92 protein-coding genes and 2 riboswitches (1 of these 94 running past the window's edge) are annotated in these 115,343 nt (G+C 61.7%); of the genes, 43 read left to right on the top strand and 49 right to left on the bottom strand.

All coding sequences use genetic code 11. The annotated features are described in order from the left end of the window. On the bottom strand, nt 1-723 hold the beginning of the coding sequence (locus HX855_RS18890; protein WP_256353049.1) for an FAD-dependent oxidoreductase. It extends 813 nt beyond the left edge of the window; the window shows 723 of its 1,536 coding nt (coding positions 1-723); its start codon is at nt 721-723; its stop codon lies off the left edge, out of view. Nucleotides 724-745: 22 nt separating this feature from the next. Between HX855_RS18890 and HX855_RS18885 the strand changes: the two genes are divergently transcribed. Next, nucleotides 746-1,246: a MarR family transcriptional regulator gene (locus HX855_RS18885; protein WP_309139809.1), complete on the top strand. Its 501-nt coding sequence runs from the start codon at nt 746-748 to the stop codon at nt 1,244-1,246. Nucleotides 1,247-1,302: 56 nt separating this feature from the next. On the opposite strand, the gene HX855_RS18880 is transcribed toward HX855_RS18885, so the two are convergent. Next, nucleotides 1,303-1,797, bottom strand: coding sequence for a DUF934 domain-containing protein (locus tag HX855_RS18880; RefSeq protein WP_003210798.1), 495 nt, complete (start codon nt 1,795-1,797; stop codon nt 1,303-1,305). After that, on the bottom strand, nt 1,781-3,439 hold the full coding sequence (locus HX855_RS18875; RefSeq protein WP_177048435.1) for a nitrite/sulfite reductase: 1,659 nt from the start codon (nt 3,437-3,439) through the stop codon (nt 1,781-1,783). Before HX855_RS18875 ends, HX855_RS18880 begins: the two co-directional genes overlap by 17 nt. A gap of 451 nt (nt 3,440-3,890) precedes the next feature. Between HX855_RS18875 and HX855_RS18870 the strand changes: the two genes are divergently transcribed. Further along, entirely contained in the window at nt 3,891-4,970 is a 1,080-nt protein-coding gene (locus tag HX855_RS18870) for an ABC transporter substrate-binding protein (RefSeq protein ID WP_177088148.1), read from the top strand. A 6-nt stretch (nt 4,971-4,976) separates the two neighbouring features. Here HX855_RS18870 and HX855_RS18865 read toward each other — a convergent pair whose 3' ends face one another. Further along, nucleotides 4,977-5,192: a DUF2970 domain-containing protein gene (locus HX855_RS18865; RefSeq protein WP_177088140.1), complete on the bottom strand. Its 216-nt coding sequence runs from the start codon at nt 5,190-5,192 to the stop codon at nt 4,977-4,979. Nucleotides 5,193-5,339: 147 nt separating this feature from the next. On the opposite strand from HX855_RS18865, the gene HX855_RS18860 reads away from it, so the two are divergent. Further along, complete coding sequence (locus HX855_RS18860; protein WP_177088138.1) at nt 5,340-12,311, top strand: NEL-type E3 ubiquitin ligase domain-containing protein; 6,972 nt, start codon at nt 5,340-5,342, stop codon at nt 12,309-12,311. A gap of 39 nt (nt 12,312-12,350) precedes the next feature. Here HX855_RS18860 and metH read toward each other — a convergent pair whose 3' ends face one another. Further along, on the bottom strand, nt 12,351-16,061 hold the full coding sequence (metH, locus tag HX855_RS18855) for a methionine synthase (RefSeq protein ID WP_177088136.1): 3,711 nt from the start codon (nt 16,059-16,061) through the stop codon (nt 12,351-12,353). 166 nt (nt 16,062-16,227) lie between these two features. Here metH and HX855_RS18850 point away from each other — a divergent pair, with 166 nt between their 5' ends. Both HX855_RS18850 and nfuA read left to right on the top strand, forming a co-directional pair. Next, nucleotides 16,228-18,519, top strand: a complete 2,292-nt coding sequence (locus HX855_RS18850) for a fatty acid cis/trans isomerase (protein WP_177088134.1) — start codon at nt 16,228-16,230, stop codon at nt 18,517-18,519. 94 nt (nt 18,520-18,613) lie between these two features. Then, nucleotides 18,614-19,198, top strand: a complete 585-nt coding sequence (gene nfuA, locus HX855_RS18845; protein WP_003210817.1) for a Fe-S biogenesis protein NfuA — start codon at nt 18,614-18,616, stop codon at nt 19,196-19,198. 211 nt (nt 19,199-19,409) lie between these two features. Here the strand turns inward: nfuA and cobM are convergent, their stop codons facing one another. The 5 genes from cobM to fabF form a co-directional block, all read right to left on the bottom strand. Next, nucleotides 19,410-20,156, bottom strand: coding sequence for a precorrin-4 C(11)-methyltransferase (cobM, locus tag HX855_RS18840; protein WP_177088132.1), 747 nt, complete (start codon nt 20,154-20,156; stop codon nt 19,410-19,412). Nucleotides 20,157-20,237: 81 nt separating this feature from the next. Further along, on the bottom strand, nt 20,238-20,630 hold the full coding sequence (locus tag HX855_RS18835) for a cobalamin biosynthesis protein (RefSeq protein ID WP_177088130.1): 393 nt from the start codon (nt 20,628-20,630) through the stop codon (nt 20,238-20,240). Beyond that, the gene (locus tag HX855_RS18830; RefSeq protein ID WP_177088128.1) at nt 20,627-21,325 is read right to left on the bottom strand and encodes a CbtA family protein; all 699 of its coding nucleotides are present in this window, start codon (nt 21,323-21,325) and stop codon (nt 20,627-20,629) included. The genes HX855_RS18835 and HX855_RS18830 overlap by 4 nt, the downstream gene beginning before the upstream one ends. An 11-nt stretch (nt 21,326-21,336) precedes the next feature. Then, nucleotides 21,337-21,525 carry a CbtB-domain containing protein gene (locus tag HX855_RS18825; protein ID WP_010172995.1) on the bottom strand — a complete coding sequence of 63 codons (189 nt, stop codon included), beginning with the start codon at nt 21,523-21,525 and terminating at the stop codon, nt 21,337-21,339. A gap of 96 nt (nt 21,526-21,621) precedes the next feature. Beyond that, nucleotides 21,622-21,838, bottom strand: a riboswitch (cobalamin riboswitch). Nucleotides 21,839-21,874: 36 nt separating this feature from the next. Further along, entirely contained in the window at nt 21,875-23,143 is a 1,269-nt protein-coding gene (gene fabF / locus HX855_RS18820; protein WP_177088126.1) for a beta-ketoacyl-ACP synthase II, read from the bottom strand. Nucleotides 23,144-23,255: 112 nt separating this feature from the next. Between fabF and HX855_RS18815 the strand changes: the two genes are divergently transcribed. The 5 genes from HX855_RS18815 (at nt 23,256) to HX855_RS18795 (ending at nt 30,567) form a co-directional block, all read left to right on the top strand. Next, a complete protein-coding gene (locus tag HX855_RS18815) occupies nt 23,256-23,777 on the top strand; it encodes a helix-turn-helix domain-containing protein (protein ID WP_169388134.1) in 522 nt (173 codons plus the stop codon). Then, a riboswitch (cobalamin riboswitch) is annotated at nt 23,774-23,976 on the top strand. (Overlaps the previous gene by 4 nt.) 92 nt (nt 23,977-24,068) lie before the next feature. Beyond that, nucleotides 24,069-25,136 carry a cobalamin biosynthesis protein CobW gene (gene cobW, locus HX855_RS18810; protein ID WP_177088125.1) on the top strand — a complete coding sequence of 356 codons (1,068 nt, stop codon included), beginning with the start codon at nt 24,069-24,071 and terminating at the stop codon, nt 25,134-25,136. A gap of 3 nt (nt 25,137-25,139) precedes the next feature. Continuing rightward, nucleotides 25,140-28,913: a cobaltochelatase subunit CobN gene (cobN, locus tag HX855_RS18805; protein ID WP_177088123.1), complete on the top strand. Its 3,774-nt coding sequence runs from the start codon at nt 25,140-25,142 to the stop codon at nt 28,911-28,913. Next, nucleotides 28,913-29,911 (top strand): ATP-binding protein, encoded by a 999-nt coding sequence (locus HX855_RS18800; protein ID WP_177088121.1) that lies wholly within the window; start codon nt 28,913-28,915, stop codon nt 29,909-29,911. Before cobN ends, HX855_RS18800 begins: the two co-directional genes overlap by 1 nt. Then, nucleotides 29,836-30,567 (top strand): VWA domain-containing protein, encoded by a 732-nt coding sequence (locus HX855_RS18795; RefSeq protein ID WP_375140086.1) that lies wholly within the window; start codon nt 29,836-29,838, stop codon nt 30,565-30,567. The genes HX855_RS18800 and HX855_RS18795 overlap by 76 nt, the downstream gene beginning before the upstream one ends. Here HX855_RS18795 and HX855_RS18790 read toward each other — a convergent pair. Further along, the gene (locus HX855_RS18790) at nt 30,524-31,510 is read right to left on the bottom strand and encodes a DUF1853 family protein (RefSeq protein WP_177088119.1); all 987 of its coding nucleotides are present in this window, start codon (nt 31,508-31,510) and stop codon (nt 30,524-30,526) included. The two genes, HX855_RS18795 and HX855_RS18790, sit on opposite strands and share 44 nt — an antisense overlap. A gap of 143 nt (nt 31,511-31,653) precedes the next feature. On the opposite strand from HX855_RS18790, the gene HX855_RS18785 reads away from it, so the two are divergent. Genes HX855_RS18785 through pepN form a run of 6 tightly spaced genes read left to right on the top strand, consistent with a single transcriptional unit; the run spans nt 31,654 to nt 38,161 of the window. Next, nucleotides 31,654-32,544 (top strand): NAD(+) kinase, encoded by an 891-nt coding sequence (locus tag HX855_RS18785; protein WP_003217892.1) that lies wholly within the window; start codon nt 31,654-31,656, stop codon nt 32,542-32,544. Further along, complete coding sequence (locus tag HX855_RS18780) at nt 32,541-33,515, top strand: metallophosphoesterase (protein WP_177088513.1); 975 nt, start codon at nt 32,541-32,543, stop codon at nt 33,513-33,515. Before HX855_RS18785 ends, HX855_RS18780 begins: the two co-directional genes overlap by 4 nt. Further along, on the top strand, nt 33,512-34,387 hold the full coding sequence (locus tag HX855_RS18775; protein ID WP_010172965.1) for a rhomboid family intramembrane serine protease: 876 nt from the start codon (nt 33,512-33,514) through the stop codon (nt 34,385-34,387). Before HX855_RS18780 ends, HX855_RS18775 begins: the two co-directional genes overlap by 4 nt. A 15-nt stretch (nt 34,388-34,402) precedes the next feature. Next, nucleotides 34,403-34,663: a YeaC family protein gene (locus HX855_RS18770; protein ID WP_003217900.1), complete on the top strand. Its 261-nt coding sequence runs from the start codon at nt 34,403-34,405 to the stop codon at nt 34,661-34,663. Beyond that, entirely contained in the window at nt 34,660-35,490 is an 831-nt protein-coding gene (locus tag HX855_RS18765; protein ID WP_177088511.1) for a DUF2797 domain-containing protein, read from the top strand. Before HX855_RS18770 ends, HX855_RS18765 begins: the two co-directional genes overlap by 4 nt. A gap of 13 nt (nt 35,491-35,503) precedes the next feature. Then, nucleotides 35,504-38,161, top strand: coding sequence for an aminopeptidase N (gene pepN / locus HX855_RS18760; protein WP_177088117.1), 2,658 nt, complete (start codon nt 35,504-35,506; stop codon nt 38,159-38,161). A gap of 237 nt (nt 38,162-38,398) precedes the next feature. Here pepN and HX855_RS18755 read toward each other — a convergent pair whose 3' ends face one another. Further along, a complete protein-coding gene (locus HX855_RS18755) occupies nt 38,399-39,454 on the bottom strand; it encodes an aldo/keto reductase (RefSeq protein WP_177088115.1) in 1,056 nt (351 codons plus the stop codon). Between the two features lie 183 nt (nt 39,455-39,637). Here HX855_RS18755 and HX855_RS18750 point away from each other — a divergent pair, with 183 nt between their 5' ends. The 4 genes from HX855_RS18750 (at nt 39,638) to HX855_RS18735 (ending at nt 42,487) form a co-directional block, all read left to right on the top strand. After that, the gene (locus tag HX855_RS18750) at nt 39,638-40,354 is read left to right on the top strand and encodes a YafY family protein (RefSeq protein WP_177088113.1); all 717 of its coding nucleotides are present in this window, start codon (nt 39,638-39,640) and stop codon (nt 40,352-40,354) included. 52 nt (nt 40,355-40,406) lie between these two features. Beyond that, nucleotides 40,407-40,748, top strand: coding sequence for a nuclear transport factor 2 family protein (locus HX855_RS18745; protein WP_177088111.1), 342 nt, complete (start codon nt 40,407-40,409; stop codon nt 40,746-40,748). A 22-nt stretch (nt 40,749-40,770) separates the two neighbouring features. After that, nucleotides 40,771-41,904 (top strand): cell division protein ZapE, encoded by a 1,134-nt coding sequence (gene zapE, locus HX855_RS18740; protein ID WP_177088109.1) that lies wholly within the window; start codon nt 40,771-40,773, stop codon nt 41,902-41,904. A gap of 91 nt (nt 41,905-41,995) precedes the next feature. Then, nucleotides 41,996-42,487 carry a GNAT family N-acetyltransferase gene (locus HX855_RS18735; protein ID WP_177088107.1) on the top strand — a complete coding sequence of 164 codons (492 nt, stop codon included), beginning with the start codon at nt 41,996-41,998 and terminating at the stop codon, nt 42,485-42,487. A gap of 101 nt (nt 42,488-42,588) precedes the next feature. Here HX855_RS18735 and HX855_RS18730 read toward each other — a convergent pair whose 3' ends face one another. From HX855_RS18730 to HX855_RS18715, 4 genes are all read right to left on the bottom strand, one after another. Then, on the bottom strand, nt 42,589-42,810 hold the full coding sequence (locus HX855_RS18730) for a hypothetical protein (RefSeq protein WP_177088105.1): 222 nt from the start codon (nt 42,808-42,810) through the stop codon (nt 42,589-42,591). Nucleotides 42,811-42,960: 150 nt separating this feature from the next. Then, complete coding sequence (locus HX855_RS18725; RefSeq protein WP_177088103.1) at nt 42,961-45,195, bottom strand: TonB-dependent siderophore receptor; 2,235 nt, start codon at nt 45,193-45,195, stop codon at nt 42,961-42,963. Nucleotides 45,196-45,341: 146 nt separating this feature from the next. After that, on the bottom strand, nt 45,342-47,084 hold the full coding sequence (locus tag HX855_RS18720) for a phosphoethanolamine transferase CptA (protein ID WP_177088101.1): 1,743 nt from the start codon (nt 47,082-47,084) through the stop codon (nt 45,342-45,344). 152 nt (nt 47,085-47,236) lie between these two features. Next, on the bottom strand, nt 47,237-47,413 hold the full coding sequence (locus HX855_RS18715; protein ID WP_177087996.1) for a DUF6026 family protein: 177 nt from the start codon (nt 47,411-47,413) through the stop codon (nt 47,237-47,239). 244 nt (nt 47,414-47,657) lie between these two features. Between HX855_RS18715 and gnd the strand changes: the two genes are divergently transcribed. Genes gnd through HX855_RS18700 form a run of 3 tightly spaced genes read left to right on the top strand, consistent with a single transcriptional unit; the run spans nt 47,658 to nt 51,006 of the window. Continuing rightward, nucleotides 47,658-48,665, top strand: coding sequence for a phosphogluconate dehydrogenase (NAD(+)-dependent, decarboxylating) (gene gnd, locus HX855_RS18710; protein WP_309139812.1), 1,008 nt, complete (start codon nt 47,658-47,660; stop codon nt 48,663-48,665). Then, on the top strand, nt 48,662-50,185 hold the full coding sequence (zwf, locus tag HX855_RS18705; RefSeq protein WP_177088097.1) for a glucose-6-phosphate dehydrogenase: 1,524 nt from the start codon (nt 48,662-48,664) through the stop codon (nt 50,183-50,185). Before gnd ends, zwf begins: the two co-directional genes overlap by 4 nt. After that, on the top strand, nt 50,182-51,006 hold the full coding sequence (locus tag HX855_RS18700) for an HAD family hydrolase (protein ID WP_177088095.1): 825 nt from the start codon (nt 50,182-50,184) through the stop codon (nt 51,004-51,006). The genes zwf and HX855_RS18700 overlap by 4 nt, the downstream gene beginning before the upstream one ends. Nucleotides 51,007-51,141: 135 nt before the next feature. Here the strand turns inward: HX855_RS18700 and HX855_RS18695 are convergent, their stop codons facing one another. After that, entirely contained in the window at nt 51,142-51,402 is a 261-nt protein-coding gene (locus HX855_RS18695) for a hypothetical protein (RefSeq protein WP_177088093.1), read from the bottom strand. Nucleotides 51,403-51,743: 341 nt separating this feature from the next. Between HX855_RS18695 and HX855_RS18690 the strand changes: the two genes are divergently transcribed. After that, on the top strand, nt 51,744-53,072 hold the full coding sequence (locus tag HX855_RS18690; protein WP_177088091.1) for a sigma-54 dependent transcriptional regulator: 1,329 nt from the start codon (nt 51,744-51,746) through the stop codon (nt 53,070-53,072). Between the two features lie 65 nt (nt 53,073-53,137). Here HX855_RS18690 and HX855_RS18685 read toward each other — a convergent pair whose 3' ends face one another. From HX855_RS18685 to HX855_RS18655, 7 genes are all read right to left on the bottom strand, one after another. Further along, nucleotides 53,138-54,451, bottom strand: a complete 1,314-nt coding sequence (locus HX855_RS18685; protein ID WP_177088089.1) for a hypothetical protein — start codon at nt 54,449-54,451, stop codon at nt 53,138-53,140. Nucleotides 54,452-54,500: 49 nt separating this feature from the next. Next, nucleotides 54,501-55,247 carry a hypothetical protein gene (locus tag HX855_RS18680; protein WP_177088087.1) on the bottom strand — a complete coding sequence of 249 codons (747 nt, stop codon included), beginning with the start codon at nt 55,245-55,247 and terminating at the stop codon, nt 54,501-54,503. Between the two features lie 37 nt (nt 55,248-55,284). Continuing rightward, nucleotides 55,285-55,965 (bottom strand): C39 family peptidase, encoded by a 681-nt coding sequence (locus HX855_RS18675; RefSeq protein WP_177088085.1) that lies wholly within the window; start codon nt 55,963-55,965, stop codon nt 55,285-55,287. Nucleotides 55,966-56,026: 61 nt separating this feature from the next. Further along, nucleotides 56,027-56,743, bottom strand: a complete 717-nt coding sequence (locus HX855_RS18670; RefSeq protein ID WP_177088509.1) for a hypothetical protein — start codon at nt 56,741-56,743, stop codon at nt 56,027-56,029. Between the two features lie 78 nt (nt 56,744-56,821). Then, nucleotides 56,822-57,379, bottom strand: a complete 558-nt coding sequence (locus tag HX855_RS18665) for an adhesin (RefSeq protein WP_177088084.1) — start codon at nt 57,377-57,379, stop codon at nt 56,822-56,824. A gap of 1 nt (nt 57,380) precedes the next feature. Then, nucleotides 57,381-57,827, bottom strand: a complete 447-nt coding sequence (locus tag HX855_RS18660) for a hypothetical protein (protein ID WP_177088082.1) — start codon at nt 57,825-57,827, stop codon at nt 57,381-57,383. Nucleotides 57,828-58,147: 320 nt separating this feature from the next. Further along, a complete protein-coding gene (locus tag HX855_RS18655) occupies nt 58,148-59,143 on the bottom strand; it encodes a FecR family protein (protein ID WP_177088079.1) in 996 nt (331 codons plus the stop codon). Between the two features lie 152 nt (nt 59,144-59,295). On the opposite strand from HX855_RS18655, the gene HX855_RS18650 reads away from it, so the two are divergent. Next, nucleotides 59,296-59,565, top strand: coding sequence for a PepSY domain-containing protein (locus HX855_RS18650; RefSeq protein WP_177088077.1), 270 nt, complete (start codon nt 59,296-59,298; stop codon nt 59,563-59,565). Between the two features lie 57 nt (nt 59,566-59,622). Here the strand turns inward: HX855_RS18650 and HX855_RS18645 are convergent, their stop codons facing one another. Next, nucleotides 59,623-64,728 carry a DUF6543 domain-containing protein gene (locus tag HX855_RS18645; RefSeq protein WP_177088075.1) on the bottom strand — a complete coding sequence of 1,702 codons (5,106 nt, stop codon included), beginning with the start codon at nt 64,726-64,728 and terminating at the stop codon, nt 59,623-59,625. A gap of 173 nt (nt 64,729-64,901) precedes the next feature. On the opposite strand from HX855_RS18645, the gene HX855_RS18640 reads away from it, so the two are divergent. Next, a complete protein-coding gene (locus tag HX855_RS18640; RefSeq protein WP_177088073.1) occupies nt 64,902-65,939 on the top strand; it encodes an Ldh family oxidoreductase in 1,038 nt (345 codons plus the stop codon). 40 nt (nt 65,940-65,979) lie between these two features. On the opposite strand, the gene HX855_RS18635 is transcribed toward HX855_RS18640, so the two are convergent. Beyond that, nucleotides 65,980-66,300, bottom strand: coding sequence for a YqjD family protein (locus HX855_RS18635; RefSeq protein WP_106579758.1), 321 nt, complete (start codon nt 66,298-66,300; stop codon nt 65,980-65,982). Between the two features lie 176 nt (nt 66,301-66,476). On the opposite strand from HX855_RS18635, the gene HX855_RS18630 reads away from it, so the two are divergent. Further along, nucleotides 66,477-66,728 (top strand): hypothetical protein, encoded by a 252-nt coding sequence (locus HX855_RS18630; protein ID WP_088423852.1) that lies wholly within the window; start codon nt 66,477-66,479, stop codon nt 66,726-66,728. Here HX855_RS18630 and HX855_RS18625 read toward each other — a convergent pair. The 3 genes from HX855_RS18625 to HX855_RS18615 all read right to left on the bottom strand — a co-directional run bounded on the left by HX855_RS18625 (nt 66,703) and on the right by HX855_RS18615 (nt 70,412). Next, nucleotides 66,703-67,620, bottom strand: a complete 918-nt coding sequence (locus HX855_RS18625) for a LysR substrate-binding domain-containing protein (protein ID WP_177088071.1) — start codon at nt 67,618-67,620, stop codon at nt 66,703-66,705. The genes HX855_RS18630 and HX855_RS18625 overlap by 26 nt on opposite strands. 46 nt (nt 67,621-67,666) lie before the next feature. Continuing rightward, complete coding sequence (locus HX855_RS18620; RefSeq protein ID WP_177088069.1) at nt 67,667-68,956, bottom strand: MFS transporter; 1,290 nt, start codon at nt 68,954-68,956, stop codon at nt 67,667-67,669. A 67-nt stretch (nt 68,957-69,023) separates the two neighbouring features. Then, nucleotides 69,024-70,412, bottom strand: a complete 1,389-nt coding sequence (locus HX855_RS18615) for a M20 family metallopeptidase (protein ID WP_177088067.1) — start codon at nt 70,410-70,412, stop codon at nt 69,024-69,026. 119 nt (nt 70,413-70,531) lie between these two features. Here HX855_RS18615 and HX855_RS18610 point away from each other — a divergent pair, with 119 nt between their 5' ends. Together HX855_RS18610 and HX855_RS18605 are read left to right on the top strand one after the other, a co-directional pair. Then, a complete protein-coding gene (locus HX855_RS18610; protein WP_177088065.1) occupies nt 70,532-71,416 on the top strand; it encodes a LysR family transcriptional regulator in 885 nt (294 codons plus the stop codon). Between the two features lie 108 nt (nt 71,417-71,524). Next, entirely contained in the window at nt 71,525-72,451 is a 927-nt protein-coding gene (locus HX855_RS18605; protein WP_177088063.1) for a carbon-nitrogen hydrolase family protein, read from the top strand. Nucleotides 72,452-72,486: 35 nt separating this feature from the next. Here HX855_RS18605 and HX855_RS18600 read toward each other — a convergent pair whose 3' ends face one another. Further along, nucleotides 72,487-73,182 (bottom strand): GntR family transcriptional regulator, encoded by a 696-nt coding sequence (locus tag HX855_RS18600; RefSeq protein ID WP_218175909.1) that lies wholly within the window; start codon nt 73,180-73,182, stop codon nt 72,487-72,489. A 193-nt stretch (nt 73,183-73,375) separates the two neighbouring features. On the opposite strand from HX855_RS18600, the gene HX855_RS18595 reads away from it, so the two are divergent. Further along, the gene (locus HX855_RS18595) at nt 73,376-75,130 is read left to right on the top strand and encodes an IlvD/Edd family dehydratase (RefSeq protein WP_177088061.1); all 1,755 of its coding nucleotides are present in this window, start codon (nt 73,376-73,378) and stop codon (nt 75,128-75,130) included. A gap of 82 nt (nt 75,131-75,212) precedes the next feature. Further along, the gene (locus HX855_RS18590; protein ID WP_177088059.1) at nt 75,213-76,553 is read left to right on the top strand and encodes an MFS transporter; all 1,341 of its coding nucleotides are present in this window, start codon (nt 75,213-75,215) and stop codon (nt 76,551-76,553) included. On the opposite strand, the gene HX855_RS18585 is transcribed toward HX855_RS18590, so the two are convergent. The 3 genes from HX855_RS18585 to HX855_RS18575 are packed head-to-tail and all read right to left on the bottom strand — an operon-like array spanning nt 76,534 to nt 79,012. After that, on the bottom strand, nt 76,534-77,088 hold the full coding sequence (locus tag HX855_RS18585; RefSeq protein ID WP_177088057.1) for a GNAT family N-acetyltransferase: 555 nt from the start codon (nt 77,086-77,088) through the stop codon (nt 76,534-76,536). The genes HX855_RS18590 and HX855_RS18585 overlap by 20 nt on opposite strands. A 22-nt stretch (nt 77,089-77,110) precedes the next feature. Further along, on the bottom strand, nt 77,111-77,572 hold the full coding sequence (locus HX855_RS18580; protein WP_010165547.1) for an LEA type 2 family protein: 462 nt from the start codon (nt 77,570-77,572) through the stop codon (nt 77,111-77,113). 12 nt (nt 77,573-77,584) lie between these two features. Then, a complete protein-coding gene (locus tag HX855_RS18575; protein WP_177088055.1) occupies nt 77,585-79,012 on the bottom strand; it encodes a nucleobase:cation symporter-2 family protein in 1,428 nt (475 codons plus the stop codon). Nucleotides 79,013-79,399: 387 nt separating this feature from the next. On the opposite strand from HX855_RS18575, the gene HX855_RS18570 reads away from it, so the two are divergent. Next, entirely contained in the window at nt 79,400-81,025 is a 1,626-nt protein-coding gene (locus HX855_RS18570) for a methyl-accepting chemotaxis protein (RefSeq protein ID WP_177088053.1), read from the top strand. Between the two features lie 110 nt (nt 81,026-81,135). Here HX855_RS18570 and HX855_RS18565 read toward each other — a convergent pair whose 3' ends face one another. From HX855_RS18565 to HX855_RS18545, 5 genes are all read right to left on the bottom strand, one after another. Next, entirely contained in the window at nt 81,136-82,113 is a 978-nt protein-coding gene (locus HX855_RS18565) for a D-glycerate dehydrogenase (RefSeq protein ID WP_177088051.1), read from the bottom strand. After that, nucleotides 82,113-83,408, bottom strand: a complete 1,296-nt coding sequence (locus HX855_RS18560) for an MFS transporter (protein ID WP_177088049.1) — start codon at nt 83,406-83,408, stop codon at nt 82,113-82,115. The genes HX855_RS18565 and HX855_RS18560 overlap by 1 nt, the downstream gene beginning before the upstream one ends. Before the next feature lie 111 nt (nt 83,409-83,519). Then, nucleotides 83,520-84,482, bottom strand: coding sequence for a sugar kinase (locus HX855_RS18555; protein ID WP_177088047.1), 963 nt, complete (start codon nt 84,480-84,482; stop codon nt 83,520-83,522). Further along, nucleotides 84,475-85,257, bottom strand: coding sequence for a sugar phosphate isomerase/epimerase (locus HX855_RS18550; RefSeq protein WP_177088045.1), 783 nt, complete (start codon nt 85,255-85,257; stop codon nt 84,475-84,477). Before HX855_RS18550 ends, HX855_RS18555 begins: the two co-directional genes overlap by 8 nt. A gap of 89 nt (nt 85,258-85,346) precedes the next feature. Continuing rightward, nucleotides 85,347-86,411 (bottom strand): LacI family DNA-binding transcriptional regulator, encoded by a 1,065-nt coding sequence (locus HX855_RS18545; RefSeq protein ID WP_177088043.1) that lies wholly within the window; start codon nt 86,409-86,411, stop codon nt 85,347-85,349. A 258-nt stretch (nt 86,412-86,669) separates the two neighbouring features. Between HX855_RS18545 and HX855_RS18540 the strand changes: the two genes are divergently transcribed. The 3 genes from HX855_RS18540 to HX855_RS18530 all read left to right on the top strand — a co-directional run bounded on the left by HX855_RS18540 (nt 86,670) and on the right by HX855_RS18530 (nt 92,631). Beyond that, nucleotides 86,670-87,911, top strand: a complete 1,242-nt coding sequence (locus tag HX855_RS18540) for a hypothetical protein (RefSeq protein ID WP_177088041.1) — start codon at nt 86,670-86,672, stop codon at nt 87,909-87,911. Nucleotides 87,912-88,129: 218 nt separating this feature from the next. Then, nucleotides 88,130-90,133: a hypothetical protein gene (locus tag HX855_RS18535; protein WP_177088039.1), complete on the top strand. Its 2,004-nt coding sequence runs from the start codon at nt 88,130-88,132 to the stop codon at nt 90,131-90,133. A 233-nt stretch (nt 90,134-90,366) separates the two neighbouring features. Beyond that, the gene (locus HX855_RS18530; protein WP_177088037.1) at nt 90,367-92,631 is read left to right on the top strand and encodes an autotransporter outer membrane beta-barrel domain-containing protein; all 2,265 of its coding nucleotides are present in this window, start codon (nt 90,367-90,369) and stop codon (nt 92,629-92,631) included. A gap of 61 nt (nt 92,632-92,692) precedes the next feature. Here HX855_RS18530 and HX855_RS18525 read toward each other — a convergent pair whose 3' ends face one another. The 6 genes from HX855_RS18525 to HX855_RS18500 all read right to left on the bottom strand — a co-directional run bounded on the left by HX855_RS18525 (nt 92,693) and on the right by HX855_RS18500 (nt 99,955). Continuing rightward, complete coding sequence (locus tag HX855_RS18525) at nt 92,693-93,154, bottom strand: hypothetical protein (RefSeq protein WP_177088035.1); 462 nt, start codon at nt 93,152-93,154, stop codon at nt 92,693-92,695. Between the two features lie 267 nt (nt 93,155-93,421). Beyond that, on the bottom strand, nt 93,422-94,021 hold the full coding sequence (locus tag HX855_RS18520; RefSeq protein ID WP_177088033.1) for a LysE family translocator: 600 nt from the start codon (nt 94,019-94,021) through the stop codon (nt 93,422-93,424). 55 nt (nt 94,022-94,076) lie between these two features. Next, nucleotides 94,077-94,916 (bottom strand): AraC family transcriptional regulator, encoded by an 840-nt coding sequence (locus tag HX855_RS18515; protein WP_177088030.1) that lies wholly within the window; start codon nt 94,914-94,916, stop codon nt 94,077-94,079. 75 nt (nt 94,917-94,991) lie between these two features. Beyond that, nucleotides 94,992-95,633, bottom strand: coding sequence for a DUF1345 domain-containing protein (locus HX855_RS18510; protein ID WP_177088028.1), 642 nt, complete (start codon nt 95,631-95,633; stop codon nt 94,992-94,994). 53 nt (nt 95,634-95,686) lie between these two features. Next, on the bottom strand, nt 95,687-98,785 hold the full coding sequence (locus HX855_RS18505; protein ID WP_177088026.1) for an efflux RND transporter permease subunit: 3,099 nt from the start codon (nt 98,783-98,785) through the stop codon (nt 95,687-95,689). A 12-nt stretch (nt 98,786-98,797) separates the two neighbouring features. Next, nucleotides 98,798-99,955: an efflux RND transporter periplasmic adaptor subunit gene (locus tag HX855_RS18500; RefSeq protein WP_177088024.1), complete on the bottom strand. Its 1,158-nt coding sequence runs from the start codon at nt 99,953-99,955 to the stop codon at nt 98,798-98,800. A 336-nt stretch (nt 99,956-100,291) separates the two neighbouring features. Between HX855_RS18500 and HX855_RS18495 the strand changes: the two genes are divergently transcribed. The 4 genes from HX855_RS18495 (at nt 100,292) to nudC (ending at nt 104,168) form a co-directional block, all read left to right on the top strand. Beyond that, nucleotides 100,292-100,993, top strand: a complete 702-nt coding sequence (locus tag HX855_RS18495) for a response regulator transcription factor (RefSeq protein ID WP_010165572.1) — start codon at nt 100,292-100,294, stop codon at nt 100,991-100,993. A gap of 3 nt (nt 100,994-100,996) precedes the next feature. Beyond that, nucleotides 100,997-102,292: an ATP-binding protein gene (locus tag HX855_RS18490; RefSeq protein WP_177088022.1), complete on the top strand. Its 1,296-nt coding sequence runs from the start codon at nt 100,997-100,999 to the stop codon at nt 102,290-102,292. Nucleotides 102,293-102,515: 223 nt separating this feature from the next. After that, the gene (locus tag HX855_RS18485; RefSeq protein ID WP_177088020.1) at nt 102,516-103,328 is read left to right on the top strand and encodes a crotonase/enoyl-CoA hydratase family protein; all 813 of its coding nucleotides are present in this window, start codon (nt 102,516-102,518) and stop codon (nt 103,326-103,328) included. A gap of 6 nt (nt 103,329-103,334) precedes the next feature. Then, nucleotides 103,335-104,168: an NAD(+) diphosphatase gene (nudC, locus tag HX855_RS18480; RefSeq protein WP_177088018.1), complete on the top strand. Its 834-nt coding sequence runs from the start codon at nt 103,335-103,337 to the stop codon at nt 104,166-104,168. Here the strand turns inward: nudC and HX855_RS18475 are convergent. From HX855_RS18475 to HX855_RS18465, 3 genes are all read right to left on the bottom strand, one after another. Further along, nucleotides 104,136-104,915 (bottom strand): TSUP family transporter, encoded by a 780-nt coding sequence (locus HX855_RS18475; protein WP_177088016.1) that lies wholly within the window; start codon nt 104,913-104,915, stop codon nt 104,136-104,138. The two genes, nudC and HX855_RS18475, sit on opposite strands and share 33 nt — an antisense overlap. Before the next feature lie 241 nt (nt 104,916-105,156). Beyond that, nucleotides 105,157-105,876 carry a phosphatidylcholine synthase gene (gene pcsA / locus HX855_RS18470; protein ID WP_177088014.1) on the bottom strand — a complete coding sequence of 240 codons (720 nt, stop codon included), beginning with the start codon at nt 105,874-105,876 and terminating at the stop codon, nt 105,157-105,159. Between the two features lie 148 nt (nt 105,877-106,024). Further along, entirely contained in the window at nt 106,025-106,951 is a 927-nt protein-coding gene (locus HX855_RS18465) for a class I SAM-dependent methyltransferase (RefSeq protein ID WP_177088012.1), read from the bottom strand. Between the two features lie 191 nt (nt 106,952-107,142). Between HX855_RS18465 and mdeB the strand changes: the two genes are divergently transcribed. Further along, the gene (mdeB, locus tag HX855_RS18460) at nt 107,143-109,821 is read left to right on the top strand and encodes an alpha-ketoglutarate dehydrogenase (RefSeq protein WP_177088010.1); all 2,679 of its coding nucleotides are present in this window, start codon (nt 107,143-107,145) and stop codon (nt 109,819-109,821) included. 117 nt (nt 109,822-109,938) lie between these two features. Here mdeB and HX855_RS18455 read toward each other — a convergent pair whose 3' ends face one another. Together HX855_RS18455 and HX855_RS18450 are read right to left on the bottom strand one after the other, a co-directional pair. Continuing rightward, nucleotides 109,939-110,433: a DUF1289 domain-containing protein gene (locus HX855_RS18455; protein ID WP_177088008.1), complete on the bottom strand. Its 495-nt coding sequence runs from the start codon at nt 110,431-110,433 to the stop codon at nt 109,939-109,941. A 218-nt stretch (nt 110,434-110,651) separates the two neighbouring features. Further along, the gene (locus HX855_RS18450) at nt 110,652-111,902 is read right to left on the bottom strand and encodes a ribonucleotide-diphosphate reductase subunit beta (protein WP_178948014.1); all 1,251 of its coding nucleotides are present in this window, start codon (nt 111,900-111,902) and stop codon (nt 110,652-110,654) included. A gap of 318 nt (nt 111,903-112,220) precedes the next feature. Here HX855_RS18450 and fae point away from each other — a divergent pair, with 318 nt between their 5' ends. Genes fae through HX855_RS18435 form a run of 3 tightly spaced genes read left to right on the top strand, consistent with a single transcriptional unit; the run spans nt 112,221 to nt 115,208 of the window. Next, nucleotides 112,221-112,733, top strand: coding sequence for a formaldehyde-activating enzyme (gene fae / locus HX855_RS18445; protein WP_177088004.1), 513 nt, complete (start codon nt 112,221-112,223; stop codon nt 112,731-112,733). 10 nt (nt 112,734-112,743) lie between these two features. Further along, nucleotides 112,744-113,778: an aldo/keto reductase gene (locus tag HX855_RS18440; RefSeq protein ID WP_177088002.1), complete on the top strand. Its 1,035-nt coding sequence runs from the start codon at nt 112,744-112,746 to the stop codon at nt 113,776-113,778. Continuing rightward, on the top strand, nt 113,775-115,208 hold the full coding sequence (locus HX855_RS18435) for an NAD-dependent succinate-semialdehyde dehydrogenase (protein WP_177088000.1): 1,434 nt from the start codon (nt 113,775-113,777) through the stop codon (nt 115,206-115,208). Before HX855_RS18440 ends, HX855_RS18435 begins: the two co-directional genes overlap by 4 nt. Nucleotides 115,209-115,343 lie beyond the last annotated feature (135 nt).

Genomic DNA, 115,343 nt, shown 5'->3' with positions numbered 1-115,343 from the left:
CTGTATCTGAAACAGCTCGGTCCCCGCCAATGGGCAGATTGCGATCTGCGTTGTCATGCACTCATTGCTGAACCGGTGCCAGCAGTCCCGTGACAGGCCGGTCATTGCAACGTCGGCCACGATGGCGCGAACGCCGAGGGTTTGCCCGGGAAATCCGATATCCAGCGTGCGCCGTACCACACTGCGGCCACCGTCTGCGCCAACGAGCCAACGCGCGTGAAGGGTGTGTTCGCCGTCATGGCTGGCCAGATGTGCGGTCACGCCCTGGCTGTCCTGATCGAAGCCCACCAGCTCGCAGCCAAACTCCGGGCGGTGCCCCAGTTCCAGCAGGCGGTCGCGCATCAGCCCTTCGGTCAGGAATTGCGCCAGCATCAAGGGCTGCTGATAGGGCTCCGCTGGCGTCGGCTCGGACTGCTCGACCACCTTGGCGTCTGTGTGGCTGCCGTCTGCGTTGTATCGCCGCTCGGGCGGGTAGACGTCGCCCGCGGCGATGATGCGGTCGAGAATGCCGAGGTCTTCAAAGATTTCCTGGGTCCGGGGTTGAATGCCCTTGCCCCGTGAGCCATGGAACGGCGAGGGCGCTTTCTCGATCAGCCGGAAGGACACCCTCCGTCGCGCCAGCTCGATTGCCAGGGTCAAACCGGCTGCACCCGCACCACAAATCAGAACGTCGACTGCGCATTGCTGTTTCATCTGGATCGCCTTTATATGTAATATGCACATATATTTGAGCAAGGAAAAATCCGTGTCAACAGAAAGCGTGCAAAATACACCTATTGGTCGTCAGATTCGCGAGCTTCACGGGGCGCTGATTGAAATTGTCGGCGCCATGAACCGGCCCCAGCGCGACGAGGTGATGGTCCGCGAGGCCGGGATAGCCCTCGATCGGGCACTGTTTCCGTTGCTGGTGTTGGTAGAGCGCTTGGGACCGATCGGCGTTGTGGAGTTGGCCGATCGGGTGGGGCGCGACTACACCACGGTCAGCCGGCAAGTGGCGAAGCTGGAAAGCCTTGGGTTGATTGATCGCCAGGAAAGCGCCAAGGACCGCCGGGTGCGCGAATCGGTGATCACCCCAGAGGGCAAGGCGATGACGGATCGAGTGGATGAGGCACGGACCCGCATGGGTATGGCGATCTTCGCCAACTGGGAGCAGCAGGATATTGATCACCTGGTGCGCCTGATGGGCAAGTTCGCCGCCGACCTCAACGACGATGCGCTGGTCACGCTCAGCCTGGAAAGCGAATAGAAAACCCGGGCAAAAAAATACCCCTCAATGAGGGGTATTCAGACGGCTTCCAGCGGTTACCGGCGGCGGAACAGCGGCAACGGTTCATCCGTTGCAGCCTGGTAGGTCACCGAGAAATCCTTGAGGCTTTCCAGCGCTTCATACGGGTCTTTGTCGGCGCGCAAGGCGAAGGCATCGAACCCGCAGCGGCGCAGGTAGAACAATTGGTCCCGCAGCACGTCGCCAATCGCCCGCAGCTCGCCCTTGTAACCGTAACGGTCACGCAGCAGGCGGGCGTTGGAGTAGTTGCGACCGTCGGTGAAGGCCGGGAAGTTCAGGGCGATGACCTGGAAATGTTCCACGTCATCACCGATCTCTTCGGCCTCTTCATCGGCGTCCAGCCACACGCCCAGGCCGCCGTCGCGGGCCTTGAGGGCGTGAGCGTGCTCGCGCCACAGGGCCAGCGGCACGATCAGGTCGTCGCAGTTGGAAATGCCATCGAAGCTCGCGTCCTTGGGCAGCAGGTGCCAGGTTTCGTCGAGGACTTCGTTGTTCTTAATGATTCGCTGCATAGACGCGCTCCTTGAACAGGTCAATGCCGATGCGCTGGTAGGTGTCGATGAAACGCTCATCTTCGGTGCGCTGTTCAACGTACACGTCGATCAGCTTGCCGATCACGTCAGGCATGGCTTCCTGGGCGAAGGACGGGCCGAGGATCTTGCCCAGGCTCGCATCGCGGCTGGCGCTGCCACCCAGGGACACTTGGTAGAATTCTTCGCCTTTCTTGTCCACGCCCAGGATGCCGATGTGGCCGACGTGGTGGTGACCACAGGCGTTCATGCAGCCGGAGATGTTCAGGTCCAGCTCGCCGATGTCGAACAGGTAGTCCAGGTCGTCGAAACGGCGCTGGATGGATTCGGCAATCGGGATCGACTTGGCGTTGGCCAGGGAGCAGAAGTCGCCGCCGGGGCAGCAGATGATGTCGGTCAGCAGGCCGATGTTCGGCGTGGCAAAACCCTGCTCGCGCAGCTCGCCCCACAGGGTGAACAACTGAGACTGTTCAACGTCGGCGAGGATGATGTTCTGCTCGTGGGAGGTGCGCAGTTGGCCGAAGCTGTAACGCTCGGCCAGGTCGGCGACGCCGTCCAGTTGCTTGTCGGTGATATCACCCGGCGCAACACCGGTGGGTTTCAGAGACAGGGTCACGGCCACGTAGCCAGGCTTTTTGTGGGCCAGGGTGTTGCGGGTGCGCCAGCGGGCGAAGCCCGGGTGCTGCGCATCGAGTTCGGCCAACTCGGCGTCCTGATTGCTCAGGGCCTTGTAGTCGGGGTCGACGAAATGCTTGGCGACGCGGTGCACTTCGGCGTCGGTCAGGGTGGTCTGGCCACCGCGCAGGTGTTCCATCTCGGCGTCGACTTTCTGGGCGAACACCTCAGGGGTCAGCGCTTTCACCAGGATCTTGATCCGGGCCTTGTATTTGTTGTCACGACGGCCATAGCGGTTGTACACCCGCAGGATGGCATCGAGGTAGCTCAACAGGTCCTGCCACGGCAGGAATTCGTTGATGAACGCACCGACCACCGGCGTACGGCCAAGGCCACCGCCGACAAGAACCCGGAAGCCCAGCTCGCCCGCCGCGTTGTGCACCGGCTCCAGGCCGATATCGTGCACTTCGATGGCAGCGCGGTCCGAGGTCGAGCCATTGATGGCGATCTTGAACTTGCGTGGCAGGTAGGCGAATTCCGGGTGGAAGGTGGTCCATTGACGGACGATTTCACACCACGGGCGCGGGTCGATCAGTTCGTCAGCGGCAACGCCGGCGAATTGGTCGGTGGTCACGTTGCGCAGGCAGTTACCGCTGGTCTGAATGGCGTGCATCTGCACGGTGGCCAATTCAGCCAGGATGTCCGGCACGTCTTCCAGGGCCGGCCAGTTGAACTGGACGTTCTGGCGGGTACTGATGTGGGCGTAGCCCTTGTCGAAGTCGCGGGCAATCTTGGCCATCATGCGCGTCTGACGGGAAGTCAGTTGGCCATAAGGCACGGCAACCCGCAGCATCGGCGCAAAGCGCTGAACATAAAGGCCATTTTGCAGGCGCAGAGGGCGGAACTCTTCTTCGCTCAGTTCGCCTGCCAGATAGCGTCGGGTCTGATCACGGAACTGCTTGACGCGGTCCTCGATGATGCGCTGATCGTATTCGTCGTATACGTACATATAGGTCCTGTTCTCGGCAAATCTGCGCGCACGGCCGCGCACTCCCAACGGAGCCGGCGCACGATACCAGTTTGCGTTTATGCGCAAAAGTGATGTTTGAGTATATGCAAATAACCAAATCGCCTAATGAGAACGGTTATCGTGATACCCACATTTGTCATGCGGGCAATCATGAACTTTACTGTGCTCGTGTCTTTATGCAATCACCTATAAAACCGACAAGAGGCGATGCTATGAGCAATCCGACCAAAGCCCGCAAAAGTGACAGCAGTGTCGATGCCTGGGCCATTTTGTTCTTGATTATCCTGGTGGTTTCCACTGCCGTGTTCTGGGTCAGCCATCAATAAATGGGGGTTCCCCGAGCCGGATTGTCGGACAGCCGGCAATTAATCGGGTTTGACCGGGTTACAGCCATTATCATGGGCGGTCATTCCGAAGGGCTCAGGCGACGATGTTGAAGGTTCTCTGCAAGTGCTTGCTGGTGCTGAGCATGCCGTTCTGGGCCGTGGCCCAGGCGACGTCGGTGGTGTTTCTCAACCCTGGCAATTCGACCGAGACCTTCTGGGTCAGCTACGCGCAATTCATGCAGGCCGCCGCCAGGGACGTCGGCCTGGATTTGCGTGTGCGCTATTCCGAGCGCAACCCCGAGACGACCCTTGCCCAGGCCCGGGAGGCATTGCAGGGCAGTGAGCGCCCGGACTACCTGGTGCTGGTCAACGAACAATACATCGCCCCGCAGATACTGCGCCTGTCCGAGGGCAGTGGGGTCAAGCTGCTGATCGTCAATAACGCCCTGACGGCCGACCAGACCCAACTGCTCGGCGCAGGCAAGTACCCCAACTGGATCGGCAGCCTGGTGGCCGACGACGAAGAGGCGGGGTACTTGATGCTCGCGCAACTGGTGCGCCTGCATGGCCCGGTCGCCCCGGGCGAAACCCTCGACCTGATCGCGTTCTCCGGCGCCAAGACCACACCGGCGGCCCAACAGCGCGAGCAAGGCTTGCGGCGCGCCCTGGCGGATCATCCGCAGGTGCGCCTGCGCCAGTTGGTGTATGGCGAGTGGAGCCGCCAGCGCGCCTTCGACCAGGCCACGCAGCTGTTCAAGCGTTACCCGCAGACAGCACTGGTGTGGTCGGCCAATGATGAAATGGCCCTGGGGGCGATGGACGCCCTCAAAGACAGCGGGCGCACGCCGGGCAAGGACGTGTTGTTCAGCGCGGTCAACTCTTCGCCCGAAGCGTTGCAGGCGCGCCTTGAGGGCCGCCTGAGTGTGCTGGTGGCCGGGCACTTTACCCTCGGCGGGTGGGCGATGGTGGTGCTGCATGACGATGCCCTGGGGCTGGACATGGCGCAGCATGGCGGGCGCGAGCGCACCCTCGAACTCTTTCGGTTGATTGACCCGTCACACGCCGCGCGCCTTTTGCAACTGCACGGGCGCGAGGGCAATGGGGTTGATTTTCGCGGGCTGTCTGCCCAGGGCAAACCGGCGACGTACCGTTACCCGTTCAGCCTGCAATTACTGATGCATTGACCGGGCTCAAACGCCCGCCAGGTGCAGCACCAGCTTGACGATGCCAAACAGGGTCAAGGCAAAGACGGCGGTGAACAGAATGCCCAGCACCACAAAGTGACTGGGCTTGCCGTGGGTAAAGTCGCGGGCGCGATTCTTGCCGCTCTGCACGCCGAAGGCGGCGGCCATGACGCTGTGGAGCATTTGCCAGAACGTCGGCGGCTTGTTGTTGGAGTCGTCCATGTGGTCCTCGACGGCGGGATAAGCCCAATGGTCCCCAAAGGATAGTCAACTTGCAGTAAAACGCGGCCCCATAGGTATCTACTGCCTGGCAGGGCGCTGCACTGGATGTACTGAGACTCCTTAACTCGCGTCATCAGGAGTCACTACATGCCAGCCATACCCCCTCGCGCAGACGACGGTTTGCATACGAAACAGATCAGAACCAGCCTCCCGGCGTGGATTGCTCACAGTACGCTCACCGATATTCAACGCCTCAAGCCGGCAGTGTTTCCCGGTCACTCCCCGTCAGGCCCGCTACCGCAGTGGCTGACCAGCGCCAGCCGCGACCTGCAACGCGCCCTCAGCGCCAGCCAGGCGAGCAGTCGTGCCTCCCGAGAGCGTTTGGCCAAGACCCTCGCGACGTTGAAAGGGGTGAGTGCGTTTACCGAGCCGCTGCTGGTCGAGGCCTTGAAAAAGCGTTTGGGGCAAACCCTGGATGTGAACAGAAATGCGCTGTTCTATCTGCGCTACCGCATGGCGACGGAGCAACACACCTTGTTGCAGGCGGCGTTGTTGAACTTCGAAGGCAATGAGGACTTTTCCCAGACGTCGCTGGGTGAAACCAGTGCCTTGGCACCCATCGATGCGCTGGTCACTGAGTATGGAGCGTTCAACCCCGCAGTAGGAGGTTGGTCGGCGACTTATCGCTACACCGAAAAACTGTCGCTTTCCCCACAGGATTTCTCGCAGCTGTGCCGCACGCTGGATCTGGGGCGGCAATATCAGGAGCACTTGAAACAGGTGTTCGAGGCGCCTGACCGAGCCGCAACGGTTCGGGCACAGATGATTGCCGCGCAAAAAGACCTGTTGGCGGTGCGGGTACACACTGCCCGCATAAAGAATGAAATCACTCAATCGTTCTATCGGGCGCTGCTGGCTGTCCTGTCCGGCACCCCCTACGCCACGCTGGAGGGCAAGCCATTGGCCTACAGCCGCTTGTCGATCTTCGGTATGCCCCTCGGCGAAATCGTCTTGATCGGCCCGGGCTTCAAACCCCAGGGTCGTACGGTGTTCGACTGGGTCTTTCCGCTCCCGGGCGCGATCGACTGGTTGACCCCCAAGGTACCGGTCGGGCGCTTTGTGGCATGGATCCCGGGGGCGCCGCTGTACCCGCTCAAGGAGTACGACTCGATTGCGCAATTCAATCAGGACCTGGCGATCAACTTGCGCACGCCGTCCTATCAGAAGCTGTTCGCCAGCCTGCTGCCGCAGAACAAGGCGGCGGAGTTTTTGCAGCGTTTGAACGATAAGTTGTACACGCACAAATGGAACAGCCAAGGGCTGCGCGAGCGGGTGTACGACGAGAACATTGACCTCAACCTGCGCGACACGCCCATCACTGGCGAGCCGTTCGGCGCCCTTTATGATCTGCATGTGCAGCGCTTGAAAGACAATGCGCTGGCGGTGGCAGTACCCACGGCCGAAGCCGATCGCCAGGCCGCCAGGGAACGTCTCGACTATTGGCTGAGTATTGGCATGAATGTGCTGAACGTGGCGGCGTTTGTCGTGCCGGGGGTGGGCGAGTTGATGATGGCGGTCACCGCCGTTCAGCTGGGAATGGAGGTCTACCACGGCCTCGAATCCTGGCAGCAGGGTGATATGGAGGGGGCCTTGGGGCATCTGGAGTCGGTGGCGCTGAATGTTGCCTTTATGGCAAGTTTGGGCGTCGCCGGGGTGATGGCGGGCAAGGCGCGGGTGATTCAGGTGTCCAAATGGGTCGATGGGATGGTGCCGGTCAAGTTGCCCAACGGTGAAGCCCGGCTGTGGAAACCGGACCTGACCCCTTATCGCAGTGACGCGGTACTGCCCCCCAGCCTGCGGCCCAACGCACAAGGCCAGTATGAGACTGGCGGCAAGATATACGTACGCCTGGGCGAGGACCTGTTTGAAAAGGGCTTTGATACGCGCCAGGGCAAATGGCGGCTCAAACACCCCACCAATCCTGATGCCTACCAACCCATCCTTGAGCACAACAATGCCGGGGCATGGCGCCACACCCATGAAAACCCGCTGCTGTGGAATCGCACGACGCTGCTGCGGCGCCTGGGTCACGAGGCCGAGGGATTTTCCGATGAGACCCTGAACACTATCGGCGACATCAGCGCGGTGCCAGATGATGTTCTGCGCAAGGTGCATATGGATGGCCGGCCGATGCCGTCGTTGCTGGCCGATACCCTGCGCCAATTCTGCGCTGACCGGGGCGCCAGCGAAGTGATCGAACAATGGCGTACCGGTGTCGGCATCGATGACCGTTATGAATACGCCTTGCCGTTGCTGGTGCAAATGCCGAACTGGCCCGCCGGACGGGTGCTGGAATTGTTCCAGGGGCCGGAACCCTGGGGCGTGTCCCACCGCTATGGCAAACCGTTATCGGCGGCGGATGTACGTGCCACGATCAAAATCACCCGTGGCGAGATGCTGGCGGGCAAGTTGCCTCGCCAGGTGCTGGCCGAACTGGGCGAGCAGGGCAGCAGTGACCTGTTGGGGGCTCATGCACCAGGTGACCAGGCGTACGTGTTCCGTACCCGCCTGGCGGACTTTGCGCAAAAGCGCAAACCGGCGCTGGTCGACAGCCTGTATCGCTCCGGCGAGCCCAAGCAGGTGGTGTCCCAGGTGCTTGAGCAACGCTTCGCCTCGTTGCCCCGTGGGGCGGTCAGTGAAGTGCTGGAGCAGGCGGGGGTTCGCCAGCGCGCGGAATTGGCCCGGACCGGCCGGGTCTCGGCACGCCTGGATAACCTGGCGCGCCTGCGCGCTCAACAAGGGCGGCTGAGCCGGGCAATCACCGGCCTGCATCGCCTGACCTTCGCCTCGGCCGACAGCGAGCGCCTGGCGTTGCACAGCCTGGAACAGTTGCCGGGCTGGCCTGGGACGTTGCGTCTGGAAGTGCACGGCGAAAGCGTCACCGGCCCGCTGCTCGACAGCATCGGCCCGCACAATGCCGTCGAACGCAAATACCTGGTCAAGACCGGCGATATCTATCGGGCCTTCGACGAGCGGGGTCAAAGCCTCAACAGCCTAACGCCCGACGGTCGCAACTTCTTCGAGTCGATCATGCAGGCCTTGCCCGATCAGGCGCGACAGTCATTGGGCCTGCCCTCCGTGACCCAGAATGCCGAGCTGCAACAGGCCCTGGCGCGCTATGCGACGACCCATCGCGATGCCATGGCGGCCATCTTGAAACAGCGCGTGCCGCGTTCCCGACCCGCCCTGGCACCGGCCACCGGGCCGGTGGGGTATGCCCTGAGTGGGCACGGTGATGCCTTTGCCCATGAAACCTCGCTGACCACTCGGCTGCGGGCCATTTATCCGAACTTCTCCGAGGAAGAGGCCGAGCGTTTTGTGCTGATGCGGCTGGCCAGCGGCGAGACGCAGCAGCAGGTTCTGCATCTGTTGGCCACACGCCAGCGCGAGCTGGACGGCCTGAAGGCAACCCTGGATCAATGGGCAGAAGGCAACCTGGTGCGCCGGCGCGTAGCCGACGTTTTGATCGGTGGCTGGCGACAAGGCCTGGTACGCGGGGTTGACGCGCATGCTTATCTGGACCTGATGGAAGTCAGTGAGTTGCCGCTGCTTGTTGCCGACTTCTCCCACGTACGTGGGTTGAAATTGCCTGGCGCGGCAGTCGCCGGCCAGACACGGGCGGCACTGTTCCGGCAATTTCCCAATGTCAAACGTGTGGACCTTTATGTTGAGCAGGCCGAGTTGAACGCCATCGCCGACGGCCTGGGCGCGTTACCCGGCGTGACCGAGTTGGCCATTGATGGGTATCAGTTGAGCTATACGCCCGAGTTTATCCAGGGCCTCAGCCAACGGGTGCAGCTTGAACGCTTGAGCCTGGCGGGCGACCTGGCTGCCCTGGACGTCAGCGGCCTGAAAAACCTGCGCAGCCTCAGCGTCTCCGGCTCTCTGGCCGAATGGCCGACCGGCGTGCTGGCCCTCGAACACCTGGAAACCTTGAACTTGTACGGCACGCGGATCAATACGGTTACACCGCAGTTGTTCGCCGGGCATGAACGGGTGTGGCGTGGTTTGACCATGAAGTGGTCGGCCTTCGAGCCCTCCGCATTTATGGCGGTGTTTGAACACGTGCACGGTAACGCCGCGCACCTGATGGACGAGGCGCAACTGGTAAAAAGTTATTGCGACGGCAGCCTGCATAGCTTGAAGGCCTGGGATTCGGCGTTCGTTTTCAATGCAATGGCCGAACTCAGCCGCCAAGGGCTGTCTGCGCACGAACAGGTCGTGCGGGTTAACGTCCTGCGTGAAGAACACCGGGTTTTGACGGCAGAGCTGGAGAGCTGGCAGGCCCGTGAGCTTCGGGTAGGCGGGAAATTGGTCGATGTCTTTTATCGTCAGCGTGCGGCCAGAAGTATTCTGGACTGCTGGCGCGCGGGTCTGGAGCAGCGCTATGGCGGGGGTGCGGCGGTAGCAGGACCTTCTTCACGGGTGGAAAGCGCAGTGAGTCTGGACCTGTCGGGCGGCATGCTGGGTGATTTGCCCGAACTTCCGGCACAGGGTTTTACCCATGTGAGCCAATTGCAGTTGGCCAGCGCCCGTCTGTCGTTGCCGGCGCTGGAAAGCGTGTTGGACAAGCTGCCCAATCTGCGCCGCCTGGGCCTGAGCGGCAACAAGCTTTCAGCATTACCGAGGGCGTTCAGCAACCTGCAGGCCCTGCAGTTCCTCGATCTGTCCCGCAACCAACTGACGGTGACGCCCGCCATCCAGCAGCAACTCAACGGCATGACGCAGTTGCAGCAGCTGACAATGTCGTTCAACCGCCTGGGCGCTCTGGATGTGCGGATGTTGTCGAATTTGCAAAAGCTGGACGTGAGCCATACCGCGCTGCGTGAGTGGCCGACCGGCGTTCTCGAACTGCCGCAGCTGGGTGAATTGAAGCTCAATCACAGCGCGATCACGGGTATTCCGCCGCAGGCCCTGAGCGGCCACGACCTGCTGATGCTGAGGACCAACCTGCGGGGTTGTCCGCTGACGCTGCAAGCCTGCGCCGACATTGAGCAATTCTCCCGACGCCTGTATCGAGACGATCTCCTGCATCTGGTTTCGACACAACAGGCCTTTGCTCAGGCCGCCTACCTGGATAGTCCCATGGGTATTCCCAAGGCCGGTCTGGCCGAAGGCTCGACCGGCGGTGAACCGGAGTATTTCCCTCTTGAAGTGTCGGAAGATCCGGACATGTTGATTGCGTTGGCGTTGGACCCGGCGGGCGCTGAATCGCGGCTGACGCCGGCGCAGCGCTTGCGCCGCCTGGCGCCCCAGCTGAGCGACAGTGGCGCGGTGAGCCTGATCGCTGGCTTGCGTGAAAGCGGCCTGGGGGCGCTGGAGATCGAAGCGCGCCTGCGGCAGTGGACGCAGCAGCACAAGGCACTGGTGATGATGTTGAACGAATGGATCGACGTTCGCGGATACCGCGAGGACGGTGGCTGGATCAGCGCCGTTGACCGTCGGCGTGCGGCCGACCGGATTCTCGACAGCTGGCGGCACAACCTGCGTGCCGACCCCGGGCAGCCAGCGGTCGATGGTCGACACCGGTTGGACTTATCCGGGCTGTTTCTGGGGGAGCTACCTGCGGTGCCCGGGCAGTTCAATCACGTCACCGAATTGAACTTGAACGGGGTCAGGCTCACCGAACAAGGTTCCAACGGGTTTTTGCGTGCATTTACCCAGGCCCGCAGCCTGGTACTCAACCACAACGGCTTGAGCCGCTTGCCCGAAGCCCTCGAAGCGTTCAGCGCGCTGACTCGATTTGAAGCGGCTTACAACGACCTGCGCGACAGCGCTGGGCTGGAGCAATACCTGGCGCACTGGCCGGTACTTGAATGGCTGGACCTGAGTGAAAACACGCTGGCGAACCTGGACATCCGCGCCTTGCCCAACCTGCGGCATCTGGATGTGCACGCCAACATCCTCGAAGACTGGCCGGCCGGGGTGTTGCACGCGCGTAACCTGAGCAATCTTGACCTGAGCAACAACCAGATTGAAACCATTCCATTTGGGGCACTGGATGACGAGCACGAGGTGCTGATGCGAAACACTGATCTGTCCGACAACCTGCTGCTCGAGCAGGAACTGGAGGCGTTGCGCGAATATCAGGCACGCACCGGCAATGGTTTGGGCTTCTCCCCGAGTGATATCGACCGCCTGCTGGAGGGCTACGCCACAACGCAGGAGTCCGGCAGCAGCGAAGATGAGGCCCACCCTGAATTACTGACGGAGGCCGAACAGAAAGCGCAATGGTTTGCCGGCATACCCGACGGCTCATCCCGGCACCGTGTATGGGAAAACCTCAAGGCGAACGAGCAGAGCCGGGATTTTTTCTACATTGTGGCCCAATTGCGGCATGCCAAAGACTTTGTCCAGGACAAAGCGGAGCTGAGCCGCCGGGTCTGGGAGGTGCTGGAAGCTGCCGACCAGTACCCGCAATTGCAGGCAACCCTGTTTGTGAGGGCTCAAGCCTCCATCTCCCGCGTCACCTGTGGTGATGGCTGGATCCTGTTATTCAGCGACCTGGAGGTTCGGGTCTATGAGTTCAAGGCACTCCACGGCGGTACCGAGGGCCAGGAAGGCCCGGCGTTGCTGAAGCTGGCCACCGGCATCATTCGCCTGGAAGAAGTGGAGGCCGTGGCCGAAGTCGCGATCCTGCGACGACCGGGTGTTGACCCGGCAGAGATTCGCCTGGCCTACCGTATCGGGCTGGCCCAGCGCCTGGCGTTGCCTCGCCAGCCATCAACCATGATCTACCGCAACCTATCCCGGGTATCCGACGCCGATATCGATGCGGCTTATGCATCGATCATCGCCAAGGAGGCGCAACCGGCCTTTGTCGAGAAATTGGTGAATCGTGAGTACTGGGTGGATTACCTGAAGCAGCGTTACCCGTCTGAATTCTCCGCCTTGACCCAGCAACGGCAGGTTCGCCTGGACGCACTGGAGACGCGGCATTCCGAGATCACCCCGGCCTACCTGGAAGAGATTTCGGCACTGGACGCGCAGTACAAAGCCGAACAGACGGCGCTGGCCATACGGCTTTCCGCACTCGAACGCACGGCGCTCAATCTGTAAATGAAGCCGGAACCGGCCCGGGACCGGCTCCGGCATCGATCAGTTGTCGTAACCCAGGTTGGGCGCCAGCCAGCGCTCGGTCACGCTCAGGTCCTGATCCTTGCGGGCGGTGTAGCTCGCCACCTGGTCCTTGTCGATCTTGCCCACGGCAAAGTACTGCGCCTGCGGGTGGGCGAAGTACCAGCCGCTGACGGCGGCGGCGGGGAACATCGCGTAGTGCTCGGTCAGGAACACACCGCTGCGGCCGGCATGCATCTCGCTGGCCTCAGGGTCCAGCAGTTGGAACAACTGGGCTTTTTCGGTGTGGTCCGGGCACGCCGGATAACCCGGGGCAGGGCGGATGCCGCTGTACTGTTCCTTGATCAGCGCTTCGTTATCCAGCACTTCATCCTTGGCATAGCCCCAGTGTTCTTTACGCACTTGCTGGTGCAGCCACTCGGCGCAGGCTTCGGCCAGGCGGTCGGCCAGGGCCTTGACCATGATGGAGTTGTAGTCGTCGCCCGCGTCCTGGTAGGCCTTGGCCACTTCTTCGGCGCCGATGCCGGCGGTGGTGATGAAGCCACCGATGTAGTCGGTCACGCCGCTGTCTTTGGGCGCCACGAAGTCGGCCAGGGAGAAGTTCGGCTTGCCGTCGGTCTTGATGATCTGTTGGCGCAGGTGGTGCAGTTTGGCAATCGGCTGGCCGTCGTCACCGTAGACTTCCAGGTCATCGTCCTGCACCTGGTTGGTCGGCCAGAAACCGAACACGGCGCGGGCACTGATGAGTTTTTCGTCGATCAGTTTCTTCAGCATTTCCTGGGCGTCGGCGTACAGCGAGGTCGCGGCTTCACCCACCACTTCATCGGTGAGGATGCGCGGGAACTTGCCGGCCAGGTCCCAGGAGATAAAGAACGGCGTCCAGTCGATGTAGTCGGCCAGGACGTTCAGGTCGATGTTGTCCAGTACCCGGGAGCCGGTAAACGTCGGCTTGACCGGGGTGTAGGTGCTCCAGTCGAACTGCGGCTTCTTGGCGATGGCGACCGGGTAAGTCAGGCGTTCGGTGCGCGCGCTGCGGTTGGCCGTACGCTCGCGCACGTCGATGTATTCCAGGCGGGTTTTTTCGACAAAACCGGCCTTCAATTCCTTCGACAGCAGCTGGGTGGCCACGCCCACGGCGCGGGAGGCGTCGGTCACGTAGATCACCGCGTCATTGCTGTACTTGGGCTCGATCTTCACCGCGGTGTGGGCCTTGGACGTGGTGGCGCCACCGATCATCAGCGGCAGGTGGAAGTCCTGGCGCTGCATCTCGCGGGCGACGTGCACCATCTCGTCCAGGGACGGGGTGATCAGGCCGGACAGGCCGATGATGTCGCACTTCTGTTCCTTGGCCACCTGCAGGATTTTTTCCGCCGGCACCATCACGCCCAGGTCGACGATGTCATAGCCGTTGCAGCCCAGCACCACGCCGACGATGTTCTTGCCGATGTCGTGCACGTCGCCTTTTACGGTGGCCATCAGGATCTTGCCCTTGGCTTCCGGCTTGTCGCCTTTTTCCAGCTCGATAAACGGGATCAGGTGGGCCACGGCCTGTTTCATCACCCGGGCGGATTTCACCACCTGGGGCAGGAACATTTTGCCGGCGCCGAACAGGTCGCCCACGATGTTCATGCCGGACATCAGCGGGCCTTCAATCACTTCGATCGGGCGCGCGAACGACTGGCGGGATTCCTCGGTGTCTTCAACGATGTGGGTGGTGATGCCCTTGACCAGCGCGTGTTCCAGGCGCTTGTTCACGGGCCAGCCACGCCACTCTTCGGTCTCGGCTTCCTTGACGCTGCCGTCGCCCTTGTACTTGTCGGCGATGGCGAGGAGGGCGTCGGTGCCTTCCGGGGTGCGGTTGAGCACCACGTCTTCCACGGCGTCACGCAGCTCGGCCGGGATCTGGTCGTAGATCTCCAGCTGGCCGGCGTTGACGATCCCCATGGTCAGGCCGTTGCGGATCGCATACAGCAGGAACACCGAGTGGATCGCCTCACGCACCGGGTTGTTGCCCCGGAACGAGAACGACACGTTGGACACGCCGCCGGAGGTCAGTGCATACGGCAGTTCGTCGCGGATGTACGCACAGGCGTTGATGAAGTCGACGGCGTAGTTGTTGTGCTCTTCGATACCGGTGGCGACCGCAAAGATGTTCGGGTCGAAAATGATGTCTTCCGGCGGGAAGCCGACTTCGTTCACCAGGATGTCGTAGGAGCGTTTGCAGATTTCTTTCTTGCGCGCTTCGGTGTCGGCCTGGCCGGCTTCGTCGAAGGCCATCACCACCACTGCCGCGCCGTAGCGCTTACACAGCTTGGCGTGGTGAATGAACTGCTCGACGCCTTCTTTCATGCTGATGGAGTTGACGATGCCCTTGCCCTGGATGCACTTCAGGCCGGCCTCGATCACTTCCCACTTGGAGGAGTCGATCATGATCGGCACGCGGGAGATGTCCGGCTCGCCGGCAATCAGGTTGAGGAAGGTCACCATGGCCTTCTTCGAATCCAGCATGCCTTCGTCCATGTTGATGTCGATCACCTGGGCGCCGGCTTCCACCTGCTGCAGGGCGACTTCCAGGGCTTCGGTGTAGTTGTCTTCACGGATCAGGCGGGCGAAGCGGGCGGAACCGGTGATATTGGTGCGCTCGCCGACGTTGACGAACAACGAACTGCGATCAATCGTGAACGGTTCCAGGCCCGACAGGCGGCACGCCTTGGGAATGTCCGGGATCGGGCGCGGCGCATAACCGGCCACGGCCTTGGCGATGGCTTCGATGTGGCCCGGCGTGGTGCCGCAGCAACCGCCGACGATGTTCAGGAAGCCGCTCTGGGCGAACTCTTCGATGACCTTGGCGGTTTGCGACGGCAGTTCGTCGTACTCGCCGAATTCGTTGGGCAGGCCGGCGTTCGGGTGGGCCGACACATGGGTGTTGGCTTTGTTCGACAGCTCTTCCAGGTACGGACGCAACTCGCTGGCACCCAGGGCGCAGTTCAGGCCCACAGACAGCGGCTTGGCGTGGCTGACCGAGTTCCAGAAGGCTTCGGTGGTCTGGCCCGACAGGGTGCGGCCGGAGGCGTCGGTGATGGTGCCGGAGATCATGATCGGCAGTTCGACGTTCAATTCCTCGAACACGCCTTGTACGGCGAAGATCGCGGCCTTGGCGTTGAGGGTGTCGAAAATGGTCTCGATCAGGATCAGGTCGGCGCCGCCCTCGATCAGGCCTTTGGTGGCTTCGGTGTAGTTTTCCACCAGCTCATCGAAGGTCACGTTGCGGTAGCCGGGGTTGTTCACGTCGGGCGACAGCGAGCAGGTACGGCTGGTGGGGCCGAGCACGCCGGCCACGAAACGCGGCTTGGCCGGGTTTTCCAGGGTCTTGGCGTCGGCGATCTTGCGCGCCAGGCGTGCGCCTTCTACGTTTAACTCGTAGGCCAGCTCTTCCATGCCGTAGTCGGCCATGGAAATGCGCGTGGCGTTGAAGGTGTTGGTTTCCAGAATGTCGGCGCCGGCATCCAGGTAGGCTTTTTCGATACCGCCGATCACGTCCGGACGGGTGATCACCAGCAGGTCGTTATTGCCCTTGACGTCGCTCGGCCAGTCGGCGAAGCGTTTGCCACGGTAGTCCTGCTCTTCCAGTTTATAGCTCTGGATCATCGTGCCCATGCCGCCGTCGAGGATCAGGATGCGTTCCTTGAGGGCGTGGTGGAGGGCTTGCAGACGAGCGCTACGATCGGGCATGGGACTACTCTGGTCAGGTATTACGGAGGGCGAAGATCATAGCAAACCTGTGCGCTTTTAGAGCATGTGCAGGTTTTGCATGAATATCGCTCATGTTGGTGAGGGCTGTAGGTCGGTAGAATTGTGTAGGATTTTTTACCGCACGCATTGTATCGGGACCGGGAACATGTCACTTCGCCTCATCGCCAGCGCCGCCTTTGCGCTGTTCGCCTTCACCGCACAGGCAGCAGGTCCCGCCCCGGCGATCTCTTACACCCGTGATGTCCAACCGATTTTTACCGAGAAGTGCGTGGCCTGCCATGCGTGCTACGACTCGGCCTGCCAGCTCAACCTGGGCAGTGCCGAAGGTGCCGCCCGCGGGGCGACCAAAGTGCCGGTGTACGACGGGGAGCGCAGCCAGGCCAGCCAACCGACGCGCCTGTTCTATGACGCCTTCGGCAAAGCCGCCTGGCAGCAGAAGGATTTTTACTCGGTGCTCGACGCCCAGGGCAGCCAGGCCGCACTGATGGCGCGGATGCTGGAGCTGGGGCATAACGCGCCGTTGCAGCCCAATGCCAAGCTGCCCGACGACATCGTGCTGGGCCTGAACCGCGAAAACGCCTGCCCGATGCCGGGCGAGTTCAACGCCTACGCAGGCAGCCACCCCAAGGAAGGCATGCCGCTGGCCGTCACCGGCCTGACCGACCAGCAATACCAGACGCTGCAACGCTGGCTGGCCTCCGGTGCACCGATCGACGAACAAGGCCTGGCGCCGAGTGCCCAGGAAGCCCTGCAAGTGCAGCAATGGGAAAACCTGTTCAACCAGCCCGGCGCCCGGGAAAGCCTGGTGGCGCGCTGGTTGTTCGAGCACTTGTTCCTTGCCCACATCTATTTTGAAGGCGGCGAGCCGGGGCATTTCTTCCAGTGGGTACGGTCGCGCACGCCCAGCGGCCAGCCCATCGACCTGATCAACACCCGCCGCCCCAACGACGACCCGGGCACCCAGGTGTACTACCGCCTGTGGCCGGTGCAGGGCGTGATCGTGCACAAGACCCACATTACTTATCCGTTCAGCGCCGAGAAAATGGCCCGGATCAAGTCGCTGTTCTACACCGACGACTGGCAGGTGCACGCCTTGCCGGGCTACGGGCCGGGCCGCCGGGCCAACCCGTTCGAGACCTTCGAGGCGATCCCGGTCAAGGCGCGTTACCAGTTCATGCTGGATAACGCCGAATACTTCGTGCGCACCTTTATTCGCGGGCCGGTGTGCCGTGGGCAAATCGCCACCGACGTGATCCGCGACAACTTCTGGACCCTGTTCCAGGACCCCGACCACGACCTGTACATCACCGATGCCCGTTACCGTGGCCAGGCCACGCCGTTGCTGGCGATGCCGGGGCAGATTGACGATGTGGGCAGCGTGCTCAGCCTTTGGCTCAAATACCGCGACAAACGTAACGAATACGAAGCGCTGCGCCGGGACAGCTATGCCGACGTGCCGCCGCCGAGTTGGGCGAGCCTGTGGGCGGGCAATGACAACGCGTTGCTGACGATCTTCCGCCACTTTGACAGTGCGTCGGTGACCAAGGGGCTGATCGGCGAAGTGCCGCAGACGATGTGGCTGTTCGACTACCCGCTGCTGGAGCGCACCTATTACCAGTTGGCGGTGAATTTCGACGTGTTCGGCAACGTCTCCCATCAGGCCCAGACGCGGCTGTACTTCGACCTGATCCGCAACGGCGCCGAGCAGAACTTCCTGCGCTTGATGCCGGCGGATTCCCGCGATGATTTCCTCGACGATTGGTACCAGAACAGCGGCAAGGTCAAGCTGTGGCTGGACTATGAAGCCATCGACGACGACAAGCCCACCGGCCTCAAGCTCGATGAAAAAGACCCCAAGCGTGACTTCGCCAACCAGTTGCTGGCCCGTTATGGCGACCTGAATGCCAGCCCGGACCCGATCAACCGCTGCGTCAGCGCCTATTGCTCTCGCCCCGGCATCGACCCGGCCTTGCAGGACGCCGAACAGGCCCTGAGCCGCCTGACCAATCGCCCGGCGGCGGGGCTCAAGGTGATCGACCAGTTGCCGGAAGCCACCCTGCTGCGCATCGAAACCCGCAGCGGCAAACGCGAGGTCTACAGCCTGTTGCGCAACCGTGCCCACAGCAACGTGGCTTTTATGCTGGGTGAGGCTTATCGCTACCACCCGGGCCTGGACACCGTGACCGTCTATCCCGGCGTGCTGAGCAGCTACCCCAACTTCATGTTCAACATCCCGGCGGAGCAAGTGCCGGAGTTTGTCGCCGCCATGGAGAACGCCAAGGACGCCAACCGTTTCGAGAAGATTGTCGACCGCTGGGGCATCCGCCGCAGCCATCCGCAGTTCTGGCAGTACTTCCACGACCTGTCACAGTACATCCGCGAAACCACGCCGGTGGAAGAGGGTGTGCTGGACATGAACCGTTATGAAAACCTGTGATGGGAGGCGAAAGTCTTTTCCGACAAAATTACTGGGACTTTGTACCTCGGTAATAATTTGGCGTAAACTGCCGGCAAGCCTGTGAGGAGTTTCCATGACTGCCATAACCATTACCGACGCCGCCCACGATTACCTGGCTGACCTGCTCTCGAAGCAGAACACCCCGGGTATCGGCATCCGCGTCTTTATCACCCAGCCCGGCACCCAGTACGCCGAGACGTGCATTGCCTACTGCAAGCCGGGTGAAGAAAAACCTGAAGATACGGCGCTGGGGCTGAAAAGCTTCACGGCGTATATCGATGCGTTCAGTGAAGCGTTCCTTGACGATGCCGTGGTGGATTACGCCACTGATCGCATGGGTGGCCAACTGACCATCAAGGCGCCGAACGCCAAGGTGCCGAATGTTAATGCGGACAGCCCGATCAACGAGCGCATCAACTACTACCTGCAAACCGAGATCAACCCGGGGCTGGCCAGCCACGGCGGTCAGGTAAGCCTGATCGATGTGGTGGATGACGGGATCGCCGTGCTGAAGTTTGGTGGCGGTTGCCAGGGCTGCGGCCAGGCAGACGTGACCTTGCGTGAAGGCATCGAGCGCACCTTGCTGGAGCGCGTTCCAGAGCTTAAGGGCGTGCGTGATGTGACTGACCATACGCAGAAAGAAAACGCCTACTACTAAGTAAGGTGTTCACTGCGGACATAAAAAACGGCGCCCCGTGAGCGCCGTTTTTTTATGTTTGTTATTCAGTTAGTTACATAATCTTCTTAACGAAGAAGATCAAGTGTGGGAGCGGGCTTGCTCGCGAACGCGGTGGATCAGTCGACACCTATATCGACTGGCCCGACGCATTCGCGAGCAAGCCCGCTCCCACATTGGGTTCTATGCTCCTTCAGGGGCGGTAGAGGTGGGCATGGCCGGCGCGATACAGCGAGGACTCGCTGAAGCTGTCACTGGCCAGCACCCTGCCTACCAGAATCAGCGCCGTACGCCGAAAGCCCTTGGCCGCGACTTTCCCGGCAATATCGGCCAGGGTGCCGACAGCCCAATCCTGATCCGGCCAGGTCGCCCGATGCACCACGGCAATCGGGCAGTCCGCGCCATAGTGAGGCAACAACTCAGCCACGATTTTCTCCAGGTGATTTACCCCCAGGTGGATCGCCATCGTCGCGCCATGCTGCGCCAGGCTGCTGAACGCTTCACCCGCCGGCATTGCGGTCTTGTCGGCATAACGCGTCAGGATCACGCTTTGAGCGATGTCCGGCAGCGTCAGCTCAGCCTCCAGCAACGCCGCACAGGCCGCCACGGCCGTCACTCCGGGAATGATCTGGAACGCAATCCCCAGCTCGCGCAACACGCGAATCTGCTCGCCGATCGCCCCATACAGACTCGGATCCCCGGAATGCACCCGCGCCACATCCTGGCCTTTCCCGTGGGCGGTCTTGATCAGCTCGATGATCTGCTCCAGATGCAATTCCGCGCTGTTGACCACCACTTCCGCCTGATGGCCCTCAAGCACCGCCGCCGGAACCAGCGAACCGGCATAGATGATCACCGGGCAACTGCGAATCAGCCGCTGGCCCTTGACGGTAATCAGTTCCGGGTCGCCTGGGCCTGCGCCGATGAAAAAGACAGTCATGGATATGTTCCTGTGAAAAAGCACGCGAGCAGGGCTTCAGATGAAGATTGCTCATGATGGAAGCTGATGATTATCGGGAATTCAGCCGGCGCACGCCAATGCAAAGGTGGCCTGGGCGGTTTTTTGGCGGGTGACCAATAAGGTGGCGGGGCGTCGGGACAGCTGTTCAGCCAACGCCAAGGCAGCACTTTCGGCGATGCCGTAGCAGCCGGTATGGGCAAAAACAGTCTCTGATTTATGGCTCAATCGATCTTCGTAAGGCACCAGTTCCGCCGCACTGAAAAACGTCAAAGGCAGTTCCAGCGCCTGGGCGAGTGCGAGCAGCCCCGGCTCATCCTGCTTGCGATCAAGGCTGGCCAGCGCGGTAATTCGCTGGCGCTCAATACCACCCTCGGCAAGGGCGGCATTGAACAGGTCGAGCAGGGCGTCGACAGGACAGCCCCGCTGGCAACCCAGGCCAACTGCCAGGATCATGCCGCGTACTGATCATCACGGTTACGGCGGAACAACCAGGCACTGATCAAGCCCAGTGCCAGCCAGAAGGCCACGTTGGTCAGTTGCGAGGCAATCTTGAACTGAGCTTCCAGGGCTTGCGGCGCCAGCATCGAGTGGACTTCCGGCTGTGGCGCGCCGATCACGTGGGGCACCGCCAGGATCGCCACGCCCAGCACTTTCAGCAGCCAGTTGCGACCGAACACGATCAGCGCGATACCGGCCGCAGTGGAGGCCGCAGTGCCGATCCACCAGATTTGCCGTTGTGCCAGGTCCGCCGCAGCGGTACCCGGCAATTCAGGCGGCAAACCGAGGGTTGGCGCGAGCACGAACGTGGCGTAACCGGCCAGGCCCCAAAGCAGGCCTTGAGCCGTGCGGGTCGGGGCGCGCAGGGTGTACAGGCCGGCAAGCATCAAAGCAAAACCTACCGCGACCACCAAATTGCCGCCCGTGGTGGACAGCACGCGCTGCCAGCCGTCTTCCGGCTCCCAGGCTTCGGCGTCGTGGGTGTGAGCGGCAGCGCCGGCGTGTTCATGCACTTCGGCAGCGGCCGGGGCGTTTTCGTAGGTTTCCGCCTGCAAAATCAGCGGGGCAACCCAAAAGCTTTGCAGCAATGTCAGCAACAAGGCGGCCAGAAGCCCGGTGAAACCTGCGGTTTGAGCAATACGCTTGATCATGTCGGCAGGTCTCAGTGGCACGGGAATGCGGCGCTGTGGCGGGTATCGTGGGCGGCGTTGTGCACCGCTTCGATGTGCGAGAAACCGGCGAAATACACCAGGCACGCGCCAAGAATCGACGCACCGATGGCGGCGCTCAGGCGTTGGCTCAAAGTGGCAGTGGTGCTGGCGGTAGAGGCAGTGCTGCTGATGATCGACATGGCGCGTCCCTTCTGGGTTTCAGGGTGACACGAGCGCATGAAAACCCCGCGAGCCAGGCACGCAGGGTTCTGAACAGCGCCCGCCCACCGCGGGTTTGTTATCTGATTTTTTCGGGCCGGTCTCCGGGCTTGCGAGGGGCCTTGGCCTTAAAAACATCACCTTCCCATGCCGTACAGGCACAGTGGATTTGATGTTTCACTCGCTTACCGTTGCGGGGGCAGCACCGGACTCGTCACGCCCTTGAGTAAAGGCACATGACTCACCGGTTTCCCGTTTCACCCTGTGAAGGGCACCCGAAACAAGATGTGTAGGAGAGCATGGGCGGGCGATGGGCGTCAAATCGCCGGTTTAATGCCAGCGCTTGAACAGCACGCTTGCGTTCACGCCACCAAACCCGAACCCGTTGGAAATCGCGTATTCAATCGGCAGCGGCCGGGCCTGGCCACGCACCAGATTCAGCCCGGCGGCGGCCGGGTCCGGGTTGTCCAGGTTGAGGGTGGCCGGGGCTATCTGGTCACGCAGGGCAAGCACGGTGAAAATCGCCTCAATCCCGCCCGCAGCGCCCAACAGATGGCCGGTCGCCGATTTTGTGGCACTGATAGCGACACTCGAATCGGCGCCGAACAGCGTATTGATCGCCGCCAACTCGCCGTTGTCACCGACAGGTGTGGAGGTGGCATGGGCGTTCAAATGCTGGATCTGTGCCGGGGTGATCCCCGCTTGGGCAATCGCCAACTCCATTGCGCGACGTGCGCCGGAGCCGTCTTCGGGCCCTGAAGTCATGTGATAGGCATCGGCACTGGTGCCGTATCCCACCAACTCCGCAATCGGCGTCGCGCCCCGGGCCAGCGCATGCTCCAGTTCTTCGATCACCAGTAACCCGGCACCTTCGCCCATTACAAACCCGTCGCGGCCTTGATCAAATGGGCGGGAAGCGAGCGCCGGCGTGTCGTTGTAATCGCTGGACAGCGCCCGCGCCGCAGCAAAGCCGCCCAGGCTGACGCGGTGGATGCAGGCTTCGGCGCCGCCACACACGGCGATGTCGATTTCGCCGGCGCGGATCATGCGCGCGGCATCACCAATGGCTTGTACGCCGGCGGCGCACGCGGTGACGGGGGAGCCAAGCGGGCCTTTCAGCTGATGCTGGATCGACACATGCCCGGCGGCCATGTTGCCAAGGAATGACGGGATCGTGAACGGCGACAGGCGGCGCGGCCCTTTGCTGTCAGCGGTGCGCACAGCCTCCGCAATCGCCGGGAAACCACCGACGCCGGAAGCAATAATCGTCGCGGTGCGTTCTTGCTGGGAGGCGGTTTGCGGCGCCCAGCCTGCCTGCGCCAGGGCTTCCTGCGCTGCGGCGAGGGCGAACACGATGAACCGATCCATCTTGCGTTGCTCTTTGGCGGGGATCACGCTGTCGGGGTCAAACCCGGCGTGCGGGTCCTGATCCCGGCCCAGCACCTGGCCGCCAATGCTGATTGCCAAGTCACCGACCAAGGCCTCGGGTAGCCTGCGGATCCCGGATTCAACTGCCAACAGGCGTTTCCAGGTCTGCTCCACGCCGGTTGCCAGCGGGGTGACTGCACCCATGCCGGTCACAACAATTCGCTTATTCATGATCGCTTAGCTCCGCCATTTCAGTTTGGTAGCAATGCTGCGACGAAACTATCATTATGAAAGTAACATCGAACAGCTTAAATTTTCGGGGCCGCCCCACAGAGGAACTGCAATGCAACGTAAGTCACTGGTAAATGCCGAATGCCCGGTAGCCCGTGGAGTGGAAAGGGTAGGCGAGTGGTGGAGCATTCTGATCATGCGCGATGCGCTGCAAGGCTTGCGGCGCTTTGACGAGTTCTCCCAGAGCCTGGAGATTGCCCCCAACATGCTCACGCGCCGGCTTAACAGCCTGGTGGACGCCGGCCTGCTGGAGCGCCGGCAATACAGCGAGCGGCCGCCGCGTTTCGAGTACGTGCCGACGCCGGTGGGCGAGGACTTCCGGGTGGTGATCATGGCATTTATCGGCTGGGGCAACCGCCACTTCGCCACCGAAGGTGAAAGCCTGCAGTTGGTCGACCGGGAAACCCGGCGCCCAGTGGAAGTGGCGGTGGTGGAAGCCGGTAGCGGGGCGCGCGTGCCCGTTGAACAATGCAGCGTGCAAGCCGGGCCGGCAGCGAGCGAGGGCATGCTGGAGCGCCTGGCGCTGCTTCGCGCCAAGCGCTCGGACATTGACCCGTCCCCGCGCACTGCGTAGCCTTGCACGTTCGAGGTTCTTCGGCCCAGGCCGAAGCTAAGAAGGGAACGCGGTCGATGCCGCGGCTGCCCCCGCAACTGTAAAGGGTTTATCTGACTGCCACGCCACTGCCTGAACAAGGCGGGAAGGCGCAGCCAGCGCCGGCCACACCGTCGGCAAGCCCCAAGCCAGGAGACCTGCCTCGCAACCGATTTTCTACTTCAACCGGGCGGGGTGATCCGGTGGCGAATTCTGCTTCTGCGCACCCGCGCAGGGCCACTCGTCCCGTATGCCCGCCCCAAAGGGCATCCGATGAAAACACTGGCCAAACTCCCCGTCACCATCGTTACCGGCTTCCTCGGCTCGGGCAAGACCACCTTGCTGCGCCACATGCTGGACAACGCCCAGGGGCGCCGCATTGCGGTGATCGTCAACGAGTTCGGCGAGCTGGGCATTGACGGTGAAATCCTCAAGCAATGCTCCATCGGCTGCACCGAGGAAGAAGCCAACGGCCGCGTCTACGAGCTGGCCAACGGCTGCCTGTGCTGCACCGTCCAGGAAGAGTTCTTCCCGGTGATGCGCGAACTGGTGGCCCGTCGCGGCGACCTCGACCATATCCTCATCGAAACTTCAGGACTGGCGCTGCCAAAACCGTTGGTCCAGGCCTTCCAGTGGCCGGAAATCCGCAGTGCCTGCACCGTTGACGCGGTGATCACCGTGGTCGACAGCCCGGCCGTGGCCGCCGGCACTTTCGCCGCTTTCCCGGACCAGGTCGACGCCCAGCGCAAACTCGACCCGAACCTGGACCACGAATCCCCACTGCACGAGCTGTTCGCCGACCAACTGGCCAGCGCCGACCTGGTGATCCTCAACAAGTGCGACCTGATCAGCCCTGAAGACCTGGCACGTGTGCGCCTGGAAGTGGCTGAAGAACTGCCGCCCGCGGTAAAAATCATCGAAGCCAGCAGCGGTCGCCTGCCGCTGGACGTGCTGATCGGCTTGGGCGCTGGCTCCGAAGAGCACATCGACGGTCGCCACAGCCACCATGATCATCACCACGAAGGTGAAGACGACCACGACCACGACCACGACGCCTTCGATTCGATTTCCATCGAACTGCCCCAGGCTGACGAAAGCCTGCTGCTCGACGCCCTGACCCAACTGGTGGTCCAGCACGGCATCCTGCGGGTCAAGGGTTTCGCGGCGATCCCGAACAAGCCGATGCGCCTGCTGATCCAGGGCGTGGGCACGCGTTTCGACAAGCACTTCGACCGCGCCTGGCGCGCCGATGAACCGCGCGCCACGCACCTGGTGCTGATCGGCCAGGAACTGGACGCCGCCTTGCTCGAAGCGCAATTGCGCGCTGCCCTCAGCGTTTAAACCATGCACCTGCTCAGGACCCAGCCCGGCGGTTTCGTCTCGGATGACAACATTGCCGACCTTGGCCAAACCCCCGCCGAGCTGGTGATCCTGTGCAGCGGTGACTCCAGCCTGGCGCTGCTGGCAGAAGCGGCCCAGCAGTTGCCCGAGGATTACCCGAGCCTGCGCCTGGCCAACCCGATGCAGGTGCAGAACCACGCCTCGGTCGACTTGTACGTGGACGAGGTACTGCGCCACGCCAAGGTCATCCTGATTTCGCTGCACGGCGGTATCGGCTATTGGCGGTACGGCATCGAGCGCCTCGTTGAGCTGGCCGAGCGCGGTGTGCAACTGATCCTGGTGCCGGGGGATGATCGCCCGGACCCGGAACTCAGTGGCCTGAGTACCGTGGGCGTGGAGGAGCGTGACCGGCTTTGGCACTTCCTGCGCCAGGGCGGCCTGGGTAACGCGCTGGATTTCTATCGTTGCCTGGCGGCCGGCTACCTGGGCCGCGATTACGCCTGGGACGAGCCACAAAACCTGCCGCGTACCGCGATTTATCACCCGCACAAAGCCAATGCCCGTCTCAACGATTGGCAGGCCGACTGGCAACCCGGTTTTCCGGTGGCGGCGGTGCTGTTCTACCGCTCCCATTTGCAGGCGGCCAATACCGGTTTTATCGATGTGTTTTGCCAGCGCTTGCAGGCGGCGGGTCTTAATCCGTTACCGATGGCGGTGGCCAGTTTGAAAGAACCCGGCTGCCTGACGGTGGTCGAGGACCTGCTGGACGAAGTGCACGCCTCGGTGATTCTCAACACCACCGGCTTTGCCCAATCCAGCCCCGAAGCGCCGCACCTGCGGCCGTTTCGCCGCAACATCCCGGTAATCCAGGCGATTTGCGCCCAGGACAACGAGCCCGGCTGGCAGGCCAGCGAACAAGGCCTCGGCCCGCGCGACCTGGCGATGCACATTGCCTTGCCGGAACTGGACGGGCGCATCATCAGCCGGCCCATCAGCTTCAAGGACCTGGCCTGGCGCAGCGAGCGCAGCCAGTCGGATGTGGTGTGCTACCGCGCGCAGCCTGAGCGTATGGACTTCGTCGCCGAGCTGGCGCGGCGCTGGGTCGACTTGGCGCGGGTGCCGAATGGCGAAAAGCGTATCGCGCTGATCCTCGCCAACTACCCGACCCGGGACGGACGTATCGGCAATGGTGTGGGGCTGGACACGCCGGCCGCTGCGCTGAATATCCTGCGGGCCTTGAAGATCGAAGGTTATCCGTTGCCGGACGTGCTGCCGGAGAGCGGCACGGCGTTGATTCAGGAACTGTTGGGCGGCGTCAGCAATGACCTCGACAGCCTCGACCTGCGTCCGTGCCACCAAAGCCTCGCGCTCGATGACTATGAAGCGATGTTCAACCGCTTGCCCGAATCCAATCGCCAGGCGGTGTTGGCACGCTGGGGCACGCCCCGTAACGACCCGATGTTCCGCGACGGCCGCATGATGATCGCCGGCCTGCGCTTTGGCCTGACCTTCGTCGGCATCCAGCCAGCCCGGGGTTATCAAGTGGACGCCAGCGCGGTTTATCACGATCCCGACCTGGTGCCGCCCCATGGCTACCTGGCGTTCTACTTCTGGTTGCGCCAGACCTATGGTGCCCACGGCGTGATCCACGTCGGCAAGCACGGCAACCTGGAGTGGCTGCCGGGCAAGGGCGTCGGGCTTTCGGAAAATTGCTGGCCTGACGCACTGCTGGGGCCGTTGCCGAACATCTACCCGTTTATCGTCAACGACCCGGGCGAGGGCGCCCAGGCCAAGCGGCGCACCCAGGCGGTGATCATCGACCACTTGATGCCGCCGCTGACCCGCGCCGAAACCTACGGGCCGCTGCGTGACCTGGAGCTGTTGGCCGACGAGTATTACGAAGCCCAACTGCTCGACCCACGGCGCGCCCGTGAGCTGCAAAAAGACATCCTCAAGCTGGTGCGGGAAACCCGTATCGACCAGGAACTGGCCCTCGACGAAAACCTCGACAGCGACGCCGACGCCGCCATCTGGCTGCCACGCCTGGACACTTACCTGTGTGACTTGAAGGAGTCGCAGATTCGCGATGGCCTGCACATCTTCGGTGAGTCGCCCGAGGGCCGGTTGCGCATCGACACCTTGCTGGCGTTGCTGCGCATTCCGCGTGGCGATGGTCGCGGGCCGCAATCGAGCCTGCTGCGGGTACTGGCCAGGGCCTTTGAGTTGGGCTTCGACCCGCTGGATTGCGCCCTGGCCGAGCCGTGGACCGGGCGTCGTCCCGAGGTGTTGCAAAAGATCGATACGCAATTGTGGCGCACCGCTGGCGACACCCGCGAACGCCTCGAATTGTATGCCGCCCGCCTGATCGAGCAGGCGCTGGAAGGGCCGGTGGAACAGCTTGAAGAGCCGGGCTGGGAAGACGTCAAGTCGGTGATCGAGAGCTTGCGCATCGTCGTCGCGCCGCGCCTGGATGCTTGCGGCCCGGCGGAAATGCGTGGCTTGCTGGATGCCCTGAGCGGGCGTTTCGTGCCGGCTGGCCCCAGTGGCGCGCCGAGCCGGGGCCGTCTGGACGTACTGCCCACCGGGCGTAACTTTTTCTCGGTGGATGTGCGCAACCTGCCGACCACCACCGCGTGGCGCATCGGTTTCCAGTCGGCGAACCTGATTCTTGAGCGTCACCTGCAAGACCACGGCGACCACTTGCGCCAACTCGGCCTGTCGGTGTGGGGCACTGCCACCATGCGCACCGGCGGCGACGACATCGCCCAGGCCATGGCGCTGATGGGCGTGCGCCCGGTGTGGGCCACGGGCAGCCAGCGGGTGGATGACTTTGAAATCCTGCCGATCAGCCTGCTGGACCGGCCGCGTGTGGATGTGACGTTGCGTGTGTCGGGGTTCTTCCGCGATGCGTTCGCCAACCTGATCCGCCTGTTCGACGCGGCGGTGCAAGCTGTGGCCGCGCTGGACGAGCCCGACGACCTGAACCCGCTGGCGGCCAAGGTGCGCAGCGAGCGTGAGGCCTTGCGCCTGTCGGGCCTGGACGAGGAGGCCGCCGCGAAGCAGGCGGGCTGGCGGATCTTCGGCGCCAAGCCCGGTGCCTACGGTGCCGGTGTGCAGGGCGCAATCGACGGGCGCCTGTGGCAGAGCCGTGAAGACCTGGCCGAGGTTTATCTGAACTGGGGCGGCTACGCCTATGGCGGCTCCGACGAAGGCACCGCCGCCCGCGAACAGTTTGCCCAGCGCTTGAGCCAGGTGCAGGCGGTGTTGCAGAACCAGGACAACCGCGAGCACGATTTGCTCGACTCCAATGATTACTACCAATTCCAGGGCGGTATGCTTGCCGCCGTGGAAACCCTGAGCGGCGACAAGGCCGCCAGCTATCATGGCGACCACAGCCAGCCGGACCTGCCGAAGGTCCGCACGCTGAAGGAAGAGTTGAACCGGGTGATCCGTGCCCGGGCGGCCAACCCGAAGTGGATCGAAGGGGTGAAGCGCCACGGCTACAAAGGCGCGTTCGAGATGGCGGCCACCGTGGACAATCTGTTCGCGTTCGACGCCACCACCGCGCTGATCGACGATCATCAGTACGCGTTGCTGGCCGACGCCTATTTGCTCGACCCGGACACCCGGGCCTTTGTGCAGCAGCACAACCCGGATGCCCTGCGGGACATGATCGAGCGCATGCTCGAAGCCCAGCAGCGTGGCCTGTGGCAGGAGCCCGGGGCATACCGCGAGGCGTTGGAAAACCTGTTGTTGGATATAGAAGAAGGCAGTTGATGACCGACCTCCCGCATTTCCCGCTGTCTGCCGTTGTCGGCGCCGATGACCTGAAACTGGCCCTGTGCCTGACCGCCATCGACCCGAAAATCGGCGGCGTGCTGATCGAAGGCCCGCGCGGCATGGCCAAGTCCACCCTGGCGCGCGGCCTGGCAGACCTGCTCGCCAGTGGTCAGTTCGTCACGCTGCCCTTGGGCGCCACCGAGGAACGGCTGGTAGGCACCCTCGATCTGGACGCGGCGCTCGGCGAGGGCCGCGCACAATTTTCCCCCGGCGTGCTGGCCAAGGCCGACGGTGGCGTGCTCTACGTCGATGAAGTCAACCTGCTGCCCGACCATCTGGTGGATCTGCTGCTGGACGTGGCCGCCAGCGGCACCAACCTGATCGAGCGCGACGGGATTTCCCATCGGCATTCGGCGCGCTTTGTGCTGATCGGCACCATGAACCCGGAAGAGGGCGAGTTGCGCCCGCAATTGCTCGACCGGTTTGGTTTCAACGTGGCGCTGAGCGGGCACACCCAGCCCGCCGAGCGTGGGCAGATCATCCGTCGCCGCCTGGATTTCGACAACGATCCCCAGGGTTTCTGCGAGCAATGGGCCGATCAGCAGGCCGCGTTGCGCGAGCGCTGCACCCAGGCGCGGGCGCTGTTGGAGAGCATCCCGCTGGATGACCAGGCGCTGGCGCAGATTACCGAGCGCTGCTTTGCCGCCGGCGTCGATGGCTTGCGCGCCGATCTGGTCTGGCTGCGTGGCGCCCGTGCCCATGCGGCTTGGCGGGGCGCTACGGCCATCAGCGAAGAAGATATCGAAGCCGTCGCGGAATTTGCCCTGCGCCATCGTCGCCAGGAGCAATCCCCGCCTGCAACGCCGCCCGCTGGCGGTCAATCACCCAAGGCCAATGATGCACCTGAAGGCCAGGGCCAATGGGGCGACATGCCCGCACCCGCACTGCCGACAGGCGCTCGCCGAGCCGTGCCCACCTGGCCAAAAAAGCCCTAGGCATTCGCCCCAAGCCTGACGCGGGGGCGGATGCGCGGCCCAAGGCGGGTCGACTGAACAAGGGCCGGCGAGGCCAGGCGCGCAGCGCGGCGCAAGGTTCGATCAACTGGCCGGGCACGCTGCTCGGCGGGCGACCGCAACGCCGTGAAGACCTGTTGTATCAACTGCGCAGCCGTACGCCCCATGAGCTGTGGCTAGTGATTGTCGATGCGTCGGCTTCCACCCGGCGGCATCAGGCGTTGACGGATGCCAAAGGGTTGCTGGCCCAGCTGTTTGACGATGCCTATCGGCAGCGGGCGCGCATGGCGTTGCTCACTGCGAGCGGGCAATCGCCGAAATGGCAGGTGCAGGGATTAAAGGCAGCCAAGGGGCTCAATCACTGGCTTGAAGGGCTCGGCGCAGGCGGCGGCACGCCATTGTTGGCAGCGCTGAACGAAGCTGGGCAGTGGTTGGCGGCCCGACGCACGCGTTATCCGGCGGAGCAGCAGCGGTTGCTGGTGATCACCGATGGACGGCTGAAGGATGTGGCGGGGCTGCCGCCACTGGACTGCCCGGGTTTGCTGGTGGACATCGAGCGCGGCCCGATTCGGCTGGGACGCGCGAGGCAACTGGCTACGGAGTTACAGATTGATTATCGGCATATCGATAACCTGTAAGCGCCGGCACATTCGGCCAGAGATCCGCCACCAGAAACAACCGTTCGGCCTCTTCCCATTCGCCTTCGCTGTTTTCCACCAGGCGCACCAGCAATTGTGCGGGCGCCATCGGGTCCAGCTCGGTTAGCCAGTGCTGCATCCGGGCCGCGTCCCAGGCTTCGTCCGCCGGGTAGTGTGCCGGCGCCAGCCACGCGTGGCGGGGCAGCGGTTGCCAGCGACCGGCGGGGCTCTGTTCGATAAACCTCGACCAGTCGCGCTGATGCAGCCAGCGCCCATTCAGATGCTGCGGATGTGCGCCCACCGGCGCGTGTGCCATGCCGGGCCATGGGTAGAGCAAATACCCGCCCAGCCATAGATGGGCATCAAAGGCTTGAATGTCCAGGGCGGCCAGCACTTCCCGGCTTTCCGGCCGGGCGGAGATCGGCAGTTGATGCTGGGCCAGATGGGCCAGCTTGCGGTCCAGCCGGTCGTGGCAGCCCGGGCCCAGCCATTGGGCGGTGTCCCGGCCGTCGCCGTCCTGGGGGCCGAGGTAGAGTTTGATCGCCAGTTCCAGATGGTGCACGCCGTCTCGGTCGCGCAGCAGCATGTCGAGCTCTCCCAGGGTATGCCCGGCCTGGCGGATCGGCAGGTTGGCCGCGAGCAATTCCACGCCCGGCGCATGCTGCACAGCAAATTGCCACAATCGTTCGTAATACAACCCCAGCCGCCGGGTGCGTGCCTGGCTCAGCCAGTGCAGCAGGGCGCTGCTGTCCTGGTCCAGTTGGCGCAACCAGTGCTCCAGCACATGCGGGGCCTGCACCCAGTCGCTGCCGGTCAGCGGGTGACGTTGCGGCCAGGGCGTTTGCGTGAGCATCGGCGGGGCGAGCATCACCCACGCGAGGTCGCGCACCTCGGGGTGACGCAGTTGGCGGGGCAGGTGCTGTAAATCAGGGAACAGGGTCATGGTCCGAGCATAGCCTTTTACAGCCGGAAAGGGGGCTGAGAACCGTTGTCGTCTGGGGTTTGCGGCGACAAAGGATTTTGTGTAACGCCGGCTTTCGCCCATAATCGTTCTTTTTTGCAGAACCCGAACCCCGCAGGAGCCCCATGGAGCAATTTCGCAATATCGGCATTATCGGTCGCCTGGGCAGTACCCAGGTGTTGGACACCGTCCGCCGGCTGAAAAAGTTTCTGCTCGAGCGCCACCTGCATGTGATCCTCGAAGACACCATCGCTGAAATCCTCCCGGGCCACGGCCTGCAAACCTCGTCGCGCAAAATGCTCGGTGAAGTCTGCGACATGGTGATCGTGGTGGGTGGCGACGGCAGCCTGCTGGGCGCCGCCCGTGCGCTGGCGCGGCATAACGTGCCGGTGCTGGGGATCAACCGCGGGAGCCTGGGGTTCCTCACCGATATTCGCCCCGACGAGCTGGAAGTCGAAGTGGCCAAGGTGCTGGACGGTCACTACCTGGTGGAAAACCGCTTCCTGCTGCAGGCTGAAGTGCGCCGCCACGGTGAAGCCATCGGCCAGGGCGACGCCCTCAACGACGTGGTGCTTCACCCCGGCAAATCGACGCGGATGATCGAGTTCGAGCTGTACATCGACGGCCAGTTCGTCTGCAGCCAGAAGGCCGACGGCCTGATCGTCGCCACACCGACCGGCTCTACCGCGTACGCGCTGTCTGCCGGCGGGCCGATCATGCATCCCAAGCTGGATGCCATTGTGATCGTGCCGATGTACCCCCATATGTTGTCCAGCAGACCGATTGTGGTCGACGGCAACAGTGAGCTGAAAATCGTGGTCTCCAAAGACATGCAGATCTACCCGCAAGTCTCCTGCGACGGGCAGAACCATTTCACCTGCGCCCCCGGTGACACCATCACCGTGAGCAAAAAGGCGCAGAAGCTGCGGTTGATCCATCCGCTGGACCACAACTACTACGAAGTGTGCCGGACCAAGCTGGGCTGGGGCAGCCGCTTGGGGGGTGGAGGCGACTGATGCTCGATCCCGCGCGTAGCTACGACCTGATTGGTGACGTGCACGGTTGCGCTCATACCCTTGAGCACTTGCTCGACCAATTGGGTTACCACAAGCAGGGCGGCACCTGGCGCCACCCGTCGCGAATGGCCGTGTTCCTCGGCGATATCATCGACCGCGGGCCGCGTATTCGCGAGGCGCTGCACATCGTCCACGACATGACCGAGGCCGGCCAGGCGCTGTGCATCATGGGGAACCATGAGTTCAACGCGCTGGGCTGGAGTACGCCGGCCACCCCGGGCAGCGGCAAGCAATTCGTGCGCGAGCACACCCCACGCCATGCGCGGTTGATCCAGGAAACCCTGACCCAGTTCGAACAGCACCCGGCGGACTGGCACGACTTCCTCGGCTGGTTCTACGAAATGCCGCTGTTTGTCGATGCCGGGCGGTTCCGCGTGGTGCACGCGTGCTGGGACAACGGCTTTATCGAACCCCTGCGCGCGCATTTCCCGGACGGCTGCATCGACCAGCACTTCCTGCAAGCCGCCGCCGTGCCCGGCAGTTTCGCCAGCAACGCCTTCGACCGCCTGCTGCGCGGCACCGACATGCGCCTGCCGGACGGCCTGACCCTGACCGGTGGCGACGGCCTGACGCGTTCGTTCTTCCGCACCAAATTCTGGGAAGACGACCCGAAGACCTACGGCGACATCGTGTTCCAGCCCGATGCGCTGCCGGAGCCGGTGGCCGCCACGCCACTGTCGTCCAGCGAGAAAAATTCCCTGCTGCGCTATGGCGTCGACGAACCGTTGCTGTTCGTCGGTCACTACTGGCGCAGCGGCAAACCAGCACCGATCCGCCCGAACCTGGCCTGCCTGGACTACAGCGCGGTGCTGTACGGCAAGCTGGTGGCCTACCGGCTGGATCAGGAAACCCGCCTGGACCCGCGTAAATTTGTTTGGGTCGACGTCGAGCGCCCTGAGGTTATTTCATGAGTACCGTGGCTGTTTTACGTTTGCCGCTGGCGGTGGATTTGAGTGGTTTCGTCAAGCTGCTGCAACGCATGCAAGTGCCCCATCGCGTGAGCGAGGAAGCCGGGGAGCAGGTGCTGTGGGTGCCCGATGCAATCAGTGAAGACGTGAAGGTCTTGTACCAGCGCTTTCCTGCCGGCGACCCGGACCAGCAACTGGATATTCCGGACCAGGCACCGCCGGCCCGGCGCCCCGGGTTTGTCCAGCAGTTGCGCCACAGCCCGGTCACCGGGCTGGTGCTGCTGCTGAGCATCATTGTCGGTGCGGTCACGCTGCTGGGGGATAACCTGCAGGCGATGAGCTGGCTGACCTTCCTGCCGTTCAGCGTGGTCGGTGAGTACATCCGTTTTACGCCATTGACCGACAGCCTGGCGTCGGGACAGTGGTGGCGGTTGGTCACGCCGATGCTGATCCACTTCGGCATCCTGCACCTGGCCATGAACGGCATGTGGTACTGGGAGCTGGGGCGGCGTATCGAGCTGCGCCAGGGCAGTATCAACCTGCTGGGCCTGACGCTGTTGTTCAGCCTGGTGTCCAACTACGCTCAATATTATTTTGGTGGTCCCGGCCTGTTTGGCGGGTTGTCCGGCGTGCTGTACGGCTTGCTCGGGCATTGCTGGATCTATCAATTGTTGTCGCCCAATCCGGTGTATCGCCTGCCTCGCGGGGTGTTGGTGATGATGCTGGTGTGGCTGGTGCTGTGCCTGTCGGGCCTGGTCTCGATGATCGGCTTCGGCGAAATCGCCAACGCGGCCCACGTGGGCGGCCTGGTGATCGGGTGCCTGACCGGCTTGTTGGGTGGCTTGTACAGCCGCCGCAAAATGTCTCCTATTTAGTTAAGGAAGAGTCTTATGTCCTCTTTTGTCGAAATGATCGAAAACATCACCCCGGACATCTACGAGAGCCTCAAGCTCGCCGTGGAAATCGGCAAATGGTCCGATGGCCGCAAGCTCACCGCCGAGCAGCGTGAACTGTCGTTGCAGGCGGTGATCGCCTGGGAACTGCAGAACCTGCCGGAAGACCAGCGCACCGGCTACATGGGCCCGCAGGAATGCGCCTCGAAGTCGGCACCGGTGCCGAACATCCTGTTCAAGTCGGATGCCATCCATTGATTGAGATTGGCCGTGGTGCAGTCAGCAAAATGTCGGCGCAGTTGGGTGAGCCGACCGTTCAATACGCGTTTCGCCTCGGCGATATCGAGGTGCCGGTCAACCCGTTGATCGGCACCACCGTGCGCCTGGAATACCTCGGTGCGATTCATTGCACCCATTGCGGTCGCAAGACCAAGACCAGTTTCAGCCAGGGTTACTGCTACCCGTGCATGACCAAACTGGCCCAGTGCGATCTGTGCATCATGAGCCCCGAGCGCTGTCATTACGACGCCGGCACCTGCCGCGATCCGGCCTGGGGTGAAAAATTCTGCATGACCGACCACGTGGTGTACCTGGCGAATTCGTCGGGGATCAAGGTCGGTATCACGCGCGCCAGCCAGTTGCCAACCCGCTGGCTGGACCAGGGCGCCAGCCAGGCGCTGCCGATCATGCGCGTTGCCACACGCCAGCAATCGGGTTTCGTCGAAGACCTGTTCCGCAGCCAGGTGGCCGACAAGACCAACTGGCGTGCGCTGCTCAAGGGCGATGCCCAGGCCGTCGACCTTGCGCAGGTGCGCGACGAACTGTTCGCCAACTGTGCCGAAGGCTTGCTCGGTTTGCAGGAACGCTTTGGCCTGCAGGCCATCCAACCGGTGACCGATATCGAACCGATCGAAATCCGTTACCCGATCGAGCAGTACCCGACCAAGATCGTCAGCTTCAACCTGGACAAGAACCCGATTGCCGAAGGCACGCTGATGGGGATCAAGGGCCAATACCTGATCTTCGACACCGGCGTGATCAACATTCGTAAATACACGGCCTACCAGCTCGCCGTGCATCAGTAGAAGGACGACAGACATGCGCACCGAACAGCCGAAGATGATTTACCTGAAGGACTATCAGGCGCCGGACTACCTGATCGACGAGACGCACCTGACCTTCGAGTTGTTCGAGGACCACAGCCTGGTCCACGCGCAACTGGTGATGCGCCGCAACCCCGAGCGCGGCGCCGGCTTGCCGCCGCTGGTGCTGGACGGGCAACAGCTCGAGCTGGTGTCGGTAAACCTCGCCGATCAGGAACTGACCGACGCGGACTATCAGTTGAGCGACAGCCACCTGACCGTGCACCCCACCAGCGCGACCTTCACCCTCGACACCACGGTGAAGATCCACCCGGAAACCAACACCGCCCTGGAAGGCCTGTACAAATCCGGCGGCATGTTCTGCACCCAGTGCGAGGCCGAAGGCTTCCGCAAGATCACCTATTACCTCGACCGCCCGGACGTGATGAGCGTCTTCACCACCACGGTGATCGCCGAACAACACAGCTACCCGGTGCTGCTGTCCAATGGCAACCCGATTGCGTCCGGCCCCGGCGAAGACGGCCGGCACTGGGCGACCTGGGAAGACCCGTTCAAGAAACCGGCTTACCTGTTCGCACTGGTGGCCGGTGATTTGTGGTGCGTTGAAGACACCTTCACCACCATGACCGAGCGCACCGTGGCGCTGCGCATCTATGTTGAGCCGGAAAACATCGACAAGTGCCAGCACGCCATGAACAGCCTGAAGAAGTCCATGCGCTGGGACGAAGAAGTCTATGGCCGTGAGTACGACCTCGACATTTTCATGATCGTCGCGGTCAACGACTTCAACATGGGCGCCATGGAGAACAAGGGCCTCAACATCTTCAACTCCAGCGCCGTGCTGGCCCGTGCCGAAACCGCCACCGACGCCGCTCACCAGCGTGTGGAGGCGATCGTCGCCCACGAATACTTCCACAACTGGTCGGGCAACCGCGTGACCTGCCGCGACTGGTTCCAGCTGTCGCTGAAGGAAGGCTTCACCGTGTTCCGTGACTCGCAATTCTCTGCCGACATGAACTCGGCGACGGTCAAGCGTATCCAGGACGTGGCCTACCTGCGCACGCACCAGTTCGCCGAAGACGCCGGTCCCATGGCTCACGCGGTACGTCCGGACGGCTTTATCGAAATCTCCAACTTCTACACCCTGACCGTGTACGAAAAGGGCTCGGAAGTCGTCCGCATGATCCAAACCCTGCTCGGCGCCGAAGGCTTCCGCAAAGGCAGCGACCTGTACTTCGAACGCCACGACGGCCAGGCCGTGACCTGCGATGACTTTATCAAGGCCATGGAAGACGCTAACGGCGCCGACCTGACCCAGTTCAAGCGCTGGTACAGCCAAGCCGGCACGCCACGCCTGGCGGTGAGCGAGTCCTACGACGCAGCCGCAAAAACCTACAGCCTGACCTTCCGTCAAAGCTGCCCGGAAACCCCGGACAAAGTGCAAAAGCTGCCGTTCGTGATTCCGGTCGAACTGGGCCTGCTGGACGGGAAGGGCGCGGGTATCGCCCTGCGCCTGGCCGGCGAAGCGATGGCTGGCGCCACGTCCCGGGTGATCTCGGTGACTGAAGCCGAACAGACCTTCACCTTTGTCGACATCGCCGAACACCCGCTGCCTTCGCTGCTGCGTGGCTTCTCGGCGCCGGTGAAGCTGAGCTTCCCCTACAACCGCGACCAACTGATGTTCCTGATGCAGCACGACAGCGATGGTTTCAATCGCTGGGACGCCGGCCAGCAGTTGTCGGTGCAGGTGTTGCAAGAGCTGATCGCCCAGCATCAGCAGGGCCTGGCATTGGCGCTGGACCAACGCCTGATCACTGCGCTGCGCAGTGTATTGAGCGATGAGCGCCTGGACCAGGCGATGGTCGCCGAAATGCTCTCGCTGCCGAGCGAAGCCTACCTGACTGAAATCAGCGAAGTCGCAGACGTCGACGCCATCCACACCGCGCGTGAATTTGCCCGCAAGCAACTGGCCGATCAGCTGTTCGAAGGGCTGTGGCTGCGTTACCAGGCCAATCGCGACCTGTCGAAGAAAACCCCGTACGTGGCCGAGGCGGAACACTTTGCCCGTCGCGCCTTGCAGAACATTGCGCTGTCGTACCTGATGCTCAGCGGCAAGCCTGAAGTGCTGGCCGCAACCCTTGAACAGTTCGATGCGTGCGACAACATGACCGAGCGCCTCACGGCCCTGGCGGTGTTGGTCAACTCGCCGTTCGAAGAAGAGAAGGCCAAGGCCCTGGCGGTGTTTGCCGAGAACTTCAAGGACAACCCGCTGGTCATGGACCAATGGTTCAGCGTGCAGGCCGGCAGTGGGTTGCCGGGCGCGCTGGAACGGGTCAAGGCGTTGATGCAGCACCCGGCGTTCAACATCAAGAACCCGAACAAGGTGCGGGCATTGGTGGGCGCGTTTGCCGGGCAGAACCTGATCAACTTCCATGCGGCGGATGGTTCGGGTTATCGCTTCCTGGCGGATTTGGTGATCCAGTTGAACGGCTTCAACCCGCAGATTGCGTCGCGGCAGTTGGCACCACTGACCCGCTGGCGCAAATACGACGACGCGCGGCAGGCGCTGATGAAAGGCGAGCTGGAGCGGATTCGCGCGTCCGGCGAGCTGTCCAGTGATGTGTTTGAGGTGGTGAGCAAGAGCCTCGCTTAACTGAGCGGTTTAGTTAGGGCCGAACACACTTCCGTGGCGAGGGGGCTTGTCCTGTGGTGTGGGGGCTTGTCCTGTGGTGAGGGGGGCTTGTCCTGTGTTGAGGGAGCTTGTCCTGTGGTGTGGGGGCTTGTCCTGTGGCGAGGGGGCTTGTCCCCCGTTGGAGTGCGCAGCGCTCCCGCTTTTTTTGGGGCCGCTACGCAGCCCAACGGGGGACAAGCCCCCTCGCCACAGGTGGTCTTAGATAACCGGCGGCCAGCGCAGGTCTTGGGCGTCATCACCGGTGTAGCGCGGGAAGCGCTCGGCGATCATTTCGTGGGGCACGCCCAGCGGTATCGCGCTGGCCGTGTCCAGGCGGGTCACTTGTTCCGCCGAGAGTTGCACGTTCAGTGCGCCCAGGGTGCCGTCCAGTTGTTCACGGGTACGCGGTCCCAGAATCGGAATCAGCGCAGTGGTCGAACGACGGGCTTTTTCCCGCAGCCAGGCGATGGCGATGTGGGTCGGCGTGGCATTCAGCTCGCCGGCCACCGCCAGTAACGTGTCGAGCACCGCCGTTTCCCGTGCACTTTTTTCCGCGTGAACCAGAATGCCGAGCTTGCTGGCACGGGTATCGTCCTGGCTGTTGCGGTACTTGCCGGTGAGGAAGCCACCGCCCAGGGGCGACCATAACGTGGCGGCCAGGCCCAGGGCTTCGGCCATGGGCAACAGCTCACGGTCGGCGGTACGTTCGGCCAGGCTGTATTCGGTCTGGATCGCGACCAGGGGCGCAAAGCCACGCACTTCGGCGAGCAGGTCGGCGCGGGCGATCCGCCAGGCAGGGAAGTTGGACAAGCCGGCATAGTGGATCTTGCCGGCCCGCACCAGGTCATCAAAACCCCGCAGGATTTCTTCCATGGGCGTGACGTTGTCGCTGATATGGGCCCAGAACAGGTCGATGTGGTCGGTGTTCAGGCGTTTCAGGCTTTCCTCGACGGCACGCACCATGTTTTTGCGATTGTTGCCGAGTTTGATCGTGCCTTCGTCCTGGGGCTGTGTGCGCAGGGTGTACTTGCTGGCGATCACCAGGTGATCCCGTTCCGACGCAATGAACTCACCGAGCAGCACCTCCGATTGGCCGAACTGGTAGCCGTTGGCGGTATCGAGGAAATTACCGCCGGCTTCCAGGTAACCGTCGTAGATCCGCTTGGACTCTTCGCGCTCGGCGCCATGGCCCCAGCCTGTACCGAAATTGGCGGTGCCCAAGGCCAGTTCCGAAACCCGCAGGCCGCTACGACGGCCAAAGACTTTATTGCGCATACGAGAACTCCTGATGCTGTGATTGGTTTAAATGTTTTGCAACATCTATTAAATATGATGCGAGTCATATATTTCGTCAAGGGGCTTTTTTTGGCTGCGAAGGGAAGGGCGCCTGCTCCTGACACTTTCTGACAGAGGCCTCTGCTAAGCTGCGCCACCTTCCTTTGCTTGAGCGTGATCAACGTGTCGCGTACCAGTCGTCTGCTGACCTTGTTGCAAGTCCTGCGGGGCAAAAAGCGCCCGGTGACGGCCGCCGTTCTGGCGGCAGAACTGGAGATATCCGAACGCACGCTGTACCGCGATATCGCTGAATTGACCGCCCTGGGTGCGCCGATTTTCGGCGAGGCGGGTGTGGGCTATGTGCTGCGTGCCGGCCTGTTCCTGCCGCCGCTGATGCTTAATGCCGACGAAACCGAGGCCATCGTGCTGGGCTTGCGCTATGTCGATCAGCGGGGCGATGACGTGCTGAGCCGGGCGGCCGCCAATGCCCTGGCAAAAATTGCCGATGTGCTGGACCCGGCCGCCCAGGAAGCGTTGCGCAACCCCACCTTGTTGCCAGGCCCGCCGGGGTTTGGCTACCCGGAAAACCGCGTACCGTTGAATGTGTTCCGCGAGGCCATTCGTGGCCAGGCCAAGCTGCACATTGATTACGCCGATGCGAGGCAGACCGCCAGCCAGCGGTTGATCTGGCCCCTGGCCCTGGGCTTTCTCAATGAAGTGCGGGTGATCGTCGCGTGGTGCGAGTTGCGCGGCGCCTATCGCACCTTTCGCACCGACCGTGTGGCCGCGGCCCGCCTGCAAGGCGAGCGTTATCCGGGGCGGCGCGGCGACTGGTTGCGCGCCTGGCGCAAGCTGATGGAACAGAACGAATCCGGGCCGTTCACTCCTGACAAGAACTGACACAACGCTGCTTTAGCATGGCTCCATAAATCACTAACAAGGAGCGGTCACCATGTCCCAACCCACCCCTGAACTGGCCCCGGCGATCGCGACGTACATCGCCGCCGCGAATGCCGGCGATACCTCGCTGGTGGTCGACTGTTTTGCCGAGGATGCCAATGTGTTCGACGAAGGTGAGCACCGGATCGGCACCGCCGCCATCGCCCGCTGGATGGAAGACACCGGGCGCCGTTATCAACCCAAGGTGCAGGTACTCAATGTGCAACACCGCACGGGCAAGGTGCTGGTGAGCAACCTGATCACCGGTAGCTTCCCTGGCAGCCCGCTGGAGCTGCGTTATACCTTCCGCCTCAATGAACAGGGCAAGATTTCCCGACTGGATATTTCCCTGTAGCCGTCATGGCATACTGCCGGGCATGAATTTCGACTCGCCACTCGCCGCCTACCAGTACGCTGTCACCGAACAGGGTTTCGTCCCCGACGACGCCCAGCGCGCAGCGGTGCAAGCCCTGCAGGATTGCCATCAGGCGCTGCACCACGGTCACGGGCCCATCACCGGGGTGTACCTGTGGGGCCCGGTCGGGCGCGGCAAGACCTGGCTGATGGACCAGTTCTACCAGAGCCTGCGAGTGCCCGCGCGGCGCCAGCATTTCCATCACTTCATGGGGTGGGTGCATCAGCGCTCGTTCCAGCTGACCGGTACCCACGACCCCTTGCAGGCCCTCGCGCGTGAACTGAGCCGGGAAGTGCGGGTGCTGTGTTTTGATGAATTGTTTGTGAATGACATCGGTGACGCGATCATTCTCGGCCGGCTGTTCCAGGTGATGTTCGAGGAAGGCGTGGTGATGGTCTGCACGTCCAACCAACCTCCCGATCAGCTGTACGCCGATGGTTTCAACCGTGATCGATTCCTGCCGGGGATCGAGGCCATCAAACGCCATATGCGCGTGGTGGCCGTTGATGGCGGGGAAGATCATCGCCTGCACCCCGGCACCGCACTGCAGCGTTACTGGGTTGACCAGCCCGAGGCGCTGGCTGAGGTGTTTCGCCAGTTGAGCGACGGGCAGGCGGTGAGCAGCGGGCCTGTTGCGGTCGGCTACCGCAGCATCGTGGCGGTGCAGTCCAGCGACACGGTGTTGTGGTGCCGCTATGCCGACCTGTGCGAACAGCCGTTGGCGGCCATGGATTTCATGCTGCTGTGTGATCGCTTCAAGGCCATTTTGCTGGGGGATGTGCCGAACCTCAGCGCACAAAAACGCCCGGGAAGAATCGCCCGTGGCACTGAAGACGCCGCCCTGCGGGTGGACGCCGGTGATCGGGAGTTGCCGGAACTCTCGGTGCATGACGACAGCGTCCGACGGTTTATCGCCTTGGTGGACGAGTGCTACGACCGCAAGGTGCCGCTGTACATCGAGGCCAAGGTGCCATTGGAAAGCCTCTACACCGAAGGTTACCTGGCGTTTCCCTTTCGCCGCACCCTGAGCCGCTTGCAGGAGATGCAGTTGGCACGATTCGGCGAGGCTGGCGCGCTTTCACGCGGGCAAATGTAGTTAATCTCCTTCAGCTAATGCCCGCTCAACGCTTACAATCGATCCTTTTTATGGGGACCGAGTCCCTGTTGCACCGTTAACGAGGAAGGACATGGACACCGCAGAAATCCTGGTGCTGCAAGCCAGCTACACCAACCCGGTACATGCCGAGGCCATTGGCCTGGTGCTCAATCATTACGCCGAAGACCCCATGGGCGGTGGCCACAGCCTGCCGGCCGACCGCCTGGAGCAACTGCCAGCGGAGTTGGCCAAGCGTGCCCACGCGTTCAGTGTGCTGGCATTTGTCGGCGGTGTGCCGGCCGGGCTGGTGAACTGCTTTGAAGGGTTTTCCACGTTTGCCTGCCGCCCGCTGGTCAACGTCCACGACGTGGTGGTGATGGATAAATTCCGTGGCTTGGGGCTGAGTCAGAAAATGCTGCAGAAGGTCGAGGAAATCGCCCGCCAGCGCGGCTGCTGCAAGATCACCCTCGAGGTACTCGAAGGCAACGCCGTGGCGCAGTCGGCGTATCGCAAGTTTGGTTTTGACGACGCAGTGTTTGATCCCGCCCATGGCCGGATGTTGTTCTGGAATAAATCGCTTTAATTAATGTTTATTTAATTAAAGGCAAAAAAAGGCGCCAGCAAGTGGCGCCAAATTGACCTTAGCTATCAGAGCGGAATAGCACAGGGTATTACGGGAAACTATCAGCTGTTGGGCTGCTGCACATCGGTAGTTTGTTCGGCAGAGGCGGGCTTTACAGTCTTGCCGTCAGCCAGCGCTGTTTGCTGGGCGGCGCCGTGGGTTTGTTCCTGGACGAAGGTGAAGTTGTTGTAAAACTCCTTCGAGCGCTCTGAACCGCCTTCTGCGAAGGCAGCTACAGAGGTCATGGTCATCAGGCCGGCAAGGATAACAGTCGAAATTTTCATGGCAGTGTCTCATTAAGTGTGTTGGGTTCCGCGCGTTGTGTTCAGCGGCGGCATGGGGAGACTTTGGGCCCATGATATTAAGTAAGGGTTAACCTTGAGCTGACCGAAAGTTAACGATTTCGTTAACTTTCGATTAACCAGGGGGAGCGCTTAAAGCTTCCACTCCAGCGCCAGCGTGACCGTGCGCGGGTCTCCCCAATAAACACCGTTATAAAAGCCGACGTTGTTGTAATACTTCGTATCAAACAAGTTGTTTACGTTCACTGATGCCGACAGGTGCTTATCGAACTCATAACGTGACATCAGGTTGACCAGGGCATACGCGTCCTGACGGATGGCCGTGCTCTGGGTGATGAGCCTGCCATTCGCGTCACGGCCCACCGGGCGATTGGCGTAGCGGTAGATGTCGCTCTGCCAGTTGACCCCGGCACCGACCGTCAGCCCGCGCCAGCTGCCGGGCAAGCGATACGTCGTGGAGGTGCGCAGGAGGTTGAGGGGCTGGGCGGTGTTGTTGCGTTCTTTTTCGCCGTTCACGGAATGGGTGTAGGTGTAACCGGCTTTTACATTCCAGTCAGGCATCACTTCGCCTGCCACTTCCACTTCGAAGCCCTGCACCTTGTTGCCCTTGCCGCCGGACTTGTAATACTGCTCGCCCTGAGGCCCCAGGGGGACCGAGTCATCGACTTCCGCCACGTTGTCCTGGGTCGTCCAGAACACCGCGCTCGACAGGCTCAGGCGATCGTCCAGCAGGCTGCCCTTGAGGCCCAGCTCGTAGCTCTTGCCCACGATCGGCTCCAGGTACCGGTCGCTTACATCCTTTTGCGTCTGCGGCTTGAAGATGTCGGTGTAGCTGACATAGGCCGTGAAGTCCTGATTGATGTCGTAGAGCAATCCGGCGTAGGGCGTCCAGACATCGCTTTGGGTCTGGCTACTGTGACGGATGTCCACCAACTGCCGCTCCTCGTAGTCATAGTTGGAGCTGGTGGACTTCCAGGAGCCGTAGCGGCTGCCCAGCACGGCGTGCCAGTGGTCGCTCAGGCTCAGGCGTGTCGCCAGGTAGCCGGCTTTTTGGTAGGTGCTGCCGTTGCTTGAGTCCATGCGGGTGGTTTCATCGGCAAATTCGGGGATGCCGCCGGTGTCGGCCCAGTCCGGGATTTGCAGGTAGCCGTCGGGCACCTTGCCAATGAGGTAGGGCGAAGAGTCTCGGTGGCGCGCCTGGCCGTAGCCGGCCATGGCTTCATGCTCGCGTCCGAATAGCGAATAGGGGCCCGCGACGTTGAAGTCCACCGCGTCCATTTTGTCTTTGCCGGCGAAATGGCTGCTGTAGGCGCTGATCCCGCTGCGGTCGGCGTTCGGGTAGCCACCGCCACCGTAGTAGACCTTGCCGTCGGTCTCGCTTTCCCGGTGGGTGTAGGCGGCCTTGAAGCGCCAATCATTGGCCAGTTTCTGGTCCAGGGTCGCGAAGGTGGTGCGGTCGGTCAGTGGCCAGTTGCTCCAGGGCGTGGTGATGTTGTTGGAGCGTGGCATGTTGGCCTTGCCGCCCAGCGCGTTCCAATAGGGCACGCTGCCCCAGGTTGCGCCCTGAACCTGCTTGTCCTGATAGTCATAACCCACCGCCAGCACCGTACTGTCGGTCAGGTCGGCTTCGAGAATGCCGTAGCCCACTTTCCGCTCCAGGGCATAGCGGTCGCGAAAGGATTGGCTGTCACGGTAGGCCAGCACGGTGCGGCCACGCAGGCGCCCGTCGAAGGCCAGTGGGCCACCCACATCGACATAGCTGTAGTAGTTGTCATAGCTGCCGGCGCTGGTGCCGATTTTGGCAGCCCATTCGGCGGTAGGGCGTTTACGCACCATGTTGATGGTGCCCGAGGGATCGCCGGCGCCGGTGGTCAGCCCCGTCGCGCCGCGGACCACCTCGATGCGGTCGTAGATGATGGTGTCAGAGTCGGACTTCAGCCCGGTGAAGGTGTTGAGCATTCCATCGATCTGGAAATTCTGGATGGCGTAGCCGCGGGAATAGAAATTGAAGCGTTCGGAATCGTTTCGCTGCACGACAACGCCGGTGGTCTGGTTCATGACTTCGCTCAAGGTGCCCAGCTTGAAGTCGTCCATTTGCTGGCGTGTGATCACCGAGACGGACTGCGGGGTTTCCTTGATCGACAGGTTCAGGCGTGTGGCGGTGCTCATCGCGCCCGTGGTGTAGGAACCCGTGCCTTCGGTGTCGGAGCCGAGGCCGGCGGCCGTGATGTTGGTACTGGCCAACTCCAGCGCCGTGGCGGGCGCTTCGGTTTCCGGGTAGGGGTCGTCAGCCAGCAGGTCCGGGCTCAGCACAGCGCTGAAAAGCCCGAGGGTCAAGGTGATGGAGCGGGTAATGGGCACTGGCATTGCAGCGAATTCCTTGTCGTCTTTAAATTGATCACGCGATTTAAAGACGGCGGGGAATTGCATACTTTAGGTTTTGATGAGAATAATTCTTATCTGTATGTTGCAGGCTTCAGCGCATTGCACGCTGAAGCCCTGGCGCGAAAGGGTTACTTGGTCGCCACGTCGGCCGGGTCGGTTTTCTTCGGCTTGAGCAGGCTGAAATCGATCAGGGGTTTCTGCTGGCGCGCATACGGGTCGCCAATCAACAGCGGCCGCGGCTTGAAGCTGTCACTGACCAGGCTCTTGCTGTGGTCCAGTTCATCGAAGCTCAGCCCGGCCATATCGGCCCAGGTATGGATCAACTGCGAGCTGCTGTAGGGCCGCTGCACGTCACCGGCGAAACTCCAGTCATGGCTTTCACGCCACTTGGGCGAGGCATAGGCCATGAACGGAATGGTGTACATCGGCGCTGTCGGCTTGCCTTCGTTGCGGCCCAGGGTGCTGTGGCCGGCGGAGTCAAACACGTCTTCGCCGTGGTCGGAGAGGTACAGCAGGAAGCCGTTCGGGTCAGTCTTGGCGTAGTCCTTGATCAGGCTCGACACCACGAAATCGTTGTACAGCACGGCGTTGTCGTAGCTGTTGTAGATCGGCAACTGCGCGTCGCTGATCGCGTCGGGCACGCCCTGGCGATCGGTGAATTTGTCGAAGGTCGGCGGGTAGCGGTACTGATAACTCATGTGGGTGCCCAGCAGGTGCACCACGATGAATTTGCGCTCGGCGGTGTCGGACATGGCCTTGGCAAATGGCTCCAGCACGTCGCCGTCGTACTGGCGGGCGTTCTGGTTGCGGTTGTTGTTCAGGTACACCTGCTCGTCGGCCTGTTCGGAGAAGGTCGTGAGCATGGTGTTGCGCTTGGTCATGGTCTGCTGGTTGGTGATCCAGAAGGTCTTGTAGCCGGCCTGCTTCATCGTGCTGACGATGGACGGGGTCTTGAGGTACAGGTCCGGGTTTTCTTCGTCGGCGAAGGTCAGCACCTGCTGCAGCGCCTCGATGGTGTAGGGGCGCGGGGTGATGACGTTGTCGAACACCGTCAGTTGGTCCCGCAGCTTGTCCAGTTCCGGCGTGGTGTTGCGCGGGTAGCCGTACAGGCTCATGCGCTGGCGGTTGGTGGACTCGCCGATCACCAGCACCAGGGTCGACGGCTGGCCGGCCATGCTGTCCTTGAGGTTGGTCAGGGGCGGAATCTTGCTGGCGCTGGTGAGCATGCCTTGCATGTTGTCCAGTTGTTCGGTGTAGCGCCGGTACGCAACGATCATCTGCCACGGCACGGCCGGCTCGATGCGGGTTTCAAAGCGGTCGATGGCCAGTTCCATGGTTTCGCTCTTGGCGATCTGCTTGACCAGCGGGTAACCGACGATGGCAATCACGATGGCCGTGGCCGCCAGCAGCGCCTGGCCACGGGGCAGGTACACCGGACGCACGCGGGTCCACAGGAAAACGGCCATGGCGGTGTGGGCGATGAACGCCAGCACGATCCACCAGGCGAAGTATTGGGTGGCGTACTCGCCGGCTTCAGAGATGTTCGACTCGAACATGATGAAGATGACGCTTTGAGAGAATTCCTGCTGGTAGATGAAGAAATAACCCAGGCTGGCCATGGAGCAGGCCCACAACACCACGCCAATCACCGCCGCTACCAGGCGCGCGCGACGGGGGAACAACAGCATCGGCGCCAGCCACAGGGCACTCATGAAGAAGGCCTGGCGGAAACCGCTGAAGCCGGAGGTACCGGTCAGTTGGATCAGGAGCTGGGTAATACCCGAGAAATACCAGAAAAACAGGAACATCCAGCCCAGGCCGGACCAATCAAAACCTTTCGCAGACGTAGTGCTGCGTTTGAACATCGCCATCCAGCGCTCCAACCCGATAAATGTCAGTCGACGCGCAGGGACGCACGCAACAGAGGGCCTGCGCACGTGGCGTGGCCCTATTCGGCGGGAGTATCGGGAGGAGGATGTGAAAACTTCGTGAGTTATTCCTGAACGGTTCGTTCAGCTCACGTTCAGCAAAGGGCAGGCTGGGTGTCGGACGGCTGAACGAGCTGGCCCTGCAAATGGGAGCGCAGACGCATGACTTCCTGCTGCAGTTGGTCGCGCTCGTCTTTCAACTGGCGCAATTCATCACGGCGAATAGTGACGTAGAGGGTCTGTGGCGGACGGGTCATCTGTGCAGTGCTCATTGCTTACCTCGCAAATAGCCGGTGAATCGCGGTGCCAGAGCGCTTGATTCGAGGCTCTCGGCAACAGTCGGGGCAATTCTGAATTCTTTTTTTAATGAAGGGAACTTTTTTATTTTTGACGGTCGTTGTGACTTTTGCCGCAATGAAGGCTAAAGGATGGCCAATTTTTGTCATGAAACTATGCCAATCCGCTCTGGACTAACCCTCATTAGCCTCATTGCGCTATAAACTGTGACACACATTTATTCGTAGTAAGGAGCATCAGCACATGCAACTGGGGATTATTGGACTAGGCCGCATGGGTGGCAACATTGCGCGGCGCCTGATGCTCAATGGGCATACCACCGTGGTTTACGACCGCAATGAAGCATTCGTAAAAGGGTTGGCCGGCGAGGGCGCCACGGGCGTCGCCGATTTGGCGGGCCTGGTGGCCGGGCTGCAAAAGCCGCGGGCGATCTGGGTGATGCTGCCGGCAGGCGACCCGACCGAAAACACCATTGAAGAACTGAGCCAGCTGCTGGAAGACGGTGACGTGATCATCGACGGCGGCAACACCTTCTACAAGGATGACATCCGCCGCGCCAAGGCCCTGTCGGAAAAAGGCCTGCACTACGTCGACGTCGGCACCTCCGGCGGCGTCTGGGGCCTGGAACGCGGGTACTGCATGATGATCGGCGGTGACGCCGAGACGGTTAAGCGCCTGGACCCGATCTTCGAAAGCCTGGCGCCGGGCCTGGGCAGCATTCCGCGCACCAAGGACCGGTCGGCCGCAGCGGACAGCCGTGCCGAGCGCGGCTATATCCACGCAGGCCCTGCCGGTTCCGGGCACTTCGTCAAGATGATCCACAACGGTATCGAATACGGGATGATGCAGGCCTTCGCCGAAGGTTTTGACATTCTCAAGACCAAGAACTCGGAAAACCTGCCGGAAGACCAGCGCTTCGACCTTAACGTTGCCGATATCGCTGAAGTCTGGCGTCGGGGCAGTGTGGTGTCGTCCTGGCTGCTGGACCTGACCGCCGACGCCCTGGCCACCGACCCCAAGCTCGACGGTTACTCCGGCTCGGTCGCCGACAGCGGCGAAGGCCGCTGGACCATCGACGCGGCCATGGAACAGTCTGTACCGGTTCCGGTGCTGTCGAACTCGCTGTTCGCACGTTTCCGTTCCCGCCAGCAAAGCACCTACGGTGACAAAATGCTTTCTGCCATGCGCTTCGGCTTTGGCGGCCATGTGGAGACACCCAAAAAATGACCGCCAACGGCAAGAAACCCAAGGCCGAACCCGCTCCGCCCACCACACTGTTTCTGTTTGGTGCCCACGGTGACCTGGTCAAACGCCTGCTGATGCCGGCGCTGTACAACCTCAGTCGCGACGGGCTGCTGGGCAACGGCTTGCGCATTGTGGGCGTTGATCACAACGCCATCAGCGATGCCGACTTTGCCAAGAAGCTCGAAGACTTCATTCGCACCGAGGCCGCCAGCAAGGTCAAGGGCAAGGGAGACGACGCCCTGGACCCGCAATTGTGGGCCCAGTTGGCCGAAGGCATCAGCTACGTCGAGGGTGACTTCCTCGACGACGGCACCTACGCCGACATCGGCAAGAAGATCGCCGACAGTGGTACCGGTAACGCGGTGTTTTACCTCGCGACTGCGCCGCGTTTCTTCGCCGAAGTGGTGCAGCGCCTCGGCGCTGCCGGCTTGCTGGAAGAAACCCCCGAGGCCTTCCGCCGGGTGGTGATCGAGAAGCCGTTCGGCTCCGACCTCGTCACCGCAGAAGCGTTGAACGCGTGCCTGCTGAAGGTGATGAGCGAGAAGCAGATCTATCGCATCGACCATTACCTGGGCAAGGAAACGGTGCAGAACATCCTGATCAGCCGTTTTTCCAACGTGCTGTTCGAAGCGTTCTGGAACAACCACTACATCGACCACGTGCAGATTACCGCTGCCGAAACCGTCGGTGTGGAAACCCGTGGCAGCTTCTTCGAACACACCGGCACTCTGCGGGACATGGTGCCCAATCACCTGTTCCAGTTGCTGGCGATGATCGCCATGGAACCGCCGGCCGCCTTTGGCGCCGATGCGGTGCGCGGCGAGAAAGCCAAGGTGATCGGTGCCATACGGCCCTGGTCGCTGGAAGACGCCCGTGCCAACTCGGTGCGCGGCCAGTACACCGCCGGCGAAGTCGGTGGCAAGCAACTGCCGGGTTACCGTGAAGAGGCCAACGTAGCACCGGACAGCAGCACCGAAACCTTCGTCGCCCTCAAGGTAATGATTGATAACTGGCGTTGGGTCGGCGTGCCGTTCTACCTGCGCACCGGCAAGCGCATGAGCATCCGCGACACTGAGATCATTATCTGCTTCAAGCCGGCGCCTTACGCGCAGTTCCGCGACACCGAGGTGGATGAGCTCAAGCCCACCTACCTGAAGATCCAGATCCAGCCCAATGAAGGCATGTGGTTCGACCTGCTGGCGAAGAAGCCCGGGCCGACCCTGGACATGGCCAACGTCGAGCTGGGGTTTGCCTACAAGGACTTCTTCGAGATGCAGCCGTCGACGGGTTACGAAACCCTGATCTACGACTGCATGACCGGCGACCAGACCTTGTTCCAGCGTGCCGACAACATCGAAAACGGCTGGCGTGCGGTGCAGCCATTTCTTGATGCGTGGAAGCAGGATGACGGCATTCAGGCCTACAAGGCGGGTGAAGATGGCCCAGCAGCGGCCGATGAGTTGCTGGCCCGCGATGGCCACACCTGGCATAGCCTCGGATGAGTGACTTGCCGAGTCAACCCATCCGGTTTGTGTTGAGTGATATGGACGGGACGCTGTTGCATCCCGATCACAGCCTCAGCCAGCGCACCATTGATACGGTTCGCGCCTTGCGCGCGGCCGGGGTGTTTTTCAGCCTGGCCAGCGGACGGCCGCCCAAGGCCATGCGTCAACAGGTCGAAGCACTGGGCATTGACCTGCCCATTGCCGGCTTTAATGGCGGCACGCTGGTCAATCCCGACGGCAGCATTCTGGTGGCGCATCACTTGCCGGCGGAAGCCGCGCTGGTGGCGCTGGCCCTGTTTACCCCGCAGCCGGACGTGGAAGTCTGGCTGTTTGCCGACGGCGACTGGCTGCGCCGCGATCCTGGCGGACCGATGGCGGTGCGCGAGGAACATGGCCTGGGCTATGGGGCGATCGTCGTGGAGAGTTTCGAGCCGTATCTGGATCGGGTCGACAAGATTGTCGCGGCCAGCACCAATACTCAGTTGCTGATGGAGCTTGAGGCGCAGTTGCAGCCGAGAGTCGAAGGATTGGCTCAGGTGTCCCGCTCGCAGCCGGTATTTTTGGATGTGACGGCGATGAAGGCCAACAAGGGGGAAGCCCTGAAGACCCTGGCGGCGCACCTCGGTGTACCGCTGGAGCAGACGGCGGCCATTGGTGACGGCGGTAACGACCCGGCGATGTTTCACGTGGCCGGGTTGTCGATTGCCATGGGCCAGGCTGAAGAAGTGGTCAAGCGCCAGGCCAGCGTGGTGACCGGCAGTAATGTCGAGGACGGCGCGGCGGAAGCCATCGAGCGGTTTATTCTCTCGGCCTATTGATTAGCAAACACAGTAATAAGTAGTCAGCTATGCAAGTTGCAACTTGCATCGCTGACTACTCACTGGCGTTAGTGCTGATCATATAGGGCGTGTTCCAACGGCACACTTTCGAATGCCGCCCAGCGCCCGTCTCAGTTACTTGGGCATTGCCCAGGATTGCAACTGATAGCCATCTTTGTCGAGTTCAGCACGGGCTTGCAACAGCAAGTCTTCGAGCTGTGCCGGGTCGGAATAAGTGCTGGAAGACAGCTGCTTGCTACCAATACGGTTATTGGTGCGGTCGATGACGCTCAGGCTCAGGGCGCCGTTGCCATCGTGCCAGGCCACACATTGAAAGGGCTGGAAGGCGCGGTCTGCGATCAAAAGAGCTTCGTTGATGCGGAGCGGGGCGTTCATGGGGTCTTCTCTCTAAATGCCCATTCAAGTGAAGCCGTTGGTTGGGCGTGCCTAACGACTGGTTACTTGTACTGATGCACGATCACCGGGTACAGGTCACATGTTAGAAGAAGATTTTTCAACTTTCCCTGATTAAAGTCATGTAAGGGGCTATTTTGAAAGGCTCGTGAAAGTTACGCCGCGACAAATGACCGCACCGCCTGAGCGAAAAGACCCTATTGGCTCACGACTTATAGCGAATCGGTCCAAAGGCCGCGTCAAGATCTTGCTACGGTTACCGACAGACATTCCAAATAGCTGTTTTTAAATAACTTTAACGATTTTGACGCCAAGGAATAGTCATGATTGTTGCACCTGCCCAGCGTCGCCTGCTTGTGGTCGATCCCTGTGATGATTGCCACCGGTTGTTGCCCGGTTTGCGAACGGCGGGTTGGGACGTGGACAGCTGTGCCCTGGAGGCCGTGGGTGAACGCTCCTGCGACGTGGGGTTGTTGCGTCTGCAGCCGTTTCACCTGGAGCGGCCCGAAGCGGTCAAGGAGCTGATCAGCCGCAGCGGCACGGAATGGATTGCGGTACTCAACCAGGAAGTATTGCGCCTACAGAATGTCGGTGATTTTGTCTGCGAATGGTTCTTCGATTTCCATACCCTGCCGTTTGATGTGTCCCGGGTGCAGGTCACCCTGGGCCGCGCCTTTGGCATGGCGCGCCTGCGGGGCAAGGGCAACAACGCACCCGCCGGCCAGCCGGAGCACGAACTGCTGGGCGACAGCCGCCCGATCCGGGAGCTGCGCAAACTGCTCGCCAAACTGGCGCCTACGGAATCCCCGGTGCTGATTCGCGGCGACAGCGGCACTGGCAAGGAACTGGTGGCCCGCACCCTGCATCGCCAATCCCAGCGCCACGCCAAGCCTTTTGTGGCAATCAATTGCGGGGCGATTCCCGAGCACCTGATCCAGTCCGAACTGTTTGGCCATGAGAAGGGGGCCTTTACCGGCGCCCATCAGCGCAAGGTCGGGCGTATCGAGGCGGCCCACGGTGGCACGCTGTTTCTCGATGAAATCGGCGATCTGCCCATGGAACTGCAAGCCAACCTGCTGCGTTTTCTGCAGGAGAAGCAGATTGAACGGGTCGGCGGCAGCCAACCGATCCCGGTGGATGTGCGCGTACTGGCCGCCACCCACGTTGACCTGGAAGCCGCGGTTGCCAAGGGCACCTTTCGTGAAGATTTGTATTACCGGCTCAACGTCCTGCAAGTGGTGACCGCGCCGCTGCGCGAGCGCCACGGTGACGTCGCGATGCTGGCCAACCACTTTTCACACTTCTACAGCCAGGAAACCGGCCGCCGCCCCCGCAGCTTCAGTGAAGACGCGCTGGTGGCCATGGGCGAGCACGGCTGGCCGGGCAATGTGCGGGAGTTGGCCAACCGGGTACGCCGTGGCCTGGTCCTGGCGGAAGGGCGGCAAATCGAAGCCGTTGATCTGGGACTGCAAAGCCAGCAGGCAATCGCGCTGCCGATGGCTACACTGGAAGATTACAAGCACCGCGCCGAACGTCAGGCGCTGTGCGATGTGCTCAACCGGCACAGCGACAACCTGAGTGTCGCGGCCCGTGTGCTGGGGGTTTCCCGGCCAACGTTCTACCGGTTGCTGCACAAACACCAGATCCGCTAGGGCGGGTAAACCGAAAAGCCCCGCAACGACCCTTATCGTTGCGGGGCTTTTCCCGTTGTCAGGCCTTAAAAGTAATACGGGAACTTCAGGCTGAAACTGAACGACGGCGCATCCGGTGTGATCCCGATGGCCAGGTTGGGCACGATCGTCAGGTTGTCGGTTGCCGCAATCGTCATGCCCACGTTGAAGTAACCGGCGTTGGCGTCGCTGGACACCACCGACTGCCAGTCGCCACCATCCGGCTTGAGCTTGCTCTTGCGTTGCACCAGGTCGGACACCGAGAACGACATACTCATCTTCTCGTTCAACGCAAACGCTACACCGGCACCGATCTGGAAGCTGTCACCCAACTGCACTTTGCCCGGGATTTTCTGGCCGACCTGGGAGCTGATATCGCTGAACGAGTCTTCCAGGTTATGGGTATAGGACAGCGAACCGAACAGTACGGCCGGGTCGAACGTCTTGACCAGCGAAATGCCCGGGGTAATCGACCAGACGCCGTTGCCGGTCGGCAGGTTTTCCGGCACGTAGAGGTTGGTGTTGGTCGGCGACTGGATCAGTTTGATGCCAAACGGGTCTTCGCCGGTGGGCGCCTTGACCCGTACCGACACCACCGCATCCGGCAGGTTGACGCTCTCGTCGAGGAACTTGTAGGCAATGCCGAAGTTGATGTCGCCGATAGTCGGATCGCGGGTAACCGATTGTTCCGAGGTCGCCGTGCCGCTGCCGCCGTTGGCGCCACCCGACTGATAAGTTGACTCGCGGTACACCACCGGCACGTTCACGTCGAACTGCCAGCGATTGTCCAGGTTATAGCGGCCGGTGAGGTCCAGGGTCCAACTGTCCGACTTGATCCGGTCCAGGTTGATATTGCCGAGAAAGATCGAGTCCAGCGCCAAGAAGCCGTTAAGCGTCAACTGACGGGCATCGTAGCGGGAATAAGTAACGCCGGTTTCGAAGCTGAACTTGCCGTTGCCGAAGAAACCACTGGCCTCGTTATACAAGTTGCTCACGCTTTGCGCGGGGGCCGAATCGTCCTTGAGGGACTGACCGTAGGACGCGCCGCCGGCAGCCCCCCCGGAAGCCGCCGCTGCGCCGACGCCAGGCGTGTTGCCGGCCACCGTGGTGCCGCCTTTCTGGAAGTCTGCCGGGGATTTGGCCAGGCGTTTGGGCGGCGGCGCTGCCGGTTGCTCTTCAACCTGGCGCACCCGTTGTTCCAGCACCGCCAGTGCTTTTTGCTGCACTTCGTAGCGTTGCTTGAGCTCCAGCAATTCCTTTTTCAATGTGTCTATGTCGGTGTCCGGCGCGGCATACAACATGGATGCGGGCAGGAGCGTGCTTAAACAAATTACGGCACGTAACGATAGCGATCGATGCATGAAATAAGCCGTCCCTTTTTAATGCGCAAGTGTCGAGGCACAGCGTAGTTCAATATCCGTTAGTGCGTAGGCCCTTGAGTTGATTCAGGTTGAGGTTCTGCCCCAAATTGTTCAAACCGTTGTTGCCCAGTACCACATTGAGCTGCGTCATGTTGCTGACAAAGTTGCTGTTACCCTGCAAAACCGTGCCCTGCAGTACATTGCCGCCGCCGATTTGCTGGGTCGTGTTGCCCTGGTTGTTGTTGGCCAGGATCGCCATTTGCAGCCCGCCATTCTTCGCCGAGACACTGACCTGGCCCGCACCGCTATTACCGGTAATGGTTTGGCCGGCAACCAGGGCTTGCCCGGATTGCACGATATTGGCCGGCGACAGGCCGTTCTGGCTGACGTTGATATCGACGTTGTTGTTGGCGGTATTGCCATCGCCAGCAGCGCGTACGCTCTGGGTCACGCCCTGGCCAGTGCCCAGCCCTGAACCGCCGACGACGTTGCCGGTGCCCGTGGTGGGTGCCGAGCCGTTGCCGGTGGTGCTGGTGGTGGTCACGTAAAACTGCGGGGTGATGGTCGACGCGTTGACGTGCATGCTGGCCGAGCCGGTGATGCTGTCGCCCGCGGCGTTGGTCCAGGTGCTGCTCATCACAATCCCGAAACTGATGATCCGCCCCGGCATCACGTAGCGACCCCGCAGGTCAGCCAATTCCGAGTCTTTCATTTCAATCGGCTTGAACACCGATGACGCATAAGCGGGCATTGAGGCTGCCAGGCACATGACCGTCAGCCAACGGTAAGTGTTCATCGTTTGCTCCTGGAGCATCCTGCCCCTTATTGCGCTTCTAGAAGAAGTCGCTCTGGATAAAACCGAAATCCATCAATTCACTGTCCCGGACCGGACTGAACTCATTGAGCCGGTTTTTCGCGGTCAGCGGGGTGGGCGGATCAAGCAGCACGTTTGTCTTGTCGTAGCCTTCGCCGAGCACGGCGAACACGATCCCGTTCCAGCCTTTGACGAAGTCGTCGCGGGCGTAACGCTTGTGGCCCAGTACCGGGTCGCCAATGTAGACCCAGTCCTTGTCGGCGCGCTGCATCACCACGAAGTGCTTGTAGCCGCGGATCTCCAACAGCACCACCACCGGGATTTTCACCGTGAGCAGGGTGTCTGCGTTGATCCGGTAGCCCCGTGCGCGCATGCCGATGCTTTCCAGGTAGCGCTTCATGTCCAGCATGGAGAAGCCCTGGGTGCGGACCAGGTCCTGGTCGGCGTTGAGCAGCATGCCCTTGATGATGTGGTCTTCATCCACATCCATCCAGTAGGCCTGGCGCAGGATGGTGGCGAGGGCGGCAGCACCGCAGCTGAAGTCGGTTTTCTGTTCCACCAGGTTGGCGAACTTGCGTTCACGGATGCTTTCGACCTTCTTGTAGATCACGCCACCGCCGGGCATGGCAGCAATCGCCATTTGCCCTGCCCAGGTCGGGCCGGTGAGCAGTAACAGGAAGGTGAGGGCGATGATCCGCATGATCGAATGGCCTGGAGGACACTGGAATAAAAAGGGGCCTTGTTGCCAAGGCCCCGTTGGATCAGAAGCGCATGCCAGAGGAGATCACAGTGGTGTTGCCTTGCTGATTGCCCACGCCAGCCGAAATGTTTGCGCCCAGGTTGCCGGACGAACCATTAAGGGAGTTATTTGCGCTGGCGTTGTTCACGACAGGCAGATAAGTGGTGCTGTGGTGGCCGGACTGCACGGCCACGGTATTCAGGTAGGCGTTGTCGACGCTGGTTTGGGTGGTGTTGCTGGAAGCGGCTGCAGCAGCGCCGCTGGCACTGGCAATGGCCAGTTGGTTTTTCTGTTGGTTGAAGTTGCCGGCGGTAGCGTTCACACCCAGGTTACCGGAGCTGCCGTTACCCGAGTTGTTGAGCGACGCGTTGTTGTGGGTAGCCACTTGCACGGAGATGTTGTTGCGGTTGTCTTGGGTAATGGTGCCCAGGGCAAACACAGCGTCCGCATCGCCGGCGGCAATGGCGGTCTGGTTGTCTTGTTGGTTGCCGTCGCCCGACGCGATGTTGGCCTGAGCGTTGCCGCTGCTGCCATTCAACGAGTTGTTGGCCGACGCATTGTTTTGAGTGCCGAGGTTGAGCACGCCGTTGCCGTGGCTCGATTGTGCATCAGACACTGCCGCCACTGTCGCCGTAGGGTCAGGTTGAGGGTGACCGCCATGGCCACCGCCGTAGCCACCCGCGTTTGCAGCAACAGCCATGAGAGCAGTCAGAGCGAAAACCAGTGGTTTAAGAGCCATTGTAGGTTTCATGGTGTATCTCCTTGCTTCTAATTAGTTGGTTAAGTGTTGGTACGGTCCAGCTTTACGATCCAATGCTCATTGGATCTGCACATTCAGGGCGTTAGCCATGCGGTTCCCCACCCCGGCACTCTGATTCACCTGTACCACTCCACGGCTGCCGGTGAAGGCCTGGTCGCTGGTGACGACCTGGCGGCTGCCAGTGGTAGAGGTGAACCCTGAGTTTGGTGACAGCGCCACGTTCTGTTGCGACATGACACCGTCGTCGATGCTTTGCGGGCCAGCATTCACGCTGATCCGCACCGCATTGATCATCTGGTTGTTGGCCCCGGCCGACTGGTTGACGCCCAGTACACCGTTGCCGTTGCTGAAAGCGTTGCCCTGAATCGCCACCTTGGCGTTCTGGGAGCGGTCGGCAGGTGCGCCGCCGATGGTCTGGCTGATGGCGCCGCCGGCCTGGGTATGGGTACCCACTGAAATCGCGCGGCTGTTGAGTTGTTGTTGCTGATCGCCGGCTGCCTGGTTGATCGAGATGACGCCGTTGTATTGCTGGCCGGAGTTGTCGATCACCGCGCTGTTGTCGGCCATGACCGATGCGCTGCCCAGGATCGCGAGGAATAACCAGGAGTAGTTCATCTCACTGGCCCCCCATCAGGCTGCCGATGTTATTCAAAGGCGCCATGCCGCGGGAAATCGAGCCGTTGATCTGGCCGGAGAGGCTGGAGCCGCCACCATGGCCGGCTGCTGCGCCTGCACCGAGGCCCACGCCGCCACCGTTGTTGCTCAAGCCAGGAAGGTTGCCGCCAGGCAAAATGGCGCGGGTGATGCTGGCGCCGCTGCTGATGTTGGCGTAGTCGTTATCGCTCAGCTCGCTGGTGGCCCGCAGAATCTGTGGAGAGGAGTTGGCATTGACGGTGACGGGGTTTGGGTCGACGCCGGCAGTACGGCCAGCCATGTGGCCCTGGACGGTGCGCTGGATCACGATCACACCATCGCCTGCCGCGAGCACGGGGAGGCTCACGCTGGTACTCAGTACACAGCTCATCAGCAGGAGGCTCAATGAGCCTGGATTAAGTGTCTTCACGACGGCATTCCTTATTCTTGGCGCTGACCCTAAACAGCGTTGTCAGGAAGAGAGCAGGAGCTGTGCCGCTTTTGATTTTATTAAGAGATTCAAAGGTTTATGAGCGCGGGGAAAGTAACGCGGGGAGAAGGTGTTTCAGAACTGAGACAACTGTCCGGTGTTCCGCTCGCGCGGCAGGTGTGTCAGGGATGAAACACCGCGTGTCATAAACCCGGCAGTCCGCAGCCGGCTGTCAATGCAGCCGGTGCAAGTGTTTCAAAAGTGGACAGTTGCAGGCGCGGGGAGTCGCTGGAGAAGGGCGCAGGCCCTCGCACCGACGCTCAGCTTTTCGGGGTTTTACGCGGAATGGAGTTGAGCACGGGGTTGCCGTCCTGGTTCTGGGTCAGGTAGACCGGCAGGACTTTGGGCAGGGAGGGAACGAGGTTGGACACTTCGTTGATGTTGTAGATGCCGCCAATGCGAATCGCACCGGTACCGGCGTCGGCCAGCATCACCGGTTTGTTCAGGTAGCGGTTGATCAGCGGCAGCGCGTCGGCCAGGGCCAGGTTGTCGAGGATCAGCTTGCCGTCCCGCCAGGCCAGGGCCGTGTCGCCGGGAGCAATCGGTTGGGCCTGGGGGCTGGCGTCGCCACGGTTGTAGCTGGCTTGCATCCCGGGAGAGAGGTGCAGGCCGCTGTGGGTCTCGTCGCTGCTCACCAGCACCGAGCCCTGGAGCAACATGACCCGCACATGGTCTTCGTATTTCCAGACGTTGAACTGAGTGCCCGTCACCCGCACCTGGCCGTCTCCGGCGTGAACGATAAACGGGTGTTGGGCGTCATGGCTGACCTTGAAAAACGCCTCGCCCTTTTCCAGGGTCACCCGGCGCTGATCTTTGTAGTTGCTGTAGACGAGTTCGGTGCCCAGGTTCAGTTCCACCTGGCTGCCATCGTCGAGGGTGACCTGGCGCAGGCTGTTTTCGGCTTCGTAATGCTTGTAGGAGCTGGGCAGCCAGCCGGCTTCCCAGCCGGTGAAGGCCGCCAGTGGCAGGGCCACCAGGCAGACCGCCGCCGCTACCGCGTACTTGCTTAAACGTCGGCGGGGTTGCAACGGCACCACCACCGGGGCGGGCTCGCTGCGGGGCAGATGGTCGGCGACGTCCCAGATTTCCAGCATGGCCGCATATTCGAAGGCATGCAGAGGATGCGCATCGTGCCACTGCTGGAACGCCTGACGCTCGGGTGTGGTGCAATCACCCGCATGCATTCGCATGCACCAGTGCGCAGCGGCATCGGTGATGGCGTCATATTCGGCTTCTGAAAGGGACTTATCTGTCATTAACTCATCCTGATTTCCCACATTCTAACCTCCACAGGAGGATGGCGAGAACAGCCATCATGGCGAATGCACATCAATTGGAACTAATTCTCGTCTGGGCGGCCCTAAAAAATCAGGACACGTATCATTCTTTCCCTCAATGGAGCACGAAAATGCTTAAGAAAACCTTAGCCGCCCTCGTTGCAACCTCTGCCTTGCTCAGCGCTGGGGCCGCCCTGGCCGACAAGCCGGGCGCCGGCTGGATCACCATCGAAAAAGCCATCGAAACAGCCAAGACCAAGGCCGGCTATATCGAGATTTACAAGATCGAAGCCGACAACGATGGCTATTGGGAAGGGGAAGGTCGCAAGGCCGATGGCATCGTCTATGAGTTCCGTATCGACGGTGCTTCGGGCAACGTGCTGCGGGACCAGAAAGACTGACAGCCGGGCTTGATTGAACCTGCGCAGCCCCGCCCCGGGTCTGCGCAGGTTGGCCCTTCATGGCGTTTGGTGCACGATCGACGGTATCGGGTCCAGCTGACGCCCCAGGGTGGTGATCAGCAACGTCAGTGAGTCGGCGTTATCCATCTGGGTATTGAACCGCCGGGTCAGGTTGGTTTTGAAAATCCCCCTCGCATTGCTCAAGTCCACGCCGCCGGTGGTCTCGAGAATCTGCTCCTTGATGTAGTCGTCGTCGGGGTCTGTTCCCACGTCAGTCCCGGTCGCGCCCATGGCATCCATTGATTTGAACAGTTGCCCGATGGGTGTGCTCACCGAGTAGGCGTTTTCCTGGATGTCTTGCAGCCAATCCCGCAGGTCGCGGCCGGTTTGGGTCTGCACGTCAATCAGGTCGGAAAATGGCGATACCGTATTGAGGTAAGCCGCGTCGACGGTGTTGCGCACGATATGGGTCAGCTCGTGGATCAGCGTGGTGGCGCGGGCGTGGACCGGCTGGTCGAAGTAGCCGGTCAAGTGGCCGTCGTACTGCGACGCCGGGGGCGTGAAGAAGTTCTCGGAGAGGTAGATGCGTCGGTCCGGGTCATCGTCGACGGTAAAGGCCCAGTGCCGGTCGGGCTCGCAGATATGCGCGCCGGCAACGAACCGGGTCGAATTGAGTGAGTAAAGTGACGGTTCCAGCGCCTCGTCGAGGATGGCGGTCACGGTTTCCAGGAGCTTTTTTGCCAGTGCCTCCGGGAACCGGGCGGGCCCGGTGTCGGGGTCTGCCGCGAGGCCAAAGAAGCGATTGACGAAGCGATGCACCCGTGTGACGGGCGGGTACTTGGGGTCCAGCAACTTGAGATTCTGCTGGCAGTTGTGCAGGTAAAACGTTGCCAGGTCCAGCGCATCGACAATCGCCTGGGCCCTGTGGGGCGCCAGCCGGCGAATATTGGCCATGCCCCGGGCTTCGATGTTCATCACCCTGCGGGCGGCGGCCCTGACTTCTCGCTGTTCAAGCATTCTGCTCAGGCCCGGGCCATGGCGGCGGGCCGGCGGACGGCTGTCGATGCGCCATTTGCGCTCGGTATCCAGGCGCACGCGAGGTCCTTTGGAATGTGCACTGAACAGCCGCCAGTGGCCTTCCTTCTGTTGTGCGCGATAGACCTTGCCCGCGCAGGGAAGGTAGTGACGGTTGTTCGCGTCGGTGTAGACCCCGGAGACGCCGGCACTCAGTTGCGCCAGGCCTGGCTCGTGGACCTCGTAGGGCTGCAGCCGGGTGCGTTCCCGAGCGGTAATGTCGATGTCCTGCCAGGCCGGGGATTTTTCCGTCGGTTCAGGCGGCGGGGTGTCGCTTGAAACCGCAGGCTCCTGCATCAACTGGCGCAGCGAGACCATTTGCCCGACGCCGCCGATAAACGTCTCCAATGCCTCGCGCCACCGGTGTTGCTGCAAGGCCTCGGCGGAGGCCTTGAACAACCGGTAGCTCTGCCATATCACGATCGGCAGCAGCAGTTTGCCGGGCAGCAACCCGAGCGCTTGTTGCAGGCCGCCGGTAAACAGCGCCTTGATGGTGTCCCAAGACGATTGGCCGTCGGGCTCATGCTGCTGCTCGAGCATGTGCGCCATCAGGGCGGTGTTGTCCCGGTACAACTGCTTGAGGGCATTGCCCGTGATCGGCGTAGCCGCCAGGGTGATTTCAGAACGTTTCCCGGCGGTGGTGGCCCACAGGTTTTTATAGGTGGCCTGGTCGCTGGTCGGCAGGTGGCTGATGACCCAGTCCTGCAGCGGGCCGGGGGTGTTGAGGGCGTGCAGCAGGCGGGCTTCGTTTTCAAACTCGCGGAACGTCAGTTGCGGGCCATACGGTGTGTACAGCACCACTGGGCTGTTCCCCGGGGCGCCGATCACGTAGATCCCGAGGGCCTTGATGGCGCGGGCGCCTGCCGTTGCGATCAGTTCCAGCGGGCGCAGCGTTGCGGTCGCGCCTTCGACGGTCGCACGGGCGGTGGCGTCCGGCATGTCGAGCACCTGCTCGATCAGGCTCAACCCGGTGGTCGAGAGCCGTTCTTGCAGCATCAGCGCGTGGGCGTGTTGCAGCAGTTGCCAAGGCAGTTGGCGGATAAACCGTTGCTCGCGCTCTTCGGCACCCGGGTTACCCGGGCTGAGCTTTTCAGTGAGGTAGGCCTGGTTGTCTCGCTGGAGAGGCACGCGGGCAAGCACCTGGCGTATGACGGCAGGGGTCAGGCTGGCAGCCGTGGAATCGACGTCGAAGGCGGCGGCCTGCTGGGAGAGGTGATTGAGGGCGTAGTCCACCAGGTTCTGCCGCTGGCCGGCCAGCACCAGTTTGGGTGTGATGTACACGTTGGTCGGGGACACGGCGTAGTCCATCAACAAAGCGGTGAGTTGGTTGTGGACGTACTGCGACAGGGAGAAAAAGTCATGGAGGTAGTCTTGGCCATCGTTGAGGCTGTGGCGGTATTGCTCAAGGATCTCGATATGGCGTTGCTGCTCCTTGATTGGGGCCATCCCCAGCCAGGCGGGCAACGACTGCTGCGCCATCAGGGTTTGGGCGATCCGCGCGGTGTGATCCAGGTCGGTAGCGGGCAACGCCTGTTCCAGCTCGGCAAAACGGTTCAATACGACGTTGCCCGACAAACGCAGCGCCAGGCAGTGGGCGCGTTGCCCGATGCAGTGGTCGATCCAGGACTGTTGGCGATGTTGCGCCACGGCGCCAGTGATCTGCATGAAACTGCCCAGCAGGTAGCGCTGGTGGGGCTTGAGTTGGCGAGCGTCGAGGTTCTCCAGGAGGGTCATGCGCAGGTCGGGATCGGTGATCCGTCGCTGAAGTTCGTCACGCAGTTGGGCGATGTGGGTGAAGCTTTCCAGGCCGCGCGCCGGGGTCCACAGAATCGCCCGGCCGGAGTGGGAAGGGTCCAGGCCGCCCCGTTCGGTGAGCACCAGGCACTGGGCCAATGGCACCCGCTGCATCTGGTTTTGCGGTTCCACGGTCAGGGCGTAGGCATCCGGAATAAAACCGTTGAGCCCCTGGCGCTGGCGTCGATCGGGGCGATGAAGATCAAACACGGTGTTGATCAGCGCCTCGTCGCGGGCGTCCAGGCTGTTGTTGAGGCGCCTGAGGCGGGCTTCTCCCTGAATGGCCACCGACATGGCATGGGCCATGGGGGCCTTGAGGTTTTCCAGATGCTCACGGGGCAGGTCGGCGAGGTCGAGGCTACGCAGTTGGGTCAGTGCCGCGCCCAGAATGGCGTTGGCCCGGGTGATGTCGAGGGTGGTGAGCTTTTTCACGACGCCCTTTTCCGGCGCAGGGTACAGACCGTGGTCGAGCGTCTGGGGGATCGGCCCCAGGCCCCGGGTCAGGCGCCCGACCAAATAACCGCTGAGGCTTTGGCTTTCCAGGGGCGCTGCGGTGGGGGTATCGCTTGCGGTACCGGCGTATCGGTTGACGTAAATGTCCTGGGGGTCGAGATCGGTCAACAGGTGAAGGTTGAATTGCGCGGTCAGGGCCTGGCGAATGCGGCTGGCCAACGCCGGTTGCGCCCGGACCTGCGCCGCCAGCGATTGCTCGATACTGGCCAGCTGTTTCTGCAGCAGCGTGATGCGCTCTGCGGCGAGGGAAACCGGGCGCGTGGGGTCGGCCAGCACCGAATGAGGGGTCCAGCGTCCGGCGGCATCCAGGCCCGGCAGTTGACTGTCAATCATGTACCGCACGTCCAGCGCATGATCCACCAGGGCCGAGGCCTCTATGCCGTCCCGCGTGCGACGGTACAGGTCCAGGGCGTAGGCGAGGTTCTGCTGTTGTTTGGCGATGATCGCTTCGAACAGTTGCTCGAACAGATTGCCCTGGATGCGCTGGCCGGAAAATACGGGTGTCTTGAAGCCGACAAACAGTGCCCGCTCTTCCAGGGACATCAGGTTGTAAAAGTTATTGTCATACCCGGGCGCCTTGGCCATGGCCTTGAGGGTGTCCATCAGGTCAGGGTAGTTTTCGAGGACTTGCAGGCCCAGGCCCGGGGCGTACAAAAACGTCTCGGCGTTGCCAATCATCAAGGTACTGGCCAATGAAATCGCGTGGGCGGGATGCTCCCAAATCTGCACTTTTTCAAAGCGCAGCGCGTTGAGAGGGTTCTCGGTCGAAGCCGCTTCGGGCTGGTACAGCGCGGCCAGCGCCTGGCTTTGCGTGGCACTGATGACTGAGTTCTGGCGCTTGAGCAGGATGTCCAGGCGAGCGTTGGCGCCCATGGCCTGGGCGAAAAAGCGCCGGCGGGAGAGGTTTGGCGAGACCTCGGTGTTCCAGAACGTCTCCAGGGCGCTGTGCAGAAACGGCACCAACTGCCCGGCCGCTTGGCGGATGGCGCTTTCCCAGCGCGGTGTGTCGGTGGGGGCCTTTGGGCGTGCGGGATGGAAAAACTCCCGGGTTTGCCCCACTGGCCAGTTTTGCTCGCGGTAAAACAGCAGTACCGCCTCATTGATCTGCAATGAGTCCAGCCAGCGAGGCGTGTGGCCCTGGGCAGGCTGGCGGGCGAAAAAGCTGACATGGGCCGTGCTGGCATCGATCCCTGGGAACAGCGGGCGACAGACCGAGTTGAGCAACTGGGACAGCCAGGTATCCAGTGCCGGCAGTTGTTTTAATTCATCCAGCATCCCTTGGCGGTTTTTATCCTGATAGGCGTTGAGGGTTTTTTCCTGTGCTTCAAAGACGCCCTCCAGTATGGCCTCGGCGGTCAGTACCGGCGTGCTGTCCGGTGCCGGTGGGGCCTGCCGTTGCAGGGGCAGAAAACACAGGAGTCGAGCGGCCTGCGCCGGTACCTTCAAACGCTCGGCCAGCGTGGTCAATAGTTGCCCGCAGTTATCGAATTTTTCCAGGCCGCCGTAAGGCGTATAGAGGAAGGCGTGGGGGTAGGCGGCGGTTGAGCTCAGCATGAAGCTGCCGGCCAATTCCAGGGCGTCGGGCGCGTGTTGGTCGAGCCAGATGCGCTGGGCAATCATCGGCGGTGACTGTTGGCGGCGTGCGGTGTCGGTGGCGAAGAACACCTTGCCGAGGAATTCGTGGTCGTTGCGGTCCAGGCCCAACTGGCGTTCACGGTCCTGCACGTTCCAGCCATCGCGCAGGGCTTCAGGAAAAAAATAGGGTAGGGGGTTCTGGCTCATGTGCCGGCTCCTTGGACAAAGTGAGGCCAGTGACCCTACGCACACGCCAGCGTCCCCGGGGACTAGATATGTCTGGCGTTCCCTGTCGACAGCCATGGGGCAAACCCTGTCTAATCGGCAGACCGATTCTTTGTACGCTGTTGCCCTTTCCAATAATTAAACGGGAGCTTCAGATGTCTGCATCGCCTTTGGATGTCGAGTCTTCATCAGAGCGACTCAGTTACGCCCAATTGACCGATTTGTTGCGCCAGGTCTTCGTGCGCCACGGCACGTCGGCCGAGGTGGCCCAGGTGCTGGCCGAGAACTGCGCCAGCGCCGAGCGCGACGGGGCCCACAGTCACGGTGTGTTTCGCATTCCCGGTTACGTTTCGACCCTGGCCAGTGGCTGGGTCGACGGCAAGGCCGTGCCGGTGGTCGAGGATGTCGCCAGTGGTTTCATTCGCGTCGATGCCGCCAATGGCTTCGCCCAGCCCGCGCTGCAAGCCGCCCGCCCGTTGTTGGTGGAAAAGGCCCGCAGTGCCGGGATTGCCTTGTTGGCGATTCACAATTCCCACCATTTCGCGGCCCTTTGGCCGGATGTGGAACCCTTCGCCGAAGAAGGCCTGGTGGCCTTGAGCGTGGTCAACAGCATGACCTGCGTGGTGCCCCATGGCGCCGACCGCCCGCTGTTCGGCACCAACCCCATTGCCTTTGCCGCGCCCCGCGCCGACGGGTTGCCCATCGTGTTTGACCTGGCCACCAGCGCCATCGCCCACGGCGACGTACAGATTGCCGCGCGCAAGGGCGAACGGCTGCCGCCCGGCATGGGCGTGGACAGCCTCGGCCAGCCCACCCAGGACCCCAAGGCGATTCTCGAAGGCGGCGCGCTGTTGCCGTTTGGCGGGCACAAGGGCTCGGCCCTGTCGATGATGGTCGAGTTACTGGCCGCAGCCCTCACGGGCGGCAACTTTTCGTTTGAGTTCAATTGGTCCGATCACCCCGGCGCCCGTACGCCGTGGACCGGGCAATTGCTGATCGTGATCGACCCGAGCAAAACCGCCGGGCAGAACTTCGCCGAGCGCAGCCAGGAACTGGTGCGGCAGATGCATGCGGCCGGGTTGCGGCGTTTGCCGGGGGATCGACGCCATCGCACAAGGGCGAAGGCACTGGCAGGCGGGATTGAGATTGAAACGGCAGAGCTGACGCGCTTACGGGTGTTGGCACAGGCCTGAAGCGCGCTGCGCCCGGGGAGGGCGCAGGCATCCGGTCAGGTCAGTTGCGGCGGCCCAGCAACAACCCGACGACTAGGCCAAACCCGGCCGAAATCGCCACGGTCTGCCATGGATGTCCACCGATATAGGTTTCGGTGGCGTCCACGACGGGCTTGCTGCGCTCACGCACATTGGACACCGATTCCAGGGCTTGCTTGAGTTTGATGGCGACCTGTTCACGCAGGGTTTCACCTTCTTCCCCCACCAGTGACGCGCTGCTTTTGAGCAGCTTGTCCGATTCTTCGATCAGCGCGGTCAGCTCACTGAAGGCTTGATCCTTGATTTGGTCTTCGACGGCTTGGGCGGCAGATTTGCGAGCCATTGGGTTAACTCCTTGCAGGTGAATGTGGCAATGAATGCACTCGATGAAGAATGGAGTGTTTGAAGCTGGCAAAAGTTGCAGGTTTTTTTCCTGCGGTCAGCTTAGGTGAAATCCAGACCAAGAAATTTCGACCTACAGTGTAAGATGTCACCTATTTGTGCAGCAGGTAATTCAACATGAGCTTCAATCTGGCCAACAAGCCCCTTGCCGAGCGCGCCGCGCTGGAAGATGAAAAGTCCCGTCTCTACGACCTGTGGCAAAGCAACCTGGGCAAAGCCAAGGGCGAGGCCGCCCGGCTGTTTGGCGAGCGCGCCAAGCGCAAGGGCAAATGGTCCGAATGGGTACGTGCGGAGCTGGACGGCATGTCGCCGCCGGAGTTTTCCAACATGGTGCGCAGTGAAGTCAATCGCCTGATGGCGGCGAAGTAAAACTCGCCTCGATCGCCTCCCGCACCACGCGCAGCAACGGATCGAGTGGCGCCTGGGTCCGCCAGCCCAGCTCCACCGGGTAACGCGGCAACGCCAGCGGGCAGGGCAGCACCGTCAGCCCGGTCATCCGTGCGATGGCCTGGGCCGCGTGACCGGGGATGGTCGCCACCGCCCGGCTGCCCTTGAGCAGAAATGGCAAGGCGGCAAAGTGGGTGGTGGAAGCGCCCACGTGGCGGCTCAAGCCCAGCGCGGCCAGGCCCTCGTCGGTAATCCCGATAAACCCGCCAGACGACACCAGCAGGTGTTCACGCCTCACGAACTCGTCGAGGTCGATGGTCTGTTGCCCTGGCGCCAGGCTGGCGGCGTCCACCAGGCACGCATAATCGCCTTCCCCCAGCACCTGGCGGCTTAGCCGGCGCTCGGCAAAGCCGCCGGCGGTGATTGCCAGGTCCAGGCTGCGGTCGAGCAGGGCCGCGGCGACGATCTGGCTGTGGGTCTGGCGGAAAATCAGCCGCAGCTTCGGCGCGCGCCGGGCGATCTCATCGATCAATCGCCGTCCGTAGGCAACCTCGAAATCATCCGACAACCCCACCACCACCGAACGGCCCTGATAATGGCCGCCTTGCGGGTCGACCATGGCCAGGCTCTGGCGGCAGCGGTCCAGTGCTTCGCTGATCACCGGTTTCAACTGGTTGGCCCGCAAGGTCGGCGCCAGGCCCCGGCCGGTGCGTACGAAGAGCTGATCGCCATACACCTCCCGCAGACGGCGCAATGCCGCACTGATCGCCGACTGCGTCACCCCCAGGCGCACGGCGGCGCGGCTGGCGCTGGATTCGTCGTGCAGGGCTTCGAAGGTTTTCAGCAGGTTGAGGTCGACGTGGGCGATATTCATCAGGTTCATATCATGTGGCTGGATATGCCCGGAATGTATAGCGCCGCTACACCAGCCGCAATGTTCTCCTGGCCACCAGGAGCGCACTGATACTGAGGGCGGCGGCCGCGATCAGGTAGAAGCTCGGCGCCAGTTGCGAGCCGGTCAGGGCGATCAGCCCGGTGGCGATCACCGGCGCAAAGCCACCAAATATCGTCACGGCCAGGTTGTAGCTGAGCGACATGCCGGTGACCCGGGTGCGTACCGGAAACACATCCGCCATCAGCGATGCCAGCGGCGCAAAGTACACCGCCTTGATCAACGCCATCATCGACACCACCAGCAACAACGAGGTGGTGCTGGGCACGGTGTTGAGCCAGACGAACGCCGGGAGGATCGCCAGGATGTAGATGGCCGAGGCCCAGAGCATGATTTTGATGCGGCTGACATAACCGGTGATGAACCCGACCACCGGCGTCACCACGGTCAGGATGAGCCCACCCGACAGCGTGGCTAAAAAGCCGGTGGACTGGGGAATGTTCAGGGTGGTGGCGGCATAGGACGGCATGTACTTGATCATGAAGTTGGACGCCGTCGAGACGATCAGCACGCCCATGGCCACCAGCAACAAGGTCTTCTGCGAACTCAGCACTTCCCGCAGCGGCCGGGAACCCGGTGCGCTTTCCTTGAAGTCGGGCGACTCATCCACCGTGCGGCGGATGTACAAGCCCACCGGGGCGAGGATCAAGCCGAAGAAAAATGGCACGCGCCAACCCCAGTCGAACATCTGCTGATCATTCAGGTGGGTGGTCAAAAAGTAGCCGAACAACGAGGCGATGACCACGCCAAAACCCTGGCTTGCAAACTGCAGGCTCGCCACAAAGTTGCGGGCCTTTTGCGGGGCGTGTTCCATCATGAAGGCGGTGGAACTGCCGAACTCACCCCCCGCAGAAAACCCCTGGAGCAGGCGTGCCAATAGAATGCCAATCGGCGCAATCACCCCGATGGCGGCGTAGCCGGGCATCACCGCGATCATCGCCGTCCCTATCAGCATGAGCATGATGGACAGCGTCAACGCTTTCTTGCGGCCCTGCCGATCGGCATAGGAACCCAGCACGGCGGCGCCCAACGGCCGGATCAGAAACGACAGGCCGAACGTCGCGAAGGCCAGAAACAACGAGAGCGCCGGGTCTGCCGCCGGGAAAAACACCTTGCTGATGGTCAACGCAAAATAGGCGTACACCGACAGGTCAAACCATTCGAGGGTGTTGCCGATCAAGGCGGCGCCCACGGGTTTCCAGAGGGGCATTGCCTTGGCGGTCGCCGGTGCGACGTTGGGGGACGATAACGCGGTCATGCTTGACGCTCCTGATTTTATAAGGGGGTGAGCGGCAGATAAAAAGGGTCGGTCTGACCCCGATTTTTTATTGTGGGTGAAAGGGCGTGAGGTGACCCAGGTCCCAGAAAAGCGAGGTCATGATTTGCAGCCCTTCGAGGACGACCGAGCCCAACACATGTTCATCCGGGGCATGTTGCGAACAACCCGGGTAGGAGTGCGGTATCCACAACGTGGGCAAACCCAGCACGTCAGCGAAGATATCGTTGGGCAAGGTGCCCGCCAGGTTGGGTAATACGGCGATGTGCCGAGGGGTGGCGTCGGCAATCGACTGTTTGGCGAAGCGCACCCACGGGTTGTCCGGGTCCAGCCGGCTGGCGGGGGTGCAGCGATCAATCACGACAGTGACCTGTTCAAACCCCTCGGCATCCAGGTGCTGGCGCAGCAGGTGCTCCAGGTGTTGCCAGTCGGTGCCCACCACAAAGCGCAGTTGGCAATGGGCGGTGGCGCTGGGCGGAATGGCGTTGACGGGTTTGGCCGGATTGCCCGCAGTAAAGGCCAGGACTTCAATGGTGTTCCAACCGAACAGTCGCTCACCCAGGGTCAGGCCAGGCTCGCCCCAATCCACGTCCAGGGCGCGGCCCAGGGAGTGCTGGTGGATATCCAGGTCGCGAATGGCATCGCGCACCGAGTCGGGGATGGACGAAGGCACCAGCGTGCGGCAGCGAATACGACCGTTCTGGTCCACCAGGCTGGCCAGTGCGTTGGCCAGCACCACGGCGGGGTTGGACATCACGCCGCCCCAGTTGCCGGAGTGCAGGCCCTTGTCCCGCGCTGTGACGTTGAGGGAAAACAGCGCGGAACCCCGGGAACCGAGAAATATTGTCGGGCGGCTGTCGTTCAGGCGCGGCCCGTCCGAGGCGATGAACACATCCGCCTGCAACAGGTCCCGGTGCGCCGTGCACACCTCCCGCAGCCCGGGAGAACCGCATTCTTCGCCGGTTTCAAACAGCACTTTGACGTTAAAGCCCAGGCGTCCTTCCCGTTGCTGGATGACGTGTTCGAGGGCCGTCAGGTTGACGCTGTGCTGGCCTTTGTTATCCGCGGTGCCGCGGCCGTACCAACGATCACCTTCCACGGTCAGCGCCCAGGGGCTGAGGCCCTCGCGCCATTGCTCGTCATAGCCGAGCACCACGTCGCCATGCCCGTACGTCAGTACCGTGGGCAAATCGGCCCCTTCGTGGCGTGACGCAAACAGCAAAGGCCCGGCGCCGGACGGGTTATCGAGCAGTTGGCATTCAAAACCCATGGCGATCAGCGCCGGCTGAATTTCCTGTTGCAGGTACCGCATCAGTTCGTGGGCCTGGCCGGGGTTCTGGCTTTCGCTGCGAATGGCGATCCGGCGGCGTAAGTCGGCTTCAAAATGGCCATCGGCCAGGTACTGGCGAACACTCGCGAGCGCTTGTTGCTTGGACATGACAGTTCCGGTGTGGGCGGGGATTCAACCCAATATAGGAGCCCGTTGTCGTACTGTATATTGCTGTTTTTTGACGTTTGACTTCTAATAAATAGATGCTTTGGTGAAGGAGTCAAACCGTGGACTACCGCTATTTCCTGGCCGTGATCGATTCAGGGTCACTGGCCGCCGCCGGCGAACGCCTGCACATCGCGCCCAGTGCAGTCAGTCGCCAGATCGCATTGCTGGAAGAAAACATCGGTGTGCCGTTGTTCGAGCGACGCCCGCGGGGCATGCAGCCGACGGCGGCCGGCAGCGCCCTGGCCGACCACGCCCGACGCGCCTCGCTGGAAGAACAAAGCCTGCTGTCTGAGTTGCGCGCCGGTGATTACCCCGGTGCGAAAGTTGTCCGGCTGGTATCAACCGAGGGGCTTTCCCGTTACTTCCTGCCCCAGGTGCTGATCCGGCATTACCAGCACAACCCGGCGTTCCAGTATGTGCTGGAGGTGATGTCGCCTCACGACTGTGCGGAGAAAGTGAGGCGCGGCGAGGCTGATGTGGGGTTGGTGTTCAGCACCGCACCCATTGAAGGCGTTGAAGTCCTGCATTCAAGTCGCTCGCCGATCCGCGCCGTGATGCGGGTGGGGCACCCGTTGGCGGCACTCAAGCAACTGCCGCTTCGGGCGCTGGCACCTTACCCGCTGGCGCTGACCCCACAAGGCTCTACCCAGCGCCAATTGTTCGACCTGGTGTGCCAGATGGAAGGGCTGACGTTTAACCATGTCATGACCTGCAATTACTCGGGCGCCATCCATGAGTTCGTTCGCCACACGGACACCATCGCGTTTGGTGGGTCGATCAGCCATCGAGCCAATGGAAGTGACGACCTGATATCGGTTGCCCTGTCGAACCCGCAATTTTCGGACCGGGCGATTCAAGTCCTGACCATGCCCAAACGCTCATTGCCGCCGACCCTCGAACGGTTTATCGAAGCCCTGGCCAGCGCCTTGAAAGACGTGAATTGACGGCGGCCGATAGTGATTTGGCTCATATCAGTTAGCAACAAGGTGGGCTTTATTCATGAGCGCCGGACGCCGGAGAATGGGCCATCCCATTGATTCGGAGTGCTCGCAATGCCCATTTCTACCGTGGCTGCCCTGCAAATCGGCGCCTTGCCCGGCGGCAAGGCTGAAACCCTGGAACAGATCCTGTCCTACGAGGACGAAATCCTGCGCAGCGGTGCGCAACTGGTGGTGATGCCCGAGGCGTTGCTGGGGGGTTACCCCAAGGGTGAAAACTTCGGCACACAGTTGGGTTATCGCCTGCCCGAAGGCCGTGAAGCCTTCGCCCGTTATTTTGCCAACGCGATTGATGTGCCGGGCACAGAGACCGAGGCGCTGACCGGGCTATCGGCGCGCACCGGGGCGAGCCTGGTGGTGGGCGTGATCGAGCGCAGTGGCAGCACATTGTATTGCACAGTGTTGTATATCGAGCCGGTTGGCGGGTTGGTGGCCAAGCATCGCAAGTTAATGCCTACCGGCACCGAGCGGTTGATCTGGGGCAAGGGTGACGGCTCGACCTTACCGGTGATTGAGACGGCGGTGGGGCGCATCGGTGGCGCGGTGTGCTGGGAGAACATGATGCCGTTGCTGCGTACGGCGATGTACGCCAAGGGCGTCCACGTGTGGTGCGCGCCAACGGTGGACGAGCGCGAGATGTGGCAGGTGAGCATGCGGCACATAGCCCATGAGGGCCGGTGTTTTGTGGTCAGTGGGTGCCAGGTACAAGCGTCGCCAGAGGCATTGGGCGTGCAGGTTGCCCACTGGCCGGATGATCGGCCGTTGATTGCCGGCGGCAGCGTCATCGTCGGGCCCATGGGCGACCTCCTTGCCGGGCCGCTGTTGGGTGGCGCGGGGCTATTGACGGCGCAAATTGACACCGATGACCTGGTGCGGGCGCGGTATGACTATGACGTGGTTGGGCACTATGCCCGGCCTGATATTTTCGAGCTGACGGTGGATGAACGGGCCAAGCCGGGTGTGCGGTTTATTGCCGAGTGAAGGGCAACGCCAGGAAGGGCGTAGCGGGGCGCTCCTTATCCCGCCTGTGACGCCAGGCTGCTGCCATGGGCCCGGCGATTGTGTGCCGCGATATAGGCCTCCAGGGAGGGTGTGAGGTGATCGCGGCACACGCGGATCAGTTGCTCGCGGTCGCCTTCGCGCAGCGCTTCAATGATCTGCCAGTGCTCGCGGCGGGCGCGTTCCAGTTGTTCGGGCAGTACCAAGGTCGAGGTGCGAACCGAATGGGCTCGCTGGGCATGGTCCTGTATAGCATCCACCAGGATCGGGTTGTTCGAAAGCCCGAACAATGTTCGGTGAAAGGTGATGTTGGCGCGGAATACTCGCCGCAAATCCCCAGCGGCTGCGGCCACGTCGTGTTCGTGCTGCACCGCGATGAGGGTGTCCAGTGCCGGGAGTGGCACAGGCAAAGGGATGATCCCCACACAATGGGTTTCCATCAACTCGCGTACGGCGTACAGATTCTTCACTTCCTCAACGCTATAGGCCTTCACCAGCGCACCGATGTTGCGTTTGCGCTCCACCAGGCCCATGCGTTCCAACTCGATCAACACTTGGCGCACGACGTGACGCTTTAGCTGAAATCGGCTGAGCAGGTCATCTTCGACCAAGCGTTCGCGGGGGTGCAAAACCCCTAGCACGATCTCTTCTTCGAGTATTTCGACGACCAGTTGCATGGTCGGTTCGTCACTGCCTTGGTCTGCTTTGCTCACGCTGTGCGATGTCCGTGGTTCGAGATTGACTGTCGATAGGCCGCAAGTGGCCACACAAGCCTCTCCCGGGGGGCTAAATGTACGTCAACACGCGCCCCAGGGGAATTTTCGTTAAGGGAGTTGCCTTCATGACATGAGCATGCCTAAATATGTCGACAATATTATCAATAATATAGTCGATAGCGAGATTCGCATGACAGACAATGCACACAAACCTTCAGTGGTGGTGCCCTCCGGCATCCGCAAAGGCCTGACCAATTACGGCGATAGCGGCTTTTCCTTGTTCCTGCGCAAGGCGTTTATCAAAGGCGCGGGCTACACGGATGAGGCGTTGGACCGCATCATCGTGGGCATTGCCAACACCGGCAGCGGCTACAACCCCTGCCACGGAAATGCGCCGCAACTGATTGAGGCGGTCAAGCGCGGGGTGTTGATGGCGGGTGGGCTGCCTATCGATTTCCCGACGATCTCCATCGCTGAAAGTTTCTCGTCGCCCACCAGCATGTATTTGCGCAACCTGATGTCCATGGACACCGAGGAAATGATCCGCGCCCAGCCGATGGATGCCGTGGTGCTCATCGGTGGCTGCGACAAGACCGTGCCGGCGCAATTGATGGGCGCCGCGTCGGCAAACATTCCCACGGTGCAGTTGATAACCGGCTCAATGCTCACCGGCGGGCACCGTGGGGAACGGGTAGGGGCCTGCACCGACTGCCGGCGCTACTGGGGGATGTTCCGCGGGCAGCAGATCGACGAGGCAGAGATCAACGAGGTCAACTCCAAACTGGTCGCCAGCATTGGGACCTGCTCTGTTATGGGCACCGCTAGCACCATGGCATGCCTGGGCGAAGCGCTGGGTATCGTGATGCCCGGTGGCGCTTCGCCGCCAGCCGTTACGGCTGACCGTATACGCATCGCCGAATTGACCGGCAAGCAAGCGGTACAGATGGCGCGCGATGGCCTCACGCCGGACAAGATCCTGACGGCAAAAGCGTTCGAGAACGCACTTCGCGTGTTGCTGGCCATTGGTGGGTCCACCAACGGCATTATTCACCTGACCGCCATTGCCGGGCGCATGGGGTTCGAAATCGACCTGGAAGCCTTCGACCGGATGAGCCGTGAAACGCCGGTGCTGGTGGACCTGAAGCCTTCCGGGCAGTTCTACATGGAAGACCTGCATTTTGCCGGGGGCATGCCTACCGTGCTGCGTGAACTGCGCCCTTTGCTGCACCTGGACGCGCTGACCGTGACCGGACGCACCCTGGGCGAAGAGTTGGACGAGGTGGCGCCGTTTGCCCAGCACGTCGTACGGTCCATCGCTGACCCGATCTATCCGGTTGGCGGTATCGCGTTCCTGCGCGGCAACCTGGCACCGGAGGGCGCGATCATCAAGCAGTCGGCGGCCAACCCTGTGCTGATGGAGCATGAGGGGCGCGCCGTGGTGTTCGAAAACTCGGAGGACATGGCCAACCGTATTGATGACCCGGCGTTGGACGTCAATGCCGACGATGTGCTGGTGCTGAAGAACATCGGCCCGCTTGGCGCACCGGGCATGCCCGAGGCAGGCTACCTGCCGATTCCAAAAAAACTCGCGCGGGCGGGCGTAAAGGACATGGTGCGAATCTCGGATGGCCGCATGAGTGGCACGGCGGCGGGCACCATCGTGCTGCACGTGACCCCGGAAGCGGCGCTGGGCGGGCCCCTGGCCCTGGTGCAAAACGGTGACCGGATCCGCCTGAGCGTGTCCGCGCGGTCTCTGGAATTGCTGGTCAGCGCCGACGAATTGGTCCGACGCCGTGAAGCGCTCGTGCTACCTAAACCCGTCGATGCCGAACGAGGTTATCGTCGCCTGTTCTTCGAACAGATCACCCAGGCCGACAAGGGCTGCGATTTTGAATTTTTACGACCGCCAACAATGATCGCCCGCGTTCCCGCGCGCGACGAATGACCGCCTGCGGCCGTGCCACGCCGGGGCGGCCGTACCTCTCACTCGCACTGATCACCCACAAAAATAAAACAGGGGTTCTGTCATGTCCGAAAAACCTACCCGCATTCGTTATCTGATCCTGCTTATGCTGTTCGTGGTCACCACGCTCAACTATGCCGATCGCGCCACCCTCTCAATTGTCGGCTCATCGTTGCAGAAAGACCTCGGGCTGGACCCGGTGCACATGGGCATTATTTTCTCGGCGTTCGCCTGGGCCTATGTCATCGGGCAGATTCCCGGCGGCTGGCTGCTGGACCGATTTGGCTCCAAGCGCGTGTATGCCTGGAGCATCTTTCTCTGGTCATTGTTCACGCTGCTGCAGGCGGGCGTTGGCTTCTTGAGTGTGGGGGCGGCGATTGTCACGCTGTTCATTCTGCGCTTCATGGTAGGCCTGGCGGAGTCGCCGTCATTCCCGGGGAACAGCCGTATTGCCGCAGCATGGTTTCCTACCGCAGAAAGGGGGACGGCCGCGGGTATCTTTACCTCGGCGCAGTACTTTGCAACGGTGCTGTTCGCGCCGTTGATGGGCTGGATCACGTACCACTATGGCTGGCATTACGTGTTTCTGGTGATGGGCGGGATTGGCATCGTGATGTCATTGATCTGGCTCAAGACCATTCACGCGCCGCGCCAGCACCCACACGTGAATGAGGCGGAGTTGAAGCTGATTTCCGAGGGCGGCGGCCTGATCGAAATGGATCAGATCGGGGTGCAGAACGAATTCACCCGGCCGCGTCTTGTGCACTTCAAACAGCTGCTGGGCAGCCGCATGATGCTCGGCGTGTTTATCGGCCAATACTGCATCAACACGCTCTCGTATTTTTTCCTGACCTGGTTTCCGGTGTATCTGGTGCAAGCGCGCGGCATGTCTATCCTGAAGGCCGGGTTCGTTGCGTCGCTGCCGGCGATTTGCGGCTTTGCCGGCGGCGTACTGGGTGGAATCATCTCCGATGCGCTCATTCGCAGAGGCCATTCGCTGACCTTCGCCCGCAAGGCGCCGCTGGTGGTCGGCATGTTGATGTCAATGACGATGGTCGCGTGCAACTACGTGGACGCTGAATGGCTGGTGGTTGGCATCATGGCGGTCGCGTATTTCGGAAAAGGCTTTGGTGCGGTGGGCTGGGCAGTGATCGCAGACACGGCGCCCAAACATATTGCCGGCCTGTGCGGCGGGCTTTTCAACGGATTCGGCAATGCGGCAGGGATCACCACGCCGATTGTCATCGGCGCAATCATCGCCACCACCGGATCCTTTGAAGGCGCGCTGATCTACGTGTCGGCTCACGCGATCCTCGCCATCCTGTGCTACCTGGTCATGGTCGGGAAAATTCAGCGTATCGACAGCGATCCGCAAGCGTCAGCGACTACGCTTGCTGCTGCCTGATCAGCCATTCCTCGCGGGTAATTTCCCAGATGTCCTTAGGGAAATTACCTTCCACAAACCGCCCTTCATCGGTGCGAATCAAACGCATCCCCGTACGCTCGGAAATCCTGCGCGAAGCCAGGTTCGGCGCTGCCTTCGGTACTCTCATCAAAGGCCGCCCGAGCACCTCAAACCAATACTCGGTCACCGCCGCACTGGCCTCGGCCATCAACCCCTGACCCTGCCATTGCGGCGCGAGCCAAAAGCCCCGGTTGTTATCCACCTCATCCATCAGGCTGACATTCCCGATCAACGCCTCAGGCGCGCTTTTCAGCCGGATCGACCAATGCCACTCCTCACCCCGCGCCATGGCCGGCAACGCGACATGCTCCAGATAGCTGCGCGCCCCATCCGCCGGGTAGGGCCAAGGCACCTGGGCATTCAGATAACGCACGACTTCCCAATGGGGAAACTGCCGCTGCACCCCCTCGGCATCCCCCATCGTCAGCGGCCGCAGAATCAAACGTTCCGTATACAACGTAGGTATAGCGTCCATGTCGCGAGGCGCTCCGTGATCATTACCAAGTGGCGGTATTAGGCAAGTCCAACGTCCCGCGATCCACAAAGCGCATAGTGCCAAACAGCCCACCCGCCAGCTTCCCGCGCAACACATAAGGCAGGTTATTCAAACTCTGGGTCTGGCTCAAGCCAAGGGTCTGACGCAACACCGAAAACGCCGAAACACTTACCGGCACCGTCAGCACCGTCTCCGAAAACCGTGGGATCGAACCCCCCTGGTCACTCACCCCCGACGCCAATGGCCGGCCATTGACCTCCAGGTCCAGGGCCACGCCGCTGTAATCGATCGCCGTCTCGTTAGGATTCTGCACCCGCAACTTCACCGCAAAACGCACCTCCAGGTCCTGGCTTTGCAGCGGCTCAATGCCCACCACGTTGATGTTCACCGGATCCCGGTCAGGGAACAGCGCGCAGGCGCTCAGGCTGAGGAGCAGCAGTGACAGGACCATGAGCTTGCGCATAAACGGGTTCTCCTATTTCGTGACGTCCGGGTCCTGCATCACCTTGAGGGTGGAGGCTTCCGGATCAAATTCATCTTCTTCCAGTTCTATGAACTCCTCAGGCAGGAAGATGTTCAGCACGATAGCGCAGAACGCTCCCACGGTGATCGGCGACTCGAAGATGTTGTGCAGCGCCTTGGGCAGCTCCCGCAGCACCTCCGGTACCGCCGCCACGCCCAGGCCCATCCCTAAGGAGATCGCCACGATCAGCACGTTGCGCCGGTGCAGGCCGGCCTCGGCAAGGATCTTGATGCCGGCCACCGCCACGGTGCCGAACATGATCAGGGTGGCGCCCCCCAGCACCGGCTTGGGCATCAGTTGCAGCACCGCGCCGATCATCGGGAACAGCCCCAGCAACACCAGCAGCCCGGCGATGAAATACGCCACATAACGGCTGGCCACGCCGGTCAACTGGATCACCCCGTTGTTCTGGGCGAAGGTCACCATGGGCAGGCTGTTGAAGGTGGCCGCCATCACCGAGTTAAGGCCGTCGGCCAGCAAGCCGGACTTGATGCGCTTGATGTACAGCGGGCCCTTGACCGGCTGTTGGGAAATCATCGAGTTGGCCGTCAGGTCACCGGCCGCTTCCAGGGGCGAAATCAGGAAGATCACCGCCACCGGGATAAACGCCACCCAGTCGAACGAGAAGCCGTACTTGAACGGCACCGGCACGCTGATCAATGGCAACTGGGGCAGGGCGCCCAGGTCGACGCGGCCCAGCCACCAGGCCACCACAAACCCGAGGGTCAGGCCGATCACGATCGAACCCAGGCGCAGGAACGGGTTGTTGAAGCGGTTGAGCACCACGATGGTCAGCAATACCAGGGCCGCGAGGCCCATGTTGCTGGCGGCGCCCAGGTCACTGGCGCCAAACCCGCCTGCCATGTCGGTGACCGCCACCTTGATCAGCGACAAGCCCATCAGGGTAATGATGGTGCCGGTCACCACCGGGGTGATCAGCTTGCGCAGCTTGCCGATGAACTGGCTGAGCACCACTTCGATAAACGCCGCGAAGAAACAGATGCCAAAGATGGTCGACAGGATCTCATCGGTGCCGCCGCCCCGGGCCTTGACCATAAAGCCGGCGCTCAGGATCACGCTGATAAACGAAAAACTGGTGCCTTGCAGGCACAGCAGGCCCGAACCCACCGGGCCGAACGTGCGGGCCTGCACAAAGGTGCCGAGCCCCGACACAAACAACGCCATGCTCACCAGGTACGGCACTTCGCTTTCAAGGCCGAGTACGCCGCCAACGATCAGCGTCGGGGTGATGATGCCGACAAAGCTGGCCAGCACATGTTGCAGGGCGGCAAAGATCGCCGCGCTGAAATGCGGGCGATCTTCCAGGCCGTAGATCAGGTCGGATTTATAACGGGGGCGAGGGGTTTGAGCGTCAGACAAAATACGGGCCCGGGCAGGAAAAAGGAGGCGCAGGATGCCAGAAAGTCACGGGTATCGCACCCAGGCTTAGCCTGCGACAAACACCGCCAGCCCTGAGCGTGCGGATGAACCCTTAAGGAACTCTGCGCTGGCGAGGAAGTGATCGCTGGGAGTGGACGACCCAGGTAGATAGCCGCTGATGGCTACCGTTAGTGGCGATATGCCTGCACACATTCAGAAATATATTTGCGTTTGCTCCACAGAAAACCCTAAACCCTGCCGATAAGAGTAGTAGGCGCCACACACCAACGATAACAGTGGCGCCGTAAGGTTGGAGCAGCGCGTTGACGCTGACCGGCCGTGTCGCGGCAGGGATGCTCGCAGCCACTACTTCTGAGAGCGCCCCCTATGTCCCTCCGTCAGTTGAACATCGCCCCTCGAGCTTTTCTCGGTTTTGCTTTCATTGCGTTACTCGTCATTATCCTGGGAGTGTTTGCGGCTAACCGTATGACACTGATCCGTGCGGCGTCGGTAGACATGGGCGCCAACCAACTGCCCAGCGTTGGGTACCTGGCCACCATGACCGAAAACGTCCTGCGCCTGCGGATATTGTCCTTTCGTGTGCTGGTGAACCGCGAACCTGCGGCCTTGCAGGAGGCACAAGGCCGGATGGCCGTACTGGTAGACAAGGTAAAAACGGCCCAGGCGGCGTACGCGACCTTGCCTGCCGGGGGGGAAGAGGCAACGGTGTACAAGGCGTTCTCTGTCACGCTCGAGAACTACCTGCAGGCCCAGTCCGAAATGGTGGCTTTGTCTCAGCAGAACAAGGTTGAAGACATGCGTGCCTTGATCAACAGCCGTATCAAGGACGGCACTGATCAGATGGGCGAGCAGTTGAATAAACTGATCACCATCAACGCTGCCGATGCGAAACAGGCCGGCGATGACGCCGGGCAAAGTTATCAGGACGCTATCACCGGAATCATCGCTGTCTCGGTGATCGCGGCCTTGATGACCGTGCTGCTGGCCTGGCTGTTGACTCGCAGTATTGTGACGCCGTTGCGCAAAGCGCTTGAGGCGGCTGAAATCATCGCGGGCGGTAACCTGACCAAAGTGATCGAGGACGACGGCAAGGACGAACCCGCCCGCCTGCTGGGCGCCTTGGCCGCCATGCAAACCAACCTGCGTCAAACCATCCAGCACATCGCCGGCTCGGCCACCCAACTGGCCTCGGCTGCCGAAGAGCTCAGCGCCGTCACTGAAGAAGCCTCCAAAGGCTTGCAGCAGCAAAACAACGAAATCGACCAGGCCGCCACGGCGGTCAACGAAATGACGGCCGCGGTGGAAGAAGTGGCGCGCAACGCGGTGTCCACCTCTGAAGCCTCCAGCCAGTCCAACCAGGCGGCGCGGGAAGGCCGCGACCGTGTCGTGGAAACCGTCGGCGCGATCCAGACCATGACCCAGGACGTGCAAAACACCGCCGTGATGATCGAAGGCCTCGCCACTCAGGGCCGTGACATTGGCAAGGTACTGGACGTGATTCGTGCGATTGCCGAACAGACCAACCTGCTGGCCCTTAACGCGGCGATTGAAGCGGCGCGCGCCGGTGAAGCAGGTCGTGGTTTCGCGGTGGTGGCGGACGAAGTACGGGCCCTGGCCCATCGCACTGCGCAATCGACCCAGGAAATCGAAAAAATGGTCGCCGGCATCCAGAGCGGTACCGGTGAAGCCGTGCACTCCATGCAGCAGAGCAACCAGCGCACCCAAAGCACCCTGGAAATGGCGCGTGCCGCCGGTGTGGCCCTGGAGCAGATTACCCAGTCCATCAGCCTGATCAACGAACGCAACCTGGTGATCGCCAGCGCCTCGGAAGAACAGGCCCAGGTGTCCCGCGAGGTTGACCGCAACCTGGTGAATATCCGTGACCTGGCGACCCAGTCGGCAGCGGGTGCCAACCAGACCTCAGCCGCCAGTCACGAACTGTCGCGCCTGGCGGTGGATTTGAACGGGATGGTGGCGCGCTTCGTTATCTAACCTGAAATGCGATCAAAAATGTGGGAGCTGGCTTGCCTGCGATGCAGACGCCTCGGTGTATCAGGTACACCCCGTTGATGCCATCGCAGGCAAGCCAGCTCCCACAGTAATCAGTGTTTCCAGGCGGCCGGGTTCACCAGGTTCTTCGGTTTTTCACCCGCCAGCGCCGCCAGCAGATTATCCACGGCACACCGCGCCATCGCTTCCCGCGTCTCATGGGTGGCCGAGCCGATATGCGGCGTGGCCACCACGTTGTTCAAGCGCAACAACGGCGAATCGTGCTCCAGCGGTTCCCGCACAAACACATCCAGCCCCGCCGCACGAATCGTGCGCTGTTGCAGCGCTTCGATCAGCGCCACTTCGTCCACCACCTTGCCCCGGGAGATGTTGATAAAGATCGTCTCCGGTCCCATCAGTGCGAACTCTTTGGCGCCAATCAAACCTTCGGTTTCAGCGGTCAGTGGCAAGGTCAGGCACACAAAGTCAGCTTCCCGGAGCAGGTCCGGCAGGCTGCGGTATTCCGCGTTGAAACGTTGCTCCACCGCAGGCTTTGGCGAGTGGCTGTGGTAGATCACCGGCATGCCAAAACCGAAGTGCCCGCGCTGGGCCAACGCTTCGCCAATGCGGCCCATGCCGATAATGCCCAGGGTCTTGCCGTGCACGTCGCTGCCAAACTGCAGCGGGCCGATGTTCTGGTTCCAGTTGCCGGCGCGCACCATAGTGGCCAGCTCCACCACCCGGCGCGCGGTGGCGAGGATCAGTGCGAAACCGGTATCGGCGGTGGTTTCGGTGAGCACGTCGGGGGTGTTGCTGAGCAGGATGCCGCGCGCGGTCAGGTAGTCGATGTCGTAGTTGTCGACGCCGACGGACACGCTGGCCACAGCCTCCAGATTGGGCGCCAGGTCCAACAGTTTGGCGTCCAGGCGCAGGCTGGCCCCGAGCAAGCCTTGGGCGGTCGGCAAGGCCTCCCGCAGCTTGGCCAGGCCGCTGTCATCCAGCGATTCAATCAGCGTGACCTCAGCCTGCTCATGCAGGCGGGCCATCAGCGGCGCAGAGAGTTTCTTGTAGAGCACGACAGACTTTTTCATCAGGTCTTTACCTTCAATTCAAGGGAATGCAGCGGGGCGCGTTCGCGGTCACTGGCGCCGGGCTTGAGAAAAATCGTCAGCACCACCGACACCAGCAACGCACCGCTCATCAGCAGGTACGAGGCGCCGGGCGAACCGGTGCTGCTGTTGAGGTAACCCACCAGGTACGAGCCGCCAAACGAACCGAGGGCGCCCATGCTGTTGATCAGCGCCATGGCGCCACCGGCGACGTTGGCCGGGAGGATTTCCGGCACGATCGCAAAAAACGGCCCGTAAGGCGCATACATGCACGCCCCGGCGATCACCAGCAGGGTGTACGACCACCAGAAGTGTTCGGCGCCGAGCACGTAGGACGCATAAAACGCGATGGAGGCGATCAGCAACGGCGGCCACACAAAGCGTTTGCGCTTTTGCAGCTTGTCCGAACCCCAGGACACCACCAGCATGCCGATCACTGCCGCCAGGTACGGCAGCGCCGACAGCCAGCCGGCCTCGACCATGTCCATCTTCAGGCCGGCCTTGAGGATCGATGGCAGCCACAATACGAAGCCGTACACGCCAATGCTCCAGCAGAAAAACTGCAGCGCCAGGATGATCACCTTGGGCGAGCGGAAGGCTTCGGCGTAGTTTTTCACCGCCTTGATGCCCACCTGTTCTTCGGCGAGGGCGGTTTCCAGGTCTTTTTTGTGCTGGGCGCTGAGCCACTTGGCGTCGGCGGGTTTTTCGTCCGCCAGCTTCCACCAGATAAACGCCCAGATCACGGCCGGCAAGCCTTCGATGATAAACATCCAGCGCCAACTGAAATGCTGCACCAGGTAGCCCGAGACCACCGACATCCACATCATGGTCACCGGGTTGCCGAGGATCAGGAAGGTGTTGGCCCGGGAGCGTTCGGCGCGGGTGAACCAATGGCACAGGTACACCAGCATCGCCGGCATCACCGCGGCTTCCACCACCCCGAGCATGAAGCGGATCACCACCAGCATGTAGGCGTTGGACACCATGCCGGTCAGGGTGGCCAGGCCGCCCCAGAGGATCAGGCTGACGAAAATCAGCTTCTTCACGCTGCGCTTTTGCGCGTAGATCGCGCCCGGCACCTGGAAGAAAAAGTAGCCGAGGAAGAACAGCGCGCCGAGCAATGACGACATGCCGGGGGTGATCATCAGGTCTTCGGCCATCCCGGAGGCGGCCGCAAAGCCGTAGTTGGCGCGGTCCAGGTACGCCAGGCTGTAGGTGATAAACACGATGGGCATGATGTACCACCAACGGCGGGTGGCGAGTTTCAACGGTTCCATAAAGTTGCTCCTGAGCTTGTTGTAGTTGTGGCAACAGGTAGTGGTGCAGGCGCGAGCTTGCTCGCGAAAAACGTAAGGGCGCCGCGTTTATTCAGGTGGCCCGTGTCATCGTTAACCACCTTCGCGAGCAAGCTCGCTCCTACCGTAGGCGGGGAGATCTTCACGCAGCGGCAAACCTTCCATATCGCCGCGGCTCTGCACTGCGCGGCTGCCGATCCAGTTGCCGCGCTGCACGGCCTCGACAAAACTGAGGTTTTCCAACAGCGCGCTGATCATGCCGACCGCAAACCCATCGCCGGCGCCTACGGTGTCGATCACCTTGGCCACTGGCACAGCGGCAACGAAACCCTGGTCCAGCTGCGTGCGGTAATACGCGCCATGGGGGCCGAGCTTGATGGCCACGGCTTCCACGCCCTGGTCCAGGTAAAACGCGGCGATGTCGGCCGGGTCTTCAAAACCGGTGAGCAAGCGGCCTTCGCTCAGGCCCGGCAACACCCAGTCCGCCAGGCAGGCGAGGGCGTTGATTTCGCGGATCATGCGTTGCTCATTGGCCCACAGGGACGGGCGCAGGTTCGGGTCGAAGGACACGCTGCGGCCCGCCTCGCGCATTTGCGTCATCAACTGGCGCGACAGCTCGCGGGCGGCGTCCGACAGTGCCGGCGGAATCCCGGTGGCGTGCAGGTGCCGGGCTTGCAACAGTTCGGGCTTGATCGCTTCCACCGACAAATGGCTGGCCGCCGAGCCACGGCGGAAGTATTCCACCTGGGGGTCATCGCCGGCCTCTTCACGGGACTTGAGCTGGAAGCCGGTGGGGTGCAACGGGTCGACCGCCACATGCCGGCAGTCCAGGCCTTCGTTTTGCAGGGTGTCCACCACAAAACGGCCGAGTGAATCGGCGCCCACGCGGCTCAACCATGCCACGTTGAAACCCAGGCGCGACAGGCCGATGGCGACATTGCTGTCGGCCCCGGCGATGCGTTTGTGAAACTGCGCGACCTGGGCCAGGTCGCCGGTCTGCTCGGCGACAAACATCGCCATGGTTTCACCAAACGACAGAATATCGATCTCAGACATTTGCGTTCTCCACGCGGGGCTGGCCGAGGACGGCGAGGGCGGCGACCTGGTGTGCGGTGACCTGTACCAGGTCATCACCTTGCAGGGGAAATTCCACGGCCCGGGTAATACCTTGAGTCATAGACCTGAGCAGTTGTTCCCACAGATGCAGGTCGGCGGCGCCCGGCGGTTGCGCCACCAGCTTGCCGTCGCCTCGCCGGGCCACGGCCTTGCAGTGCAGGTAATCCACATGCCGGCCCAGCAAGCGTGCGGCGGTGGTCGCGGATTGGTCCTGCCATTGCCAGTTGCCGATATCGAAGGTCATTTTCACCGGTACCGCCAGGCGTTCGACTTCGTTGAAAAACCGCTGCATCGGCTCGATGCGCCCGCCGTGCAGGGTCTGGTCGTTTTCCACCAGCAGCTTGACCGAGTGGCGGTTGAGCAGGGCGCTCAAGCTGTCCAGGTCGTTGGTGTCGGTGAAATAACCCAGGGAGACTTTCAGCCAGCGGGCGCCGAACGCCTGGGCGCGGTCGAGGGTGGCGGCGAGTTCGGCGTTGGGTTGGGAGCGGCCGGCAACCCAGAGTTCCAGGGGCGAGGAAAACACGCACTCCAGGCCGTGATCCGCCGCGGCGTGGGCCAGTTCAGCGGGCTGTTCGGTGGTCAGCAGCTCTTCACGCCATTCGATGCGTTGCGCGCCGGCCCGGGCCAGCACTTCAACGAAATTCAGCTGGCCACGATCGCGGACCAGGTCGGCACCGTAGCTGGAAAGGCTGATGGAAACGGGGTATTTGTGCATTGTTGTTTACCTCTGAAACCGGTTTCATTTTTATACGCAAAATAAACATGTGGGAGCTGGCTTGCCTGCGATGGCGGCGTGTCGGTCGACTACTGCTTCGCCCGAGAAACCGTCATCGCAGGCAAGCCAGCTCCCACAAGGGATTGGGTCGAGCCTCGGATAATCAATTGCGGCAGAAAATCCAGGGTGCGTGTCGGCGCTGTGTCCCCGCGCAACCGCTTGAGCAAACAGTCAAACGCACTGGCGCCGATCGCTTCTGTGGGCTGGGCGAGGGCCGTGATGCCGCTGCCCACCAACGGGTACCAGTCCAGGTCATCCAGGGCGATCAAGCCGATATCGGCAAACAGGTTGCAGCCCAGTTCCTTCAGCGCACGGGTGCAGGCCAGCGCGGCGATGCCGTTGGCGCAAAACAAGGCTTTGGGGCCGGCGTGATCACGGGAGAGAAAGGCGTGCAGGTGGCTGTTCAAGTCGCTATCGATCTCCAGCACCGAGCCGGTAAGCAGCGGGCGCCGAGCGATTTCGCTCTTGAAACTCACCAGCCGCTCCAACCGTGAGCTGGTGCCATCGGGCGCTTCGCTGACCAAAAGCAGGTCGCGGTAGCCTTGCTGTTCAAGGTGCTCAACCGCCATGCGCACTGCCACCGGATTATCCAGCCCCACCAGGTCGCTGTGCAGTGGCTCGACCTTGCGGTCTACCAGCACCAGGGGCATTTCCCGTTGCAGTTCCAGCAGCTGGTCAAGGTGATGGCCCAGGGTATTCACGATCAACCCTTCGATGTTGTAGGCGCGCAGGGCGGCCAGGTGCTGGCGCTCCTGCTCGTCGTCGCGGTCGGTGTTGCACACCACCAGGCTGTAGCCGTGTTGGCGGCAGGCGGTTTCCACACCGTGCATCACGGCAATTGAATAGGGGTTGCGGATATCGGCCACCAGCATGCCGATCAGGCGGGTGCGCCCGCGTTTCAGGCCACGGGCCATCTGGTTCGGGCGGTAGCCGAGTTCGTCGATGGCCTGTTCGATGCGCAGGGCGATGGCGTCGGAGAGCAGGGCACGGTCGTCGCCGATAAAGCGTGACACGCTGGCTTTGGAAACCCCGGCACGCTCGGCCACGTCAAGCATGGTTACGCGGCTGCGCTGGGCGGCGGAAAATGGAGTCACGGTAGCGCCTTTCTTATTGGAGTTGATGTTGCACTGAAACCGGTTTCAGAAAACACCAGCGGGCCCGCTTCGTCAAGGAAATCTTCGCTGACTCAATAGGCGTTTTTGCCTGTGATATCCGACGAGTGGCGGCGAGACCTGTTAGATCTGACAGTATCCGCAAGCGTGTAGGAGGTATTCAATTAGTCCAGAAGCGCGGGTATGCAGGATCGATTGACAGCCCGCACGTGGAGATTGTCTGAGTCACGGGAGGTTTTTATGAGCATCCGTCATGCGGGGAAATCCGGTGTGAATGGGCCGTCGGGTCCAGGTGGCGTCCTGCTGCTGGACGCGCCCGAGGTTGTCGAAGCATTGCCGGACGGATTGGTGCCCGCACGGTTTTATTTCGCCGATCTTGAGGTGGATATTCCAACACCGTGGGCATTTTTACCCAGCCCCGGCAGAGACCAGTATCTGGTATTCGAATGGAATGTGCGTGGGGCCCGCCCCGTTGATGCGCCCCCTATTTTGCTGCCAAATCCAATGACCCCGGCAAACTTTCCTTACCGTGCACAAATACCCCAGGCTTTTTTGCTGAGCAGCGCAATCGTTGATCTTAAATATCGCGTGCATAACCTAACGCCAATCAGTCCAAGCTTCGATGATTCCGACGTCAGGACCATCAGAATCGACCGTGATGCGCCTGGTGCAGGCGCCTTGCTGCCACCGGCCATTTTCCCCATTGATCCGATTACCGAGGCCTACCTGATCGCCAATCCCCAGGTGGCCATGGAAATCCCGGACGGCTATCTGGGGCGCGAGGTGGGTGACAAGATATTGCTCTATTTTTCTGATTTGAATCTGCTGCCAACGGGTGTACCTACCTTGGTTTCGTTGCCGCTGGCCAGCGCCAGCGGCCGGATATTCGTCGACGTGCCCAGTGATGTGTTCCGCCTTTATCCGGGGGCTCTGTTTCTTTTTTGTTTCTACCGGTTGGAGGATCGTGCCGGCAACGTAAATCCGTTGTTTTCGCAGGTGGCACGGGTTGGGCTGCAGACCAGTCTGCCCCCCGTCACTTATCCACGGCCCAGCTATCCTCAGGCGGCAACGAATGCCAGAGGGGTCATGACCTGCGACAACCAACCTCCGATCTGGCAGGGGGTCGAGGTGTTCGTTGCCGCTCATGCAGACATCCGCGATGGGGACCTGGTAACGATGCGGTTCCAGGGGTACGGCCAAAGTCCCGATGTCAACCCAGACCCCTCCCTTGTTGAGACCCTCACCCACTTCTGGGATGGGGTCGCTGATGCCTCTGGGTACAGTTTCTGGATTCGTGATGTCGAGCGTGTTATCCGCCCCTTGAAAAACAATGCGGGAGGCGGGGCAACCTACATGGTGAGCAGGGCAGGTGTCGATATCGGCCTCTCTGCGACCAGGTACGTACAGTTCGATCGCGAGGTGAACAGCTCCCAACCAGATCCCATTTACTGCTGGATCGACGGTAACGGCCCCGAGCCTTAGTCCGGTTGCTTCAGACCCTGAGCACTGGCACACGTCCAGTGCTCAGGAGGTTCGGCTATTTTTTCGAAGAGCGTTGATTGGCCGAAAGTCTTTCGGCTGGAGAAAGTGTGTCCAGGTTTCAGTCACCCGAGCGTAACTCTGTACCGAGGGCGAATTAGGCCTGGAGACTTTGTGAGTACTTATGCGGCGCCTACCTTAAACAGTAAGGAGAGATTGAAATGAGCAGCAACCCCAATGCCACAAATGTGCCAGGGCCTCTGGCTATCACCGCACCCACGATTGTCGAGGCGCTGGATGTTGCATCAGGCCTGATTCCGGCGAGGCTCGCGGATCAGGGTATAACACTTGAACTCAACGGCGGCGGGATCACACGGCCAACCGACTGGATGAGTGTCGAATTACGCGCTGTCACATTTCCTCCATCATCCTGGGCCACCCTGGTGGCACCCTTCCAGATCGGGACGGCGGTTTTGCCGATCCCCCGGTTTGTTCCAGCACCTCCACCTGAGTTTCAACATGGTCTTTATGAAATAAAAAACACACAGTACCGTAATGCTGGCACGGTACCCGGCCCTTCCTTCGACGAATCGGACCCCGCGCCATTCAGGGTCGACACCATTGCGCCCTACGCGGTCGCGACGTCCCGTGAAGAGCCGACTGCTCCTGTCTTCGCGAATGTGCCACCGGGCACGGTCATCGACAATGCATTTCTCATTGCCAATGGGGGGGTGGAGATTACCATCCCTCCCAATACCTACGGCCCCCAGCCCGGGCGCTTTGAAATCGGTGACACGATCAATCTCTATTTCAGTTCGACCATGTTCCCGACACCAGGGGATTTGGTGACGGGCCCAGGCTTGCCGATGACGGCGACGGGCGCAACTTTTTTCCTGGCTGCGGCCGATATCCTCCTGAGCGGCTTGTACTATATTTTCTATACCATCACTGACCGGGCCGGTAACACCAGTCGGGTTTCTTTCAATGCCTTCCGTACCGTGGCATTGCTGGATGATCCGGTTCCCCTGGAGCCTTTTCTCCCCTTGGCTCCTGCGCCCAGAGGAGGCAGTACAGACGATTTGCTCGATATAGCGGATTACCTGCGAGGGATCGACGTCCATATCGAAGACTACGTGGACAATGCCCCAGGGCTGGACCAGTTCGAAGTGCAGTGGGCAACGCTGCCCTTTAGTCGGCAGTCACCTCCGTTGTCCACGTTCCCCGTGGTCTTCGACGATAATACGTACAATATGAATGACACGATCAAGGCTGCGTACACGGCGACGCTTGGCCCGCAGTCGGTGGACGTGAGTTACCGGATTGAACGCAATGGCATCTTTTACCCTTCTCCGGTTAAAACGGTGCGGCTTGACTTGTCGGTGGAAGGCCCCGTACTGGATCCCACCCTCGAGCCTGGCTCTGTGAACCCGGCACTGAACCTGGCACAAGTGTTTGGTACGGGCCCCACGCCTGTGTTGAACGAACTGCACTTTGAGGACGCGAACCTGCCCGTCAGGATCGATATTCCACTCTGGACGATTGCTGCATTGCCCCATGCCAACAATCAATTCTTCTTGTTCTGGGGTGCGTCCAAAGAGCGCGTCGGGCCTTTTCCCTTGAGCACGACGGTGCCCGGTGACACCGCTACGTTTGAAATTCCCTGGGACGTGGTTGCCCGTCATGGTAATGGCCCGCAGCCGGTCAGCTATGTCGTGACCGGCCCCGGTACCACGAACGAAAACCCGTCAGGGATTACGACCGTCGACGTAATCGACGCTGTCACGGTGGAGCTGTTGCCTGCGGAATATTTGCGTATTGATGCTAACGGCGAGTGGTCTTGCGAGTCGTTGCTTACCCGGATGCCCGGTTCGCCACCTGTGCTCTATGCCGAGCTTTTCATTCCCGGCGACCCACGGTTAGTAGTGAATAATACCGTGACAGTGACACTCACGATTCAGAACGATTTCCCAGGGCTGCCACCGGGTCCCTTTACAGAGACGATTACCACTGCGCCGTTGACGGCTGATAACGTAGCAAATGGCTTTAATGTTGAGGTGACTTACCGTCCATTCCTGGCCCAGGTGCCGTTTGGGCCTGCCGAAGTCACGTACACCACGGTAGTAGACACCGGGGCAACAGGGCGCGGTTTACCGGCTGCGCAGTATACCGGGTTCTCGAACCCTAACTCCTTCTGCGACGGGATAGAAGCGCTCGACTTCCCCTAACTCAACCCAGTGATGAAACCACAAAAGGGAAGCATGGCTTCCCTTTTGTGCGTCTGACTGCTGCGAATCCTTTTTCCTACTTGTCCTATTGCCAATCACTTTTTCTGTTCGGATTAGTCCTACATCAATGGGTATCTCTGCTGCGTAATCTCTGCGCCGCACAGGGTGAGGCTCCATTCCGAGAGAACGAGCCAAACCGTTTTCAAAGGCTCTATTACAGAGAGTGATCCCCAATGCCAGTGTTAGCCAACTTCGAGCTCAATCCCTTGAGCAAGATGATGAAAGTTCCAACCATTACCTTTCTTATGTTTGCCGCCGTTCAAACGACGGCCCAGGCCGGTCAGCTGATTGGCGAATCAAAAACCATCGATGCCAGTGAGTTGAACAATGACTGGCAACTGGACCAGAAGTCCGACCTGACACTTAACGGTGCGCGGGCACAACATATCCTTGTCAACGACTCGGCACTGATCGTCAACGCCGGCAGCCGGGTTGATGACATTCGGGCGACCCAGGGTTCCACGGTCAGCCTCGACGGTGCCACAGTGGAGTCGAACCATCCGCTGTTTGGCGCGGTACGCCTGGACGACAGCTCTGCCGTCATCAGCAACAGCACGATCACCAGCAATGCCACGGTTGGCCTGCAAGCTTTCGAGTACCTGGGCTCGGCCCAGGGCGGGATTGCACACGTATTCAACAGCACTATTCGCGGCGCCCTGGGTGGAGCCATGGCCTTTGGCAACAGTGAGCTGAACTTCAACCAGAACACCCTGGTGGAAGGTACTGGCGCCGACAGCTTTGGCGTATGGGTTGAGGGCGCGACTGTCACTGCCAGCCAAAGCCGCATTATCGGCGGCAAGAACGGGGTAGTGTTCACCGAAGATTTCGATGGCGGTGGCGTGGGCAAACTGGTCCTGGATAACGCCAGCGTCGAAGGTCGCAGCGGTTCCGCCATCGTCGTTCAAGGCGAGTTCGGTTCGACCCCGGAAGCTGAAATCGATGTGCGTAACGGCTCCACCTTGACCGGCGGCAACGGCACGTTGCTGGAAGTCACCGGTGGGGGCGTGGCCAGCATGAACGTCGACGATAGCCGTTTGAATGGTAACGTCATCGTCGAAGACGGCAGCACCGCGCGCCTGAGCCTGCAGAACAATGCCGGCCTGACTGGCCAGTTGCAGAACGTCAGCAGCTTGAGCGTAGGCGACCGTTCTTTCTGGGAGTTGACCGGTGACAGTCAAGTGGGAGCCTTAAGTCTGGCCGGCGGCATCGTGAAGTTCGGTACTACCGATGCGTTCTACCAGCTCGACCTGGATAGCCTTGAGGGCAACGGGACCTTTGTCATGGGCACCGATTTTGCCCGGGGCGTGACCGACTTTCTGAATATCACGGGAGAGGCCACCGGCAATCACAGCCTGTTGCTTGCGGCCAGCGGTGCGGAGCCGGTCAGCCCCGAAGAGATTCGTGTCGTGCACACTGGCGGCGGTGACGCCGAGTTCTCCCTGGTGGGCGACAAGGTGGATGTGGGGGCCTATTCCTACGGCCTGAAAAAAGACGGGACCGACTGGTTCCTCGACCCGAACAACCGCGCCATCAGCCCAAGCACCCGCTCCGTGCTGGCCTTGTTCAATACCGCACCGACCGTGTGGTACGGCGAAGCTACCTCGTTGCGCACGCGTATGGGTGAGCTGCGCTTTGAGCCGGGCCAGGCAGGCTTATGGGGCCGTGGCTATGGCAACAAGTACAACGTGGCCGATGGCAACGGGGTGGGCTACACCCAGAACCAGCAAGGGTTCTCCCTGGGTGCCGACATGCCGTTGGCTGACAGCCAGTGGCTGATCGGCGCCATGGTCGGTCACAGCAGCTCCGACCTGAACCTCAAGCGCGGTACATCGGGTAACGTCAAGAGTTACTACGTAGGTGGCTACGCAACCTGGCTGGACGAGGAGAGTGGCCTGTACTTTGATGCGGTGGCCAAGCTGAACCGTTTCCACAACGAGTCCAAGGTTGGATTGAGTGACGGAACAGGTTCCAAGGGCCAGTACACCAACACCGGTGGCGGTCTGTCGGCAGAGTTCGGGCGTAACATCAAACTGGACGACGACTTCTTTGTCGAGCCTTACGCTCAACTGTCGACGGTGGTCATTCAGGGGGCCAATTACAGCCTGGATAATGGGCTGCAAGCCAAGGGTGAAAGAACCCGTTCGATCCTGGCCAAAGCCGGTGCTACCGTTGGGCGCAATATCCAGCTCGACAGCGGCAGTGTTGTTCAGCCGTACCTGCGCGCAGCCAGGGTGCATGAGTTTGCCAACAACAACAAAGTCGCGGTGAACAACAACGTGTTCAACAATGACTTGTCCGGCTCGCGTAACGAGTTTGGTGCTGGTGTTGCGGTTAAACTGTCGCAGAACCTGCAGTTGCATGCGGACTTTGAACACAGCAGTGGTCAGAAAATTGACCAGCCCTGGGGTGCCAACGTAGGCGTTCGTTACTCCTGGTAAGTCGTCGCAGATAAAAAAGCCCGTATCGAGAGATACGGGCTTTTTTGCGTTTGCTTGAGGGTCAGCTCAAAAGGTCAAAGACTAAAACCAATTCATGAGGGTTTCCATGGGGGTCGGTCTCGGTTTGTCCCACAAGGCGCCCACTGACTTTTATAATGCCGCTGACCAGTGCCTGGATAACCAGTTCTCCAGATATACAACGCACCGCGTAATGCTCCGTGGGCGATTTTACGGAATACCAGACCCTTACCTTTGTGAACTCGGTGTCCTCTAACCGTATGATTTTATCGGTTTCGGTGTCATCCGGAATCTGGATATAAAACTCTTTGATCGTAACGGAGTTATCCGCGTACCGGCCGTTGATAGCGTATATGCCTTCATCGAAGTCGTGTACTACGGTCTTGGTCTGCGGGTTCGTGACAATACGGTCAACGGCTGCGTTAAAAATACCCGTGGCCGTGAGGGCCCTGGGTAGTAGCCGTTTTTGTTGGGCGGGGGTTAACTGTTGCGCTTGTGCTGACATGATCGCTTCTCCATCGTCGATGATTGTGCGAAAACCAGGGTTCAAGTCATTCTGGTCAGGCTATGAAATAGCAACGTTGCCCGGCCTGTAAACTGTCAAAAATAACAGTTTACAAAGCCTGTCTTCTGCGAGTGACTGACCCACCGCAATGTTGGAAGGCTTGGGGTTATTAGACGCCGTTCCCGCGTGCTGTCTACTGGCATAAATGACAGTCTAAGAACCGTTTTTTAACTCCCTTTGATGCTAAGCGTCGTAGCCCCATCGCCCTTACACAATGACGCTCAACCACGTCGACCCCAGCAGCAACACCGCCATGCAGCGGTTGAACCGCTGCATGGCGGTGGGGGAACGAAACAGCCGGGTTGACCCGGCACCCAGCAAGGCCCAGGCGCCCAGGCAGGGCAGGGAAATCACAAAGAACGCCAGGGACAGGTACAGCACGTGAGCTTGCCGCTCGTCGCCAGCGCCGCCGAACACACTGATGACCGCCAGTGCCATCATCCAGGTTTTGGGGTTCACCAGTTGCAGGCTTGCGCCGCCCACCAGGCCCATGGGTTTTTGTGTCGCGTCCGGGGTGATCGCCATCGCGGGGGCACGGAATATCTGCCACGACAAATAGCTCAGCCAGGCCACGCCGGTCCATTGCATAGCGGTTTGCACCTTCGGCAGCTGCGCGAGGGACTGGCCGAACCCCGAGCCCACCACGAATACAATCCCCGCCGCGCCGGTACAGGCGCCCAGCACGATGGGCAAGGCCGCTTTGAAACCATGGCGGGCGCTGTTGCTCAGCACCAGGATATTGGTGGGTCCCGGGGTGATGGAGGCGACGAAGGCGAACAACAGAAACGGCAGCAGGGTAGGGAACATGGCAACGCGACTCCAATCAGCAGATCAATGAAGTCGATCTTCACAAGCCTGGCCGTTACCTGTCTGGAAGATTTGAGCAGCGCTTGCGGTAGGCGGCGGGTGTGAGGCCATAGGCCCGCACGAACCAGCGGCCCAAATGACTTTGATCGGCAAAGCCCAGGTCTGTTGCGACGTCGGCGGGTTGGGCGCCTCGGGCCAGCAAATGTCGGGCGCGGGCCAGGCGCAGTTGCACCAGGTAAGCGTGAGGCGGCAATCCGAACGCGCTTTTGAACGCGCGGGTCAGGCGGAAGCGGTCAACACCGGTCGCCAGGGCCAACTCGTCCATCCCGACATCCTGTTGCAGATGGGCGTGCAGGTATTCCCGGGCCTTGTGGGCTACCAGCGGCATGCGTGGGTCTTCGCGGTAGCGCTGGCGCCACTGCAATTGCCCGGTCAAGCGTTCCAGCAACTGGTCGAGGGCGCTTTGGCGCACGATGCGTAACTCGCCCGCATGCAGGCTTTGAAAAGCCTGGTGGGTGGCGAGCGCCAGGCGCGGGTCACTGGTCAGTGTGGTGGTAACGCTCAGCTGACTGTTGGCGGGCGCTTCCTCGAACACCGCCGAGACTTCCCGCTCCAGCCAATGCGGGTCGAGGTACAGCATGCGGTAGGTGAAACCCTCGGGCGTGGGGGCGTTGCCGTCATGGATTTCCCCCGGTTCCAGCAAAAACACTTGCCCCGGTGTGCTGTGATGGCGGGCCCGGCGACAGTTGAATTGCTGCACGCCTTGCTCGGTAACGCCCACCAGGAAACTGTCGTGCCAGTGCGGGTCGTAGGCGTGGCCCTCGAAATGCGCACGCAGGGTCTCGATGCCGGTGTCGGCGTCTTGAGCCAGGTCGATCCAGTTGTGGGCGGTCATAACGCACCGATAACGAATAGGTGGTCGCCAGTTAGCGCCGCAGCGCCGGCTGGCGTCTAGAAGGTTTGTGCAGCCTCAACCGAACAACCCGGCGGCAATGTTGATCGAGAACCCCAGGATCGCGGTATTGAACAGGAACCCGATCAACGACTGCCCCAGCACCACCTTGCGCAGGCCACGGGTGGCCACGCCGACGTCCGCGGTTTGCACCGCCACACCGATGGTGAACGAGAAGTACAGAAAGTCCCAATAGTTGGGCGTGCGTAAATCCTCGGCAAACCGCAGCGCCGGCTCGGGGCCGTCCCAGGTGTAATACAGGCGCGCGTAATGCACGCTGAAAATCACCCCGATCAGCAGCCATGAACCGATCACCGTCAGGCCGGTAAACCCGTAGTGCAACAGGCGCTCGGTACTGCTCAGGTCCTTGCTGCCCACCAGTTCAAAGGTAATGGTCGCCAGGCTGGCAATCGCCGCGATGCACACCATAAACAGCACCAGGCTGGCGTTCTCGTCTTCGATCTCGGCGATACGCTTTACGTCGTCGGCCCGGGCATGGCTGGTGAGCCACAGCATCAGCACCAGGTAGCTCCAGACGCCGGCGTTCCAGCCGATAAGGATTTTGCTGAGGAGCGTATCGGCCGGAGCGAGAATGCCCACCGCCAGGCCCAGTACGGCGGCGGAGGACAGGCGAGGGTGGGTGCGGGCGAGGAAGGGCATGGGAACTCGATGGGCCAGGGTTTGCATTACCTTAGCCCACCTGAGTCCTTTGTTCAGCTGTCTTTGTGGCGCTTCTTCACCAGCTTCATCACCACCACAAAGAACACTGGCACAAACACCACCGCCAGCGTCGCGGTAATCATCCCGCCGATCACGCCGGTACCGATGGCCTGCTGGCTGGCGGAACTGGCACCCGTGGCAATCGCCAACGGCACCACGCCGAGGATAAACGCCAGGGACGTCATGATGATCGGCCGCAGGCGCAGGCGTGCCGCCTTGAGCGTTGCATCGATCAGGTCTTCGCCCTGGTCATACAGGTCCTTGGCAAACTCGATGATCAGGATCGCGTTCTTCGCCGACAGGCCAATAATCGTAATCAGGCCGACCTTGAAGAACACGTCATTGGGCATCCCGCGCAAGCTCACCGCCAACACCGCGCCGAGCACGCCAAGCGGCACCACCAGCAACACCGAGGTTGGAATCGACCAGCTCTCGTACAGCGCCGCCAGGCACAGGAACACGATCAGCAGCGACAAGCCGAGCAACAGCGGCGCCTGGGAACCGGACAAGCGTTCCTGCAACGACAGGCCGGTCCATTCCTGGCCCAGGCCGGCGGGCAGTTGGCTGACCAGCCGCTGGATTTCCTCCATCGCCTCGCCGGTGCTGTGGCCCGGCGCGGCTTCACCGGAAATCGCGATGGCCGGGTAACCGTTGTAGCGGGTCAACTGCGCCGGGCCCTGGATCCAGCGTGCTTCAACGAAGGCCGACAGCGGCACCATCTTCCCGGCGTTATTGCGCACATGGATCTTCATCAGGTCGGCCACCTGGCTGCGCTGATCACCCTCGGCCTGCACCACCACCCGCTGCATGCGGCCCTGGTTGGGGAAGTCGTTGATATAAGCCGAACCGATGGCCGAGGACAGCACATTGCCGATGTCGGCAAAGGAAATCCCCAGGGCATTGGCTTGCTTGCGGTCCACTTCCAGTTGCACCTGAGGCGCCTCGGCCAGGGCGCTTTCACGCACGTTGGCCAGGATCGGGCTTTTCTCGGCGGCGGCCAGCAATTCGGTACGGGCTTCCATCAAGGCCGCGTGGCCGACGCCGCCACGGTCCTGCAGGCGGAACTCGAAACCACTGGAGGTGCCCAGGCCATCCACCGGCGGCGGCAGGACCGCATAGGCGATCGCGTCCTTCAGCTCGCTGAAGGCCGCGTTGGCCCGGTCTGCAATCGCGGCGGCGGAATCCTTGCTGCTGCGTTCCGACCAATCCTTGAGCGTGGTAAACGCCAGCGCGGCGTTCTGCCCGGAGCCGGAAAAGCTGAAGCCCATGATCATCGTGGTATCGCCCACACCGGGTTCGCCGGCGTTGTGCGCCTCGATCTGCTCGGCCACCTTGACCGTGCGGTTTTTGCTTGCACCCGGCGGCAGCTGGATATCGGTGATGGTGTAACCCTGGTCTTCCACCGGCAGGAACGAGGAGGGCAGGCGGCTGAACAACACCACCAGGCCCACCACCAGTACCAGGTAGATCACCAAGTAACGGCCGCTGCGCTTGAGGGCATAGGCCACCCAGCCTTCATAACGGTCGGTGAACTGCTCGAAGCGCCGGTTGAACCAGCCGAAGAACCCGCGTTTCTCATGGTGCTCGCCCTTGGCAATCGGCTTGAGCAAGGTGGCGCACAGCGCCGGAGTCAAGGTCAGGGCGAGGAACGCCGAGAACAGGATCGAGGTGGCCATCGACAACGAGAACTGCTGGTAGATCACCCCCACCGAACCCGGCATGAACGCCATCGGCAGGAACACCGCCACCAGCACCAGGGTGATGCCGACAATCGCCCCGGTGATCTGGCCCATGGCCTTGCGCGTGGCTTCCTTGGGCGAGAGGCCCTCGGTGACCATGATCCGCTCGACGTTCTCCACCACCACAATCGCATCGTCCACCAGGATGCCGATGGCCAGCACCATGCCGAACATGGTCAGCACGTTGATCGAGAAGCCCAGCAACAGCATGGTGGCGAAGGTGCCCATCAACGCGATCGGCACCACCAGCGTCGGGATCAGCGTGTAGCGGATGTTCTGCAGGAACAGGAACATCACCGCAAACACCAGCAGCATCGCCTCGCCCAGGGTGTACACCACCTTGGTGATCGAGACCTTCACGAACGGCGAAGTGTCGTACGGAATCTTGTATTCGACGTTGGCCGGGAAGTAGCGCGCCAGTTCGTCCATCTTTGCCCGCACCAGGGTCGCGGTGCTCAAGGCGTTGGCGCCGGGGGACAGCTGCACGCTGACGGCGGTGGACGGCTTGCCGTTCAGGCGGGTGGAGAACTGGTATTCCTGGCTGCCGATTTCCACCCGTGCCACATCACCGACGCGCACGGTAGAACCGTCCGGATTGGCCTTGAGCACGATGTCGGCAAATTCGGCCGGGGTCGAGAGTTGGCCTTTTACCAGAATCGACGCGGTGATTTCCTGAGTCTTGGTGCCCGGCAGATCCCCGATGCTGCCGGCTGACACCTGGGCGTTTTGCGCGGCGATGGCGGCGTTGACGTCCGCCGGGGTCAGGTTGAAACCGATCAGCTTCTGCGGGTCGATCCAGATCCGCATCGCACGCTCGGCACCGTACAGCTGGGCCTTGCCCACACCGTCCAGGCGCTTGAGTTCGTTCATCACGTTGCGCGCCAGGTAGTCGCTGAGCGCCACGTCATCCAGCTTGCCGTCGCTGGAGGTCAGGGTCACCAACAGCAGGAAACCGGCGGAGACTTTCTCCACCTGCAAGCCTTGCTGGGTCACCGCCTGGGGCAGGCGCGGCTCGACGGCCTTGAGGCGGTTTTGCACATCGACCTGAGCCATCTCCGGGTCGGTGCCCGGCTGGAAGGTGGCGGTGATGGTGGCCGAACCGAGGCTGCTCTGGGACTCGAAATACAGCAGGTGATCGGCGCCGTTCAGCTCCTGCTCGATCAGGCTGACCACGCTTTCGTCCAGGGTCTGCGCCGAAGCGCCCGGGTACACCGCGTAGATTTCGACCTTTGGCGGGGCGACGTTGGGGTACTGCGCCACGGGCAGCTGCGGGATGGCGAGGGCGCCGGCCAGCAGGATAAACAGGGCGACCACCCAGGCGAAGATCGGGCGGTCGATAAAGAATTGCGGCATGGAAAACGATCCTTATTGGCCGGATGCCTGGGCGAGTGGCGCGGTGCTGTCGTCGACCTGGACTTTCTCTCCAGGGCGGGCGTGTTGCAGGCCTTCGACGACGATACGGTCACCGGCCTTGAGGCCGCTGGTCACGACCCAGCGGTCATTCACCACCGAGCCCAGTTCCACCGGTTGCTGGCTCACGGTTTGCTCGGCGTCCAGCAGCAACACCATGGGAATTCCGGCGCTGTCGCGGGTGATCGCCCGTTGCGGCACGCTGATGCCTTGCTGGTCGACGGCTTGCTCCAGGCGCACGCGGATAAAGCTGCCGGGCAGCAGGTCGAGGTCCGGGTTGGGGAACTCGCTGCGCAAAATGATCTGGCCGGTGCCCGGGTCGACACTGATCTCGGCGAACAGCAACTTGCCCGGCAACGGGTACAGGCTGCCGTCATCCTGGATCAGCGTGGCCTTGGCCTGGTCCTGGCCGACCTGCTTCAAGTGCCCGGCGCGGAAGGCCCGGCGCAGGTCATTCAGCTCGCGGGTGGATTGGGTCAGGTCGGCGTGAATCGGGTCCAGTTGCTGGATCAGCGCCATCGGCGTGGCTTCGTTCTGCCCCACCAGTGCACCTTCGGTCACCAGCGCGCGGCCGATGCGGCCAGAGATCGGCGCAGTCACGGTGGCATAGCCCAGGTTTAACCTGGCGCGCTGCACGGCGGCCTGGTTGGCGGCCACATCGGCGGCGGTTTGCCGGGCGGCGGCGCGGGCGTTGTCGTATTCCTGGCCGCTGATGGCGTTGCCTTCCACCAATTGGCTGTAGCGCTGCTCTTGCAGGCGCGCCTGGAACGCATTGGCCTCGGCCTTGCGCAGGCTGGCCTGAGCGCTGTCGAGGTCGGCCTTGAACGGCGCCGGGTCAATCCGGAATAGCACATCGCCCTGTTTGACGTCGTGGCCTTCCTTGAACACCCGCTGTAACACCACGCCGGCCACCCGGGCGCGCACTTCGGCGATGCGCGGCGCGGCAATCCGCCCGCTCAGCTCGCTGGTGATGGACAGGGGCTTGGCTTCAAGGGTTTCGATCCGCACCTTGGCCAGTGGTGCCTCGGCGGCTTTGTCCGTCGACTTGCCACACGCGCTCAGCGCCAGTGTCAGGGCCAACAGGCAAAACGGCGCAAACAGATTCTTCGACATGCTCATATCCCAATATTGACTGGCGCATCCTACGGGCGCCCCCGCCACAGTGCTGTGAAGCTCTGTAGGTGGTGTGTGAAGAAATGTAAGGTGCGGCCCACAGATGCACAGGGGCGTATATCCTTCATAACCGCCGAACCTTACACGATCTTCTACACACTGAAGATCAAATGTGCGAGCGGGCTTGTGTGGGAGCTGGCTTGCCTGCGATGGCAGCGCCTCGGTTTTACTGAATAAACCGAGGCGTCTGCATCGCGGGCAAGCCCGGCGCCCACACAAGCCCGCTCCCACACTGGATTTGCGCACTACTTAGAAATTGTATTATTTGGAAATACCATGCCCAACATCCTGCTGGTGGAAGACGACGCCGCGCTCTCCGAATTGATCGCCAGTTATCTGGAACGCAACGGCTATCACGTCAGTGTGCTCAGCCGTGGCGACCACGTGCGTGAGCGCGCGCGGCTCAACCCGCCGGACCTGGTGATCCTCGACCTGATGCTGCCGGGCCTCGACGGCCTGCAAGTCTGCCGGTTGCTGCGGGCCGATTCGGCCACGCTGCCGATCCTGATGCTCACCGCCCGCGACGACAGCCACGACCAGGTGCTGGGCCTGGAAATGGGCGCCGACGACTACGTCACCAAACCCTGCGAGCCCCGGGTATTGCTGGCCCGCGTGCGCACCCTGCTACGGCGCAGCAGCCTCACCGAGCCCCAGGTGGCCAACGACCAGATCCTGATGGGCAACCTGTGCATCGACCTGTCGGAGCGCACCGTGACCTGGCGCGACCAGGCGGTGGAGCTGTCCAGCGGTGAATACAACCTGCTGGTGGTGCTGGCCCGGCATGCCGGCGAAGTGCTCAGCCGCGACCAGATCCTGCAACGCCTGCGGGGCATCGAATTCAACGGCACCGACCGCTCGGTGGACGTGGCGATTTCCAAGCTGCGGCGCAAGTTCGACGACCACGCCGGGGAAGCGCGCAAGATCAAGACCGTATGGGGCAAGGGCTACCTGTTCAGCCGTTCCGAGTGGGAATGCTGAGCCATGTTTCGTGTCCTGATTCGCCTGTACCTGATCACCATTGTCACCTTCGCCGCGGCGATCTACCTCGTCCCGCGGGCGGTGATCCAGCTGTTTGAACACCGTTACATGAGCTACAACATCGAGCAGTCCCGCGGGATGCAGAGCCTGATCGTCAAGGAATACCAACGGGTGCCGGTGGAGCAGTGGGCCAATGTCACCGTGCGGCTGGCGGCGGATTTTGCACCGCTCAAAGTGCAATTGCTGCGGATCCAGGACGCTAGCTACACCCCTGAAGAACAGCGGCTGCTGGAAAAAGACCAAATGGTGATTCGCCTGGGCGAGTGGGGCTGGGCGGACGACGTCAGCTCGGCCCTGGACGACCAACTGGTGGTCAAGGTCTCGGTCCCGCCGGACCCGCTGGACATGAACCTGCTGTACTGGAGCATGAACGTGCTGATCGGTGCGGCGCTGCTGGCGTGCCTGCTGTTCTGGCTGCGGCCCCATTGGCGCGACCTGGAGCGCCTGAAAAGCACGGCGGCCCAACTCGGCCAAGGCAACCTTGGGGCACGCACGAAGATTCCCCCCAGCTCCAACATCGGCAGCCTGGCAGCGGTGTTCGACACCATGGCCAACGACATCGAGCAGTTGCTCAACCAACAGCGTGATCTGCTCAATGCCGTCTCCCATGAACTGCGCACGCCACTCACGCGCCTGGACTTCGGCCTGGCCCTGGCGCTGTCCGACGACCTCCCGGCCGCCAGCCGCGAACGCCTGCAAGGGCTGGTGGCACATATTCGTGAACTGGACGAGTTGGTGCTGGAATTACTGTCCTACAGCCGCCTGCAAAACCCGGCGCAAACCCCCGAGCAGGTGGAAGTGGTGCTCGACGAATTTATCGACAGCATCCTGGGCAGCGTTGACGATGAACTGGAAAACCCCGATATCGTGATGGATGTGGTGCTGGACTGCGCCGTGGAGCGTTTCACCCTGGACCCGCGCCTGACCGCCCGGGCCCTGCAAAACCTGCTGCGCAACGCCATGCGCTATTGCGAACGGCGGATTCAGGTGGGGGTGAAGGTGTGTCCCAAGGGCTGCGAGATCTGGGTGGACGATGACGGCATCGGCATTCCGGTTGACCAGCGGGAGCGGATTTTCGAGCCGTTCTACCGGCTGGATCGCAGCCGTGACCGCGCCACCGGCGGGTTTGGGTTGGGGTTGGCCATCAGCCGGCGGGCGCTGGAGGCCCAAGGCGGAACGTTGACGGCCCAGGCTTCGCCATTGGGCGGCGCACGTTTCAGGTTGTGGCTACCAAGCTAAAGAACACCGCAAAACCATTGTGGGAGCTGGCTTGCCTGCGATAGCGGTGGGTCAGCTTGCATCTTTGTTGACTGATACACCGCCATCGCAGGCAAGCCAGCTCCCACATGTGATCCTCACCGTCCTTCAGTCCTGTTTTTGGCGCATGCACAGCCTTACCCGCCCTCACACACCCTTGTTATAGTTCGGCCCTTATCCCAGCTGCCAGTCAAGGATCACTGCCATGTCCGAATACCAAGCCTTTGTCGTCGAACTCAGCGGCAACGTCGCCCATGTGCAGCTCAACCGCCCGGAAAAGATCAACGCCATGAACGCGGCGTTCTGGACCGAGATCATCGACATCTTCCAGTGGGTCGAAGACACCGACGCCGTGCGTGCGGTGGTCATCAGCGGCGCCGGCAAGCATTTTTCTTCCGGCATCGACCTGATGATGCTGGCCTCGGTGGCCAATGAATTCGGCAAGGACGTAGGCCGCAACGCCCGCCTGCTGCGGCGCAAGATCCTCGAACTGCAAGCCTCGTTCAACGCCGTCGACACCTGTCGCAAGCCGGTACTCGCGGCGATTCACGGCTATTGCATCGGCGGTGCCATCGACTTGATCAGCGCCTGTGACATGCGCTACGCCGCCGAAGATGCGCAATTCTCCATCAAGGAAATCGACATCGGCATGGCCGCCGACGTCGGCACCCTGCAACGCCTGCCGCGCATTGTCGGTGACGGCATGCTCCGTGAACTGGCCTACACCGGCCGCCCGTTCGGCGCAGAAGAGGCGCGCAGCATCGGCCTGGTGAATCGGGTGTTCAGCGATCACGAGAGCCTGCTGGCCGGGGTGATGGAGATCGCCCGGGAAATCGCGGCCAAATCGCCAATCGCGGTCACCGGCACCAAGGCGATGATCAGCTACATGCGTGACCACAGCATCAATGATGGTCTGGAATACGTTGCCACCTGGAACTCAGCTATGTTGCAATCCAACGACCTGCGCGTGGCCATCGCGGCCCATATGAGCAAGCAGAAACCCGACTTCGTGGATTGACTGAACATGACCCCAGGCTGGATTACCACAACGCTGCTGGACAACGACGCCCCGGGCGGCTGGGCCGTGGCCCGCAGCCGTGAAGGCTTTTTGCACGACCAGAACGGCCCGCTGTTCCCCCGGGAATGGCTCAAGCGCCAGGACTTGTCGGTGTTTGCCGAGCATGGCATCGGCCACCTGGACGGCGAACCGGTGTACCTGCTGGAGCTCAACAGCCCCGCCGACGTACCGGGCTGCGGCTGGCAGGGCCTGCGAGCGTTCATGTTGCAAGGCGACCACACCCTGTACAAAGTCCTCGGGTATGCCGCGCAAATCGGCACCTGGGCCCGTGAGCATCGTTTCTGTGGCAGTTGTGGCCAGGCGATGGTGCAGGTGCCACGGGAGCGGGCGATGTTCTGCCAGGCCTGTGACCTGCGCAGTTACCCGCGTATCTCGCCGAGTATGATCGTGCTGGTGACCCGTGGCGACGAGATCCTGCTGGCCCGTTCGCCGCGCTTTGTCACGGGGGTCTACAGCACCCTGGCGGGATTTGCCGAGCCGGGTGAGTCGGCCGAAGACTGCCTGATTCGCGAAGTGCGTGAAGAGGTGCAGGTGGAGGTCAAGAACATCCAGTACATGGGCAGCCAGTGCTGGCCGTTCCCGCACTCGATGATGCTGGGTTTTCATGCCGAGTACGCCGGCGGCGATATCGTGCCCCAGGCCGACGAAATCGAAGACGCGCAGTGGTTCAACGTCCATGAGCTGCCGCCGTTGCCGGCGTCCCGCTCGATTGCGCGCTACCTGATCGACCTCTACCTGGCCCGCCGTTTAGGCCACGCTGAACCAGTGCTGCCAGGCTAGGCGCACCGTCAGGCCGAGCACCACGGTGATAAACACCGGGCGAATGAACTTGGCGCCGCCGCTGATGGCGCTGCGTGCGCCAAAGAATGCGCCGCACATCACCGACACCCCCATGCTCAGGCCGACAATCCAGTCCACCGAACCATTGAAAATGAACACCGTCAGCGCCGCCGCGTTGCTGACGAAGTTCATGCTGCGCGCCACGCCGCTGGCTTTTACCAGGTCGATGGGATGCAACAACATGGTGCTCACGGTCCAGAACGCCCCGGTACCCGGGCCCGCCACGCCGTCATAGAAGCCCAGGCCAAAGCCCTGGGTGGATTGCCATTTCTTCTTGATCGGCGCGTCGTTGTCCAGCGCCGCCTTGGGCGTGCCGCCAAACAGCAAATACAAACCGCAGCCGAACACGATCACCGGAAGCATCTTGTTCAGGGTTTCGGCGGGCAGGTAATGGGCGACGATCGCGCCGGTGAGTGCACCGATCAGCGTACCGACGATGGCATGCACCCACTGGCGCGGGTGAAACAGCTTACGGCGGTAGAAGGTAAAGCTGGCGGTGGCCGAGCCGAAGGTGGAACTGAGTTTGTTGGTGCCCAGCACCAGGTGCGGCGGCATGCCGGCGGTGAGCAGGGCAGGCGTGGTCAGCAGGCCGCCACCGCCGGCGATAGCGTCGATAAAACCGGCGATAAAGGCGACAACGGCGAGGATCGCGAGGGTGGTGAGGTCAACGCTGAGTTCGAAGGGCATGGGCAAGACTTATTCGGCAAGGCGCAGAAAGGGCTGCGCGAAAGGCCGGTATCTTACCCATAACCCTGGGTCGAGGCGATCCAAATGTGGGAGCGGGCTTGCTGTGGTGAGGGTGCTTGATCGTTCCCACGCTCTGCGTGGGAATGCCGCCCTGGACGCTCCGCGTCCTGCTGTCCCACGTGCGACGCAGAGCGTCACTGGATGCATTCCCACGCGGAGCGTGGGAACGATCGCGTGGGTATCAGGCGTGACGCTTCTCCCACCATTCCATGCCGGTGCGCCAGAAGCAGATTCCCAGGAAGTACGCCGACATCAGCAACCACAGCCCCATCGTCAGCCGATTGGTGTACGGGAAGTCGATCACCAGCAGCAGGCTGCACAGCAACCAAATCGTGGTCACTGCAATATTGAGCGGCATGAAGCGCTTGACCCGGAACGGGTGCAGGAACTTCATCGGGGTGACCGTCAGCAGCGCCAGGCCGATCACCGTCAACAGGGTGATCCAGGCATCGGGCTGGATGATGTAGACGCACAGCGCAACCACGTTCCAGGCCGCCGGGAAGCCCTGGAAGTAGTTGTCCTTGCTCTTCATGTTGACGTTGCAGAAGCAGAACAGCGATGACACCAGGATCACCGATACCGTAAACAGCGGGGTGAAGTCCGGCAGCGCGATATAGCGATAGATAAACAACGCCGGGATAAACACGTACGTGAGGTAATCAATCACCAGGTCCAGCACCGAGCCGTCAAAGCTTGGCAATACCGTTTGCACATTCACCCGTCGCGCCAGGGAACCGTCCACCCCATCGACGATGAGCGCCAGGCCCAGCCACAACAGGCAGGCCTTGGGCTGGTTGTCGAGCAGCGCCAGGGTGGCCAGGAAGGCCAGCACCACGCCGGTCGCGGTAAAACCATGGGCACCCCAGGCCTTGAGACGGGCTACATGCAGGGTCGATATCACAGGGGCGTTCTCCAAAAGGTGAAACAGGGCAGCCGACGGGGTAACACCGTCGAATCTGGCCAGAGTGTGCAAGTATCGACCGGGAAGGGTGGGATAAGGTTCACCACCCGGCGTAGGTTAAGCGTAGCAAGCGTAGGACGTTTCGGCATCAGCCTTGACGGAACACCAGCGCCTTTAACCCGCTTTGCGGATCAATATCAGGGAATTCCGGCGGGTTTTCCAGCCGCCGCTCAAAGCGCAGGCCAGGTGCTTCGCGGGTCACGCCGTCGATCAGGAAGTCTTCGCCGAATGCCGGGTCGTTCATGCAGGCCAGCACCGTGCCCTGGGCCGTGAGCAAATCCGGCAGGCGGCGCAGCACCCGCTGGTAGTCCTTGGTCAGCAGGAAGCTGCCTTTCTGGAAGGAAGGCGGGTCAATGATCACCAGGTCATACGGGCCGCTGTGGATGACCTTGGCCCAGGACTTGAACAGGTCGTGGCCGAGGAAGGTCACCTGGCTCAAGTCATGGCCGTTCAGGCGGTGATTGTCGCGGCCTCGGCTCAGGGCACCCCGGGCCATGTCCAGGTTCACCACATGCTCGGCACCGCCTTCGATGGCGGCGACGGAGAACCCGCAGGTGTAGGCAAACAGGTTCAGCACCCGCTGGCCTCGAGCCTGTTCGCGCACCCAATTGCGGCCATAGCGCATGTCGAGGAACAGCCCGCTGTTCTGCTTTTTGCCCAGGTCGATCAGGTAGCGCAGGCCGCCTTCGGTGATGGTCAGTTCGTCGACGGCCTCGCCCACCAGCCATTCGGTGGTGCTTTGGGGGAGGTAGCGGTGTTGCAGCGCCACGGTATGGGCACCGCAGGACGGCCAGTCGATCTGCACCAGCATCTGCTTCAAGGCTTCAAGCTCTGCAGCCTCGGGCTCCTTGAACAGCGCCACCAGCACCACGCCTTGCAGCCAGTCCACGGTCAGCTGTTCCAGGCCCGGCCAGCAGCGGCCACGGCCGTGGAACAGGCGGCGGGTTTCGGTGGGGACGGCCTGCAGGGCGGTCAGCAAATGGGCGTGCAGGGTGGCAAGTGCGTCTGGGTTCATCGGGCAACGTCGGTCATTGAGCGGGCGGCATTTTAAACACAATTGCGGGGTGTTCGGGCGTTGAAGCACAACGTGCTCTGAATTTGTCGATTGGCAGTGATTTGTGCTCAAAAAGGCATGCTCGGCGGTTTACAACAGTCAAAAAATCCCTTGGCACCGACATAAACTGGAAAAAAAGCCCGGAGGTGCCCATGAACGGTTTCGCGAATGCAGTGAGTCAGACAGCGATGGATCAGGAAGAACTGGCCGAATGGCGCGACGCCCTGGCCTCCCTGGTGGCCAACGCCGGCGCGGCGCGAGCGCGGGAGATCCTCGACATGCTGGCGCAAGCGGGTGGCGCGCCGGGCATTGCCTGGAAACCCGCCCATGGCACGCCCTACATCAATAGCATCGCCATGGATCAACAACCGCCGTTTCCCGGTGACCTGGCCACTGAAGAACGCCTGGCCTCGGTGGTGCGCTGGAACGCCCTGGCCATGGTGGTACGGGCCAACCAGGCCTATGGCGAACTCGGCGGCCATATCGCCAGCTACGCCAGCGCTGCGGACTTGTTTGAGGTGGGCTTCAACCACTTTTTCCGCGCCCGCAGCGACAGTTTTGGCGGCGACCTGGTGTTCTACCAGCCCCATTCCGCCCCCGGGATCTATGCCCGTGCCTTCCTTGAAGGACGCCTGAACGAGGCCGACCTGGCCCACTATCGCCAGGAAATCGGCGCCGGCCAGGCGGGGGCCCGGGGCCTGTCCAGCTATCCGCACCCGTGGTTGATGCCGGACTTCTGGCAATTTCCTACCGGCTCCATGGGCATTGGCCCCATCAGCTCGATTTTCCAGGCGCGGTTTATGCGCTACTTGCAGCACCGTGGCTTGCAGGACACCACAGACCGCCACGTCTGGGGCGTGTTCGGCGATGGCGAGATGGACGAGCCGGAAAGCATGTCGGCCCTGACCCTGGCCGCCCGCGAAGGCCTGGACAACCTGACCTGGGTGGTCAACTGCAACCTGCAACGCCTCGACGGCCCGGTGCGCGGCAACGGGCGCATCATCGATGAACTGGAAGCCTTGTTCGCCGGCGCCGGCTGGAACGTGATCAAGCTGGTGTGGGGCTCGGACTGGGACGCCTTGCTGGCCAAAGACGCCGACGGCGAGTTGGTGCGCACCCTGTCGCAGACGGTGGACGGGCAGTTCCAGACCTTCGCCGCCAAGGACGGTGCCTACAACCGCGAACATTTCTTCGGCCAAAGCGAGGCGCTGTCCAAACTGGTCGAAGGCATGAGCGACGAGCAGATCGACCGCCTCAAGCGTGGCGGCCATGACATGGTCAAGATCCACGCCGCCTATCACGCTGCACGCCGGGTTACGGGCAAACCCACGGTGATCCTGGCCCAGACCAAAAAGGGCTTTGGCATGGGTGAAGCCGGGCAGGGCAAGATGACCACGCACCAGCAGAAGAAGCTCGACCGCGAGGCGTTGATCGCCTTTCGCAATCGCTTCCAGTTGCCGCTGTCGGATGAGCAGACCGAATCCCTGAGCTTCTACAAACCGGCCGAAGACAGCCTCGAGATGCGCTACCTGCACCAGCGTCGTGCCGCCCTCGGCGGGTATGTGCCGAGCCGCAGCCAGCAGGCGCCCGCCGTGAACGTGCCGCCGGTGTCGGGCTACGGCGGGTTTGCCACCCGGGCGGATGGCAAGGAAATGTCCACCACCATGGCCTTTGTGCGCATGCTCACTCATCTGCTCAAGGACAAGGCCCTCGGCCCGCGCATCGTGCCCATCGTCGCTGACGAGGCGCGTACGTTTGGCATGGCCAACCTGTTCAAGCAGATCGGCATCTATTCCAGTGTCGGTCAGCATTACGAGCCGGAAGACATCGGCTCGATCCTCAGCTACCGCGAGGCCACCGACGGGCAGATACTGGAAGAAGGCATCAGCGAAGCCAGCGCCCTCAGTTCCTGGGTGGCGGCGGCCACCAGTTATTCGGTGCATGGCCTGCGGATGCTGCCGTTTTACATCTACTACTCGATGTTCGGTTTCCAGCGCGTCGGCGACCTGATCTGGGCCGCGGCCGACCAGCGTGCCCGTGGCTTCCTGCTGGGCGCCACGGCCGGGCGTACCACCCTGGGTGGCGAAGGTTTGCAGCACCAGGACGGCAGCAGCCACCTCACGGCCGCCACGGTGCCCAACTGCCGCGCCTACGACCCGGCGTTTGCCGGCGAATTGGCGGTGATCCTCGACCACGGCATGCGCCAGATGCTGGAGCACGACGTGGACGAGTTCTACTACGTGACCCTGATGAACGAAAACTACCCGCAGCCGAGCCTGCCGGACGGCGTGGACGCGGCGATCATCAAAGGCCTGTACCGTTTGAGCGGGCAGGTGGGCGGCAAGGTTCGTTTGCTCGGTGCCGGCACGCTGGTGCTTGAAGCCCAGGCCGCGGCGCAGTTGCTGGCGGATGATTGGCAGGTGGCGAGCGAAGTGTTCAGCGTCACCAGCTTCAGCGAACTGGCCCGGGACGCGCGGGAGGTGGAACGTTGGAATCGCCTGCATCCGCAGCAGCCGGCGCGGCGCAGTCACCTGGCGGAGTGTTTGCCCAAGGGCGTGCCGGTGGTGGCGGTGTCTGATTACGTGCGGGCGGTGCCGCAGATGATTGGGTCATACGTGGATTCGGCGTACACGGTGCTGGGCACGGACGGCTTTGGTCGCAGCGATACCCGGGCCGCGTTGCGGGATTTCTTTGAGGTGGATCGCTATCACATTGTGCTGGCGGCACTGACGGCGTTGGTGGAGCAGGGGAGTGTGGACCGGCAGGTTTGCCAGCAGGCGATAGAGCGGTACGCATTGCAGACGGAGCGGGATGCGTCCTGGGTGTGCTGACACAACAAAAACTGTGGCGAGGGAGCTTGCTCCCGCTGGGCTGCGAAGCGGCCCCAAAACCCTGGGAGCGCTGCGCACTCCAGCGGGAGCAAGCTCCCTCGCCACATTAGTCGGTGTTTATCCCAAAGTACTGGCTATCAACGGCGCCCCAAAAGTCTCCCGCAGAAACCCCGGCGCGATGTACCGCTCGTAATGCGCCTCGGACAACAGGAAAAACTCCCGATCAATCGCATCCCGCAAATCCGTCAGATTACGCTCGCGAAACTCCGGCAGCAGCGCCAACCCATACGCATCCAGCTTGGAAATCACCCGCGCGCCGCGGGCAATCAACTGGTACGCCCAGCAATACGGCGACTGGTGGGGCACAAACCGGATCTTGCGGTCTTCCAGTTGCTGGCGCAGGCGTTGCGGGTCCAGCACTTGCAACTTGCTGGTCATCACCTGCACCAGCAGTTGTTCCAGGCGCAGCCACACTGCCTGTTTCTCCTCGGCGTTGTAGCCGTTCCACTGAATCACCTCATGGTGATAGCGCTTGCAGCCGCGGCAGACCAGGTCCCCGTAAACGGTGGAGCACAGGCCGACGCAGGGTGTCTTGATGGTTTGATTGGGCATAAAAATAATGTGCAAAGTCTTGTAGAACACCGCGGACCCAATGTGGGAGCGGGCTTGCTGTGGTGAGGGGGCTTGCTGTGGTGAGAGGGCTTGCTGTGGCGAGCGGGCTTGCCCCGCGTTGGGCTGCGAAGCAGCCCCATCAATCTATGGCGAACCCGACGGGGGACAAGCCCCCTCACCACAACAAGCCCGCTCCCACCTTTGATTTGCGTCGTGGATTAGTCCCAGCTCAGCGCGCCGCCGGTCTGGTACTCGATCACACGGGTCTCGAAGAAATTCTTCTCTTTCTTCAAGTCCATGATCTCGCTCATCCACGGGAACGGGTTGGTGGTGCCTGGGTATTCCTCTTTCAACCCAATCTGCGACAAACGACGGTTCGCGATGAACTTGAGGTAATCCTCCATCATCGCCGCATTCATCCCGAGAACACCACGTGGCATGGTATCGCGCGCGTATTCAATCTCCAGCTGAGTCCCTTGCAGGATCATCTGGGTCGCTTCTTCCTTCATCCCGGCATCCCACAAATGCGGGTTTTCGATTTTGATCTGGTTGATCACGTCGATACCGAAGTTCAGGTGCATCGACTCATCCCGCAGGATGTACTGGAACTGTTCCGCCACGCCGGTCATTTTGTTGCGACGGCCCATGGACAGGATCTGGGTGAAGCCGCAGTAGAAGAAGATGCCTTCCAGTACGCAGTAGTACGCGACCAGGTTACGCAACAGCTCTTTATCAGTCTCGACGGTGCCGGTTTCGAACTTCGGATCGGAGATCGAACGGGTGTACTTCAAGCCCCAGGCAGCCTTTTTGGCGACCGATGGAATCTCGTGGTACATGTTGAAGATCTCGCCTTCATCCATGGCCAGGGATTCGATGCAGTACTGGTAGGCGTGGGTGTGGATCGCTTCTTCGAAGGCCTGGCGCAGGATGTACTGGCGGCACTCCGGGTTGGTGATCAGGCGGTACACGGCCAGGACCAGGTTGTTCGCGACCAACGAATCCGCAGTGGAGAAGAAGCCGAGGTTGCGCATCACGATGCGGCGTTCGTCGTCGGTCAGGCCTTCGGGGGTTTTCCACAGGGCGATGTCGGCGGTCATGTTGACCTCTTGCGGCATCCAGTGGTTGGCGCAGCCGTCGAGGTATTTCTGCCAGGCCCAGTCGTACTTGAACGGTACGAGTTGGTTGAGGTCGGCGCGGCAGTTGATCATGCGCTTTTCGTCAACGGCGACGCGGGCGGCGGAGCCTTCGAGTTCGGCGAGGCCTTCGGCGACGTCGAGTTTGTCGAGGGCGGCCTTGGCGCGGATGATCGCGGCCGAGTCGCTGGCGGTCACGTTGCGGGCTTCGAGGGCGGCGGCAGCGCCGGCGCCGTCAAGGCGGTCCATGTTGGCTTCGGTGGCGTGGCCGGCGTTGGCGCCTCGGATGACGACGTCACCGGTGTCTGGTTGATCTGCTTCATCCCAACTCAGCATTGAATTGCTCCTTCCTGGTCCATTTGACGGCGTGACCGCGTTCAAAAATGTGCGTTTTGCAGGCTGCAAGGCATTGAAATACTGCCCATAGTGTGGTCGAGGCTAGGTGTTCTTGCACACTATGTAGTGGTTGTCTGTGTTTGTGGGCACACTATATGGGGTGTGACAAGGATGGTCAACGCGTAGGACGGGTCCGATGGTCGCAGGGCCATGAGCAAAACTCACAGCCCCATGACTTTTAATGGTTACGGCGCCCGCCTGCGCCAGTGCTAAAAATTCGCCAACCAGCTCCCCATAACAAAAAAGAGCGTTTGCGAAATGAAAGCACTTGATCTGTACATCGGCGAAGGCTTCGAAGGCCCAGGCGTCAATGCTGCCCACATCAACATCCTTATCGGCCCGCGCAACGGCCCGGCCGGCCAGGCGTTTGCCTCCAGCCTGGCCTCACCCAGCCAGGGCCATTGCCCGTTCATGGTGATTGCCCAGCCGAACATCCCGGTCAAACCCATGACCCTGTACGTCAACAAGGCCGCCATCGGCAGTGACCTCCACGGCAATGCCACCTGGGGCGCGTCCCAGGCCGGGATCGCCAAAGCGGTGCTCGAAGCCTTGCTCGACGGCACCCTGCCGCCGGAAGCCGAAGACGAGTGGGCCATCGTCACCGCCAACTGGGTCAACCCGGCCTGCGATGACCTGGACGCGGTCTACCTCAATAACTACAACGCCTGCCGCACGGCGATCCGCGCCGCCCTGACCGGCCTGCCGCACACCGCGCAGCTGGCGGACGTGGTCAACCACATCAGCAACCCTTTCTACACGCCAAAAGCCTGAGGACCTCCCCATGCACTACATTCGTTTGGGCAACTCCGGCCTGCAAGTCTCCCGCCTGTGCCTGGGCACCATGAACATGGGCACCCCGGACTGGAAGCCGTGGATCTTCGATGAGAAACAAAGCGAGCCCATCGTCGCCCACGCGCTGGCCAACGGCGTCAATTTCATCGACCTGGCCGACTTCTATTCCGCCGGCGTCGGCGAAGAAGTGGTAGGGCGCATCCTCAAGCGCGTTGCCCGCCGTGAAGACATCGTGGTCACCACCAAGGTCGGCTACGGCACCCGCGCCGGCATCAACGCCAGCGGCCATTCGCGCAAGCACATCATGGACAGCATTGACGCTTCCCTGAGCCGCCTGGGCATGGACTACGTCGACGTGTTCATGCTGCATTACTTCGACGTGAACACCCCGGTGGAAGAAACCATGGGCGCCCTCAACGACATCGTGCGTTCCGGCAAGGCTCGCTACATTGGCGTGTCCACCATGCTCACCGGGCAACTGGCGAAAATCCTCATGGCCTGCGAGCGCAACGGCTGGGTCAAGCCGATCAACATGCAGCTGCAACTGAACTGCGCCTACCGCGAAGAAGAGCGCGAGATGATCCCGTTCTGCCGCGACCAGGGCCTGGGTGTCTCGGTGTTCAGCCCGCTGGCCCGTGGCCTGCTCACCGGCGACGTGCAATCGAACCGTAACCAGACCGACTTCTTCACCCAGCAGATGTACAGCGACCAGGCGTCGTTCGACATCGCCCACTCGGTGCAACGCGTGGCCCGTGCCCGTGGCGTGTCCAACGCGCAGATCGCCCAGGCCTGGGTGGCCAACCACCCGGGTGTGGACGTGATGCTGGTGGGCGCCGACACCACCGAACAGTTTGACAGCGCGCTCGCCGCCCTCGACACCCAACTGGATGCCGAAGAGCTCCACGAGCTGGAACGCAACTACACCCCGTGCGATGTGATCAACGACTACACCGCCGGCAAACGCATTCTGCGCAGCGCCCGTCCGGGCCTGGACCGCTTTAACCTGATAGAGGCCGTGGCATGAACCCGCTGATTCGCACAGGCAATTTCATCGATGGCCAATGGTCCAGCGGTGGGCCGGTTTACCCGGTACTCAACCCGGCCAATGGCGCGCAGATCGCCGAAGTACAACGGGCCGGCGCAGAGGAAACCCACCTGGCCATTGCCGCCGCCAACCGCGCCTTGCCGGCCTGGCGCAAACTCACGGCCAAGGAACGCAGCCAGCGCCTCAAGCGCTGGAGCGAGCTGATGCTGAGCAACCAGAAGGACCTGGCCCACCTGCTCAGCCTGGAACAGGGCAAGCCGCTGGCCGAAGCCATTGGCGAAGTGGTGTACGCCGCGAGCTTCCTGGAGTGGTTTGCCGAAGAAGCCAAGCGTGCCTACGGTGACGTGATCCCGACTCACAAGGCCGATGCGCGCATCATCGTGACCAAGGAAGCCATCGGCGTGGTCGCCGCAATCACCCCGTGGAACTTCCCGCTGGCCATGGTCACCCGCAAGGTCGGCCCGGCGCTGGCGGCGGGGTGCACGATGATCCTCAAACCGTCGGAAGAAACCCCGTTGTCGGCCTTCGCCCTGGCGGTGTTGGCCGAGCAGGCCGGGATTCCCGCCGGCGTGTTCAATATCGTCTCCGGCGATGCCGTGGCCATCGGCGGCGCGCTGCAAGCCTCAAGCGTAGTGCGCAAGCTGTCGTTCACCGGCTCCACCCGCATTGGCAAGCTGCTGATGCGCCAGGCTGCGGACACGTTGAAAAAGGTCTCGTTGGAACTGGGGGGCAACGCGCCCTTTATCGTGTTCGACGACGCCGACCTGGACGCCGCCGTCAAAGGCGCCATGGCCTCCAAGTTCCGCAACACCGGCCAGACCTGCGTGTGCGTCAACCGCTTCTTCATTCAAGACGGCGTCTATGACGCGTTCACCCGCAAACTGGCCGAAGCGGTATCCGCGATGCGCGTGGGCAGCGCCCTGGACGGCGAAACCGAACAAGGCCCGCTGATCAACGCCGCCGCCCTGGCCAAGGTCGAAGCCCACGTGGGCGACGCCCTGGAGAAGGGCGCCAAGCTGCTGTGCGGCGGCCGTCGGCACGCCTTGGGCGGCACGTTCTTTGAACCCACCATCCTCACCGAAGCCCACGGCGAGATGCTGATCGCCCAGGAAGAAACCTTCGGCCCGGTGGCGGCCTGCTTCCGCTTCAAGGACGAAGCGGAAGTGCTGCAACGGGCCAACGACACACCGTTTGGCTTGTCCGCCTACTTCTACAGCCGCGACATCGGCCGCGTGTGGCGCATGGCCGAGGGCCTGGAAGCGGGCATGGTGGGGATCAACGAAGGGATCATCTCCACCGAAGTCGCGCCGTTTGGCGGGATCAAGGAATCGGGCCTGGGCCGTGAGGGTTCCAAGTACGGCCTGGAGGATTACCTGGAGATCAAATACCTGCTGATGGGCGGCCTCTAAATACGGTCAACCAAACACACAAACCCCTGTGGGAGCTGGCTTGCCTGCGATAGCGGTCTGTCAGCTTCCCATGATCAACCTGACCCACCGCTATCGCAGGCAAGCCAGCTCCCACAAAAAAAAGGTTCTTCACGG

This window comes from Pseudomonas sp. IPO3778 (assembly GCF_013386825.1).
Taxonomy (GTDB): Bacteria; Pseudomonadota; Gammaproteobacteria; order Pseudomonadales; family Pseudomonadaceae; genus Aquipseudomonas.
Note: the sequence above shows the minus strand (reverse complement) of the source record. Positions and strands in the feature narration are given on the sequence as shown.

Bases quoted from the DNA above. Each gene is read 5' to 3' on its own strand.
- HX855_RS18440 (WP_177088002.1), top strand. From the start codon at position 112,744: ATGCACTACATTCGTTTGGGCAACTCCGGCCTGCAAGTCTCCCGCCTG.
- cobM (WP_177088132.1), bottom strand. From the start codon at position 20,156: ATGACTGTCTTTTTCATCGGCGCAGGCCCAGGCGACCCGGAACTGATT.
- HX855_RS18725 (WP_177088103.1), bottom strand. From the start codon at position 45,195: ATGCCAGTGCCCATTACCCGCTCCATCACCTTGACCCTCGGGCTTTTC.
- HX855_RS18670 (WP_177088509.1), bottom strand. From the start codon at position 56,743: ATGGCTCTTAAACCACTGGTTTTCGCTCTGACTGCTCTCATGGCTGTT.
- HX855_RS18455 (WP_177088008.1), bottom strand. From the start codon at position 110,433: ATGCCCAATCAAACCATCAAGACACCCTGCGTCGGCCTGTGCTCCACC.
- HX855_RS18490 (WP_177088022.1), top strand. From the start codon at position 100,997: ATGTTTCGTGTCCTGATTCGCCTGTACCTGATCACCATTGTCACCTTC.
- HX855_RS18550 (WP_177088045.1), bottom strand. From the start codon at position 85,257: ATGCACAAATACCCCGTTTCCATCAGCCTTTCCAGCTACGGTGCCGAC.
- zapE (WP_177088109.1), top strand. From the start codon at position 40,771: ATGAATTTCGACTCGCCACTCGCCGCCTACCAGTACGCTGTCACCGAA.
- HX855_RS18655 (WP_177088079.1), bottom strand. From the start codon at position 59,143: ATGACAGATAAGTCCCTTTCAGAAGCCGAATATGACGCCATCACCGAT.
- HX855_RS18860 (WP_177088138.1), top strand. From the start codon at position 5,340: ATGCCAGCCATACCCCCTCGCGCAGACGACGGTTTGCATACGAAACAG.
- HX855_RS18595 (WP_177088061.1), top strand. From the start codon at position 73,376: ATGACAGACAATGCACACAAACCTTCAGTGGTGGTGCCCTCCGGCATC.
- HX855_RS18635 (WP_106579758.1), bottom strand. From the start codon at position 66,300: ATGGCTCGCAAATCTGCCGCCCAAGCCGTCGAAGACCAAATCAAGGAT.
- HX855_RS18675 (WP_177088085.1), bottom strand. From the start codon at position 55,965: ATGCGGATCATCGCCCTCACCTTCCTGTTACTGCTCACCGGCCCGACC.
- cobW (WP_177088125.1), top strand. From the start codon at position 24,069: ATGAAAACACTGGCCAAACTCCCCGTCACCATCGTTACCGGCTTCCTC.
- metH (WP_177088136.1), bottom strand. From the start codon at position 16,061: ATGCCCGATCGTAGCGCTCGTCTGCAAGCCCTCCACCACGCCCTCAAG.
- HX855_RS18520 (WP_177088033.1), bottom strand. From the start codon at position 94,021: ATGTTCCCTACCCTGCTGCCGTTTCTGTTGTTCGCCTTCGTCGCCTCC.
- HX855_RS18800 (WP_177088121.1), top strand. From the start codon at position 28,913: ATGACCGACCTCCCGCATTTCCCGCTGTCTGCCGTTGTCGGCGCCGAT.
- HX855_RS18880 (WP_003210798.1), bottom strand. From the start codon at position 1,797: ATGCAGCGAATCATTAAGAACAACGAAGTCCTCGACGAAACCTGGCAC.
- HX855_RS18475 (WP_177088016.1), bottom strand. From the start codon at position 104,915: ATGCCCTTCGAACTCAGCGTTGACCTCACCACCCTCGCGATCCTCGCC.
- HX855_RS18530 (WP_177088037.1), top strand. From the start codon at position 90,367: ATGCCAGTGTTAGCCAACTTCGAGCTCAATCCCTTGAGCAAGATGATG.
- HX855_RS18695 (WP_177088093.1), bottom strand. From the start codon at position 51,402: ATGAACGCCCCGCTCCGCATCAACGAAGCTCTTTTGATCGCAGACCGC.
- HX855_RS18485 (WP_177088020.1), top strand. From the start codon at position 102,516: ATGTCCGAATACCAAGCCTTTGTCGTCGAACTCAGCGGCAACGTCGCC.
- HX855_RS18605 (WP_177088063.1), top strand. From the start codon at position 71,525: ATGCCCATTTCTACCGTGGCTGCCCTGCAAATCGGCGCCTTGCCCGGC.
- HX855_RS18700 (WP_177088095.1), top strand. From the start codon at position 50,182: ATGAGTGACTTGCCGAGTCAACCCATCCGGTTTGTGTTGAGTGATATG.
- HX855_RS18630 (WP_088423852.1), top strand. From the start codon at position 66,477: ATGAGCTTCAATCTGGCCAACAAGCCCCTTGCCGAGCGCGCCGCGCTG.
- fabF (WP_177088126.1), bottom strand. From the start codon at position 23,143: ATGAATAAGCGAATTGTTGTGACCGGCATGGGTGCAGTCACCCCGCTG.
- mdeB (WP_177088010.1), top strand. From the start codon at position 107,143: ATGAACGGTTTCGCGAATGCAGTGAGTCAGACAGCGATGGATCAGGAA.
- HX855_RS18535 (WP_177088039.1), top strand. From the start codon at position 88,130: ATGAGCAGCAACCCCAATGCCACAAATGTGCCAGGGCCTCTGGCTATC.
- HX855_RS18495 (WP_010165572.1), top strand. From the start codon at position 100,292: ATGCCCAACATCCTGCTGGTGGAAGACGACGCCGCGCTCTCCGAATTG.
- cobN (WP_177088123.1), top strand. From the start codon at position 25,140: ATGCACCTGCTCAGGACCCAGCCCGGCGGTTTCGTCTCGGATGACAAC.
- HX855_RS18505 (WP_177088026.1), bottom strand. From the start codon at position 98,785: ATGCCGCAATTCTTTATCGACCGCCCGATCTTCGCCTGGGTGGTCGCC.
- HX855_RS18785 (WP_003217892.1), top strand. From the start codon at position 31,654: ATGGAGCAATTTCGCAATATCGGCATTATCGGTCGCCTGGGCAGTACC.
- HX855_RS18835 (WP_177088130.1), bottom strand. From the start codon at position 20,630: ATGATCCTGGCAGTTGGCCTGGGTTGCCAGCGGGGCTGTCCTGTCGAC.
- HX855_RS18665 (WP_177088084.1), bottom strand. From the start codon at position 57,379: ATGAACTACTCCTGGTTATTCCTCGCGATCCTGGGCAGCGCATCGGTC.
- HX855_RS18565 (WP_177088051.1), bottom strand. From the start codon at position 82,113: ATGAAAAAGTCTGTCGTGCTCTACAAGAAACTCTCTGCGCCGCTGATG.
- HX855_RS18720 (WP_177088101.1), bottom strand. From the start codon at position 47,084: ATGGCGATGTTCAAACGCAGCACTACGTCTGCGAAAGGTTTTGATTGG.
- HX855_RS18730 (WP_177088105.1), bottom strand. From the start codon at position 42,810: ATGAAAATTTCGACTGTTATCCTTGCCGGCCTGATGACCATGACCTCT.
- HX855_RS18870 (WP_177088148.1), top strand. From the start codon at position 3,891: ATGTTGAAGGTTCTCTGCAAGTGCTTGCTGGTGCTGAGCATGCCGTTC.
- HX855_RS18570 (WP_177088053.1), top strand. From the start codon at position 79,400: ATGTCCCTCCGTCAGTTGAACATCGCCCCTCGAGCTTTTCTCGGTTTT.
- HX855_RS18560 (WP_177088049.1), bottom strand. From the start codon at position 83,408: ATGGAACCGTTGAAACTCGCCACCCGCCGTTGGTGGTACATCATGCCC.
- HX855_RS18500 (WP_177088024.1), bottom strand. From the start codon at position 99,955: ATGTCGAAGAATCTGTTTGCGCCGTTTTGCCTGTTGGCCCTGACACTG.
- HX855_RS18645 (WP_177088075.1), bottom strand. From the start codon at position 64,728: ATGAGCCAGAACCCCCTACCCTATTTTTTTCCTGAAGCCCTGCGCGAT.
- HX855_RS18540 (WP_177088041.1), top strand. From the start codon at position 86,670: ATGAGCATCCGTCATGCGGGGAAATCCGGTGTGAATGGGCCGTCGGGT.
- HX855_RS18640 (WP_177088073.1), top strand. From the start codon at position 64,902: ATGTCTGCATCGCCTTTGGATGTCGAGTCTTCATCAGAGCGACTCAGT.
- HX855_RS18465 (WP_177088012.1), bottom strand. From the start codon at position 106,951: ATGAACCCAGACGCACTTGCCACCCTGCACGCCCATTTGCTGACCGCC.
- HX855_RS18685 (WP_177088089.1), bottom strand. From the start codon at position 54,451: ATGCATCGATCGCTATCGTTACGTGCCGTAATTTGTTTAAGCACGCTC.
- HX855_RS18585 (WP_177088057.1), bottom strand. From the start codon at position 77,088: ATGGACGCTATACCTACGTTGTATACGGAACGTTTGATTCTGCGGCCG.
- HX855_RS18680 (WP_177088087.1), bottom strand. From the start codon at position 55,247: ATGAACACTTACCGTTGGCTGACGGTCATGTGCCTGGCAGCCTCAATG.
- HX855_RS18450 (WP_178948014.1), bottom strand. From the start codon at position 111,902: ATGCTGAGTTGGGATGAAGCAGATCAACCAGACACCGGTGACGTCGTC.
- HX855_RS18620 (WP_177088069.1), bottom strand. From the start codon at position 68,956: ATGACCGCGTTATCGTCCCCCAACGTCGCACCGGCGACCGCCAAGGCA.
- HX855_RS18510 (WP_177088028.1), bottom strand. From the start codon at position 95,633: ATGCCCTTCCTCGCCCGCACCCACCCTCGCCTGTCCTCCGCCGCCGTA.
- HX855_RS18815 (WP_169388134.1), top strand. From the start codon at position 23,256: ATGCAACGTAAGTCACTGGTAAATGCCGAATGCCCGGTAGCCCGTGGA.
- HX855_RS18690 (WP_177088091.1), top strand. From the start codon at position 51,744: ATGATTGTTGCACCTGCCCAGCGTCGCCTGCTTGTGGTCGATCCCTGT.
- HX855_RS18775 (WP_010172965.1), top strand. From the start codon at position 33,512: ATGAGTACCGTGGCTGTTTTACGTTTGCCGCTGGCGGTGGATTTGAGT.
- HX855_RS18525 (WP_177088035.1), bottom strand. From the start codon at position 93,154: ATGTCAGCACAAGCGCAACAGTTAACCCCCGCCCAACAAAAACGGCTA.
- HX855_RS18755 (WP_177088115.1), bottom strand. From the start codon at position 39,454: ATGCGCAATAAAGTCTTTGGCCGTCGTAGCGGCCTGCGGGTTTCGGAA.
- HX855_RS18580 (WP_010165547.1), bottom strand. From the start codon at position 77,572: ATGCGCAAGCTCATGGTCCTGTCACTGCTGCTCCTCAGCCTGAGCGCC.
- nfuA (WP_003210817.1), top strand. From the start codon at position 18,614: ATGACTGCCATAACCATTACCGACGCCGCCCACGATTACCTGGCTGAC.
- HX855_RS18590 (WP_177088059.1), top strand. From the start codon at position 75,213: ATGTCCGAAAAACCTACCCGCATTCGTTATCTGATCCTGCTTATGCTG.
- fae (WP_177088004.1), top strand. From the start codon at position 112,221: ATGAAAGCACTTGATCTGTACATCGGCGAAGGCTTCGAAGGCCCAGGC.
- nudC (WP_177088018.1), top strand. From the start codon at position 103,335: ATGACCCCAGGCTGGATTACCACAACGCTGCTGGACAACGACGCCCCG.
- HX855_RS18715 (WP_177087996.1), bottom strand. From the start codon at position 47,413: ATGAGCACTGCACAGATGACCCGTCCGCCACAGACCCTCTACGTCACT.
- HX855_RS18770 (WP_003217900.1), top strand. From the start codon at position 34,403: ATGTCCTCTTTTGTCGAAATGATCGAAAACATCACCCCGGACATCTAC.
- HX855_RS18745 (WP_177088111.1), top strand. From the start codon at position 40,407: ATGTCCCAACCCACCCCTGAACTGGCCCCGGCGATCGCGACGTACATC.
- HX855_RS18790 (WP_177088119.1), bottom strand. From the start codon at position 31,510: ATGACCCTGTTCCCTGATTTACAGCACCTGCCCCGCCAACTGCGTCAC.
- HX855_RS18850 (WP_177088134.1), top strand. From the start codon at position 16,228: ATGTCACTTCGCCTCATCGCCAGCGCCGCCTTTGCGCTGTTCGCCTTC.
- HX855_RS18735 (WP_177088107.1), top strand. From the start codon at position 41,996: ATGGACACCGCAGAAATCCTGGTGCTGCAAGCCAGCTACACCAACCCG.
- HX855_RS18825 (WP_010172995.1), bottom strand. From the start codon at position 21,525: ATGTCGATCATCAGCAGCACTGCCTCTACCGCCAGCACCACTGCCACT.
- HX855_RS18865 (WP_177088140.1), bottom strand. From the start codon at position 5,192: ATGGACGACTCCAACAACAAGCCGCCGACGTTCTGGCAAATGCTCCAC.
- HX855_RS18435 (WP_177088000.1), top strand. From the start codon at position 113,775: ATGAACCCGCTGATTCGCACAGGCAATTTCATCGATGGCCAATGGTCC.
- HX855_RS18875 (WP_177048435.1), bottom strand. From the start codon at position 3,439: ATGTACGTATACGACGAATACGATCAGCGCATCATCGAGGACCGCGTC.
- zwf (WP_177088097.1), top strand. From the start codon at position 48,662: ATGACCGCCAACGGCAAGAAACCCAAGGCCGAACCCGCTCCGCCCACC.
- HX855_RS18625 (WP_177088071.1), bottom strand. From the start codon at position 67,620: ATGAATATCGCCCACGTCGACCTCAACCTGCTGAAAACCTTCGAAGCC.
- pepN (WP_177088117.1), top strand. From the start codon at position 35,504: ATGCGCACCGAACAGCCGAAGATGATTTACCTGAAGGACTATCAGGCG.
- HX855_RS18515 (WP_177088030.1), bottom strand. From the start codon at position 94,916: ATGACCGCCCACAACTGGATCGACCTGGCTCAAGACGCCGACACCGGC.
- HX855_RS18555 (WP_177088047.1), bottom strand. From the start codon at position 84,482: ATGTCTGAGATCGATATTCTGTCGTTTGGTGAAACCATGGCGATGTTT.
- HX855_RS18830 (WP_177088128.1), bottom strand. From the start codon at position 21,325: ATGATCAAGCGTATTGCTCAAACCGCAGGTTTCACCGGGCTTCTGGCC.
- HX855_RS18795 (WP_375140086.1), top strand. From the start codon at position 29,836: ATGGGGCGACATGCCCGCACCCGCACTGCCGACAGGCGCTCGCCGAGC.
- HX855_RS18650 (WP_177088077.1), top strand. From the start codon at position 59,296: ATGCTTAAGAAAACCTTAGCCGCCCTCGTTGCAACCTCTGCCTTGCTC.
- HX855_RS18615 (WP_177088067.1), bottom strand. From the start codon at position 70,412: ATGTCCAAGCAACAAGCGCTCGCGAGTGTTCGCCAGTACCTGGCCGAT.